Origin of the sequence: Microbispora bryophytorum, assembly GCF_043197435.1 — a bacterium.
In the GTDB taxonomy this organism is placed as follows: Bacteria; Actinomycetota; Actinomycetes; order Streptosporangiales; family Streptosporangiaceae; genus Microbispora; species Microbispora bryophytorum.
In genome coordinates, this window is sequence record NZ_JBICTF010000006.1 from 607,501 (window position 1) to 722,843 (window position 115,343).

Consider the following 115,343-nt stretch of genomic DNA (forward strand, 5'->3'; position numbering starts at 1 on the left):
CCCCGACCGGATTCGAACCGGCGCTACCGCCTTGAGAGGGCGGCGTCCTAGGCCACTAGACGACGGAGCCGAGTGCAGTGAAGTAGTCCCGAGCGGATTCGAACCGCCGTTACCGCCTTGAGAGGGCGGCGTCCTAGGCCACTAGACGACGGGACCTTGCACTGCGCTGTTTTCCAGCAGAATCCCTTGGGGGGATCCAGCTGGGGTACCAGGACTCGAACCTAGACTAACGGAGCCAGAATCCGTCGGGCTGCCAATTACCCCATACCCCATCTGCTTGCGGGGGCCTCGCGGCTCCCGCTTGCGACTCCGAAAGAATAGCCCAGCTTGCGACCCACTACCAAAACGATTGCGGCGCGCCTCGCGATCTCGTGATCCGATCCTCCGCGCGAAGGGTCCGATCCCCCTGCTCGGAGGGCGTCGATCCCCCCGTCCGGAGGGCGTCGGCCCTCCTGGGCACAGGGCCTGGGCCTCCTGTGCGAGGCTGGGGAAAACGCCCGCACCACGTGAGGAGCCGCCAGCCATGACCTCGGCCGCGAACCCCTTCCTCAGCCCGAGCACCCTGCCCTACGGGCTGCCCCCCTTCCAGGAGATCAGGGAGGAGCACTACGCGCCGGCGTTCGAGCAGGGCATGGCCGAGCAGATCGCGGAGGTCGAGGCGATCACCGGGAACCCGGAGCCCGCGACCTTCGAGAACACCGTCGAGGCGCTGGAGAGATCCGGCGCTCTGCTCGAACGGGTCTCCGCGGTGTTCTTCAACCAGGCGTCCTCCGACACGACGCCCGGCGTCCAGGAGATCCAGAAGGACGTCACGCCGAGGCTCGCCAAGCACGCCGACGCGATCCACCTCGATGCCGAGCTCTTCGCGCGCATCCAGGCGGTCGAGGCGTCCGACGAGGAGCAGCGGTGGCTGCTGAAGCGCTACCTCACCGACTTCACGCGGGCGGGCGCCACGCTGGGCCCGCAGGACCAGGCCCGGCTCAGGGAGATCAACGAGCGGCTGTCGGCCCTGGGGACGGCGTTCCAGCAGAACCTGCTCGCCGACACCAACGAACGGGCGGTCGTGGTCGAGGACGTGGCCGAACTCGACGGGCTGTCGCAGGACGCGATCCAGGGGCTCGCCGACCAGGCCAGGGAGCGCGGGCTGGACGGCAGGTATCTGATCACGCTGGTCCTGCCCACCGGGCAGCCCACCCTGGCCGAGCTGACCAACCGGTCCCTGCGTGAGCGCATCCACCGGGCCTCGGCCGGGCGGGGCGCGGCGAACGCCGAGCTGATCAAGGAGATCGCGGTCCTGCGCCGGGAGCGCGCACGGCTGCTGGGCTACGAGAACCACGCGGAGTACGTCCTGGCCGACCAGACGGCGGGCACGACTCGGGCGGTCACCGAGATGCTCGACCGGCTCGTGCCGCCCGCCGTCGCCAACGCGCGCAAGGAGCAGGCGGACCTGGAGGAGATCGCCGGCCACCCGATCCAGCCCTGGGACTGGGCGTATTACTCGGAGAAGGTGCGCAAGGCCCGCTACGACATCGACAGCCGGCGCATGCGGCCGTACTTCGAGCTGAACACCGTGCTGGAGAAGGGCGTCTTCAACGCGGCGTCACGCCTGTACGGCGTCACCTTCCACGAGCGCCCCGACCTGTACGGCTACCACCCGGAGGTGCGGGTCTTCGAGGTGCGCGACGAGGACGGCTCGCCGCTGGGCCTGTTCCTCGGCGACTTCCACGCCAGGGCCTCCAAGCGGGGCGGGGCGTGGATGAACAGCCTGGTGAAGCAGTCGGGCCTGGAGGGCACCAGGCCGGTGGTGGTCAACAACCTCAACATCGTCAAGGGCGAGCCGACCCTGATGACGTTCGACGAGGTCAACACCATGTTCCACGAGTTCGGGCACGCATTGCACGGGCTGTTCTCCGATGTGCGCCACCCCCGCTTCTCCGGAACGTCCGTGCCGCGCGACTTCGTCGAATACCCCTCGCAGGTGAACGAGATGTGGGCGACCCATCCGGAGATCCTGGCCGAGTACGCCAGGCACCACGAGACGGGCGAGCCGATGCCGCAGGACCTCGTCGACCGGATGCTGGAGACGCAGAAGTTCAACCAGGGCTTCGCCACGCTGGAGTATCTGGCCGCCACCCTGCTCGACTGGGCGTGGCACACGGCCTACGACGGCGACGGGGACGCCGGTGAGGACGTGGAGGAGTTCGAGAGGCGGGCGCTGCGGGAGGCCGGGGTGGACCTGCCGACCGTTCCCCCGCGATACCGCAGCACGTACTTCGCCCACATCTGGGCGAGCGGCTACAGCGCCGGCTACTACTCCTACATCTGGAGTGAGGTCCTCGACGCCGACACCGTCGAGTGGTTCAACGAGAACGGCGGGCTGCGCCGGGAGAACGGCGACACCTTCCGCCGGGCCCTGCTGTCCCGGGGCGGCAGCGTCGACTCGATGACGGCGTTCCGCGACTTCCGCGGCCGCGACCCGGAGATCACTCCGCTGCTGGACCGCCGCGGGCTGCTGTAACGGCCACGACGGCCCTGAGGGTCCTTAGGGCCCTTCCGCCGCGGCAGAGGAAGCTCATGCCGCGGCGGGAAGGGCTCGGGCGTCTCCTCGGCCCTGAGGGGCCTTCCGCCGCGACACAAGAGGCTCGCCGGCGTCTCCAGGGAGGACGGCCACCGGCGCCGCGCTGTCGCCCGGCCTGCTCAGGCCAGCTTGGCGAGGGCCGCGCGCACCCGGTCGAGCGAGCGCTCGCGGCCGAGCACCTCGATCGACTCGAACAGCGGCAGGCCCACGGTCCGGCCGGTGATCGCCACCCGCACGGGCGCCTGCGCCTTGCCGAGCTTGAGCCCGTGGGCGAGGCCGACCTCCTCCAGGGCGGTCTTGAGCGAGTCGGGGTCCCAGCTGACCGTCTCCAGCCGCTCGGCGTACCCGGCCAGGATCTCGGCCGCCCCCGGCTTCATCGCCTTGTCCCAGGACGCCTGATCGAAGACGGGCTCGTCGAGGAACAGGAAGTCGACGTTGGCGGTGACCTCGGACAGCACGGCGACCCGGGTCTGCACCAGGTCGGCCACGCGGTCGAACACCGAGCGGTCCCACGACGGGTCGAGCCACGGCTCGCAGCGGGCGGCGAACACCTCGCGGGGCAGCGCCCGGATGTACTCGCCGTTGAAGGCCCGCAGCTTCTTCTCGTCGAAGAACGCCGGCGCCTGGTTCACGTCCTCCAGCCGGAACAGCGGCCTCATCTCCGACCACGGCATGATCTCGCGGTCGTCGCCGGGGCCCCAGCCGAGCAGCATGAGGTAGTTGACCATCGCCTCGGCGAGGTAGCCCTCGTCGCGGTAGGACTCCAGGGCGACCTTGTCGCGGCGCTTGGACAGCTTCTGCCGCTTCTCGTTGACGATCACCGGCACGTGCGCCCAGACCGGCGGCTCCGCGCCGAGCGCCTTCCACAGAAGCTGCTGCTTGGGCGTGTTCGACAGGTGCTCCTCGGCCCGTACGACCTGGCTGATCCGCATCTCCATGTCGTCCACGACGTTGGCGAGGATGAACAGCGGAGAGCCGTCCCCGCGGACGATGACGAAGTCCTCCATCGCCGCGTTGGGGAACTCCACCCGCCCGCGGACCTTGTCGTCCACGACCGTCACGCCCTCGTCGGGTGTGCGGAACCGCACGGCGCCCTCGGTCAGGCCGCGGTCGCGGCAGTGGCCGTCGTAGCCTTGGTGCTCCGAGCCGGTCCTGGCCTTCACGTCGTCGCGCGTGCAGGTGCAGTGGTAGGCCCTGCCGTCCTTGAGCAGCTTGGTCGCGGCGTCGCGGTGCTGCTGCTCGTAGGCGGACTGGAAGTAGGGCCCCTCGAAGTGCGGCGAGTCGCCGTTGATGCCGATCCAGGCGAGGGCCGAGATGATGCCCTCGGTCCACTCGGGCCGGTTGCGAGCCGCGTCCGTGTCCTCGATGCGCAGCACGAACGTGCCGACGGACTGCTCGGCGATCGCCCAGTTGAACAGCGCCGAACGGGCCCCGCCGACGTGGAACATGCCGGTGGGCGAAGGGGCGAAGCGCACCCTAGTCACGTGAGATCACCCGGTTAGTGAGAGTTCCGATTCCTTCGATGGAGACGCCGACCTCGTCGCCCACGGACATCGGGCCCACCCCGGCGGGCGTGCCGGTCAGGATGACGTCGCCGGGCAGCAGGGTCATGACCGCGCTCACGTACGCGATGAGCGCGGGGACGTCGTGCAGCAGGAGGGAGGTGCGGGCGCTCTGCCTGACCTCGCCGTTGAGCGTGGTGGTGATCGCAAGGTCGGCCGGATCGAGTTCGGTCTCGATCCAGGGACCGAGCGGGCAGAACGTGTCGAAGCCCTTGGCCCTGGTCCACTGACCGTCCCTGGCCTGAAGGTCGCGTGCGGTCACGTCGTTGGCGCAGGTGTATCCGAAGACGACCTCACCGGCCCGCTCGGCGGGGACGTCACGGCACAACCGGCCGATCACCACGGCCAGTTCGCCCTCGTAGTCGACCCGCTCCGACAGCTTCCCCGGGTACGCGATCGTCTCCGACGGCCCGATCACGGTCGTGCTGGGCTTGAGGAACACGACCGGCTCCGCCGGGGGTTCGCCGCCCATCTCCCTGGCGTGGTCGGCGTAGTTCTTGCCGATGGCGATGATCTTGCTGGGGAGCATGGGGGCGACCAGGCGGACCTCGGCCACCGGGACCCGCTCGCCGGTCAGCTCCACCCCGTGGAAGGGGTGACCGCCGATGCGGGCGATGACCTGCCCGCCTTCTTCCACCATGCCGAAGGCGACCTGGTCGCCCATCGAGAACCTCGCGATACGCACGTCACGAGCCTAGTAGGGGGATGGCGGGTGAACGTACGTAAGGTGGTCGGGTATCCGCTGGAGTCGAGCGTACGGGGAGTCGATGTGCCTTCGGTCGTGAAGATCAACGTGCTGACGGTGCCCGAGGAGATGCGGCGCGAACTGGAGAAGCGGTTCGCGAGCCGGGCAGGGATGGTGGAGTCTGCCGACGGGTTCGAGTGGTTCGAACTGCTGCGGCCGGTGGAGGGCGGCGACCGCTACCTCGTCTACACCCGCTGGCGCAGCGAGGAGGACTTCCGGCGCTGGCAGGAGAGCCGGGCGTTCCAGGCGGGGCACGCGCGGGCCGCCGCCGAGGCCGCCGCGCAGGGCCAGGGTCACGGGCAGGGGCAGGGGCAGGGGCAGGGCCACGGACATGGACAGGGGCACGGACACGGCGGCCCGGCCGCGACCGACTCCGAGTTGTGGACCTTCGAGGTCGTGGAGAGCGCCGGCCCCAAACAGGACGACTGAGCCGGGTCCGTCGACGCCCTGAACGCCCCCGGTCACGCCGCCGCCGGGGGCGTTCAGACGTCCGGGGCCGTTCAGTCCGGAGAGGGCCGTTCAGCCAGACAGGGCCCTTCAGTCCGAGAGGGCCGTTCAGTGAGCAGCGTTCGGTGAGCAGCGTTCAGTGAGCACCGTTCAGTGAGCAGCGTTCGGTCCATACGGTCGTTCAGGCGTCGAGCGGGTGGGCGGCGAGCCGGGCGGCGATGCCGGCCTCGACGGAGCATGCCGCCGCGCAGCCCGGCTTGCGCCGGGTCTGCTCCTCGAAGGCGGCGAGGAACTCCGCGCCGAAGCCGAGCCGGGGATGAAGCGCCAGCACGGCGGCCCGGGCGTCCGCCGGGAACTCCTCGGGCCGCCGTCCCGACACGTCCCACGACGTGGCCACCTGCAGCAGGTGCGACTCGGGGTCCTCGGACGCGGCGACCGGGTCGCGCATGTGGACGACGATGATCTCCTCGGCTCGCGCGGATCTGTCCGGCGACCATCCGGCGGCCATGCCGAAGACCCAGGCGAGACGTCCCCCCGCCTCCTCGAACGGCACCGTGTGGCTGTCGAAGGTCTCGGTCAGCCCGATGTCGTGGAGCAGGGAGGACACGTAGTACAGCTCGTCGTCGAAGCCGATCCCGTGCGCCCGGGCGTACCCGGCGCCCCACAGGTAGGACCTGATCGAGTGGTTGAGCAGCGCGGGCGGGCAGAAGCGGGTGGCGACGGCGAGCGCGGCCGCCGCGGCGGGTGTCTCGGGGAACGTCTCTGAGAACGGGACCGGCATGGCCCCAGGCTGGCGGAGCGGGCCGGCCGGGCGCGAGCGGCCGTACGGCCAATTCCCACACGATTCAGGCCAGAGCTACGGGCGCAGGCCGTCCAGTACGAGGTCGCCAAGGCGGCCGGGGCGGGTGTGGTCGGCGCGGTGGCGTTCACCGGTTACCGCGGCCAGGACGATGGCTTGCACATCTTCACCGTCTACATCGGCGCGCACCACGCCTGCCTTCTGAGCAGAGGCCAGAAGCTCTGCGAAGATCTGTCGCAGTTGGACGGCCGCCTGCCGGGTGGCGTCGGTCAGGTTCACACCCGCCCCGGCGAGCGCGTCCGTGAGGTCCTGCTTGGCGCGGGCCTCATCGATCAACCGCCGGAGGAAGGGGAAGAACCCCGACCCGGCTCGGTCGGCCGCCAGCGCCTCGCGTGCTTGAACGATCAGTTGCTCCAGGTGGTTGGCGATGACGGCCTCATAGAGCGCCTCCTTCGTGGGGAAATGCCGGTGAACGGTGCCCGGGCCCACCTCCGCCCGGCGCGCTATCTCATCGAGCGACACACCCAGGCCCTCGGCAGCGAAGGCCTGGCCCGCCGCTTCCAGGATCCGCGCTCTGTTCCTTCGCGCATCGGCCCGCATGCCGCTTCCTTCCGCATGGACAACCGGGGCGATCGCCCCGTATCTTCAAGAACCGGGGCGACCGCCCCGGATATCTCAGGAGTATGCCATGCCTGTTCTCACCCCGTACGACGTCGTCGCCCGGCTTCTCCGCCTGACCGCCTCCGGGCCCTGCGAGGAGATGGCCGATCTGTTCGCCGAGGACGCCGTCTTCGAGTTCCCGTTCCAACTGCCCGGCAGAGCGCAGGAAGAGCAGGACCGGGAGACCTTCCGCGCCCATCTCAACGCAGGTGCTCAGCTCCAGAGGTTCGAGTCCGTGGACGACATCGAGATCCACCGGACGACCGACCCCGAGACGGTGATAGCCGAATACCGGCTGCAGGGCCGGGTCACCGCGACGGGCAAGCAGTTCACCTCGCAGGTCGTCATGGTCGCCAGGGTCCGCGACGGACTGATCACCTGGTCGCGCAACTATTCCAATCCGCTCGACAGCGTGATCGCTTTCGGCGTGGTCGACGATCTCGTCGCCGGGTTGACCGCCGGCACCTGACGATTCCCGGCCGGCCCGGCGCTGAGCGGTGTTTGTGAGCAGTTGTGCACTTGTAACCAGAGTGACTTGACCAGATCGTCAGAATTCGGACAGCATGAGCGGCTCCTAATCGATCTCGGAAGGAATCCGGCGTGTTCCGCCGCTTCTCAGCCCTCTCCCTGGTGGCCGTCGTCCCGCTGACCGCGCTCACCCTGGCCGCGCCCGCCCAGGCGCGGGCCCCGCACCGCACGCCGGAGTGCCAGGGGGACTGGCTGCCCGCCACCCCCACCTCCGGTGACGTCATGAGCGGCAAGCTGTCCTTCCTCGACCTGCCCGCGGTCACGGTCGGCAAGGACGTCAACTGGCGCCTGGACCCGTACAAGAACAGGTCCTGGCAGATGGTGTTCCAGTCGCTGCGGTGGATGGGCCGGCTCGTGGCCGACTACGAGGCGACCGGCGAGGAGGCCTACCTCGGCCGGGCCGAGGAGATCGCCAAGGACTGGGTCGCGGACAACCCGTACGGCGGGCGCACGACCAGCCCGTACGCCTGGGCCGAGCACCCGATCGCGCTGCGCGCCCCGGCCCTGGTGTGCCTGAGCAGGTACGTGAAGGCCGGTTGGCTGACCAACAGCCTGGCCCTGCACGCGAAGCTGCTGTCGGACCCCAAGAACTACGAGCTCGGCCACAACCACGGGCTCGACCAGGACATCGGCCTGCTGCGCATCGGCTGCCGCTACGGGAACCCGAAGTGGAAGAACCTCGCCGTCAGCCGCATGGTGAAGTCGATGAAGCTCGACATCGACGGGCAGGGCGCGCTGCGCGAGCAGGCGCCGCGTTACGCCATCTACGTGCACGACCGGCTCAGGGTGGCGGTCGACACGATCAAGGACTGCGGGATGAAGGTCCCCTCGGCGCTGGCCACCCGCTGGGAGAGCCTGCCGCGGCACATCAGCGCCGCCACCCAGCCGAACGGCTACATGGTGCCGATCGGCGACGGGCCGGCCGACGTCCAGCCGACCGCCTTCGACCACGCCAAGTCGACCGTGCAGGTCTTCAACGCCGGATACGTCTTCGGCCGCACCGCCTGGAACGACCCCAAGTCGGCCTACTACTCGATCCGCTTCGGGCCGGCGCTGAAGTTCCACGGCCACGAGGACCACATGGGCGTGACCTACTACGCCCAGGGCCGCTCGATCCTCACCGAGGCGGGCTTCGTCTCCTACGAGAACACGCCCTATCGGCGGTGGACGCTGGGCCCGGAGGCCCACAACGTGCCGATCCTCGTGGGCAGGAAGTTCCGCGGCCACACCCCCACGGCGCTGGTGTCCAAGTCCGTGCGCACGGACCGGCAGGCGTTCACGTTCACCGACAGGGCGTACGGCGTGCCGCGCAAGCGGTCGGTGCTGGTGAACCACCGCGAGGACGTGATGGCGGTGCTCGACAGCGGCGGCGGGAAGCTGCAGAACCTCTGGCACCTCGATCCCGCGCTGAAGGTCGTGTCCAACTCAGGCGGGCGGGTCGTGGTGGGCGACGCCGAGTGGAAGGCGTCGATCGTCCAGCTCGCGATGCCGTCGTGCAAGCCCGTCGGCGGCCAGCGGGTGGTGCGCGGGCAGACCTCGCCCTACCAGGGCTGGATCTCGCCGGCTTACATGCGCAAGGAGCCGGCTCCGGTGATCGTCTCGCCCGTCGCGACGTCGTTGCTGACCGTGGTGGTGCCCGGGACCGACCGGCCGGAGGTCAGCTGCTCGGGACGCACTCTGACCGTTCACACCCCGGCCGGTTCGGTCACGCTTCGCGCGAGCTCCTCCGGCACGCTGTCGTAGACCTCCTCCCCCGACAGGAGGGGTGGCGGGCGGTTATCCGTACACCGACGGAGAGCCGCCCGCCAGGGGGCCGCCTGCCAGTTGCTTGGCCTGGGCCGGCACGGTGCTGAGCTTGTCGACCTCATGGGCCAGCCCCTCCAGGACCGCCCGCAACTGCACCTGCGTGACGTCCGCGAACGTACGCAGGTAGGCGATCCTGCGCTCCAGTTCCTCGGCCTCGGCGCTCTGCAGCCCGTCGCCCGAGGCGCGGTAGGCGCCGACCGCCCGGTTGGCGGCCTCCTCGGCCTGCCGCTGCGCCTCCATCAGGAGTTCCTCGTACTGCCGGCGGGCCTGGCCCACGATGCGCCGCGCGTAGTCCTCCGCCTCGGCGATCTGGGCGTCGGCGGTCTGCTGGGCGCGGGACAGGATGTTGATGGCGTCGACGTTCAGGGTCTGGGACGCGGCGGCCTGGTCCGGGTTCATGCCGTGTTCCTTGTACCACTGCTTCATGCGGTCGATGTGCGCCCGCAGGTCCGCCTTCTCCTTGTCGCTGGTCGCCATGTCCTCGGCGACGCGGTAGAGGAACGTGCGCACCTCGTCCTCGCTGTAGCCGCGGCGCCCGAGCGATGTGCGCGTGAACTCCTGCTTGCGTATCCGATCCGGGGTGAGGGGCTGGCGCTCGGCCGCCGGGCTTCCCCAAGGCATCTCTGCCGTCATGATTCCCGACCTCTGTCGCTCGTGAACTCGTCGAAGTGGATCTGGTCGGTGGGCACGCCGGCATCCAGCAGCCGTCCGACGGTGGCCTGCGCCATCTCCTCCGAGCCGCAGACGTAGACGTGCTGACCACGCCATCCCTGCAGCGCGACGTCCACGGCATAGCCGCGGGTGCCCTGGTAGAAGGGGTCGTGGGAGACGACCGGCACGACGTTGAGCCAGGGATGCTCGGCGGCCATCTTGGCCAGCGTCTCGTAGTCGTACAGCTCTCTGGAGTTCCGGGCGCCGACGACGAGGTCCACCCTGCGGGTCGGGCCCTCGTAGGCGATCTGCTCCACCAACGCCTTCATCGGCGCGAGGCCGGTGCCGCCCGCGATCATGAGCAGGTCGCCCTGGACCTCCGGGGTGAGCGTCAGCCGTTCGCCCACCGCCGCGCCCACGCGCAGCACCTCGCCCCGCCGCGCGCCCATGACCAGCGCGGAGCTGAGCACGCCGCCGTCGACCATGCGTACGTGCAGGTCGATGGTGTTGTCCTGGCGGGGCGCGTTGGCGAACGAGTAGAACCGCCAGATGCGCGGGCGCATGGCGTAGGAGATCGACGCCGACTGGCCCGGACGGAAGGGGTACTGGTAGTTCAGCCGGGCGCGGATGACGGCGATCCCGAGGGTGCGCGTCTCGTGACTGACGATCTCGGCCTCCCACCAGGGCGGGGTGGTCTTCGAAGCGTCGTTGGCGGCCTCGACCATCACCTGGGCGACCAGGTTGTACGCCTGCGTCCAGTCGTGCGCGAGCTGAGGAGTCCAGCGGTCGCCCAGGAAGTGCTCCAGCGTGGCGAGCAGCGCCTGGCCGACGGCGGGGTAGTGCGTCGCGGTCACCGCGAACTTGCGGTGGTCGCGGCCGAGCTGCTGCAGGACCGGCACGACCTCGTCCAGCCGGTCGACGTTGCTGATGACGCTTCCCAGCGCGCCCACGAGCTTGTCGCGCTGGCGCGCCATCGACACCGGGAACATGTCCCGCACGTCCGGGTTCATCAGGAAGAGAACCGAGTAGAAGTACAGCGGCACCTGGTCGCCCGATCGGGAAACGAGGTGCCAGCTGTCCTTGAGAGCTTGCGTATCCACTCAGTCGGCCGTTTCCGCGGGCTCGGCGACGATGGACGACTTCACCTTGGCGAGGACGAGGCCGACGTCGCGCAGGATGTCCTCACCGACGCCGCTGTCCTGCAGCACGCCGGTGAGGTGCTCGCCCACCTTGTCGTAGTGCCGCGACGTGATGCCCATGCCCGTGTGGGCCTCACCCAGGTCACGGCCCTCGTACGGATCGGGACCGCCCAGGACCGAGCACAGCAGCATGACCATGTGCCGCTTCAGCCTGGGCATGTCGACACCGACGAAGTACGGCTTCAGATCGTCGTCGCCGACCACGCGCTCGTAGAAGCGCTCGACGACGTCGCGCACTACCGGCGCGCCGCCGATCTGGTCGTAGTAAGACGGCGAAGTGATCACAGACCCTCCCATTCGGGGTGCACCAGCGAGGGGATGACTATGCGCCGAAAATTTTCGAACCGGACGCAGTCACGTGGCTGGTCATGGTGACAGTCGGTCGCTCAGCTCTCACGGCGCCGGTCGCTTTGGCAGACGATCAGAAGCCGACGACAGGCACCGCGACAGCGCGGAGTTCAGTGCGCAGCTGCTTCTTGCGTTCACCCTCCGTAGAGCCTGAGCAGGACGCTGAGGCTGGAACCGCGGTCGGGACCGCCGATCGTGGCGAAGACCGCCTCAGGAGCTTCGCCTATCTAAGCACCAACTAGACTAAATGTCACTAAAACCGCTACATTCACCAGCGCAACGTGAACACCACTCGCACCATGCCGGTGGAAGGGCTAACGGGCTGGTCAGGCGCTATGTCCCGCCCGCAGCAGGCCGTATGTCACCGCCTGCTCCAGCGCCTGCCACGAGGCCTCGATGACGTTCTCGGCCACGCCGACCGTGGCCCACTCGCCGGTCGCGTCGCTGGAGGTGACCAGCACCCGGGTCACCGCGTCCGTGCCGTGCGTGCCCTCCAGGATGCGGACCTTGAAGTCGATCAGTTCGACGGCCGCCAGCTCCGGATAGAGCTTCTCCAGCGCCAGCCGCACCGCCCTGTCGAGCGCGTTGACCGGGCCGTTGCCCTCGCCCGTGGCGATGATCCGCTCGCCCTTCGCGTGCAGCTTGACGGTCGCCTCGCTGACCACGTCGCCGCCGGGACGGCGCTCGACGATCACGCGCCACGACTCGACCGTGAAGTAGCGCCGCCGCTCGCCGTCGACCGTGTCGCGCAGCAACAGCTCGAACGACGCGTCGGCCGCCTCGAACGTGTGCCCCTTGGCCTCCAGGTCCTTGACCCGCTCGACCAGCCGCCTGGACTCCTCGCCGGTGAGCTCGTAGCCCAGCTCGCGGCCCTTCAGCTCGACCGAGGCGCGGCCCGCCATGTCGGAGACCAGCATGCGCATGTCGTTGCCGACCTCGGCGGGGTCGATGTGCTGGTAGAGGTTCGGGTCCACCTTGATCGCCGACGCGTGCAGGCCCGCCTTGTGCGCGAAGGCCGACGTCCCGACGTACGGCTGGTGGGAGTTCGGCGTCACATTGGTGACCTCGGTGATCGCGTGGGCGATGCGGGTCATCTCGCCCAGCGACTGGGGCGGCACGAGGTCGAATCCCCGCTTGAGCTGGAGGTTGGCCACCACCGTGAACAGGTTGGCGTTGCCCGAGCGCTCGCCGTACCCGTTGGCGCAGCCCTGCACGTGCGTGGCGCCCGCCTTCACCGCGGCCAGGGTGTTGGCGACCGCGCAGCCGGTGTCGTCGTGGCAGTGGATGCCGATGCGGGCCCCGGTGCCGGCCGCCTCGTGCACCACGTCGGCCAGCTCGTCGGGGAGCATGCCGCCGTTGGTGTCGCACAGGGCGATCACCGACGCCCCGGCCTCCGCGGCGGTCCGCAGCACCTCCAGCGCGTACGCGGGGTCGGAGCGGTAACCGTCGAAGAAGTGCTCGGCGTCGAGGAAGACGCGCCGGCCCTCCGCCGTCAGATGGGAGACCGTGTCGCGGATCATCGCGAGGTTCTCCTCCAGCGTGGCGCGGAGGGCCAGCTCCACGTGGCGGGAGTGGCTCTTGGCCACGAGCGTCACGATCGGCGCGCCGGATTCGCGCAGGGCGGCCACCAGGGGGTCGTCGGCGGCCTTCACGCCCGCCCGGCGGGTCGCGCCGAACGCGGCGAGCTGCGCGTGCTTCAGGTCGAGCTCGGTCTGAGCCCGCCGGAAGAACTCGGTGTCCTTGGGATTCGCCCCCGGCCAGCCACCCTCGATGAAGCCGACGCCGAGATCGTCGAGGTGGCGCGCGATGGCCAGCTTGTCGGCGACGGTGAGGTTCAGCCCCTCCTGCTGGGCGCCGTCGCGGAGCGTCGTGTCGTACACGTGGAAACGATCGTCGGCCATCTCTGTGTCTCCTTGCGGGGTTCATATCTCGCCGCACGCGCCGACCGGTCCATGCACCGGCCCAAACAAAAAGACCCCTCACGGACGTGAGAGGTCTGCGCGCCGGCGATGTCCTTCAGCCGGCGCGCCTGCCGATAATGAGCAGACCGTAGTGCATGGTGCTGAGCAGTTTGCCACAGCCGGTCACCCTCTGGCACATCGATCTCATAGTACGAGATGCGAGAGAGTGTCAGCGCAGGTCAGAGCCGTCATGATCTCGTTCCATCGCACCGGCCGTCGCTAGGGGCTCGCGCTCATCAGGAGGAACCGAACCCGGGATCTCAATGGACGTCGGGCAATGATGGCGTAATAACCCGCCATGCGGGCGCGGGACACACGATCGGCGCCCCCGCGATGAGTACGCTCGCGAAGCGATTCGCTCGGCGGATCACTTTGCCCAGAGCACGTTTTATACGCGACGTCTGGTGCGACCAGGCGTCTGATCCGAACAGGGGGCGGCGAATGACTTGTCGGCGCGGCGGCGGGGCGTTTCTCACCGGCAGGATCGCCGGTCTCCTTCTCGCCGGAGCTTCGGCTTCGACCGCGTTCATCACCGGCGTCGCCCCGCTCGGGGCCGCCGCCGACAACGGGCACGGCCGCGCCGACCGCGCGGTGCGAAACGTCGCCCAGGGGAAGGACCCGCAGCACCGGCCCGGGACCAAGCTGTCGGTGTCCGGCGCCACGCGCAACCGCGGCTACCAGCACACGTCCACCAACACCGCCGGCGGCTCCTCGAACGTGCAGAACGCGCTGTGCCGGCGCGCCCGGGTCTGCAACGTCACCCAGCACGTGACCGTCGTCGGCCCGCGTGTGACCGAGAGCCCGGCGCCTCCCGCGCCGGCGAAGGCGCCCGGCGCCAGGCCCACTCCGGTGCCCACCGTCACCGTCACGGTGACCGCGGCGCCCCCGCTCGCCGCTCCGCCGGAGCCGCCGCCGTGCCCTGCCCCGCGGCCCCTGCTCAGGGTCGTCGGCAGGGTCGACGCCGGGATCGACGCCGGGGCAGGCAGGGCCGGCGGGGGAACCGGCCTGCTCGGAGGGCTGGTGTCGCTGTCCGTCCTCCCCGTCGGCACGGCCTGCCCGGGCGCGACCGGCTGAGCCCCGGCCCGGGGGCCGGACCGTCAGCAGATCTTGTGGATCCAGTGGTGGGCGTCGGGGCGGCTACCGTACTGGATCCCCACGAGCTCTTCACGGATCTTCATCGTGACCGGCCCGGGAGTGCCGTCGCCGACGGTCCAGCTCCGGTCGACGCCCTTGACCGACCCGACGGGGGTGACAACGGCGGCGGTGCCGCAGGCGAAGACCTCGGTGAGCTCGCCGGACTCGCAGCCCGCCTGCCACTCCTCGATGGAGATCTTGCCCTCCTCCGCCGTGTATCCCAGCTCGGCCGCCAGACTGAGGATCGAGTCACGGGTGATGCCGGGCAGCAGTGTCCCGGTGAGCGCCGGGGTGACGAGACGGTCGCCGAAGACGAAGAACAGGTTCATCCCGCCCATCTCCTCGACCCACCGGTGCTCGAAGGCGTCGAGCCAGACGACCTGGTCGCAGCCCTCCTCGACGGCCTGCCGCTGGGCCACGAACGCCGCCGCGTAGTTTCCGCCGCACTTGGCGAACCCGGTGCCGCCGGGCGCCGCGCGGGTGTACTCCGTGGACAGCCAGACCGAGACCGGCTTGAGGCCGCCGGTGAAGTACGACGCCGCGGGCGAGGCGATCACCATGTACTTGTAGTTCCGCGAGGGGTGGTTCACCCCGAGGGCGGGCTGCGTGGCGATCATGAAGGGCCGCAGATAGAGGCTGTGGCCCTCGGTGGTCGGCACCCAGTCGCGGTCGGTCTGCACAAGGAGTTCGAGCGACTCGACGAACGTCTCCTCGGGAAGCTCCGGCATCGCCATCCGCAGCGCGGACTGGTTGAACCGCGCCGCGTTCGCGTACGGCCGGAAGGCGACGATCGAGCCGTTCGGCTGCCGGTACGCCTTGAGCCCCTCGAACAACTCCTGGGCGTAGTGGAACACCGACGTGGCGGGGTCGAGGACGAGCGGACCGTACGGCTGAAGCTTCGCCTCGCTCCAGCCCTCCCCCTCGCTCCAGTCGATGGAGATCATGTGGTCGGTGAAGACCTGACCGAAGCCGGGGCTCGCCAGCACCTGCTCGCGTTCGGCCGCACTGCGGGCCTGCGGATTGAGCTGCACGTCGAACCTGAGGTGGGTGGTCATGCGAGGTCCTTCTCTCTACGTCGTCGTAGTAATTGTGCGACGAGTCGGCTAAGGGAAAACTAGGGCATTTCGCAGGTATGAAAAAGCGCATGGCGGCCCATACCGGGCCGCCATGCGCATGATGTCGGGATGAGCGGCCGGGATCAGCCGGCTACTCGGGCGGCGATGTCGTCGCCGATCTCGCGGGTGGAGCGCGCCGTCCACGCGCTCTGGCGCTCGATCAGGTCGTCGGCCACGGCCTGCTCGACCCGGGCCGACGCCTGGGCGTGGCCGAGGTGGTCGAGAAGCATGGCGACCGACAGGATCGTCGCGGTCGGGTCGGCCTTGCCCTGGCCCGCGATGTCGGGCGCGCTGCCGTGGACGGGCTCGAACATGGACGGCGCCGTGCGGGCCGGGTTGACGTTGCCGCTGGCCGCCAGGCCGATGCCGCCGGCGACCGCCGCGCCGATGTCGGTCAGGATGTCGCCGAACAGGTTGTCGGTGACGATCACGTCGAACCGCTGCGGCTGGGTGATGAAGAACATGGAGGCCGCGTCGACGTGGCAGTAGTCGGTCTCGACCTCGGCGAACTCCATGCTGAGCCGGTCGACGGTGCGCGCCCACAGGTCGCCCGCGTACGTCAGGACGTTGGTCTTGTGGACCAGCGTCAGCTTGCGGCGGGGCCGGGCCAGGGCCTTCTCGAAGGCGTAGCGCACGACGCGCTCGACGCCGTAGGCCGTGTTGAGGGACTCCTGGGTGGCGATCTCCTGCGGGGTGCCGCGGCGCATCGCGCCGCCGGCGCCCGCGTACGGGCCCTCGGTGCCCTCACGGACGACGATCATGTCGATGTCCTCGGGGCGGGCCTCTCCCAGCGGAGTCGTCACGCCGGGGAACAGCTTGACCGGGCGGAGGTTCACGTAGTGGTCGAGCTCGAAGCGCAGGCGCAGCAGCAGCTCGCGCTCCAGGACGCCGGGCGGCACGCTCGGGTCGCCGACGGCGCCCAGCAGGATCGCGTCGTAGCCGCGCAGCTCGTCGAGCACCTCGTCGGGAAGCGTCTGCCCGGTCGCGTGGTAGCGCTTGGCACCGAGATCGTATTCGGTGGTCTCGGACTTGACGCCTGCGGCGTTGAGGACCTTGAGGCCTTCGGCGACGACCTCCGTGCCGATACCGTCACCGGGGATCACTGCCAGGCGGATGTTGCTCGACTCCATGCGTGTACCTTACCGGTTGTCTCGGAGATCGAAACACGATCTCAGCATTCGGTCAGACGGGCGTATCCGCCCGTCAGGCGGGTCCCGCCGCGACGGAACGCCGGCAGTGAGGTCCCGTGCCGTGGACACCCCGCCGGCGCCCCGGGGATCACGATCGGCGCATCCGGAGGGTGGCCCGGTCCTGCCGGTCCCGCCGATCCCGGTCGGGTCAGCGCTGCGGCGCGCCCCCGTTGTCGCGACGGTCGAGCGCGATCTGCAGGGCCGCCGCCGCCTCGTCCTCAGCGTCCTCGGAACGGCCCCAGGGATACATCTCGTACATGGCGATTCTCTCTTCGACGGAGAAATGCTGAGCGAATCCGCCTGTCGCGGATCCGAACGCCGGCCGCCGGTGGAACGCGGGTCACGCGTCACGGGCGAACCGAAAGGCCTGCGGCTCGGCGCTCCGCGACGGGCCGGCCTGCCCTGATCAGGCCCCGTCGCGGCAGGTGGAAGTGCGGGGCGCCTCGTCATCGCAAGACTACCCCACAATCTCGTAGGACGACCTAGTATCTCACTTGGTGAGACGAGGCGCGTGGCACGTGGACCGTATGACGGACCGCATCGGGCCGGAGACACGCGAACGGCCCGGCGCACTGCGCGCCGGGCCGTCCGATGGGCTGATGCCGGAGGGTCAGTCCTCCAGGTCGACCGTACGGCCGCTGTCGGCGCCGATCTCCCCCGCGATCTGCTCGACGACCTCGGACGGGATCGCGGTGTCGACCGTCAGCGCGATGAGCGCCTTGCCGCCCTTCACGTCCCGGGAGACCTGCATGGAGGCGATGTTCACGCCGTGCTCGCCGAGCAGCCGGCCGACGATGCCGACGATGCCGGGGCGGTCGGCGTAGGTGAAGAACGCCAGGTGCTCGGTCGGCTCGATCTCCATCGCGTAACCGTTGACCTCGACGATCTTCGTGATCTGCCGGGGGCCGGACAGGGTGCCGGAGACCGAGACCGTGCGGCCGTCGGCCAGCACGCCGCGCACCGTGATGACGTTGCGCCAGTCGGGGCTGTCCGCGCTGGTGACCAGCTCGACCCCGACGCCGCGGTCCTTGGCCAGCAGCGGCGCGTTGACGTAGGTCACCGCGTCCTCGACGACGCCGGTGAAGACGCCCTTGAGCGCGGCCAGCTCCAGGACCCGGACGTCCTGGGCGGAGATCTCGCCGCGGACCTCGACGACCAGGCGGGTGGCCACCTCGCCCGCGAGCGCGGTGAAGATGCGGCCCAGCTTCTCGGTGAGGGGCAGGCCCGGCTTGACGTCCTCGGCGACCGCGCCGCCCTGGACGTTCACCGCGTCGGGCACGAACTCGCCGGCGAGGGCCAGCTTGACGCTGCGGGCGACCTGCGTGCCGGCCTTCTCCTGCGCCTCGTGGGTGGAGGCGCCGAGGTGCGGGGTCACCACGACCTGGTCGAGCTCGAACAGCGGGCTGTCGGTGCAGGGCTCCTTGGCGAACACGTCGATGCCCGCGCCCGCGACCCGGCCCTCCTTGAGGGCGGAGTAGAGGGCGTTCTCGTCGATGATCCCGCCGCGGGCGACGTTGATCAGCCGGACGCTCGGCTTGACCATGTGCAGCTCGCGGTCGCCGATGAGGCCGAGGGTCTCCTTCGACTTCGGCAGGTGGACCGTGATGAAGTCGGCCTGCTGGAGCACCTCCTCCAGGGACGCCAGCCGCACGCCCATCGCCGCCGCGCGGGCCGGCTGCAGGTAGGGGTCGTAGGCGATGATCTCGACGCCGAACGGCTGCAGGCGCTGCGCGACGAGCTGGCCGATCTTGCCGAGGCCGAGGATGCCGATGACCTTCTCGTCGAGCTCGACGCCGGTGTACTTCGAGCGCTTCCACTCGCCGTCCTTGAGCGCGGAGTGCGCCTGGGCGACGTTGCGGGCGCTGGCGAGGATCAGCGCGACCGTGTGCTCGGCGGCGCTGGTGATGTTGGAGGTCGGGGCGTTCACGACCATGACGCCGGCCTTGGTCGCGGCCTCGACGTCGACGTTGTCCAGACCCACACCGGCGCGGGCGACGACGCGCAGCCTGGACGCCGCCGCGATGGCCTCCGCGTCCACCTGGGTGGCGCTGCGTACGATCAGGGCGTCCACGTCGGCGAGAGCGGGCAGCAGCTGCGACCGGTCGGCGCCGTCGGTGTGCCGGACCTCGAAATCCGCGCCGAGCACGGCGAGACCCGCTTCTGAGAGCTCTTCTGCGACAAGTACGACGGGCTTGTTCACTGGGCTGAGTCCTTCGTGAAGTGCGACAGCGCGGACGACGTGAGTCTATCCGGGCCTTGTGAAAGCTCTCACGAGCGCCCGGCATGCGAGATATCCAAGGTCTCGGCGGCATCGCGGCGGCACGACGACCCGGTCTCAGATTCTCGCTCGGTGCGGCTTCGGCGCCGCCGCGGCCCGGCCGTCCGGAAGGTTCTGCTGGGACCGGCGGGGTTCATGAGACGTGCTCACCTACTGGCACAGCCGGTCGATGTACCCCGTCTACGCCTGATCCATACGGACTGCCACCCATCTCGGTATTGATCGCACCTAATATTGGGGATTAGCCTGATTCGCCATGGTCCAGTCCCTATCGTTCAGGCTATGAGCATCGGGAACCCCTCCCTGGGCGACGTTCTCGCGCGGCATGGCAGCCCCCGGCAACTCCTTGCGGCCCTCGCGGAGTGGGGCATCCTGGTGGCGGTCCGCCCCGACCGCTCCGTGGTGCTCGGCACGACGCAGAACGGCGAACGCGTTCTGCTCGGCTACACGGGGCCGGCGACCTATGCCCGGCACCGTGGCAGCCACACGCTGTCTGCATGCGACGTCGACACCATGCTCGACATCCAGCGCGTCACAGGCGTGCGCGAGATCGTGATCGACGCGGCCGGCCCCGCTGCCGCCGCCGTGCCGATCGAAGATCTCCGGCGCTACCTGGAGGAGACCCGCACCGGTCCCGCTCCCGCACTGTCGGCCATGGGCTCGGCCGCCCCGACCGCGTACGCCACGGGCGCGATGGCGACCGTGACCCGCGCGCAGGTCACGCGACAGGCTCCCCCGCCGCCCGTACCCACCTCGCCCATGCCCGCGCCGCCCATGTCCGCACCGCCCATGTCCGCACCGGTCGTGCCCGCCCCGGCCGCGGCGGCGCCCTCCCCGCTTCCCTCGCAGTGGATCCCCGCCCCCCGCCAGCACCTGTCGGGGGCCATGCAGGTCGTGGATCCCGGCTACCGCAGGACTCGTCATCCGATCCTCCCGGCCCTGCGGGTGGCGGTCGCCGAACTGCTGCCGGAGTATCCCTACGTCCACCACATCTGGATCTCCGAGGCGCGCACCGCCGCCGGGTTGTGGGGGATCATGCTGCACGTCAAGGTGCACACCCTCGCCGCCGACGACATCGTGAAGGAACTGCACCGGCGGGTGCGCGCCCGGCTGCCGCAGCTCGCGGCCAGCGAGGCCCCGGTGCTCATGGCCCGGGTCGCCGACGCACACACCGAACGCCGTCTGATCGAGATCGGCGCGCACGTCGTCTGCCCCGACGTGCGCGACTGACCCGGAACCCCGTCGCCGATCTCCGCCCGTCGCACTCGGCGGAGATCGGCGAGACACCGGGCAGCGGCCGAACAGTTGCGGGAGAGTCCTTCCGAACGGTCGCTTGCTCGGCTTGAATGTCGCCATGGTCTCCACGGCGGCGACGCCCTCCCCGTCGAAGGTCTCCCTCGGGGTTCGCCTCGGGTATGCCGTCGGCTCGTTCTGCACGGCCAACTTCGCCACGATCCCCGGGCTGCTGCTGCTCTTCTACATGACCAACGTGCTCGCGGTCCCCGCCGGGCTCGCGGGCGTCGTGCTCTTCCTGCCCAAGGCCTGGGACCTGATCGCCAACACGATGGTCGGCCGCTGGTCGGACCGCACCGTCTCGCGCTGGGGACCACGCCGTCCGTGGCTGCTCGCCGGGGCCGCGGTGCTGCCGGTGTCGTTCGCGCTGGTGTTCGCCGGGCCGCCGCTCACCGGCGCGCCCGCCGCCGCCTACGTCGGCCTCACGTTCCTGCTGGCCACCACCGGATACGCGCTGTACGAGGTGCCGTACAAGGCCATGCCGGCGGAGATGACGACCGACTACCACGAGCGGACCTCACTGCTGCAGTGGCGCATGGTCCTCATCGCGGTCGGGATCGCGATGAGCGGCATCCTCGCTCCGGCGATCGCCGGCGACACGGCCGACGGGTATCGCACCATGGGCATCAGCTTCGGCGTGATCCTGCTCGTCGCGATGCTGGCCTCGTTCTTCGGCACCGCCCGCGCGCCCTTCACGGCCCCGCAGAAGTCCGAGGGAACGCTTCGGGAGCAGCTTGCCGCCGCCCGCACGAGCAAGCAGTTCCTGTGGCTTCTCGGGCTCAGCTCCGCGCAGACGCTCGGGGCCGGCGTGATGCTCGCGGGGGCGCCCTACTTCGCCGCGTACTCTCTCGACGACACCTCCGCCACCACCACGCTCTTCGCGGCGCTCGTGGGGCCGATGCTGGTCACGATGCCCCTGTGGGTGTGGCTGGCCCGCAAACTCGACAAGCGCGGCGCGATGATCCTTTCGGGCTCGCTGTTCACGGGCGGAGCGCTGCTGATCCTCGCGACGCCCGCGCTCGGCGAGCTGTACGCGCACCTGTGCGTGATGATCGTGGGCGTCGGCTATGCGGGCCTGCAACTGCTGCAGTTCTCCATGCTCGCCGACGTCATCGCCCACGACGGCGCGGTGAGCGGCGAGCGCAGGGGCGGGGTCTTCACCGGCCTGTGGACCGCGGTGGAGAACGCGGTCACGGCGCTCGGGGCGACCGCGTACGGGTGGGTGCTGAGCGCGGGGGGGTTCGTCTCCTCCGATCCCGAGCATCCGGTGACCCAGCCGGGCAGCGCCCACGTCGCCGTGATGATCGGCGTGACCGTGGTGCCCGCTCTGATCACGTTCGCGGGCGTGCTGATGACCTTCAAATACAGCCTGACCGCCGACCGTCTCGCCACCGTCGCGTCCGGCAGCACGGCCTCGGCGGCCGCCGTCTCCGGGAGCGACGAGCAGCACGGCGGGCAGTCGGAACCCGGCGAAGCGCTCCGCGCCGAGGACTGACGTCACATCCGCAGGGTCGGGACGGCGATCGCGGCACTGGCGTTGGAGTCGGCCGCCGGAGTCGGCCGCCGGCATCGTCGGCGAGCCGATCGACGGCGGCACCGGGTGCCGGGACGGCGATCTTGTCGTGGTGGGACGGCTACCCGCGAGGAGCTGGAACGCGGGGCGCGGAAGGCCGGCCACGACCTTAAGCGCCCCTCAGGGCGATCCCGGCGCCGATCCGGCCGCTGACCTGCGGATTATCGGACATCTCACGCCTAACACAGGATAAAGGAAGTTTAAGAGAAGGTAGATACTTTCGGGATTGGACCGATTTATCACCACATGTCGGTCTGCATCCGACCATAATGACGACTTCCCCAGCGTCTAACCCCCACTGGAGGAATGATCGTGAACAGAGCGCTCGGAGCGGTCCTGTGCCTCGGGAGCGTCGCGGCCGTCGGCATGGCGGCCGGCCCCGCTCAGGCCGAGGCCCAGCACGCGGGCTGCCGGGTCGCCGCCGCGAAGCCCTACGTCAGCGTGGACGGCAAGATCCGCGCGGCGGGCTCGCGGGCCGGTTGCATCGACAACGCCCGTTTCCGGGTCCGGATCGTGAACAGCACGCCGGGCCCCGACCGCGTGGTCAAGAGCGGCTCGAAGGTGGTCAGGAACGCGCGCGTCGTCGTCGCGCTGACCTGTGCGGACGGTGCGTACTACAGCGTCGTCACCGACTACCGCGGCCACGTGTCGCGATCGAGGCCGGTGCGCCTCGACTGCGACGTCCCCACCCCGCTTCCCACGGCCACCTCTTCCCCGAGCCCCACCGCCGTCCCCAGCACCAGGCCCACCGCGGTTCCGAGCACGGTGCCGAGCACGGTGCCGAGCACCGCCCCCGCCGCGAGTCCCTCCGCGAGCGCCTCTCCCACGAGTGGCTCGGCCGTGGGCACCGCCATCGAGAACGAGGTGGTGCGCCTCACCAACGTCGAGCGGGAGAAGGCGGGCTGCGGCCCGCTGAAGCACGACGCGCGCCTGCGCTCCGCCGCGTACTCCCACTCGGCCGACATGTCCGCGAAGAACTACTTCGACCACACCTCGAAGGACGGCCGCTCCTTCGCCGACCGCATCACGGCCACCGGATACACCTGGCGCGCGGCGGCGGAGAACATCGCCAAGGGCTACGGCACGGCCCAGGCGGTGGTCCAGGGCTGGATGAACAGCCCCGGACACCGGCAGAACATCCTCAACTGCAACTACACCGACATCGGGGTCGGGTACGTCGCCGCCGGCGGCCCGTACTGGACCCAGGACTTCGGCCGGCAGTAGAAACGCGCCCACCGGCCCGGGGTGGGCGCGGGGACGCCACGCCCGGCGTCCCCGCTCCCACCCCGGACGTGACGGCGAATACGGCGGTCTTCTGGACACCTCGGACCACTGCGGCGGATACTCCAATCATGAGCTCTCCCCCGGTTCGCGCCTCGGACGGGGACCGCGAACGCGCGCTCAGCGAGCTCCGCGACCGGGCCGCCGAAGGACGCCTGTCCATGGAGACCTTCGTCGGCCGGGTGGACCAGGCGCTCCGTGCTCGCAGCCGCAACGAGTTGGACGAGCTGGTCGCGGACCTCCCGGACCGCGGGCGCTGGCGCAGAAGGATCACCGACGCCGTCGCCTCCGTGTCGGAGCTGAGCAACCGGATCGAGTCCGCCTGGCGGCGTCCCCGGCTGCCCCGGCTGGCCCTCCCCGCCGACGGCAGGGCCCGCTACCTGGTCGGCCGCGGCTCCTCCTGCGACCTCGTCCTCGCCGACCTGACCGTCTCACGGGTGCACGCCGAGTTGCGGCGCGAGCACGACTCCTGGCTGCTCGTCGACCTCAGCTCGATGAACGGCACCCGGCTGAACGGCTGGCGCCTGGTCGGCCCCGCCTCCGTGCGGGCCGGCGACGAGGTGGCCTTCGGCGACTCCGTGTTCCTGGTCTCGATGCCGGCCTGATCGCCGTATGTGCGGCTCAAGCCCGCCCTGTGCCGAGATCACCCTGTGCGAGATCGACTGGTGCCGAGATCGACTGGTGCCGAGATCGACTGGTGCCGAGATCGCCCTGTGCGAGATCACTCCGTGCCGAGATCACTCCGTGCCGAGATCACCGTGTGCCAGATCGACTGCCGCCGAGATCGCCCGGACCCCGGCAGCCGGCCGCTTGCACGGGGGCCGTGAAACGCGACGCGGCGCCGCCCCCCACCTCGCCGGTGGGGCGCGACGCCGCGGTCACGCCAGCGTGCGCGAGCTTCAGGCCTGCTCGCCCTTGAGCCAGCTCATCATCGGGCGGAGCTTGGCGCCGGTCTGCTCGATGGCGTGGCCCGCCAGCTCCTCGCGGTAGCGCTTGAAGTTGGTCTGGCCGGAGTCGAACTCCTCGACCAGCTCGCGGGCGAAGCGGCCGTCCTGGATCTCGTCCAGGATGCGGCGCATCTCCTTCTTGGTCTCCTCGTTGACCACGCGCGGGCCACGGGTGTAGCCGCCGTACTCGGCGGTGTCGGACACCGACCAGTACATCTTGGAGACGCCGCCCTCGTACATCAGGTCCACGATCAGCTTCATCTCGTGGAGGCACTCGAAGTAGGCGACCTCCGGCTGGTAGCCGGCCTCGATCAGCGTCTCGAACCCGGCCTTGATCAGCTCGGAGACGCCGCCGCACAGCACGGCCTGCTCACCGAACAGGTCGGTCTCGGTCTCCTCGGTGAAGGTCGTCTTCAGCGCGCCGGCGCGGGTGCCGCCGATGCCCTTGGCGTACGACAGCACGAGCGGCCAGGCGCTTCCGGTGGCGTCGCGCTCGACGGCGACCAGGCAGGGCACGCCGCGGCCGGCGGAGTACTGGCGGCGGACCAGGTGGCCCGGGCCCTTCGGCGCCACCATCGCGACGTCGACACCCTCCGGGGCCTCGATGAGGCCGTAGCGGATGTTGAGGCCGTGGCCGAAGAACAGCGCGTCGCCCTCGACGAGGTTCGGCGCGACGTGCTCGGCGTACAGGTGCCGCTGGATGTGGTCCGGCGCGAGGATCATCGTGAGGTCGGCCTCTTCGACGGCCTCGCCCGGCGACAGCACGCGCAGCCCGTCGGCCTCGGCCTTCTCCCGGCTCTTGGAGCCCTCGGGCAGGCCGACCCGGACGTCCACGCCCGAGTCACGCAGGCTCAGCGCGTGCGCGTGGCCCTGGCTGCCGTAACCCAGCACCGCGACATGGCGGCCCTGGATGATCGACAGGTCGGCGTCGTCGTCGTAGAAGATCTCAGTCACTTGCTTGCCTTTCACGGGTTGTCCGTCGCGACGTGCCTGCCATAGGAGCTATGCGCTGCGGTCGAGGGCGCGAAGCGAGCGGTCGGTGATGGAACGGGCGCCGCGGCCGATGGCCACCATGCCCGATTGCACGAGCTCCTTGATGCCGTACGGCTCAAGGACCCGGACGAACGCCTCCAGCTTGTCGGTCGTCCCGGTGACCTCGATCGTGACCGCGTCCGGGGCCACGTCTACACAACGCGCCCGGAAGAGGTTGACGAGTTCGAGGACGTGCGACCGGCTCTCGGAGTCGGTCCGCACCTTAATCAACATCAGCTCGCGCTGCACCGACTGGCTGTTGTCGAGCTCGACGATCTTGATGACGTTGACAAGCTTGTTGAGCTGCTTGGTGACCTGCTCCAGCGGGAGGTCCTCCACGTTGACGACGATGGTCATCCGGGAGATGTCGTCGTGCTCCGTGGGCCCGACCGCCAGCGAGTCGATGTTGAACCCGCGGCGGCTGAACAGGGCGGCGACCCGGGCCAGCACGCCCGGCTTGTTCTCCACCAGGACGGACAGCGTGTGGCGGCTCATGCCATCTCCTCGGCTTCGGCTCGGAGCTCGGTCGTGCCGAAGGCGCGCGATTCAGTGCCTCGCCAGGCGCTGCTCTCGCTCATGCCTGCTCCTCGCACTGCTGGTCGTTGTCGCGCCGGGCCGTGGCGGGGCTCATTCTCCACCCTCCCAGTTCGGCGCCATGTCGCGGGCGTAGTTGATGTCGTCGTTGCTGGTGCCGGCGGCGACCATCGGCCAGACCATCGCGTCCTGGTGCACGACGAAGTCGACCACCACCGGCACGTCGTTGATCTCCATGGCCTTACGGATCGTCTCGTCCACGTCCTCCGGGCGCTCACACCGCAGGCCGACACAACCGTAGGCCTCGGCGAGCTTCACGAAGTCGGGGATCCGCTTGACCCGCTGCAGATCGGTGTTGGAATACCGCTCGTCGTAGAACAGCGTCTGCCACTGACGGACCATGCCGAGGTTGCCGTTGTTGATGACGGCCACCTTGATCGGCACACCCTCGATCGCGCAGGTCGCCAGCTCCTGGTTGGTCATCTGGAAGCAGCCGTCGCCGTCGACCGCCCACACGACCTTGTCCGGGCGGCCCATCTTGGCGCCCATGGCGGCCGGCACGGCGTACCCCATCGTGCCCGCGCCGCCGGAGTTGAGGAAGGTGCCGGGGTTCTCATACTTGATGAACTGGGCGGCCCACATCTGGTGCTGGCCGACGCCCGCCGCGTAGATCGCGTCCGCCCCGACCAGCGCGCTCAGCCGCTCCATGACGTACTGCGGGGCGAGCGAGCCGTCGGCGAACTCCTCGTAGCCCAGCGGGTAGGTCTCCTTGTAGCCGTTGAGCAGCCGCCACCACTCGCTGTAGTCGCCCTTGCGGCCGTCGGCCTGCTCGGCCCGCACGGCGGTGATCAGGTCCCCGATCACCTCGCGGCAGTCGCCCACGATCGGCACATCGGCGTGGCGGTTCTTGGAGATCTCCGCCGGGTCGATGTCGGCGTGGATGACCTTGGCGTGCGGCGCGAAGCTGGACAGCTGGCCGGTGACCCGATCGTCGAACCGGGTGCCGAGCGCGATCAACAGGTCGGCGCGCTGCAGCGCACCGACGGCCGAGACGCTGCCGTGCATGCCGGGCATGCCCATGTGCTGGGGGTGGCTGTCGGGGAAGGTGCCCCGGGCCATCAGCGTGGTGACCACCGGGATGCCGGTCAGCTCGGCCAGCTCCAGCAGCTCGGTCGAGGCGTGCGCCTTGTGCACGCCGCCGCCGACGTAGAACACCGGCCGCTTCGCCTCGGTCATCAGCCGGGCGGCCTCGCGGATCTGCTTGGAGTGCGGCCGGGTCACCGGCCGGTAGCCGGGCAGCTGCATGACCGGCGGCCAGGAGAAGGTGGTCGTGGACTGCAGGGCGTCCTTGGAGATGTCCACCAGCACCGGCCCCGGGCGCCCGGTGGAGGCGACGTGGAACGCCTCGGCGATGGTCCGCGGGATGTCATCGGCGCTGGTGACCAGGAAGTTGTGCTTGGTGATCGGCATCGTGATGCCGGAGATGTCGGCCTCCTGGAAGGCGTCGGTCCCGATCAGCGGCGAAGCCACCTGCCCGGTGATCGCCACGATCGGCACCGAGTCCATGTAGGCGTCGGCGATCGGGGTGACCAGGTTGGTCGCTCCTGGGCCGCTGGTGGCCATGCACACCCCGACCCTGCCGGTCGCCTGCGCATACCCCTCGGCCGCGTGGCCCGCACCCTGCTCGTGCCGTACAAGCACGTGCCGGACCTTGGTCGAGTCGTAGAGGGGGTCGTAGGCGGGGAGAATGGCCCCGCCCGGGATCCCGAACACCGTGTCGACCCCGACCTGCTCCAGCGCCCGCACGAGGGCCTGGGCACCTGTCATTTTCTCGGTCATCGGCTCGTTCCTTGTGGCTGAGCTTGCTTCTGCTGGGCTGCTTGGCGTGACTCCTGGCATAAAAAATGCCCCATCCGCTGGGCGGAGCTGGGGCGCGCGCAGGACCGAGGGCTTCGTCAGGCTGCGCGCCTGCGAAGTACTACGAGAATCCCACCGCTATGCATGGCTACACGATGTCCGATGGAGCGCCCCCACGTCAAATCATCTGGGACGCCCGTCTCGCCATCCAAGACACCCCACCCGCCGTGATCTTGGAGTTTGTCGCACGAAGGGCCGACGAACTGGGCGGACCCCCTTCGTGATCTTGCAGTTTGTCGCAGGCGACGGGGACGAGCTGCGGAATCCACCTTCGTGATCATGCACGAACGCCCAAGAAGGAACAACAGCCAGCACGAACGCCAAATCTGATCTTGCAGCCCGCGAGGCATTCGACCCGACGTGTCCCACCTGCATGATCACAAACAGGAAACGCCCAGGTCAGGATGACCGTACGTCATAAAACTGCAAGATCACCAAACCCAACGGCCTGGTAACGGCCTCGCGTGCGACAAACTACAAGATCACGGCGGTGGGGTGGGGGGGTGGGGGTTAGGCGGTGTTCTGGAGGGTGGTGGTGGGCCTCAGGGAGTCGAGGCCGCGTGCGGTCATGGGACGGGCCACCAGATAGCCCTGGCCGCGTGTGCAGCCCATCTTGCGCAGCAGGTCGAGTTGCTCGGGACGCTCGATGCCCTCGGCGACGACGATCAGGCCGAGGTCGTTGCCGAGTTGCACGATCGTCTTCGTCAGCAGGGTCAGCGTGTCGTCGCGGCCGAGCCCGGAGACGAACGACGGATCGATCTTGATCATGTCGACCGGCAACTGGCGCAGGAACGCGAGCGACGCATAGCCGGTGCCGAAGTCGTCGATGGCCAGCCGTACGCCGAGGGTCCTCAGCTCCGACAGCCTGCTGATCGTCTCCCCCGCGTCCTCGACCAGCATCTCCTCGATGACCTCAAGGGTCAGCGCGCTGGCGGGCAGCCCGCTCTCGCTCAGCGCCTCCGCCACGGTCTCCACGAAGCGCGGGGCCATGATCTGCCGGGTGGACAGGTTCAGCGCCAGCCCGATGTCCCAGGACGACGCGCGCCAGGCCGCCACCTCGCGGCACGCCTCGCGCAGGATCCACTCGCTGAGCGGCACGATGATCCCGGTGTCCTCGGCGGGCCCGAGGAACTGCTCCGGCGGCACGAACGTGCTGCCCCTCCACCAGCGCACCAGCGCCTCGACGGCGGTCACCCGCGACGTCGCAAGGTCGACCACGGGCTGATACTCGATCGCGAACTGGTTCTCCAGCAGCGCCCGCTGCAGGTCGGAGGCGATCTCCAGGCGGCGCAGGACGTCGGCGTGCATGTGGGTGGCGAAGACCTCCATCCGGCGCCCGCCGAGCTCCTTGGCCCGCGACATCGCCACGTCGGCGTTGCGCAGCAGATCTCCGGGCGGCAGGTCCTCCTCGGCGAACGCCACACCGACGCTGGCCGTCAGCGCGACGTCCCGGTCCGCGACCCGGAACGGCTCGTTCGAGACCGCGCGGACGAGCCGCTCGGCCAGGTCGATGGCGGTCTGCGCGTCGGCGCCGCCGGACCCGCCGCCCTCCAGCAGCACCGCGAACTCGTCTCCGCCCCACCGGGCGAGCGTGTCGTCGGCCCGTACGGCCGAGCGCAGGCGGCGGGCGGCCTGACCGAGGAGGTGGTCGCCGCTGGCGTGGCCCACGGAGTCGTTGACGGAGGTGAAGCCGTCGAGGTCCAGGAAGATCACCGCGGTCCCGCCGGCGCCGCGCCGGCTGAGCACGTCCCGGGCGCGTTCCTCGAAGTAGGCCCGGTTGGGCAGCCCGGTGACCCCGTCGTGGAAGGTCAGGTGGGTGACCTGGTTGCGCAGGGCCACCTGGTCGCTGAGGTCGCGGATCGTGACCAGGACGAGGTCGTCGTCGCGTACGTGCCGGGCGGCGACGGACTCGGTGGGACGCCAGGTGCCGTCGGAGGCCCGGAACCGGCAGGAGATGCGGGTGCCGCCCTCCTGCTCGGGCCCGTCGCCGTCCTCGTCCGTCATGCGGTCGAGCAGGGCCTGTACGGCCGGCAGGTCCTCGGGGTGGATGTAGTCGAAGATCGACCGAAAGGCGAGGTCCTCGGGGCAGTAGCCGTAGGTCGTCTCCAGACCGGGGCCTGCCTCCTGGATGACGCCTGCGGGGTCGCACACGAGCACGACGTCGCCGGTGTTCTCGGCCAGCCTGCGCAGTTGCTGCTCGCCGACGTCGACGAGCCGGCGCATGCCCGCGGTCTCGACCAGGAGCACGAACAGCCGGCCGAGCAGGACGAGGACGACCGAGGCGGCCACGACCACCAGGGCGGCGTCGCGGCTGCCGCCGATCGCGTACAGGGTGGCGACGAGCGTGGCCACGGCGACCAGCACGAGCGGCGTGGCGGCCGTCAGCGCGGCGGCCAGTGGCCTGGCCGGCCGGTCCTCCTGCACCCACGGGGCGACGGCGAGGACCAGCAGCATGGCCGGGACCACGAGCCCTGCCGCGAGCGGCGGGGTGTCGCCGTCGAGACGGGCGAGGGCCGTGGCCATCTCGGCCACCGTTATCGCGGTGAGCACCCCCACGCCGGTGAGCCCGACCACCCGGTTGCCCGACCGGGAGGCCGCCACGGCCGGTGTCACCGCGCAGGTCGCGAGCAGGCAGACCACGGGCAGCGCGAGCGCGACGAAGAACGCTCCGGTGTCCTCCGCCTTCCTGAACGCCGGGCCGAGCACGGCGACCCAGGCCACGGCGAAGACCGACGCCGCGCCCAGGTAGGCGTCGGCCGCCTGGCGTATCACCCCGCGCGTGAACGCGGGTGGTTTCACCGACATGCCGCAGCCGATGGCGAGCAGCACCGATCCGACGAGCATGAGCAGGTCGGCGAACGTGAGCACGAACGGCGTGCCGTCGGCCACGGGACGCACGCCGACGCCGAGGAGCCAGGTCAGCGACCCGGCGGCCATCCACCGCCAGGCGCCGGACTGCCTGCGGTGGGCGGGGACGACGCGGGAGGCGGCCATGATCAGCGAGATCGCGGCGAGCAGGCCGGTGACGACCCCCGCGATCGCGGTCACGACCGGCGCCGAGCCTCCGGTGACCAGGGCCACGACGACCGCCACCGCGCCGAGACCGGCCGCGGTGGTGAGTGGGACCCGGGGGTCACGCCTGGCTTTCACGCGCGTCGCCTCTGCACCTGTCGCCGCTTCACCGCCGGGCGTCATGGCCTCCGGGGTTTCGGCGGAGGCCGGAGTCGCGTAAGCGTCGCCGGGTTCGGTGGGGTGTGTCATGGCTGCCCCTCCCGTTCTCGACTCGGCTTTACTCTCCCTGTCACATGGCCAGTGTGCGCACTGCCGCTGATCGAGAGGGGGACAACGGGCGAGTCGTCACCGATCTGATAACCAGCCGCGCACGCTGAGCTCCACCGTACGCACCCCAGGTCACGGGGCAGCCACGTTCCGGAATCCTTAATGGAGCGGTCAGTAATGGCCGGTGATCATGTTATCGAGTGGACGGCCCGTCAGATGCCGAATCACCTGTTCCCGCACCAGCCGCCGCGTACGCCGGATGGACGCGGGCGTGCTGCCGGCGATGTGCGGGGTGATGAAGACCCCCGGCGCGGTCCAGAGCGGGTGATCGGACGGCAGCGGTTCGACGGGGGTGACGTCGAGCGCCGCCAGCAGCCTGCCGGTCCGCAACTCGGCCAGCAGCGCGTCGGCGTCCACGACCGAGCCGCGTGCGGCGTTCACCAGCAGCGCGCCGTCCTTCATCCGGGCGAGGAACTCGGCGTCCACGAGACCGGCCGTCCCCGCCGTGGCGGGCACCAGCAGCACGACCACGTCCGCGGCGGGCAGCAGCGCGGGCAGCTCGTCCTGGCCGTGGACGTTGTCCCTGGCCGTGCGCGCCACCCGGACGATGTCCACCTCGAATCCGGCCAGACGCCGCTCGAGCGCCTCGCCGATCGAGCCGTACCCGACGATCAGCACGGTGGAGTCGGCGAGGACGCCGGTGTGGCGGTAGGCCCACTCGCGTCTGGCCTGGGCGGCAGCGAATCCGGGGAACTCCCGCAGCATGGCGATCATCGCGCCCACCGCCCACTCGGCCGTGCCCGCGTCGTGGACCCCCCGCGCGTTGCACAGGACCGCCTTCGGCGGCACGTGCGGCAGGTAGGGCTCGACCCCCGCCGTCACGGTCTGCAGCAGGCGGAGGCCGGTCATGCGGCCCAGAAGGCCGGGGATGTCCGGCACCGGGACCAGCGGAGGCACCCAGATCTCCACCTCCTCGGGCGGGCCGGGCGGCGGCGTCCTCCCGTCGTACACGGCGCAGTCGGTGGCGGGGAGCCCCTCGGGAAGCTCCGTGAGTGCGGCGGCGATGTCATGTGATGCGACCCAGATCTTCACGATGAACAACCTAGGGAACCATCGCCCCCGCCAGCGAGTATGGGTACGTGAGGAGGTCATCGGGAATGGCGAACAGGCACGGCGTGGGCGCGGCGCTTCTGGGGGCGGCCCTTATGACGGCGACTGTGGCGTGCGGGGCGGGTGAGGAGGGCGGGGGCAGGACTCCCCCGCCGCTGCCCACCGCGAGCGACACGGGCGCCACCGGGGGTGTCACCGCGGGTGCCGCTCCGGGCGCTTCGGGCGCCTCCACGGGCGCTTCTACCGGCGCTTCTACGGGCGCTTCTACCGGCGACGGTGAGACGAATGTCACACCGGCGGCGCCGCGCACACTGGTCACCGGTCTGGCGGTGCCGTGGGCGATCGCGTTCCTGCCCGGCGGCGACGCGCTGGTGACCGAGCGCGAGTCCGCGCGGCTGCTGCGGGTCACACCACGCGGCCAGGTCCACGAGGCCGGCGTGATCGAAGGGGTGTCCGCGAGCGGCGAGGGCGGCCTGCTGGGCGTGGCCGTCTCGCCCCGCTACGCCGCCGACCACTTCGTCTTCGTCTACTTCACCGCCCAGAACGACAACCGGATCGTCCGCTACCGCTACGACGGACGGCTCTCCGACCGCCGGGTGATCGTCAGCGGCATCCCGAAGGGGGCCATCCACAACGGGGGCCGCCTCGCCTTCGGCCCCGACGGCTACCTGTACGCCTCGACCGGGGAGACCGGCGAACGCGGCATGGCCCAGGACAGGAGCTCGCTGGGCGGCAAGATCCTGCGCATGACGGTGGACGGCCGGCCCGCCCCGGGCAACCCCTTCGGCACCCTGGTGTGGACCTACGGGCACCGCAACGTGCAGGGCCTGGCCTGGGACGACCGGGGGCACATGTACGCCACCGAGTTCGGCCAGAACACCTACGACGAGATCAACCTCATCGAGAAGGGCCACAACTACGGCTGGCCGGAGGTCGAGGGGGTGAGCGGCCGGCCCGGATACACCGACCCGCTGCTCACCTGGTCGACCGCCGAGGCGTCGCCGTCCGGCCTCGCGTACGCCCGGGGGGCGCTGTGGGCCGGGGCGCTGCGCGGCGAGCGCCTCTGGCGCGTGCCCGTGGACGCTTCGGGGCGCGTCGGCCGTCCCGCCGCGCTCTACACGGGCGAGTACGGCAGGCTGCGCGCGGTGGCCGCCGCGCCCGGCGGCACGCTGTGGGTGAGCACCAGCAACCAGGACGGGCGCGGATCCCCCCGGGACGGCGACGACCGGATCCTGGTGGTGCGGCCCTCCTGATCAGCGCCTTCCGATCAGCGCCTCCAATCAGCGCCACTGATCAGGGCCGCTGATCGGCGTCTCTGATCAGCGGCAGACGACCTCGGCCTGGGCGCGGTAGGAGGTGCGGAAGGTCTGCCGGGAGACCGCCTCGCCGTCCTCCCGCAGCACCCACGTCACCACGGCGGTGAAACCGGGCTGCCCCCGCGTCGCCACGCAGCCGGGCCCGTAACCGGTCACAGGGGGCAGGGAGACCTGCTGCCCGACGACCGGCCCCTCCAGGCCCACGTCGTACCGCTTGGTGCTCCACAGCGTCACGGTCAGCGAGGTGCCGGAGGCGGAGGCCTGGACGAGCACTCCGTACGGCGAGTCGTTCCTCCAGCGCAGGTCGGGGCCGGGGAAGGACACGGCGGCCTCGACGCCGACCGGCAGGTGTGCGGCGTGGACCTCGGGCGGCGTGTGCTCGGAGACCCGGAGCCCGGCCCGGATCACGGCGTTCATCAGGGTGGTCGCGACCTGGGTCATCCCCGCCGCCTCCGTACCGGCCCGGCCGTGGATCATGGTGGGGCCGATGCCGTCGAAGCCCGCCGCCGCGGTGCGCGGGCCGACGACCTCGTTGAACGAGAACGTCTCCCCCGGTCTCACCAGGTGGCCGTCGAGGAGTGCGGCGGCCCTGCGGATGTTGCCCGCGCTCTGGGGACAGCAGGCGTAGGAGGTGGTGAAACGGCCGGCCTCCTCCCGGACCCCCATCCGCTGCACCGCGTCGTCGGTGATCCGCGGCGGCCCGTTCACGACCGGCACGGCCACCGTACGGCCGCCGCCGTCGAGAGCGGTCAGCACGTCCGCGGCGAGGCGGTCGGTGTCCACCCGGTCACCCGGCCTGCCGGGCACCAGGACCGGCCGGCCGTCCTCGATCGTGAGATCGGCGTCGCGGGCGACCCGCGCGGAGCCGACCAGCGTGGGCTCGACGCCGGCGATCGCCGCCTCGGCGTCGAAGCGCGGCCGCAGGACCGCTCCGTCGGGCGCGAACGTCAGGTGCCGCGCCAGCGTGGCCGGCGACAGGCTGACGGCCGCGGTCCCGTTGGTCAGCGTGAGCGGCGCGGCCACCGCGCGTCTCGCCCAGCGCAGGGCGCGCCGCACCTCGGCACGGGTGATGTGCGGCAGATCCCGCACCGTGGGCACCACCACGACCGCCTCCGGGTCGAGGTACCCCCTGACGATCTGGTCGGCCGTCGCTCTCCTGTCGATGAGACGGCCCACCCGCGGATACGCCGGGACCGGGGTGACCCCGTCGAAGGTGACGTCGCCCTCGCGCCCGGGGCGCTCCAGTGGCGCGGCGATGACCCTGGCCACCGCCTCGTCGAGTTTGCGGCGGTCCACGGACACGACCGGCTTCACCTCACGGGTGCCGGTCAGCCCGCTCCACACCTCCGGTGGGCTGGGGAAGCCCCCCGGCGCGGCGTAGACCGTGGCCTCGGCGTCGAGCATCAGACCGGCCTGCTGCGGGTCCACGGTCAACCGGCGCGTACCCTGCCGTACGATCATGGGCGTTCTGACCTGGGCGTACAGCCGTTCACCCAACGTGGCGACGGCCTCGGTCCTGCTCTGTCCGCCGATGTCCACGCCGAGCACCGTGGTGCCGGGAAGGACCTTCCCCATCATGGAGACGGCCGGCACGAGATAGAGCATCAGGAGCAACGCCGCCAGGCCGATCAGCGCACGCCGGAGCGTACGGCTCTGGGAAACGGGGTCCAGCCGTTCGAGGTCCGGCGACGGGCCGACGGCGGGTTCCTCGCGTATCAGGCGCTCCGGGACGCGCCACGGTTCGACCGGCGGAGCCGGCGGCGGGAGGTTTCCGTTACCGGACGGCTTGGCCGCCGGCACGGCGGGAGCGGAAGGTTCGGCGAAGATGTCGGCCGAGACTCCCGGGGGGAGGGCCGATACCCCGCGAGGCAGCGAGGTGACGCCGCGCACCGGGTGTTTGTGCGGAGGAGCGGACGGTTTGTGCGGAGGAGCGGACGCCGCCCCGGACGGATCCGTGGGCGGGTCGACGGACGCTCCGGCGTTGCGCACGCCTCGGTCTCCTCCAGCTCAAGGTCAACAACGATCAGTTAACCCTAAAACACCCTCTGCTGGATACGTCCTGACGCAACGCCGACGGCCGGCCACACGGAATCGTGACCGGCCGTTCTCACGCCCTGCCGCGGGCGGCCCAGACGCCGCCTCGGCGGATTCGCACGGCGAGGCGGCGTTCGTCAGGGCTCCCTCAGCCCTGGACGCCGAGCTTCTCCAGGATCAGCTCACGGGCCCGGCCCGCGTCCGCCTTGCCCCGGCTGGCCTTCATGACGCCGCCGACCAGCGCGCCCACGGCGGCGATCTTCCCGCCGCGCACCTTCTCCGCGGCGTCGGCGTTGTCCGCCAGCACCTGGTCGATGATCGCCGACAGCTCGCCCTCGTCGCTGACCACCTGCAGACCGCGCTTGTCCACGACCTCGTCCGGGCCGCCCTCGCCGGCGAGCACGCCCTCCAGCACCTGGCGGGCCAGCTTGTCGTTCAGCGCGCCGGAGGCGACCAGCTCGGCCACCCGGGCGACCTGAGCCGGGGTGATGGGCAGGTCGGCGAGCACCGTGGCCGACTCGTTGGCCCGCCGGGCCAGCTCGCCCATCCACCACTTGCGCGCGTCGGCGGCGGGAGCGCCCGCGGCCACCGTCGCCTCGACCAGGTCGATCGCGTCGGCGTTGTGCATGGCGGCCATGTCCAGGTCGGACACGCCCCACTCCTGCTGGAGCCGCGTGCGCCGCGCCGACGGAAGCTCGGGCAGCGCCGCCTTCAGCGACTCGACCCAGGCCGGGTCGGGCGCGATCGGCAGCAGGTCGGGCTCGGGGAAGTAGCGGTAGTCCTGCGCCTCCTCCTTCGACCGTCCCGAGGTCGTCTGCCCGGTGTCCTCGTGGAAGTGGCGGGTCTCCTGCACGATCCGGCCGCCCCCGGCGAGGATGGCCGCCTGGCGCTCGATCTCCCCGCGGACCGCCCGCTCGACGCTGCGCAGCGAGTTGACGTTCTTGGTCTCCGTACGGGTGCCCCACTCGGTGGTGCCGCGCGGCATCAGCGAGACGTTGACGTCGCAGCGCAGCGAGCCCTGCTCCATCCGCACGTCGGACACGCCGAGCGAGCGCATCACCTCGCGCAACTCGGTGACGTATGCGCGGGCGACCTCCGGGGCGAGCCGGTCGGTGCCCTCGATCGGCTTGGTCACGATCTCGACGAGCGGGATGCCGGCCCGGTTGTAGTCGACGATCGAGTAGTCAGCGCCGTGGATCCGCCCGGTCGCGCCTCCCACGTGGGTGGACTTGCCGGTGTCCTCCTCCAGGTGCACCCGCTCGATCTCCACGCGGACGGTCTTCCCGTCCACCTCGACGTCCAGGTAGCCGTCCGTGCACAGCGGCTCGTCGTACTGGCTGATCTGGTAGTTCTTCGGCATGTCCGGATAGAAGTAGTTCTTCCGGGCCATCCGGCACCACGTCGCGATGGTGCAGTTGAGCGCGAGGCCGATCCGGATCGTCGACTCGATCGCCTTCTCGTTGGCCGTCGGCAGCGAGCCGGGCAGCGCCAGGCACACCGGACAGACGTGCGTGTTCGGCGGCGCGCCGAAGGCCGTCGGGCAGCCGCAGAACATCTTCGAGGCGGTGCCAAGCTCGACGTGCGTCTCCAGCCCCAGCACCGGCTCGAAGCGCTCCAGCGCCTCGTCGTACGGCATGAGCGTCTCAGTGCTGCTCACAGGTAACCAAGTCCCTTCAATGCGTTCCTCGCGTCGGAGACCCAGTCCGCGTACGCGGGCACCTGGGCGAGGACGTCGAGGTCGATGTTACGAGCGATGTATTCGAAGTAGTCACGAACGGGTTTCCCGCGGCGCGGCGCCACCTCGGCAAGGACCCGCTTGGGATCCGCGATCCTCTCGACATCCCGCGGCCGGGCGGGCAGCCGTCCCTGGTCGCTCCCGCTCAACCGGCGCCACACGCCGGCGTCCGCGAGGAGCCACGCCTCGGTCTCCTGAACCGGCACCAGCGCGATCACCGGTGTGGGCAGTCCCGAGTCGCGCACGACCCGGTTCGCCTTGTCCCGCTCCCTGTGATCGTTGTGGACGAAGAGCAGGTGGCAGTCGCTCGCCAGCTCGCGCAGCGCGCCGGTCGTCCTGCCGTGCTCGTAGATCGACCGGCAGGCGCCGATCTCGGTGCTCTCCACGTCGACGGCGCAGCGAGAGGACTGCGCGGTGAGCTCCCGAAGCTGCCGCGAGATCACCACGCCGAGGAAGACCTCGTCGGTCTCGCCCTCGGCGATCAGTCCGGGCACCAGCGGCCTGCTCATGGGACCTCGCCCACGGCGCTCAGATACTTGCGCACCTGGCGGGGAGAGACGAACGTGCCGGGCTCGCCCTCCGCCCGCACCGGCTTGGCCACCGTGACCCTGGAGATCCTGTCCCTTTCGGGGTCGACGCGTACGGCGGTGTCGAGGAAGACCAGCGCGTCCGGCCGGAGGCGGTACAGCTCGGAGACGACCACCGGCGAGTGCGTGGTGAGGATCACCTGGCGCAACGGCCGGTTGACGCACTCCGGATCGTCGAGATCGGTGACCCTGCCCTGGATCCTGCGCAGCAGCTCCGCCAACCGGCTGGGATGCAGCCCGTTCTCGATCTCCTCGATGAGCAGCACTCCGGCATGGTCCGGATCGTGCAGCGCGGCGAGCAACGCGATGACCCTGAGCGTGCCATCGGACAGCAGAGTGCTGGGTACGGCGCCCTGGCCGTCCACAAGCACGTCGAACGTCCACTCCTGACGCCGGTCGTCCAGAATCGGCTCGATCCCGGCGATGTCCGGGATCAGCGCCACCATGTCGACGAGGAGTTCCTCGATCGCCCCCTCCGCCTTGAGTCGTCCGAGGACAGTGGCGAGGTTGCTCCCGTCCGCCCGCAGCGGTCCATGATCTGCCGCCGACGACCAGGAGCGGAGGCGATCCGGGTCGGGCCGGTGCAGACGCCAACCGCCAAGTTCCCTGTTCAACAACTTCATGTAGCGCGGAGCGTCGGCCTTCTCCCCCGCGAGGGCCTGCAACGCCTGGTCCCTCGCTTCTCGCCCCTTGGTCAGCTGGTTGTTCACCCAGCCCGGCAGCCCGGCAGAAGCACCTCCGGGGGTCGCAAGAATCCCGCGCGCTTCCGGTACGCCCTCGTCGTCTAGTTCAGCGCCGCTCTCGAATACTTCTACGAAGAGGCCGTGTCCGAACTGTCCCAGAACGCGAGCCCGGATATCGAACCGAGCCACCGGTTGCCCTTTGCTGACCCGGTGAAACAACTCGTGCGGCCGTCCACGTCGGGATGCCAGGAGCGGATCCTTGAATTCCCAGCCGGCAAGGCTCAGGTAATCCAGGGCGTCGAAGAGGTTGGACTTGCCGCTGGAGTTGGGGCCGACGAGGGCGAGGAACGGCGGGATGTCGAGCTGGAAGTCCAGGAAGGACTTGAAGCCGTCGATCTCGATGCGGGTGATCATGCCGCCGTTCCCCTCCCCTCGGCGACTAGAGCGCGGGCGCGCGGGACAGCAGCGGGCCGCCCCACCGGCTCTCGAAGGCCTTCTCCACGGCGGCGCCGACCCGGTAGCAGCGGTCGTCGGCCAGGGTCGGGGCCATGACCTGCAGGCCGACCGGCAGGCCGTCCTCGTCGGCGAGGCCGCACGGCACCGAGATCGCCGCGTTGCCGGCCAGGTTGGTCGGGATCGTGCACAGGTCGGCGAGGTACATCGCCATCGGATCGTCGGCCCGCTCCCCGATCGGGAACGCGGTGGTCGGCGTGGTCGGCGAGACCAGCACGTCCACCTGATGGAAGGCCGCCTCGAAGTCACGCATGATCAGCGTGCGGACCTTCTGGGCCTGCCCGTAGTAGGCGTCGTAGTAGCCGGACGACAGGGCGTACGTGCCGAGCATGATGCGCCGCTTGACCTCGGGGCCGAAACCGGCCGCCCGGGTCAGGGCCATGACCTCCTCGGCGCTGCGGGTGCCGTCGTCGCCGACGCGCAGGCCGTACCGCATGGCGTCGAAGCGGGCCAGGTTGGACGAGCACTCCGACGGCGCGATCAGGTAGTACGCGGGCAGCGCGTAGGAGAAGGTCGGGCAGGAGACCTCGACGACCTTGGCCCCGAGCGACTCCAGCAGTTCGACGGCCTCGTTGAACCGGGCGAGCACGCCGGGCTGGTAGCCCTCCCCGCCGAACTCCTTGACCACGCCGACCCGCATGCCGGCCACGTCGGCGTGCCGCGCGGCCTCGACGACCGCCGGGACCGGCGCGTCGATCGAGGTCGAGTCGAGCGGGTCGTGCCCGGAGAACGCCTCGTGCAGCAGCGCCGCGTCGAGCACGTTGCGGGCGAACGGGCCGGGCGTGTCGAGCGAGGACGCGAACGCGATCAGCCCGTAGCGGGACGAGCCGCCGTAGGTCGGCTTCATGCCGACGATGCCGGTCACCGCGGCGGGCTGGCGGATCGAGCCGCCGGTGTCGGTGCCGGTGGACAGCGGCGCCTCGTAGGCGGACACCGCGGCCGACGAGCCGCCGGAGGAACCACCGGGAATCCGGGAAAGGTCCCACGGGTTGTGCGTCGCGCCGTACGCCGAGTTCTCCGTGGACGACCCCATGGCGAACTCGTCCAGGTTCGTCTTGCCGAGGATCACCAGACCGGCCTCGCGCAGGCGGCGGGTCACGGTCGCGTCGTACGGCGGGAGCCAGCCTTCGAGGATCTTCGAGCCGGCGGTCGTCGGCATGCCGGTCGTGGTGAACACGTCCTTGTGCGCGATCGGCACCCCGGCGAGCGGGCCGAGCGTCTCACCGGCGGCGATGCGCTCGTCGACCGCGCGGGCCTGCGTCAGCGCGGACTCCGCGTCCACGTGCAGGAAGGCGTTGACCCGGCCGTCGACCTCGGCGATCCGGTCGAGGTGGGCCTGGGCGACCTCGACGGCGCTGACCTCTCGGGAGGCGACCAGCGCGCCGAGCTCGGCGGCGGTCTTGCGAATCAAGCTCATTCTTCCTCCCCGAGGATCCGCGGCACGCGGAAGCGGTCGTCCTCCACCGCGGGCGCGCCGGACAGCGCGGCCTCGGGCGTGAGGCCGGGCCGCACGTCGTCGGGCCGGAACACGTTGGTCAGCGGAAGCGCGTGCGAGGACGGCGGAATGTCGTCGGCCGCCACCTCCGCGACGCGGGCGACGGCGCCGACGATCTGGTCGAGCTGGGCGGCGAAGTGGTCGAGCTCGTCGTCGGCCAGTGCCAGCCGGGACAGCCGGGCGAGGTGAGCGACCTCATCGCGGGTTATGGCGGACATAAGTCGTCGAACCCGTTTCATGATGGAGATTGGACCTCCCCATCCTAGGGCTCGCCACCGAGCGCGACCGACCCGACGAGGCCGCGTCACATGGTCTTAATGCGCCGCGGCCCTTCGTGACGGGTCAGTGCGGCGCGAGACGGGCACCGCCGCTCTCGCGGTCCCGGAAGGCCGCGCCGAGCCGGCCGCGTAACCAGGTGGTCGCCTCGCTCGCGGGCATGGGCTTTGCCAGCCACCATCCCTGGCCCGCCTGGCAGCCCATCTCGCGCAGCAGCGTCGCGACCTCCGGCGACTCGACCCCCTCGGCGACCGACCTCAGCCCGAGGGACCGTACGAGGTCGATGATCGAGCGGACGATCCGCTCGTCGTCCGGCGAGTCCCCGAGCCGCCGGACGAACGACGCGTCGATCTTGACCTCGGAGACCGGGAGCCTCTGGAGCCGGACGAGCGAGGAGTAGCCGGTGCCGAAATCGTCGAGGGCCAGCTGGATGCCGAGACCGGCCAGGGTGCGGATCGTCTCGGCGCTGTAGGCCTGGTCGGTCATGAGGATGCGCTCGGTGACCTCCAGGCGGATGGCCTCGGGAGGCAGGTCCAGCTTCTCCAGCCCGGACTCCAGTTGCTCGGGCAGGCTCGAATCCAGCAGGTCGCGGGCCGACACGTTGACCGAGACCGGCACCTCGACGCCCGCGTGCCACCACCGGGCCGCCTGCCGCAGCGCGTGGCCGATGACGTGCTGGGTGAGCTCGCGCATCAGGTACGACTGCTCGGCGAGCGGGATGAACTCGGTGGGCGAGATCGGCCCCCGCACCGGGTGCCACCAGCGCAGCAGCGCCTCGATGCTCTCGACCCTGCCGTCCTCCAGGCTCACCTTGGGCTGATAGTGAAGCTCCAGCTCGTCGGCGTCGATCGCCCGGCGCAGGTCGCCGAGAAGGCTCAGCCGTTCCGGCGAGTTGCGGTCCTTGCACGGCAGGTAGAACTCGACGCCGGTGCGGCCCTCCTTGGCCAGATACATCGCCACGTCGGAGCGTTGCATGAGCAGCTCGAAGTCCGGCGCGTGGTCGGGATAGAGCGCGATGCCGATCGACGCGTCGAGGTCGAAGGTCATGCCTTCGAGGCGTACGGGCTCGGTCACGGCGACCCGCAGCCGCGAGGCGACCTCCTTGGCCGCCTGGGCGTCCCTGATCGACGGCAGCAGCACCGCGAACTCGTCCCCGCCGAGGCGGGCCACCACGTCGCCGGGCCGCACGCTGTGGGTGAGCCGGTGGGCCACGATCTGCAGCAGCCGGTCGCCGACCGGGTGGCCGAGCGTGTCGTTGACCTCCTTGAAGCGGTCGAGGTCGAGCAGGAGCAGCCCCACCCGCTCGCGCTCGCGCGCCTCGGTCAGAGCCTCCTCGGTGCGCAGGATGAGCATCTTGCGGTTCGGCAGGCCGGTGAGCCCGTCGTGGGTGGCCTGGTGGTCGCGGCGCAGGGAGAGCGTCGCGGTGAAGTAGACCGCGGTCAGCGGCGCGACGAACAGCGGCACCAGGGCCGTGGAGTGCGCCATCACGACCACGACGAGCGGCGCGAGCCCGAGCAGCGCGCCGTAGACGAGGGACTGCGGGCCGACCGACGCCTTCATCACCCTGGCGAGCGGCCGGCGCTCGTGCAGCGCCACCGCCTGGCAGACCAGGATCGCGCGAACCGCGAAGTACGCCGCCGCGGCCAGCACGATCGCCGGGATGTCCGCGCCGTCGGGCGTCCAGGGCACGCGGGGCGCCGGATGCACGCCGAACGCGGCGAAGGCGGCCGCGGCCGCCGTGCAGGCCAGGGTCACCTGGGCGAGGTTGAACAGCACCCGGTGCCAGGCCCTGCGATGCACCAGGCCGCTGACCACCACGGCGACCGCCTGCATCAGCACCGCCGTCGGCAGGCCCTGGTACATCAGCACGGCGAAGGTGAACATCGTGGAGGTCGGCGTGCCCCCGACCAGCGTCGAGGAGCTGAACGTGACCGGGCGCAGCTCGCCCAGCACCACCAGGACGGTCAGCATCCAGAACAGCGGAGTGCGGGCCGCCTCGCCCAACTCGCCGAAGCCGAGCCGTACCTGCGTGATCACCAACGCGGTGACACCGACGGCGGTGACCGCCGTGAGGTAGGCCCACAGGGGCGAGCCGGGGCGCGGTCCGGTGTCCCGGGTGTCGACGGGCGCGGACATTTCGCCCAGGTCGACGACGGGCAGGAGAACGCGTGGCACCCCGGCGAACGGCATAAGACCGCGTGAAAGCGTCATCGGTAAGAAACCCCCCAAGAGGTCACTATGGGAGGGTACGGCCTCTGGGCCACTTCGCGAAACCGCTTGGGCACACTCCGTCACCATGATTTCTGGAGATATCACGGTCTGACCCGACCTGCGGTGAAAGTTTCAATTGCTCCACAGGTCCGATCCCCCGCCCGCCTGCACCTATTAGGTTGATCGTCCCAACGAACCCTAGGTGGCCCTTCTTGGACTGCCGTCGGCTCCTTACCATCCGAGACACCTGTGGGAGCGCTCCCACATTATCGGACGGAGTATTCCATGTCTCGCAGATTGACGGCGGCTGTGCTCACAGCGGTCGCCACGGCCGCGGTGGGAGCGACCGTACTCACCTCCTCCGCCGCGCAGGCCGCCGACTCCGCCTTCTACGTGGATCCGACGACGAACGCCGCCAAGTGGGTGGCGGCCAACCCCGGTGACAGCAAGGCCTCGGTGATCAGGGACCGCATCGCCGCCGTCCCGCAGGGCCGCTGGTTCGCCAGCTACAACCCCTCGACCGTGCGCAGCCAGGTCGACGCGTACGTCGGAGCCGCCGCCTCCGCCGGCAAGATCCCGATCATGGTCGTGTACGAGATGCCGAACCGCGACTGCGGCGGAGCGAGCGCCGGCGGTGCGCCCGACCACTCCTCCTACCGCGCGTGGATCGACCAGGTCGCCGCCGGTCTCGGCGGGCGGCCCGCCTACATCGTCCTGGAGCCCGACGCCCTGTCGATCATGCCGAACTGCATGAACTCCTCCCAGCAGGCCGAGGTCCAGGCCTCCATGGCGTACGCCGGGAAGAAGTTCAAGGCCACCTCCTCGAACGTCAAGGTCTTCTTCGACGCGGGCAACGAGGCCTGGGTGGGCGCCTCCGACATGGCCAACCGGCTGCGGGGCGCCGACATCGCCAACAGCGCGGACGGCATCGCGCTCAACGTCTCCAACTACCGGTTCACCACCGCCACGATCTCCTACGCCAAGAACGTCATCGCGGCCACCGGCCTGTCCTGGCTGAAGGCCGTGATCGACACCAGCCGCAACGGCAACGGCCCGGTGGGCAGCGAGTGGTGCGACCCGGCCGGCCGCGCCACCGGCGCCTGGAGCACCACGAACACCGGTGACTCGGCGATCGCCGCCTTCCTGTGGGTCAAGCCTCCGGGCGAGTCCGACGGCTGCATCGCCCCCGCGGGCCAGTTCGTGCCGCAGCGGGCCTACGACCTGGCGATCGCCGCGCCGTACACCCCCTCGCCGTCCCCGTCCCCGTCCCCGTCCCCGTCTCCGACCCGGTCGCCGTCGCCGTCTCCGTCTCCCTCTCCGTCCCGGTCTCCTTCGCCGTCCCCCTCGGCCTCGCCGTCGGCGTCCCCCTCCCCCTCGCCGTCCCCGTCGGCCTCGCCGACGTTCACCGGCAACCGCGGCTGCACGGCGGTCTACAAGGTCGTCAGCTCGTGGCAGGGCGGCTTCCAGGGTGAGATCACCGTGACCGGCGCGGGCACCTCGGCGATCAACAACTGGACCGTGAACTGGACGATGCCCAGCGGGCAGTCCATCACCCAGTCGTGGAACGCCAACCTCACCGGCAGCAGCGGCAGCATCTCCGCCTCGAACGTGAGCTGGAACGGCAGCCTCGCCCCCGGCTCCAGCACCTCGTTCGGCTTCCTCGGCAACTCCAGCGGGACCCCGTCCACCCCGTCTCCGCTGGTCTGCACCACCTCCTGATCCCCACCGCACAGTTCAGGCGTGCCGTACGGCCTTTGCCGTACGGCACGCCCTTTGCCGTACGGTGCGCCCTTTCGCCGCGGGTCCCGGCATCTGCTCGGGTTCGGGATCCGCCGGAGAGGGCTGGCGTACAGTCGGTTCATGATCTTGTGGCGGGAACGGATCGGGCGCGGCCTGGCCGGCGGCGTCGTGATTGTTCTGCTTCTCGCCGCGACCGCCTCGTATCCCGTCGAGATGCCGGCCGCGTGGTTCCTGGAGGCGGACGGCTGCCCGACCGCGGTGATGGATGTGCGAGGGACCGCCGATCGGCCGGGGCCTCTGGTGCCCGGCGAGGGCGCCGTCTTGGTGACGCTGTGCGAGCTGATCACGCCGTTGAGGTATGGTCCCGGGCCGCTGCCGTCACCACGGCCGGGGCGAGACCGTAGCCTCAGCACCCATGTGGCCGAGATGATCGCCATCCTCAACGCGCTGCCCGCACGAGATGAGGCGGAGGCGGAGGCGCGGGCCGAGATGGCCACCGAGGGCCGGACGCCACCCGATGATCTGCACCTCGGCGAGGTCTGTGTGGACGTCGGGTACGGCGAACAGTTGTCGTTCGCGGTGCGCTACCGCGACCGCCCGCCCGTGCTGCTCGTGCTCGACCGCAACTGCGGTCTGGTCCACAGCGCGGGCCGGACCCGGTTTCTGCGCGGACAACCCGTGGACCGCTTCCTCTCCTTCTACCGGGACCAGATCGCGAGGGACTCCGACGCGGTCCCGGCGCCCACGTGCCCGGGCAAGGTGGCCGTGGCGGAGATCGACAATCGGCCGGACCCGGAGTTCCCCGAGGACGGCATGGCCCGCAACCGGGGCCGTACGGACCGGTTCCTGCCCAGCCCGCTCGCCGTGGTCACCGCCTGCCGCTATCGCGCGGACGGAGACGATCTGCGGCTGCGCGCCCACCGGGTCGTCCGAGACGGTCTCGAACCCGTCCGGGCACTTCTCAACAGCGCGGCCACCATACAGAGCGTGACCGACGACCGGGGCACCACCGACTTCGTCAACCGCGTCGACTGCGGCAGGCCGAGCCGGACGAGGGCCGCGACGCCGGTCAGCCGTCTGGACGTCGTGTGGGCGGCCGACACGACGGGTGCCGTCGCCGAGACGCGGATCTGGCGCACCCCCTGCCAGGCCGTGTTCACCGGCACCGCCGCCGGGTTGAAGGCCGAACCCGCGTTGCTGGATCGGCTCGACTCCTGGCTTGGCCGGTAGGACCGCGTCATCCCCCGGCAGGACCGCGTCGTCCCCCGGCAGGAGCACGGACCGCCGCGCCGGACACCCGGACCCTGGTATCCCCGGCCCGCAGCTCCACTCGCAGCAGACCGGGCCGTCCCATGTCGACACCCTGGTGCAGGGTCAGCACCGCAGCGGGACCGGCCTCGCCGAGGTCCCGCAGATACGCCCCGAACGCGGCTGCGGCGGCCCCGGTGGCCGGGTCCTCCACGATCCCGCCCACGGGGAACGGATCACGCACCTGGAAGACGTCCGCCGACTCTCGCCACACCAGTTGCAGGGTGATCAGATCCCGGTCGGTCATGTACTGCGCCAGCCCTGAGAAGTCGTAGTCCAGATCGGCCAGGCGCTCACGGGTGGCGGCGGCCAGGACCAGGTGGCGCGATCCCGCGAAGGCGATCCGCGGGGGCAGTCCGGGATCAAGCTCGTCGAGCCGCCAATTCAGCGCGTCGAGCGCCCGCGCCAGGTCGAGGTCGCCGACCGGCTCCACGTACGGCTCGACGCTGGTCAGGGTCGCCCACAGCACGCCATCGTCGTCCGCCGTCACCTCGACCGGTACCGTTCCGGCCTGCGTCTCGAAGACCAGGCCACCCGGACCGATCCGTTCGGCGAGGGCGACCGCCGAGGCCACGGTGGCGTGCCCGCAGAACGGCACCTCCATCTTCGGACTGAAATATCGGACGGTGAACGTCCGGCCGGTCTCGGCAGGGTGCTCAGGAGCCGCGCTCAGGAATGCCGTCTCCGGATGACCCACCTCCTCGGCGACGGCGAGCATGGCCGCCTCGTCCAGCCCGGCGGCGTCGAGCACCACCCCGGCCATGTTGCCGCCGGCGGGATCGGTGGTGAAGGCCGCGTAGTGCAGGACGTGGGCTATCGGATCAGCAGAAGTCGCCACATTCGAAGGAACAGGAGAGCAGATGCCTCTGTTCCCCGGGCGCGAGAGCGCGTCCGCGATGTTCAGGGGTTGTCGGCGACCCGCGCTTCCTCTGCCGGCTCCTCCATCAATGTAAGATCGCATCTACGTTAGATTGGTTCTACGTATGATCGAGGCGATCTGTGGAATTCAAGGGGAGAGCCGCCGATCTCGAGCTACTTGATCGGCAGTTGCGGCAGGTGACGGAGGGATCGGGCGGCACTCGCGGGCGCGCCATGATCATGACCGGCCGGCGACGGGTGGGAAAATCGCGACTGGTTCAGGAGTTCTGCGACCGCGCCGGCGTGCCGTACGTGGTCTTCCAGGCCACCAGGGGCCGTAACCCGGTGGCCGAGCGTGCCGAATTCATCGGCATGCTCGCGCAGTCCGCGCTGCCGGGTGCCGAATTGATCGCCGGGGTGCAGGCCGGAGACTGGAACCAGGCACTCCGTGCTCTGGCGGTGGCCGTGCCCGACCAGACGCCGAGCATCGCGGTCATCGACGAGGTGCCGTGGCTGGTGGAACAGGACCGCGAGTTCGAAGGGGCGTTGCAGACGGTCTGGGATCGGCATCTGTCCGCCAAGCCGGTGCTCCTCATCCTGGTCGGCAGTGACCTGTCGGTGATGGAGGCGTTGCAGTCCTATGGCCGCCCCTTCTTCGGCCGCGCCGCGAAGATGACCGTCCAGCCGCTCCACCCCGCGGATGTGGCCGTCATGACCGGGCTGGACGCCGCCGACGCCATCGACGCCTTTCTGATCACCGGGGGTTTTCCCGAGGTGGTCCAGGCATGGCAGCCGGGCATGAGCCGCATCGACTACCTGCGGGAGTCGTTGAGCAATTCGCTGTCCGCGCTGCTGATGGCCGGTGAGCTGTCATTGCTCGGGGAGTTCCCCGAGACCTCCCACTCGCGTGCGGTCCTGTCGGCGGTGGGGAGCGGGGAGCGCACGTTCTCCGCCATCGCCACCGAGGCGGGTGGCGCCTCCCCCCTGGCCTCCGGCACTCTTTCGCCGCTGCTGTCCACCCTTATCGGCAAGCGGGTGCTGGCCGTCGACACCCCGCTGTCGACAAAGCCGGACACGAAGAACACGCGCTATCGCATCGCCGATCCGTATCTGCGCTTCTGGCTCGCCTTCCTCGACCGCGGCATTCCGCTGGTCGAGCGCGGCCGGGGCGAACGTGTCCTGGCCACCATCGAACGCTCCTGGACCTCCTGGCGTGGCCGCGCCGTCGAGCCTATCGTTCGTCAGGCACTGTTGCGGCTTCTTCCTGACGATCGATGGCCCGAGACCGATGCCATCGGCGGATGGTGGAACCGGCAGAACAATCCCGAGATCGATCTCGTCGGGGCGGACCGCGAGCCGGTCGCGCGGCACGTCCACTTCCTCGGCTCGATCAAATGGCTGGAGAACGGGTCGTTCGGCCGCCATGAGTACGAAAGCCTGGTGCGCGACATGCTCGCCGTTCCGGGCGCCGGCACCGGCACTCCGCTGGTGGCCGTCTCCCGCTCCGGTGTCGACGACGGCCTGCCGCTCGCCGCGCACTGGGGTCCCGAAGATCTGCTGGCCGCCTGGCGCTGACGGCATCGGCGTATTCCCCGCTTCTACGGGACCGGAGCCGCCGCGATCATGCGCGCCGTGGGGGTGAACCGGCCGGCTGAGCGGCCGGGGTCACTCCTCGGGGGTGACGGCGACGGCGCGGGCGGCGTCGGGGCCCTCGCTCAGCAACGTGTGGAAGCCTTCCTCGTTGAGAATCGGGACGCCGGCCTTGACCGCCTTGTCGTACTTCGAACCGGGGTTGTCCCCCACCACCAGGAAGCTCGTCTTCTTCGACACCGACGAGGTGACCTTGCCTCCCCTGGATCCGATGGCCTCGCCGGCCTCGTCGCGGCTGAAGTCGGCCAGCGTCCCGGTGACGACGAAGGTTAGCCCTTCCAACGGACGCGGCCCCTCGTCGGCGGGTGACTCGTCGGCCATCCGGACACCGGCGGCCCGCCATCTCTCGATGATCTCCTGGTGCCAGTCGACCGCGAACCACTCCTTGATCGTCGTGGCGACCCTCGGGCCGATGCCCTCCACGGCCGCCAGTTCCTCCTCCGACGCCTCGGCGATGGCGTCGATCGAGCGGAACTCCGCGGCGAGCGCGCGGGCCGTGGGCGGCCCGATGTGCCGGATCGTCAGCGCCACGAGCACCCGCCACAGCGGCTGGTCCTTCTTCTCCTTCAACTGCTGGAGGATCAGCTCGGCGTTCTTGCTCGGCTCACCCGAGATGTTGGCGAAGAACGAGACGACCTTCGGCTCACCGGTCTCCGGATCGGTCTTCGGCTGGCCGGTCTCGGGGTCGCGGACCACCGACCTGATCGGCAGCAGCTTCTCGATGGTCAGGTCGAACAGGTCGGCCTCCGTGCGGACCGGCGGCTCCTGCGGCGGTAGCGGCTGGGTCAGCGCGGTCGCCGCGACGTAGCCCAGCCCGTCGATGTCGAACGCGTTGCGCCCGGCCGCGAAGTAGATCCGCTCACGCAGTTGCGCGGGGCAGGACCGGGCGTTCGGGCAGCGCAGGTCGGCGTCGCCCTCCCGCTCGTAGGCCAGCTCGGTGCCGCACTCCGGGCAGTGCGTGGGCATGACGAACTCCCGCTCGCCGCCCTGCCGCAGGTCCACCACCGGGCCGACGATCTCGGGGATGACGTCGCCCGCCTTGCGCAGCACCACGGTGTCGCCGATCAGCACCCCTTTGCGCACGACCTCCGAGGCGTTGTGCAGCGTCGCGCGCTCCACCGTGGACCCCGCCACCACCACGGGCTTCATCACGCCGAACGGCGTGACCCGGCCCGTCCTGCCCACGCCGACCTGGATGTCGAGGAGCTTGGTGGTGACCTCCTCCGGCGGGTACTTGAACGCGATGGCCCAGCGGGGGGCCCGGCTGGTCGAACCGAGCTGCCGCTGCACCGGAATCCGGTCGATCTTGACCACGACGCCGTCGATCTCGTACTCCGGGTCGTGGCGGTGGTCGTTGTAGTAGGTGACGAACTCGCGGATCTCGTCGAGGCTCTCGACCACCTTGTAGCGGTCGCTGACCGGGAGGCCGAAGTCACGCAGCCGCTCGTAGACGGCCGACTGGGTGGCGGGCAGCGGGCCACCGCCCTCCCACTTGCCGACGCCGTGGACGATCATCCGCAGTGGCCGCTGCGCGGTGACGCGAGGATCCTTCTGCCGCAGCGAGCCGGCGGCCGAGTTGCGCGGGTTCCTGAAGGGCGTCTTGCCCGCGTCCATGAGCTGCTCGTTGAGCTTCTTGAAGCCCTCGACCGGCAGGAAGACCTCGCCACGGACCTCCAGCAGGTCGGGCACGTCGTCCCCGTCCAGCCGATGCGGCACGTCGCCGAGCGTGCGGATGTTGGGGGTGATGTCGTCGCCGGTGCGCCCGTCGCCCCGGGTCGCGCCCCGCACCAGGCGGCCCTTCTCGTACACGAGCGCCACGGCCAGGCCGTCGATCTTCAGCTCGCACAGGTAGGGCCCGGGGTCGGCCTCGATCAGCCGCTCGGCCCTGGCCTGCCAGCCGGCGAGGTCGGCGTCGTTGAAGGCGTTGTCGAGGCTCTCCAGGCGCTGGAGATGGGCGACGGCGGTGAACTCGGTGGAGATAGGCGCCCCCACCTTCTGGGTGGGCGAGTCCGGCGTACGCAGGTCGGGATGCGCCTCCTCCAGCGCGAGGATCTCCCGCATCCAGCTGTCGTACTCGGCGTCGCTCACGGTGGGCGAGTCGAGCACGTAGTAACGCCAGTTGGCGTCACCGAGCAGTTCCGAAAGCTCGGCGTGCCGCTCCCGCGCCTCGCCAGGCGCGCTCTGCACTTCCCCGCTGGCGCTTTGTGCTCCCCCGCTGACGCTCCCGGTGGTCTCGGCGGCGCCCGTCACGCTTTCGACCTCGCTCAGGGCCTCCGCGTGGCCGTTCGCCTCATCGGCGAGCACCGTGTCATCCGACCCGGTGTCATTTAGCCCGGTGTCATCCAGCCCGGTGTCATCCAGCCCGGTGTCATCCAGCCCGGTGTCGTCAGGCCCAGCGTCATCGAGCCCGGTGCGGTCGAGCCCGTCAGTCTCGTCAGCCCTGTCGGTCACGTCGCCCGTCTCCCCTCGTCAGACACCCAGGGCAACCGTATCTCCGGCCACTGACAGTTAGCGAAGGACGGGGCGGGGGCCGCGCCGAGGACGTGGGCGGCCCCCGCCGGATCACTCGGCGGGAAGGCCGCTCCAGACCAGCGCGGCCCCTCGCTTCAGGAGCGATCGAGAATCACGGTAGACCGCTTGTCGCCCACTTTCATTCCTTTTTGCCTGGGCGACTCGGGCCGGTCGCCGCGGATGGAGAGGGACCGGCCCGAGGGTCGGCCTCCCTGGGTCCAGACCCGTTCCCAGTGCCCTCGTCCACCGTGCCCTCGTCCGCCGTCCCCTCGCCCACCGTGCCCTCGTCTGTGGCCCTCGGTTACGGGCGGCACGCCGTGTGCCCTCGCCACGCTCGCATCGGCCGGTCGGCCGCGGACTACGGCGGCCTTACTCGCCGGGGTCCTCACTCAGCACCCGGGCCGCCTCCCTGCACCGGGCCAGCGCCGCCTTGGCGTACGCGGGCGAGGCCCCGGCCAGGCCGCAGGAGGGGGTGAGCACGACCTGCTCGGCGAGCCGGGCGGGCGGGAAGCCGAGGCGCCGCCACAGCTCGACCGCCGGCTTGGCCACCACCCCGACGTCCGCCAGCCGGGTGTCGGTCCCCGGCACGACGCCGAGGAACAGCGCGAGCCCCTTCTCGATCGTCTCCCCGATGGCGTCCTCGTCACGGCGGCGCAGCAGCGCCGCGTCCACCGACGCGCCCCGCGCGCCCGCCGTACGGATCACCTCGTACGGCACGCCCGGCGCGCAGCAGTGGACGACCGGGAAGGCGGGTGCGAGCGCGGACAGCACGGTCCTCAACCGTTCGGCCGCGATCGGGGAGTCGACGGCGGCCAGCCGCCCGAAGCCGGACGCGGTCGGCACCGTGCCCGCCAGCACCCCGGGCAGCCCCGGCTCGTCGATCTGGACGACGAGGTCGGCTCCGGGAATCCGGCGCCGGACCTCCTCCACGTGCCGCGCGAGCCCCTCGGCCAGCGACTCGGTCAGGTCGCGTACGGCTCCCGTGTCGGCGAGCACCTTGTCGCCGTACCTGAGCTCGATCGCTCCGGCGAGCGTCCACGGCCCACATGCCTGGATCTTGAACGGCCCCTGGTAACCCTGGGAGACCTCCTCCAGGCCGTCGAGGTCACGGGTGAGGTGGTCCCTGGCCCGCCTGAAGTCCCGTCCCGGCCGGTCGGCGAGCCGCCAGCCGGACGGCTGCACCTCCACCGGCAGCTCGACCAGGAGGGACGCCGTACGGCCGATCATGTCCGCGCCGACGCCCCGGCCGGGCAGCTCGGGCAGGTAGGGCATGGGCAGTTCGCCGAAGGCCGTCCTGACCGCCTCCAGATGGTCCTCGCCCGGGTAGGACCCCACCCCGGTGGCCGTGGCCCGAGGCCATGGATAGTCGCTCACGTTCATTAGCTTAGGGTTTATGAAACTCACCAAACTCGGACACGCGTGCTGGCGGCTGGAGAAGAACGGCCGGACGCTCGTCATCGACCCGGGCTCGTTCAGCGGCGAGGGAATCCTCGACGCCGCGGACGCGGTGCTCGTCACCCATGAGCACTTCGACCACGTGGACGCGAGTCTGCTCAAGAACGCGAGCCCGGACCTGGAAATCTTCACCTGCCAGGCGGTCGCCGACCAGCTCGGCCAGATCCCGGCGAAGGTCCAGGTCGTCGACCACGGGGACGCCTTCGACACGGCGGGCTTCCACGTGCAGGCGGTCGGCGAGTGGCACGCGCTCAACCTCCCCGACGTCCCGCCCGTGCAGAACGTCGGCTTCTTCGTGGACGACGAGGTGTTCTACCCCGGCGACGCCCTCACGCCGCCCGGGCGCGACGTGCCCACGCTGCTCGTGCCGACCAACGCGCCGTGGCTCAAAGGAGCCGAGATGATCATGTATCTGCGCTACGTCCGGCCCGCCCGGGCCTACTCGACCCACGACGGGCTGGTCAACGAGATCGGCGCGACGCTGATCGACAACTGGCTCGGCATGGAGGCCGACAAGCAGAAGGCCGACTTCCGCCGCATCCCGGCCGGGGAGTCCGTCGACATCTCCTGATGTCGACGGCCGGGATCTCGGGCGGCCGGGATCCCGGCCGGCTGGAATCCCGGACGGCTGGGCTCTCAGACGGCTGGAATCTCAGAGCCGGATCTCAGACGGCCGACGCGATCGTGGCGGAGCCGATGACGACGTCCCCGTCGTAGAGGACGGCGCCCTGACCCGCCGCGACGCCGGTCGCCGGGCGGTCGAGCTCGATGTGCAGCTCGCCGCCGGAGACCTGGGCGCGGCAGCCGTACACCTCGCCGTGGGCGCGCAACTGGACCGTGCACGTGATCGGCTCGTACGGCTCCGTCAGCGGGCCGTTCCACACCGGCCGCTCGCTCACGATGCTGCGGACCTCCAGGGAGGTGCGGGGACCGACCGTGACCGTGTTGGACACCGGCTCGATCGACAGCACGTAGCGCGGCCTGCCGTCGGCGGCAGGCCGGTCGATGTGCAGGCCCTTGCGCTGCCCGACCGTGAAGCCGTACGCCCCCTGGTGGCTGCCGACCACCCGGCCGGTGAGCGCGTCGACGATCGGCCCCTCGGACGCGCCGAGCCGGTCGGCGAGGAACGCCCGGGTGTCGCCGTCGGCGATGAAGCAGATGTCGTGGCTGTCGGGCTTGTCGGCGACGGTCAGCCCGCGCCGCGCCGCCTCCTCGCGCACCTGCGCCTTGGTCGAACCGCCCAGCGGGAAGATCGCGTGCGCGAGCTGCGCGCGGGTGAGCACGCCCAGCACGTACGACTGGTCCTTGGCCTCGTCGACGCTGCGCCGCAGCACGCCGTCCTCCAGCCGTGCGTGGTGGCCGGTGGCGACGGCGTCGAAGCCGAGCGCGAGCGCCCGGTCGAGCACCGCCTCGAACTTGATCTTCTCGTTGCAGCGCAGGCAGGGATTGGGGGTGCGCCCGGCGGCGTACTCGCTGACGAAGTCCTCGACCACGTCACGATGGAACCGTTCCGCCATGTCCCACACGTAGAAGGGGATGCCGATGACGTCGGCCGCCCGGCGCGCGTCGCGGGCGTCCTCCAGGGTGCAGCACCCGCGCGCGCCGGTGCGGTAGGACTGCGGATTGGACGACAGCGCCAGATGGACGCCGGTGACGTCGTGCCCCGCCTCGGCGATCCGGGCGGCGGCCACCGCGGAGTCGACCCCGCCGGACATGGCGGCGAGGACGCGGAGCTTTCTTGTGGGACCCATAACAGTTCGAGGTTACCGCCCGCGGAGCCGCGCCCGCGTTGGCATCGGGGCGGGCGGGCTGCCAGGATGCGGGGTCATGCGAGTGTTCGGGCGCAAGAGCGAGTCCGCCGACCCCGCCGAGGCCATCGCGGCATTCTGGACCTGGTGGGATCAGGCACGGCCCCAGATCGACGCGGGCGTCGAGGCGGAGGACCCCGAGGCCCTGTTCGAGCTGATCGGCCCCGCCGTCACCGCCCTTCATCCGTCCCTCGTCTGGGAGATCGCTCCGGGCCGCATGGCCGTGAACGCCCTGGTCGTCAGCGCGTCGAACGACCCGGAGCTGCGGCCGTTCGCCCACCGGTGGGCCCTGGCGGCGCCGCCGGCGGACGCGATGTGGGAGTTCCATCCGTCGCGCCAGGCGAACCCGCAGGCCGCGGATCTGACGGTCGACGTCGGCGGTCGCGAGTTCGGGCTCGACCGGCTGGTGGTGGCGCTGCGCGTGCCGCCCGGCGCGCCGCGCGTGGACGTCACCGCATTCCACCCGATCTTCCCCGACGTCGACGACGACACGCGGACGGAGGCGGCCTTCCTCGCGCTCGACTGGCTGCTGGGCGAGGACGAGGTGGCCCGCTGGGTGGGCGAGATCGTGGCCGCGGAGTTCGAGCCGATCGACGCCCTCCCCGCGATCCATCTGCCCGCCGTCGTCGCCGACGTGGCGGAGGGTTTCGCGGAGGAGCAGTGGGCGCTCCTCGAAGGCAACACCGCCACCGGCGGCCGGCTGACCGCCGCCGCCCGCTATCCCCTCCGGCCGGTCGACTTCCCGCTGTTCGACCAGCACATCGCCGTCACGCTGCCCTACCGGGAGGCCGACGGCGACGGGCTGCCCGCCGGGGCCTCCCTGGACGCGCTGCGCGACTTCGAGGAGCGGCTGACCGAGCGACTGGCCGCGCTCGGCTCCGCCGTGCTGACGGCCCACCTGACCGCCGACCGCAGCCGGGTGCTGCACGTCTACGCCGACCCCGCGGCGGCCGTGCCGCCCGTGGTCGAGGAGGCCGCGGCCGAGTGGAAGGAGGGGCAGGCCCGCGTCGACGTGGCCGAGGACCCCTCATGGAGCGCGGTCGCCGCCTTCCTGACCTGAATCGCCCATTCAGCGCGTTTCATCACATTTGAGCACGGGCACGTCGCGATAGACGCAACGCGCGGGCGGGGGCCCGCGTTCCGCCCGCTCCCGCAGGCTGCGGGCCGATCCGGCGATGGGATTGGGATCGGACATGGCTCAGCGCGCACTGGACCGGTTGCTGAACGCGATCGAAGGCGATGCCCGCCTCGACCGGCCGGGTCATCGGCTCGAACAGGGACTCGCCTTCGCCGAGAACCTCGCCGGGGTCACCGGAGGCCGTGCCCGCGGTTTCCTGCACGGCGTCTGGCTGGGGCACCCTCTCCACCCGGTGCTCACCGACCTCCCGATCGGCTCCTGGACGACGGCGCTGGTCCTGGACCTCACGGGGCAGAAGCGCGCGGCGCGCGCAGCCGTGGGAGTCGGCCTCGCCGGGGCACTGGCCGCGGCGGTGACCGGCCTGCACGACTGGCAGCACACGCACGACAACGCCCGGCGCGTCGGCATGGTCCACGGCACGCTCAACACGCTCGCCGTCGCCCTGTACGGCTGGTCGTGGTGGCAGCGGGGCCGGGGACACCACCTGCGGGGGCGGCTCGCCGCCCTGCTCGGCTATCCCGTGATCATGGCCGGCGGCTTTCTGGGCGGCACGCTCGTCCACCGCCACCGGATCGGGGTCGACCAGACCGGCGGGCAGCTCGATCCCCGCCACTTCACCCCTGTGCTGGCCGAGCGCGACCTGACCGGCGACCGGCTCCACCGGGTGCGGGCGGGCGACGTGGACGTCGTCCTGGTCCGCGCGGACGGCCGCATCCACGCCCTGGAGAACGCCTGCCCGCACCTGGGCGGCCCGCTGTCCCAGGGCTGGCTCCGCGACGGGTCCATCACCTGCCCCTGGCACGGTTCGCAGTTCGAGCTGCGCAGCGGCGAGAGTCTGAACGGCCCGGCCACCGCCCCCGTGCCGTGCTTCCAGACCCGCGTACGCGACGGGTGGATCGAGGTGCGCCGGGCGCCGAAGCCGACGAGCTCGCCTCCCGGCAGCGCGCTGGTCCACCAGCAGGAGGTGCGGCCATGAGGAGAAGGCCACAGGCGCTCACGGAGCTGCGGGAGGCGCCGCCCCCGCAGGAGCGCAAGAGGGCGACGCGGGTGCTCGTGGAGCACCACGAGGTGCTGCGGGGGCTCATACGGCGCCTGCTGGAGACGCCGCGCTCGGAGCCCGGACGACGGCGCGCGCTCGCCGACGAGCTGTTCGACGAGCTGCGGATGCACGAGCTGATCGAGGAGGAGATCTTCTATCCCGCGATGCGGGACGTCACCCCGGCCGTCGGCGCCGCCTGGTCCGAGCACCGCCAGCTCAGCGACCAGCTCGCGGCGCTGGTGCGCGCCGACCCCCGGACCGGCCGGTTCGACCGGGAGCTGAGGGTGATGCACGACGCGCTGGAGTCGCACGCCCATCTCGACGAGGAGCGGCAGATGTTCCCCGAGATCGAGCGCTTCGCGGATGAGGAGCAGCTGATCGAGCTGGGCGACCGGCTCCAGGCCCGCCTCGGGCGGCTGCGCTCGTCGCGGCGCCTCCGGGCGGTCCATCGCCTGCAGCGCGCGCTGCTGCGCCGTACGGCCCGATAGGCGCGGCGACGGCCGTCACCGGATCCGGCGGGGTCTATGCCCGCGCCCTACAGGGACAACCGGGGCAAGTTACGACAGACCAGCACGACGAGCGCGCTCGACGACATGCCCGATGACCTCCGCGACCCGGTCGACGTCCTCTTCCACGGAGGTGTGACCGAGGGAGAAACGCAGCGAGCCGCGGGCGCGGGCGCCGTCCTGGCCCATGGCGAGCAGCACGTGGGACGGCTGGGCGACCCCGGCCGAGCAGGCCGAGCCCGTGGAGCACTCCACGCCCTTGGCGTCGAGGAGCATGAGCAGGGCGTCCCCCTCGCACCCGGGGAACGAGAAGTGGGCGTTGCCGGGCAGCCGGTTCACCGGGTCGCCGTTCAGCACGACGTCGGGCACGGCCCGCCGTACGCGCTCGATCAGGTCGTCGCGCAACGCCGACAACCGCCCGGCCGTGGCGGGCTGCCGGGCCACGGCCGTCTCGACCGCCGCCGCGAACCCGGCGATGGCCGGCGCGTCGAGGGTGCCGGAGCGGATGTCGCGCTCCTGCCCGCCCCCGTGCAGGACGGGCACCGGATCGACGCCTCGGGCCAGCAGCAGCGCACCGACGCCCACGGGACCGCCGACCTTGTGGCCGGACACGGTCATGGCGTCCACGCCGGACTCGGCGAACGAGACCGGGAGCTGGCCGACCGCCTGCACCGCGTCGGTGTGGAAGGGGATGCCGTATTCGTGCGCGATGGCGGCCAGCACGCGCACCGGCTGCACGGTGCCCACCTCGTTGTTGGCCCACATGACGCTCACCAGCGCCACGTCGTCCGGGTCGCGGGCGATGGCCTCGCGCAGCGTCTCCGGATGCACCCGGCCCCGCTCGTCCACGTCCAGCAGCTCGACCCGGGCGCCATGGTGGTCGCCGAGCCAGTGGGCGGGGTCGAGGGCGGCGTGGTGCTCGACCGCGCTGATCAGGATCCTGGGCCGCCTCCTCGCCCAGAACAGGCCCTTGATGGCGAGGTTGTCGGCCTCGGTGCCGCCGGCCGTGAACACGACCTCGCTCGGACGGGCGCCGAGCGCGCAGGCGATCGTCTCGCGCGACTCCTCGACGACCCGGCGGGCACGGCGGCCCGCCGCATGCAGGGACGAGGGGTTGCCGACCTCCCTGAGCTGGGCGGTCATCGCCTCGATCGCCTCGGGAAGCATCGGCGTGGTCGAGGCATGGTCCAGATATGCAGCTCCCACGGCCCCTCCCTGACAGGTATTCAGCCCACCAAGCGTATCCGGGTGAGCAAAGGGCGGCGGCACATGTCGCAACTTAACCGTCCAGACGGTACAGTAGGGGGCATGAGGAGGGACGAACTGCTGGACGCGGCCGAGGGCCTGCTGCAGGATCAGGGCACCCAGGCCCTGACCCTGGCTGCGGTGGCCGAGCGCGCCGGCGTCAGCAAGGGCGGTCTCCTCTATCACTTCGCGAACAAGGAAGCGCTCGTCAAAGGCATGATCGAGCGCCTGATCGCCGACTTCGACGCGCTCATCGAGGCGCAGGCGGAGAGCACCTACACCCGGGCGTACGTCGCCGCGACGTTCGAGGCCGTGGAGACCGGCCGGCTGCGACGATGGGCCGTGGTCACGGGTGCGGCCGGCGATCCCGAGCTGCTCGCGCCGCTGCGCGGGGCGATGGACCGCTGGATGCGGCAGGGTCTGGACGACGAGCCCGACCCCCTGACCTCCCAAGTCGTACGGCTGGCCTGTGAGGGCGTCTGGGAGGTCGCCACCCACTGTGCGGCGATCATCGACTACGCCGCGATCCGCGCCAGGCTGCTCGCCCTGTTGTAGCGCACCGCTGCGTGAACCCCTGACCTACACCTGGTGGTCGCCCTTCCTTCCGGCTCTGCCGTGGAAGGGCGACCTGCTCGTGTCTGCCCGTAAATCCGGGCCTGGAAACCCACTTGACTCACCTGGAAAGGAAGCTGTGATGACCCGCGCTTTGAGGAAGGCCCATCGGGGGGCAGTCCTCACCTTCGTCCTGGCCGGCCTGATGTGTGGAACCTTCACCGTGCGCCTCCCGGCTCTGGCCGAGCGACTCCGCCTACCGGAGTCGTCGGTCGGGCTCACCCTGCTCAGCTGGGGGATCGGCGCGCTGCTCACCATGCAGCTCATGCGCGTGGTCCTGGCGAGGATCGGCAGCCGCGGCGTCCTGCGCGCGGCCGCTCCCCTGTGCGCGGCGTCACTGGTCCTCGTCGCGTTCGCGCCGTCCTTCCCGGCGCTGGCCGTGTCCGCCGCGCTGTTCGGCATGGCGTTCGGCGCGGTCGACGTCGGCATGAACGCCCAGGGCTCGGCCGTCGAGCGCGCGTACGGCCGGCCGATCATGAGCGGCCTGCACGCGGGATGGTGCGTCGGCGCGATCTCGGCGGGCCTGCTCGGCACGGGGGCCATCGCCCTGGGCCTGTCCCTCACCGCCCACATCCTGGTCGTCGCCCTGGTGTCGGTGCCGGCGGCGCTGGCCCTCAGCCGTCTGCACCTGCCCGACCCCGCGCCCGAGACGGATGAGACGGACGAGGCGGGCCGGGCGTCGGCGCGTGCCCGGCGCAGGCTGCCCGGGGTCGTCTACCTGCTCGGCGCGGTCACCTTCGCCGCGTTCATGGTGGAGGGCGTCGTCGCCGACTGGAACGGCCTGTATCTGATCGGCACGCTGCACGCCTCCGAGGCGGTCGCCGCGCTCGGCTACCCGGTGTTCGAGGCGGGCATGCTGCTCGCCCGGCTGGCGGGCGACCGGCTGCGCGGCCGCTACGGTGCCCGCGGGCTGATCATGTTCTCCGGGGCCGCCACCGCGCTCGCGTTCCTCGTGGTCATCGCCGCGCCGGTGACCGTGGCCGCCGTGGCCGGGCTGTTCTTCATCGGACTGTCGGTGGCGACGATCTCGCCGATGGCACTGTCGCTGGCCGGAACCGCGACGCGCGAGCCCGGCCCGGCGATCGCGCAGGCGAGCACGATGGGCTACGCGGGCCTGCTGCTCGGGCCCGTGGTCATCGGCTTCCTGTCCGCCGCGGCCTCGCTGCGGCTCGCGATGGGCGTGGCGGTCGTGCTCGGCGTCGTCATCACCGTGGCCGCCCGGCTGCTGCCCGCGTCCCGTGCGGAGATCATCCCGCTGCCGGTCCGGCCGGCAGAGGAGGAGGCCCGCCTCCGCACGGCGGCCTGACGCCTGCCGGGCCGGCGGCGCGCTGGTCACTACCCCCGGCATGCCGGAGGCCGACCTGATCCCGGATCAGGCCCGCCTCCGATGTGCGGGGCGCCGGCGTCCGGCCCGTGCCGTGTGGACACACGGCACGGGCCGGACCCGTCACCTGCGCTTGTCGATCTCCTCCGTGAGCTGCGGGACGACCTGGAACAGGTCACCCACGACACCGAAGTCGGCGATCTCGAACAGGGGCGCCTCGGCGTCCTTGTTGATCACGACGATGGTCTTGGAGGTCTGCATGCCGGCCCGGTGCTGGATGGCGCCGGAGATGCCCGCCGCGATGTAGAGCTGTGGGGACACGGTCTTGCCCGTCTGCCCGACCTGGAACTGGTGCGGATACCAGCCGGCGTCGGTCGCGGCCCGCGAGGCGCCCACGGCCGCGCCGAGTGCGTCGGCGAGCTTCTCGATGATCGAGAAGTTCTCACCCGAGCCCACGCCCCGGCCGCCGGAGACCACGATCGCGGCCTCGGTCAGCTCCGGACGGGCGCCCTTCTCCTGCACGACCCGCTCGACGATCCTGGCCGCGCGGGCGGCGTCCGACAGCGCGACCTCCACCTTCTCCTCGGCGCCGGCCGCGGCGGCGGCGACGGGGGTGGTGCTGTTCGGGCGGACCGTGATGATCGGCGTGCCCCTGGTCACGCGGCTGTGGACGTTGACGCCGCCGCCGAAGATCGACTGCTCGGCGACGAAGCCCTCGCCGACGCCCACCGCGTCCGAGATCACACCGGAGTCCGTCTTGACCGCCAGACGGCCGGCGATCTCCTTGCCCTCTCCGGTCGCGGCGACGAAGACCGCGGCCGGGGACCGCTCGGCCACCAGCTGCGCCAGCACCTCGGCCTTGGGCGCCACCACGTAGTCGCCGATCTCGTCGGCCGCCGCCACGTAGATCTTCTCGGCGCCGTACTCGGCGAGCCTGGCCTTCACGGCCTCGGAGTAGCCGGGACCGGCCCACACCGCGGCCGGCGTGCCCAGCGACCGCGCCAGGGTCAGCAGTTCGAGGGTGACCTTCTTGACATCGCCGTCGGCGTGCTCGACGAGAACCAGAATCTCACTCATCACGGGGCCCCTCAGATGAACTTCTTCGACGTGAGGAACTCGGCGGCCTTGGCTCCGCCGTCGCCCTCATCCTTGATCACGGTGCCCGCGGCACGCGGCGGGGCGGTGGCGAAGTCGACGACCTCGCTCCAGGCGTTCGCCAGGCCCACCTGGTCGGCCGCGATGTCCGCGTCGGCGACGCCGAGCGTCTCGACCGGCTTCTTCTTGGCGGACATGATGCCCTTGAACGACGGGTAGCGCGGCTCGTTGATCTTCTCGACCACCGACACGACGGCGGGCAGCGACGCCTCGACCTTGTCGTAGCCGTAGTCGGTGATCCGCTCGACCCGGATGGCCGTGCCCTCGACCTCGACCTTGGAGGCGAGCGTGAGCTGCGGGGCGCCGAGCCGCTCGGCCAGCATCGCGGCGAGCATGCCCGTGCGGGCGTCGGTCGACTCCGAACCCAGGATCACCAGGTCGAAACCGATCTTCTTCAGGGCCTGGGAGATGGCGTGGGAGGTGCCGAGGGCGTCCGAGCCGTGCAGCGCGTCGTCGTGCAGGTGCACCGCCTTGTCGGCGCCCATCGCCAGGGCCTTGCGGATGGTCTCGGTCGCCTTGGCGGGACCCATGCTGAGGACGGTGACCTCGCCTCCATGGGCCTCTTTGAGCCGCAGCGCCTCCTCGACCGCGTACTCGTCGAGCTCGTTCACGACGCCGTCGGCGGCGTCGCGGTCGAGCGTCTTGTCATCGGACCTCAGCTTGCGCTCGGTCGCCGTGTCGGGGACCTGCTTCACGCAGACGACGATGTTCATGGCCGGTGGCCGACCTCCCCTTTCCGTACGGCTGACGCCGCGGTTTTCGGTACGTGGCGCGGGGTACGCGCACGTGATGCAGACTGCCAGGTGCTGACGGGCGCGCCTGCGCGGGTGGCCAGGGTGTCGAGCTGACCCTGACCTCCCGGGGTATGTTACCCATCGGTAGCTTAGGTGCAAACCTCCAGGTTTTTAACGGCCGCGTCCTTCGGTTGAGGAATCACCCACAACCCGGCCGCGCCCACTGCCACCCTACCGAACTATGTTCCGGAAGCATCGCGGAGGTCCCCGTGGCCGGAATCCGCTACGGCCGTCGCCGCCCACGGCGATCACACCGTGACAGCCGGCGGGCTGGGGCCGTATGGCACTCACCGTGCTCCAATATCCCGATATGTTGGCATTTCTACGGTCGATCTTGGGGGATGTCGCCGGTGCGTGGGACGTGGCTGATCGGGGTTCTAGTCGTGAGCCTGTCCGGCTGTGGTGTGGTCATCGACAGGGTCGCCCACCGCGCCGACGCGCCGAGCCCGGTCGCATCGCCACGGCCGACGTCGAGCGCCGCGCCCACTCCCCCCGCGGCCGAGATGGGGCCGACCATCGCCCAGGCGAGGCAGGCCCTGCGGGAGTGGGTGGGCAGATACAACGCGACGCTGCGAAAGCGCAAGTGGTGGAATCAGAACGGCCTGCTCGACGCGCTGTTCGTCGAGGCGGCGCTGCACGAGGGCGTGATCGAACGCAACCATGAGATCTTCGGGTCGAAGCCGGGGCACCAGCCCATCAAGGTGACCGGCACCCCGACCATCTACCTGCTCCGGCCGGAGCAGGTAGATGGTCGATCGGCGAATGGTTCATCGCGCAGGCGACCTACAAGGACACCGAAGGCCATGCCCGCCCGCACGTGCTCGCGTTCATCCGCACCCCCGGGCAGCCGTTCAAGCTGGCCGTCGCGGCCCCGATGCACCGGGGCCGGCGAATGCCGAAGCCGCGGCTCGACGCCGACGGCTACATCACCGGCATGGACACCCTCGCGGCGGGCGCCGTGGCCCACGAGTACCAGAACTTCTGGAACAACGAGAAGAAGGAGGGCGCCTCCGGCTACCGCCTGGCCAAGGACAGCTACAGCCGCAAGGCGTTCCCCGCCGTGCACAAGGGGGCGTACGTCGCGTTCGCCGGCCACGGTTCGATCTTCGGCTTCCGCACCGCGGACGGCGGCTCGTTCTTCCTGTTCGGCATGGTCAACGACCCCAAGCACGTCAACCAGGTGCTGAGCGAAGCGCTGCTGGTGCCTCAGGGCAGCAGGACCATCCAGGAGCTCGGCGCCGACTGGTTCTCCTAGATCGCCTTCCCGCCGAAGATCAGCTCGCGAACACGAGCATGACGAGCAGGAACAGGACGGTGCCGACGGCCATGAGGAGCGTCGCCGTGCTGAACAGCGAGCTGAGCAGCGCCCACACCGCGACGGCCCCGACGCCGCCCGCGAGGTCCACCACGAGCCGCCGCCTCGACTTCCCCAGCAGCCCGAACCCCGCGTCCACGAGCAGGGCGATGCCGTAGAGCACCAGCAGGAGAAGCGACACCTCGGGCAGGTTGGCGCGCGCCGCGGCGGCGAACAGGCCGACGACCACCGCCGACCCGATCACCCAGCGGCGGTGCAGCTTCTCTCGATGCGCGGCACGCGGGTCGTCCACCTCTCCCCGCCGGGTCCCGCGCGCGGGCCGGCTCTGCCGCCGATCGCCGGGCCGCCACTGCTGGGTGGGCGCCTCCGACAGCGCGGGCCGCGACGGCTCGATGCCGTCCAGCACCGGCGCGGCCTCCTTGAGGAGCCCGGCCAGCTCGGCCGTCGCCGGGCGGTCCGCCGGATCGGCGCTCAGGCACCGCTCCACGATCGGGACGAGCCAGGACGGCACGCCCGACAGGTCGGGCTCACGGTGGACGACCCGGTAGGCGATCGCCGCGGCCGGCCCGGTCCCGTACGGCTGCCGCCCCGACGCGGCGTAGGCCAGCGTCGCCCCCCAGGCGAACACGTCGGCCTCCGGCCCGGCCTCGCGGCCTTCCAGCACCTCGGGGGCCAGGTAGCCCGGCGTGCCGACGACCGCGCCCGAGGCGGTGACCGAGGCCGACTCCAACGCGCAGGCGATGCCGAAGTCGATCACGTACGGCTCGCGCTCGGAGACGATCACATTGGCCGGCTTGAGGTCGCGGTGGACGACCTCGGCCGCGTGGACCGACTCCAGCGCCTCCGCCAGCCCCAGGGCGAGCCGCAGCAGGTCGGCCCCCGCGACCGGCCCGCCGTCGGCCACGACCGCGCTCAGCGGCCTGCCCTGGACGTACCGCGTGACGATGTAGGGCCGATCCCCCGACAGGGAGGCGTCCAGCACCTCGGCGACGTGGGCCCCGCGAACCCGGCGCATGGTCTCCACCTCGCGGACGAGGCGGGTGATGGCGAACCCGTCGGAGGCGACGTGGGGATGCAGGACCTTCACCGCCACCGTGCGCCCGGCGGGATCGAGCGCGAGGTGGACCTCGCCGAACCCCCCGGAGCCGAGAGCGGAGACCAGACGGTAGGGACCAAGCTGTTCCGGCGTTCCCAATAGGTGCCTCCCGGTTCACCGTGGGACCGGGGCGGTCAGGTCCAGAAGGTCAGGAAGCCCAGGCCGATCCTGTCCATGATGTCCCCGATCACGCCGCCGATCAGGTTGACGACCGTGTCCTGACCCTTCTGTTTGAGTTCCGCGACGATGTGGTCCACCGCCACCGACGGCGGCCGCCAGGGGACCCACGAGGCGTCCGCGGACAGCGCCGTCATGATCGCGAACAGCGCGACCGTGCCGACCGTGATCGTCACGATCATTCCCGCTCCGGGGCTCCGGATCACCGTGCTCAGCGTGCGCGACACCGCCTTGCGCGGGGCCTTCCCGCCCGGGAGGAGGAACAGCCCGGCCACGAAGGCTGCCGCGGCGTAGGCCGCGGCGGGATCGGGCCTGACCCCGCCGAGGTAGTGGAACCCGCCCCACACGCACATCGCGAACATCACGGCCAGCGGCACCTGCACCACCGTCGCCAGCCCGGCCTTGATCAGCGCCCACGGCGTGCCGAGCACCGCGAGGAGCGGGTCGGCCCCGCTGCTGCCGCGCGCGGCCCGGCGGTCGGCGAGGTCGCCGAGCAGGTACTGCCCCACCCGCAGGCACAGCGCCGCCACGACGGCGAACAGGCTCACCACGACCGGCAGCAGGCAGGCCAGCGCCACGAGCGTGGCCAGCAGCAGGGCCGCGAGCACCGGGTGCGGGGCCCGGTAGGGGGCCCGCCTCGGCTTGGGCTCGTACGGCGCGGCGGGAGCCGGCGGCGCGACCCGGGGCTCCGGGTAGCCCGCCACCCGCTGGTCGGTGTACGGCTGGTACACGGGTGGCTGAGACATCGGCGGTTGAGACATCGGCGGTTGAGACATCGGCGGTTGAGACACGGCCGGCTGGTACGGCGGCGGGCCCGCCTGCCCGTAGAACGGGGCCTGTGGATGTGCCGGAGGCGTCGCGGACACGGGGCGGCGCTGCCTGGGCGCCCGGGGCTCGCGGCGGGGGCGCTCGGGTTCCACGTAGTTGACCGGCGGCAGCAGGTCGGAGTAGCTGTCGTCGCCGGTCGGCAGCATGCCGGTCCGGCTCCCGTTGGCGCCGTTCACCGGCCCGGCCCCGGTCATCGGACCGCCCGCGTTCCCCCGCGCCATGTCGTCGAGCACGCGCGTGCCGTCCAGGATCCGGGTGCCGCCGTCGCGGGGCGGCTCGTGGGCGGTCTCCTGGAGCACGGTGACCGAGGGATCGAGCGAACGGGTGAGCCGGAGCAGCGACCCGGCCGTGGGACGCGTCGTGGCCTCGGGCGCCAGCGCGCTGCGGAGCCAGCCCCGCAGCCAGGCCGGCGCGAGCTCCACCTGCGCCTTGCCTTCGAGGATGTTGTAACAGATCGACTCGAACGTGCCCGAGCCGAACGGCGCCTTTCCGGTGGCCGCGAAGAAGACCGTGGCCGCCAGCGCGTGCACGTCGGCGGCCTGGGTGATCTCGGTGTCCCGGATGATCTCCGGGGCGAGGTAGCCGGGCGTGCCGACGAACATGCCCGTCTGGGTCAGCCGGGTGGCGTTGACCAGGTGGGCGATGCCGAAGTCGATCACGAGCGGCTCGCCGTCCACGAGCATCACGTTGGCCGGCTTGAGGTCGCGGTGGATGACGTCGGCCGCGTGGATGGCCACCAGGGCCTCGCACATGCCCGCCGCGAGCCGGATCACGCCGTCGTCGGTGAGCGGCCCGTCCTCCAGCACCGTCTGCTCTAAGGTCCGCCCCGGGGCGTACCGCGTCACGATGTAGGGCGCGGCGCCGGTCAGGTCGGCGTCGAGGATCTCGGCGACGCGCTTGCTGCGCACCCGCCGCATGGTCTCGACCTCGCGGGTGAGCCGATCGCGCGCCTTGAGATCGGTGGCGACGTGCGGGTGCAGAACCTTGACCGCGACCTCGCGCCCCTCCGCGTCCAAACCGAGATGGACCACCCCCATGCCGCCCTCGCCGAGCTGCCGGAGCAGCCGGTAGGGCCCGATCCTCTCTGGAGCCTCAGTAGCCGACATCTCGTCCCCCGTCACCCGTTCCCCGCCTGGTTACGCAGGTCTTTCAGTCGTTCCAGTACTGACACAACGTCGATTGGGCCCCAGAAGTGCCCTGCTGTCTGTTTACCCAGAAGACTGGAGAGCGCGAGCACCGTCGTCAGCACCGCGAAAGCGCCGATCCCCCAGGCGAGCCCCTTCGCCGCTCCCTCGCCCGGCACCAGCGAGGCCAGCGTCCGCCGCATCTGCCTGCCCGGGCCCACGACTCCTGGCCCCGCGCAGATCGTCCACAACGCCGTCGCGATCCCCCAGCTCAGCGCCGCGAGCCGGAGCGCGGACGTGTCGCCGAACAGGACGGTGAGCAGCAGTGTCACCGGCAGCCCCAGGATCAGCGCGTACGGCACGAGCGCGATCGTGACGCCGATCGACTTCGCGAGCTCCGCCGGACGGCTCAGCACCCGCAGCACGTCGCCCGCCGCGGCCCCCGTGGGACGCCGGGAGTTGAGGTGCGGCTGGGCCAGGTCCGCCGCGCGCAGCAGCACCACGGCCGGCACGGCCACCAGGCACACCAGCAGCGGCGCCACGACCGCGAGCGACGTCATCACGACGAGCAGCAACGCGCTCGCCGCGTCGTACGCCTTGGAGCGCTGGAACAGCCCCCCGGGCGGGAACGGCATGGGCGGCGCGGTCGGCGGCGGCACCCGCACCGTCGGCATGAACGGCACGGGGTTCGGCTGGTGGACGTGCGGAGTCCGCTCGTAGAGCTCGGGCGCGTGCCCGAAGAGCGCGTGGTCGCGCGCCGCCACGTCTCCCTGCTCGTAGGCCCCGTGCTGTGCGGACCCGTGCTGGGGGGACCCGTGCTGGGGGGACCCGTGCTGGGGGGACCCGTGCTGGGGGGACCCGTGCTGGGGGGACCCGTGCTGGGGGGACCCGTGCTGTGGGGACCCCGGGGACGCCCCGCGTGGTCCCGTGGGATCGCCGCTGACGGCCTGGCGCACCTCTTCGGAGGTCACCCGCCGGGTGGGGATGTCGCCTTCCTGGCGCAGCATCGGCGTGGGCCACTCGTCGGACCGGCCGCGTGGCGGGGCCGGCGACCCACCGGTCGCGGGAGCCGGCCCGGGTGCGGGCGAGCCCGGGAACGCGGACGGGCCGGACGGACCAGATGGACCGGACGGCGGGGTGCGGGGCGGAGCCATCCTGGTGGGGATGTCGCCCTCGGCCGGGCGTGCCGCCGGGCCGTTCCCTGGGCCCGCCGGGCCGTTCGGGCCGTTCCCTGGGCCCTTCGCCGGACCGTTCGCCGGACTGTTCGCCGGCGCGGCCGGGCCGAGGCCCGCCCGGTGCAGGTCCTCTCCGGTCACGCGCACGGTCGGGAAGGGGTCGCCGCCCTGGCCCGTCGCGGGCGTCTCGCGCAGCAGTGAGACGAACTCCTCGGCGCGGCCGTCCGGCTCCCCGGCACGGCCGCCCGGCTGGGACGGCGTAACCGGCGGCACCAGCGACCCGGTGGACGGCGCACCGGCGACCGGCGATCCGGTGGACGGCGCACCGGCGACCGGCCGGCCCGGGGCAGGCGGGCCGCCCACCGGTGAGCCGCCGGTGCGCGGCCCGCCCTGAGGGCCGAAGCCGGATGCCTGCTGACTCCCGGTGTCGTCGACGTTGGGCACCGTCGTGATCTCGTCGGGCACGCGGCGCCTGCCGCCCGGCGACTGGGGCAGGAGCCGCGCGAACTGCCGTACGAGCTCGGCCGCGGTCGGCCGCCTGGCCGGGTCGCGGTTGAACGCGGCGCGCAGCATCGGCTGGATCGGCGTGGGGGCGGCCTCGACGTTGGCCCGGCCGGAGGTGATGTTGAAAAAGATCATCTCCAGCGTGCCCTTGCCGAACGGCGGCTGGCCGGTGGCGGCGTACAGCACGGTGCCGGCCCAGGCGTGCACGTCCACCTGCGGCCCGGCCTCGTGGCCCTCGATGATCTCCGGGGCGAGGTAGCCGGGGGTGCCGATGAACATGCCGGTCTGGGTGAGCCTCGTGGCGTCGACCGCCTGGGCGATGCCGAAGTCGATCAGCACCGGCTGGCCGTCCAGCATCAGCACGTTGCCCGGCTTCAGGTCGCGATGGATCACGCCGGCGGCGTGCACGGCGGTGAGGGCCTCGGCCACCCCGACGGCGACCTTGAGCAGGGCGTCGAGGGGCAGCGGGCCGTCGTTCTTGACGATCTCGTCGAGCGGCCGCCCCGGCACGTAGCGGGTGACGATGTACGGCCTGCGCCCCGTGACGTCGGCGTCGACGACCTCCGCGATGTTCGGCCCGCGCACCCGCCGCATGGTCTCGACCTCGCGCGACAGACGCCTGCGCGCGACGTCGTCGCCCGCCACCTCCGAGCGCAGGACCTTGACGGCCACCTGCCTGCCCTGCGGATCGTGGGCGAGGTGAACCACGCCCATGCCGCCCTCACCGAGCCGCCTCAGCAGCCGGTACGGCCCCAGTCGGTCGTCCTGATTCATTGCCTAAGCACCATACCGACTAAAAGAACGCCCATGAGTGAACCATCGCGCCACATCTCCGCTCAGCACAACGGAGGAAAGACGCGAACGGTTTCCGGGCAAGCGGTCAAATGGTGAGCGCGAGGACCTCCCCCCGCGTCGCCGCGACCAGCGCCTCGCCGGAAAGCGCCAGCTTGGAGCGGCGTACGCCGCTGCCGATCACCACGAATGGCCGCCGGGTCACGTTTTCGTCAACGAGCACCGGCCAGCCCTCGGGAAGGCCGATCGGAGTGATGCCGCCGTACTCCATTCCGGTCAGTTCGACGGCCTCCGCCTGCGGCGCGAAGGACGCCTTCCGCGCGTCCAGATGGCGGCGCACGATTCCGTTGACGTCGGCCCGTGCGGTGGCGAGCACCATGACGGCGGCGTACCTCGTCTCCCCGCCCCGTTTGGCGGCGACGACGACGCAGTTGGCCGAGTCCTCCATCGCCACGCCGTACCGCTCGCAGAACGCGGCGGTGTCGGACAGCTCGGGATCGATCTCGGCGACCTCCACCTTCACGTCGAGACCGGCCACGGCCTTGGCGACGGGATCGGCGAGCAGGTCCGGCCGGTCGGACGCGGGACTCCATTCGAGCGGCATTCAGCCCTCCTTGACGGCACGCTGGTGCAGTTGGGTGACCACCTTACGGGCCGACTCCAGCGCCCCCGCCTGCCAGGCGATGAGATGCGTGAGCCAGTCGCCCGCGAAGTACACCCGGCCGGCCGGCCGCTGCAGGAGCGCGAAGGCGCCCTCGTAGGAGGGCCAGGCGACCCACGCGCCCTCGATGTGCGGCTGCCGCCGCCAGGCGATCGAGACGCTCGACAGCAGCTCCGACCGGTACTTCTCGCCGTGGATCTTCTTGCCCTGGGTGAGCGCCCGCCGCTGCCGCTCCGCGTGGGTGAGACGGGCGTACGCCTCGGCGTCCTCGTCGAGGTTGTAGTAGCCGACCACCAGCCCACGCGTGCCGTGGAAACCGTACGAGGGGTACCAGATGTGGGCGATGTCCAGGTCGGTCTCGGTGATGCCGCCGTAGATGCGTTCGTCGGTCTCCCACCAGCGGCGGCCGTACTCCAGCCCGATCTTCCCGGCCGACACCGGGGTGGGCGTCCGCAGGGCCGCGACGACCCGGGCGTCCAGGTTTCCGGGGATCCGCGCGAGCACGTGCGGCGGCAGGGCCGCGACGCAGTAGTCCGCGCGGGTGCGCCCACCCGTGTGCTCGACCTCCACGCCGTCGGGCAGATCCGTGATCCTCTTCACCTCGGCCGAGGTGTGGATGCGGTCGCGGCCGACGGCGCCCGCCAGCGCGACCGCGATGGCGTCCATGCCGCCGACCGGCTGGAACATCGGCATGGCCTGCTCGAAACCGAACGGGAACGCGATCGACCGGCCGAGCCCGTAGCCGAGCACCTCCGACAGGGCCGGCGGGCCGCCGAGCGGCACCCCCGCGCCGGTGCCGGGGTAGGTCGCGAAGCCCCTGCGCTCCGACCCCGAGTAGACGTAGCTCCTGCCGATGTCGCCGAACTCCGACAGGAAGTGGAGCAGGCGGTCCTTGTCCGCCGCCGTCAGCCGCCGGTCCAGCGCGCCGGTCCTCGTGGCCTTGGCCAGTAACTCGCTGATGTAACCGTAGGTGTCGGCGCGCGCGACCCGGGCCCGCACCGGGGCCTTCATCCCCTGGTTGAAGACGTACGCGCCGGAGTTCTCGTTGACGAACAGCTCGATGGGAACGCCCAGCTCACGGCAGTAGTCCAGGGTGACCATCCACTGGGCGATGCGGGCCGGGCCCGCGTTGAAGTAGACGCCCTCCCCGAACCGCGCCTGCTGCGTCGCACCCTCCTGGTGAGGACCGGGCAGCTCGGGCAGCCGGTCGCCGCCGCGCAGTGTGAGGCTGCGCCCGCCGACGCGGTCCCTGGCCTCCAGGATCGTGCAGTCGTACCCCGCCTTGCCGAGTTCGTAGGCGGTGGCCAGGCCGGCGATCCCCGCGCCGAGGATCACCACGGATCCGGCGCCCCTGCCGCTGAGCGCGAAGTCGGAGCGGCTCGGCGGCGTGTAGTCCTTCTGCTGGTCTTCGGGGGCGAGCCCGAGCGCGCCCATCGCCGCGTACATCGCTCCGGCGCCTCCGGCCGCGCCGACGCCCACCAGGAAGGCGCGCCGCGTCAGCGCACCCGTACGGTCACGGGTCACGCCGTCGCTGCCCACTCTGCTGCTCTTTCTTCTGGGGGGAAACCGGATCGGGGGGGATCCGGCGTCAGCCGTACCGGCCGCTGCCGCAGGCCACCTGACCGCCGATCATGGAGAAGATACCGAACAACGCCATGATCTCGTGGTAGTCGTCCGTGGTGAACTCGGTGTGCCGGGGCCCGGCGAGCCGCACGCCGGGCACGATCGAGCAGGCCGCGGCGATGGCGGTGGAGTTCCACTCCACACCCAGCGTGTACGGCGGCTCGACCACGTAAGGCCGGAACTCCGGCAGCCGGCCCAGGGCGCGCGCCGCGGCCTCGCGGATGCGCCGCCAGGCGACCGCCGGGGGCAGCAGCTCGGCGGAGAACCTGTCGATGCCCTTCTTCACGGCCACGGTCTCGACGTCGCCGAGCAGCTCCCCGGCCTCCTCGCACACCGCCTCGTCTCCGGTGACGAGCACGACCGGCACGCCCATCGAGCCCGCGAAGCCCGCCACGAGCCGGGTCTCGCCGCAGACCTCGCCGTTCAGGTAGACGTTGTGGATCTCCTTGCCCATCCACGTGTGGTTGAGCACCCCGTGCGGCACTCCCGCGCGTGCGTGGTATCCCGCGAAGCAGGCGGCGGCCATGCCGGGGACGAGTCCCTGCCCCATGCGGTGCGGCTTGCCCGGACCCCTGATCAGCGTCGCCCGCTCGTCCAGCAGGTCGATCCTGAGGTTCTTGGTGGACCCGTGGGCGTCGTTCACCAGCACGGACGCGGCGCCCGCGTCGAAGGCGCCCTGGATCACCGCGTTGGCGTCCCCGGTCATCAGCTCGCAGCCGCGCTCGTACCCCCGGCCTCCGAGGTGCATCTCCTCGGGATCGGTCAGCCCGGTGACCCCCTCCATGTCCATCGACAGGTAGATCCTCATCGCTCCCCCCATGTCTCCACCCGGCGCGCCTCGTCCTGCGTCATCAGCCCGATGTGCTCACCGGCGTACGCCTCCACGGTGGCGCGCCAGGGCTCCGGGATCTCCCGGAGCGCGGGCGGATAGCAGTGCTCCAGCCACCGTACGGACTCCGGGGTCGCCCCGAGGAACTCGGCCGCCCTGGCGAAGGGGGTCTTCTCGATGCCCGGGACGTGCGCGCATCCGTATTCGATGGTCTCCTGGCCACCGTACGGCGGCGGCTCCTGCCACTTGCGCGCGGCGGCCATCGCGATGGTGACCGGCGTGTCGAGCGGCCGCCGTTCCACGGCCGCGAGGATCAACTCCTTGCGCAGGCACTTGGAGCACACGGCGCAGGGGCCGTCCATGTTGCCGCGCAGGCACCAGCGGACCAGATGCGCGAGGTCGGACTCCATCGCCATCCGCATGGTCACGGGCTCGCTCAGGCCGCCGGCCGGAAGGACCATCGCGAGCCCGGCCGCGGCGTACAGACGGCCCCACGGGCCGTCGGCCGCCCACATGGGGTTGTCCGGGCTGTAGCGGTGCGTGTACCGCTCACCGCCCAGCCAGCGCGATCCAAGTTCGTGGCCGAAGGCGACGCCACCGAGGTCGAGGTCGTCGGCCAGCAGCAGCGCGCCCGCCGTCACCGCGTGGTGCTCGGGGAACCCGGGCCGGGGCCGGCTCAGCACGAACTCGAGGTCCGACTGGACGACGTGCGCCTCCCGCCCGGCCTTGTGGACGAGCTGTGCCAGCACCTCGGAGCGGTAGTGCGTCCACCGGTTGGGCACCCGGGGGTGGCTCACCCGCTGGAAGTGCACGAACGGCGCGTCGGGGAACATCGTGGCCACCGCCATCGAGTCCGCGCCCCCGCTGTAGGAGATCGCGAGCCGGGCGCCGGTCCGCGGATCCGCCCCGACCGGCCCGGCGTCCACGCCCCATCCCGTACGCAGCGCCTCGGCGAGCCCCGGGGAGATCGGCCGGTCGAAGGCCACCCGCCGCCTGGTCCACGGCGCGACGACGGTCCACGCGGCGACGGCGAGCAGGTCGGGATGCGGGGACGCGCCGGCGGCCCCGGTGCGCACGTGACAGGAGTTGGTCCGCAGCTCGACCGGATGGCCGTCGGTGCAGGCTCCCGTGGTCTCGTCCTCCGCGTCGAGCAGGAAGACCAGCCGCCAGACCTCCGCGTCACGCGTCCACCGAACCCGCACGACCGGCTACCCCGCCCGTCCGGGAGCGCCCACCCGCGCCGACAGGTCGTCGATCGCCTGCCAGATGCGCATCTCACTCTGCAGCAGCGTGTCCACCGCCTCGGCGGTCTCGGTCGCCAGCCGGTGCGCCTCGGCCGCCTTGGGGTCGGCGGCCGCCCTGGGCGCCGCGGCCGGCTTCACGGGCGCCGCGGCGATCCGGCGCAGCCGGTCGACCTCGTCGCGCAGCGCCACGACCTCCCGGCGCAGCATCTGCACCTCCCAGAGGGCGTCCTTCAGGTCCTGCCGGTGGCCGGGCTTGGTGACGTACCGAGAGTCGAGCCGGGACAGCAGCGCCCGGCGCAGCCGTGACGGGCCCAGCACTCGCAACCGCATCATGAGCCGCCACGATAGCGGCATTTTGGATCGTTTCTTGATGCAAAATGTGGAGTCGCTCAGAAGTGGCTGGGAATCCTCCGTTCTCCGCCACCCAATACAGTCTGCGGTTGTGCTCTACGGCAGATCGGCGGAAACGGCCGCGATCGACGACCTGATCGATCGGGCCGGGAAAGGTCACGGCGGCGCGCTCGTGCTGCGCGGCGAGGCCGGTGCCGGCAAGACGGCGCTACTCGACCTGGCGGCCTCCCGCGGCGGTCCCATGCGCGTGCTGCGGACCACGGGGGTCGAGGCGGAGGCCGACCTGGCGTTCGCCGCCCTGCACCAGTTGCTGCTGCCGGTGGCCGGGCTGCTCGACGCGCTGCCGGAACCGCAGGCCGAGGCCGTACGCGGTGCGCTCGGGCTGGCCCCCGCCGGTTCCGGCGACCGGTTCCTGCTGGCGGCCGGGGTGCTGTCGCTGCTGGCCGAGGCCGCCGCGCCGAACGGGCTGATCTGCGTGGTCGACGACCTCCAGTGGGTGGACCGGCCGTCGGCCGACGCCCTGCTGTTCACCGCCAGGCGGCTGCGCACCGAGCCGATCGCGATGCCGCTGGCCATACGCGGCGACGCGCCGGTGAAGGGCCTGCCCTCGCTGGAGATCGCCGGGCTGGCCGAACCGGCGGCCGCCGAACTGCTCGACGCCGGTTTCGCGCTCGCCCCGCCGGTCAGGCGCGACCTCGTGGCGCTGACCGGGGGCAATCCGCTGGCACTGCACGAGACGGCACGGCTGCTCACCGCCGCCCAGCGGGCCGGGCGGGAACCGTTGCCCGACCCCCTTCCCGGCGGGAGCCGGCTCTTCGGCGACCGGGTGGCCGCGCTGTCCCCGGGGGCGCGGCTGACCGCCCTGCTCGCGGCGGTCGAGAGCGATCTCGGCCTGGTGCTGCGGGCCGCCGAGCGGCTGGGCGCGGGCGATGCGACGCTGCCCGAGATCGAGTCCGCCGGGCTCGCGGGCGTGTCCGGGACGCACGTGCGGTTCCGCCATCCGCTGATCCGGTCGGCGGTGTACGAGGCGGCCTCCCCCGCCGCACGCCGCGAGGCGCACGCGGCGCTTGCCGAGGTGTCCGGCGGGGACCGGCGGGCCTGGCATCTGGCCGGGGCCGCGCTCGGCCAGGACGAACCGGTCGCCGCCGCGCTCGCGCTGGCCGCCGAACGGGCCCGCGACCGAGGCGGGTACGGCGCCGCCGCCACCGCCCTGACCAGGGCCGCCGAACTCACCCCAGAACCGCTCGTCCGCGCCGGGCGGCTCAAGGACGCCGCCGTGGCCGCATGGCTCGGCGGCCGTCCCGGCCAGGCGGAGTCCCTGCTGGCCGAGGCGCGCGAGCTCGCCGGGGCGGACCCCGCGCTGACCATGGAGATCGCCCGGCTACGCGGACGGTTCGAGCTGAACTCGGGCAACGCCGCCGAGGCCGTACGGATCCTCGCGGCGGGCGGCACCCTGGACATGCTGGCCGACGCCTCGGAGGCGGCGTCGTACGTGGGCGACACGGCGGCCATGATCGAGATCGGGCGGCGGGCGGCGGCCTTCCGCGAAGGGTTCCTGCGTGACGTGGTAGCCGGCATCGGCGCGACGCTCGCGGGCAGCGGCGGGCACGACCTGCTCAGGCGGGCGCTCGGCCGTACGGGTGAGCTGCGCGAGGCGGCCGAGTTCCTGTGGGCGACGGCGGCGGCCAGCCACCTGGGCGAGGTGGACCTGTCCTCCGAGCTGGCCGAGCGGGCCGGCCGCGTGGCCAGGGTCTCCGGGATGACCGGGCAGCTCCCCGTAGTGCTGGAGTTCGTCGCCACCGCGGAACGGCACGCCGGGCGCCTCGCCGAGAGCCGGGCCGTCTCGGAGGAGGGCCTGGAGCTGGCTCGCGAGGCCGGATACGCCAACACCGTGGCCGCGCACCTGGCCAACCTCGCGGCCGTGGCGGCCCTGCGCGGCGAGGAGGGGGCCTGCGCCCGGTATGCCGGGGAGGCGCTGGCCATCGCCGTCCCACACCGGGTTGGCCTGCGCGCCGGGCTCGCGGCGTACGCCCTGGCCATGCTCGACCTCTGCCTCGGCCGGTTCGCCGCCGCGCACGACAGGTTCACCGCGATCGTCGCCGCCGGCCCGGGAGCCGGTCATCCGACCGTGGTCTGGCGGAGCACGCCCGATCGGATCGAGGCCGCCGCCGGCGCGGGCGACGGCGACGCCGCCCTGGCGGCCCTGCAGGCGTACGAGCGTTGGTCGGCCCACGCGGGGACGGCCGAGTCCAGGGCGCTGCTCGCCCGGTGCCGCGGCCTGGTCCTGCCGGACGACCAGGCGGTCGAGGCGCTCGGCGAGGCCTCACGACTGCACGTCAACCCGTTCGAGGCGGCCAGAACGGGGCTGCTGCTGGGCGAGCGGCTGCGCCGTACGCACCGGCCGGGAGAGGCCAGGGCGCACCTGCGCGCGGCGTTCGAGACATTCCAGCGCGCGGGCGCAGCGCCCTGGGCACGGCGCGCGTACGGCGAGCTGCGCGCGGCGGGCGAGAGCGTCCACGCCGGGAAGGACGCACCGCCGGCTCCCGAGGTGGTGCCGGACGTGCGGGGCATGGCGCTGGACGCGCTCACCCCGCAGGAGCTGCGCATCGCCACCCTGGTGGCGGACGGCGCGACCAGCAAGGAGATCGCCGCCCGGCTGTTCCTCAGCCCTCGCACGGTCGAATACCACCTGTACAAGATCTATCCGAAGCTCGGCATCACCTCACGTACTGAGCTGGCGCGGCTAGTAGTTCTACGGAAGGCGCCGACGGCCCAGCACAGCATGCTTTAGTCCATGCCAAACATCTGGAGTGAAGAGTTCGGGGCCGCGGCCGACGCGCCGATCGTGCTGGTGATGGGTTCGATGTCGCAGGGGATCCTGTGGCCCGACGAGTTCGTGGGCCGGCTCGCCGCCGGCGGCCGGCGCGTCATCCGCTACGACCATCGCGACACCGGGATGTCCGACGTCGTCGACTTCGAGAAGGATCCGTACACATGGGACGACATCAAGGACGACGTGCTGCGGGTGATGGACGCGCACGGGCTGGACAGCGCGCATCTGGTCTGCCACTCGGCGGGCGGGCTGCTCGGGCAGCTGATCGCGGTGGAGGGGCCGGAGCGCGTGCGGACGCTCACCGTCATCGGCTCGTCGCCGCTCGGCGGCGGTGAGGGCGCGGTGCTCATGCGGGCGCTGATGGGCGAGCCGCAGCCCGAGGGCAGCCTGCCCGAGCCGACGCCGGAGTTCGTCGCGTTCTACCGCGAGCTGATCGCCGCGCCGCCGCCGCGCGACCGCCGCGAGCGGATCGAGCGCATGATCGCGGAGGACCGCGTGCTGCACGGCACCGGCCTGCCGTTCGACGAGGACGCCTCGCGCAGGCTCGCCGAACGCCTGTACGACCGGGCGCGGGACCTCGACGCGGCGGCCAACCACCGGCTGGCCGCGGCGGCGAAGCCGGATTTCGAGCCGGTGGGCGTCCTGCACCGGATCACGGCGCCCACCCTGGTCGTCGAGGGCACGCACGAGCCGGCCAAGCCGGGCCACGGCGCCCTCATCGCCGAGGGGATTCCCGGCGCCCGCCTGATGACGGTCGCGGGCATGGGTCACACCCTGCCGCCCGAGGTGCACGAGGAACTCGCCGGCGCCATCCTCGCCCACACGTCCTGACCCACCGGCACGACCCCGCCCATGGCGCGCCTCCGGCACGACCTGCCCACCGCGCACCTCCGGCACGACCTGCCCACCGCGCACCTCCGGCACGACCCATGGCGCGCCTCCGGCACGACCCTGCCCACCGCGCACCTCCGGCACGACCCATGGCGCACCTCCGGCACGACCCATGGCGCGCCTCCGGCACGACAGGCGCCCTTGCACTCTGCATGATCGCGAATGTGGTCCGCCCAGGTCAGCGAGGATGTCCGGCAAGTCACTCCAAGATCACGGAGATGGTCGCCGCAGGTCAGCGGGGACGGCTGCGACAAACTACAAGATCACGGGGGGTGGGGGGTTAGTGGCCCGTGAAATCGGGGCGGCGCTTCTCGGCGAAGGCCGTCATGCCCTCCCGGGCATCCTGGGTGGCGAACAGGCCGGAGAACTGGAGCCGCTCGATCTCCAGGCCGGTGTCGAGGTCGGTCTCGAGGCCGTGGTCGATCGCGAACTTGGCCGCCCGGACCGCGGCGACCGGCCCCTTGGCGAAGGTCGCGGCGAGTTCGAGCGCCGCGGTGTAGACCTCGCCGTCGGGCACCACGCGGTCGACCAGGCCGATGGCGAGCGCCTCGGCGGCGTCAACGTGCCGCCCGGTGAAGATCAGCTCCTTGGCTTTCGCGGGCCCGACGAGCCGGGGCAGGCGCTGGGTCCCGCCCGCGCCGGGGATGATCCCGAGGGTGATCTCCGGCTGGCCGAGCTTGGCGCTCTTTCCCGCCACCCGGAAGTCGGCGCACAGCGCGAGCTCGCAGCCGCCGCCCAGGGCGTACCCCGTGATCGCCGCGATCACCGGCTTGCCGATCCGGGCGACGGCGGTGAAGCAGTCCTGCAGGGTGCGCGAGTGCACGGCCATGTCGGCGTAGGACATGACCGCCATCTCCTTGACGTCGGCGCCGGCCGCGAAGACGCGTTCGCCGCCGTAGACGATGACCGCGTGCGTGCCCGGATCGGCGTCCACGAGTCGCGCGGCCTCCGCGATCTCCTCCTGGACCTGCCGGTTCAGCGCGTTCATCTTCGGCCGGTCGAGCCGGATCGTGGCGATGTGCTCGGAGATCTCCACCCTGACGAATTCACCCATGGCCCCCACGATAAGGGCGAGATCAGCGACCGAGCGGGAGAGGCCGCCGGGAGGCGGCCGGCGTCGCGGCCACGATGCCGTGGTAGACCCGCTCGTATCCCTCGACCATCACGGGCACGTCGAAGTGCCGGGCCACGCGGTCGCGCACCGCGTGCGGGTCGAGCGCGGAGACCGCCTCGATCGCGGCGGGAAGCTCGTCGGGCGTGTCGCGGACGTAGCCGGTCACCCCGTCCGCCACGATCTCGGGCACCGCGCCCCGCCGCAGCGCCACCACCGGCGTGCCGCAGGCCATCGCCTCGATCATGACCATGCCGAAGGGCTCGTCCCACAGCAGCGGGAGCACCAGGCACCGGGCCCGGGAGAACAGCTCGTTCTTGAGCGGGCCGTCGGCCTCCCCCAGGTATTCGGCGTCGGGCCCGAGCAGCGGCTCCACCCGCTCGCGGAAGTAGGCGTGCTCCGCCCGCTCGGCTCGCCTGCCGACCAGCAGGATGCGGCGCCCCGCCGCCCGCGCCGCCTCGATCGCGAGGTGGGCGCCCTTGTCCGGGCTGAGCCGTCCCAGCCACAGCACCCAGTCGTCCTTGCGCTCCAGGAACGGCCACGCCGCGACGTCCACCGCGTTGTGCACCCGCCCCACCCAGTTCAGGCCGGGCGCGGCGGCGCGCTGGGACGCGGAGATGGCCACCAGGGACACGTCCGCGCCGAGGCTCCGGTAGTAGTCCCCGAGCTCCCCGCTCACATCGTTGTGACAGGTGACGACCGTCGGCACGAGCCGCCCCGCGGCGGTGAGCGGCCCGGCCAGCGAGTGGTCGTGGACGACGTCCACGTCCAGGCCGCGCAGGAGGCGGGCCGCCTCGGCCGCGTGCACCACCTCGGGGAACGGCTCGCCGATCCGCGCCGAGGGCGGCTCGTCGTAGGTCCGCAGATCCACCTCGCGCCCGGCCCCGATGACGGTGACCCGGTGCCCTCGCGCCCGCAGACCGTGGACCAGGGCGGCGGTCACCGCCTCGATGCCGCCGTACGTGCGGGGCGGCACGTCGTACCACGGCGGGGCGACCATCGCGATGTGCAGGGCCTGTGCCATGGTGCTGGTCTACCCCTCTCACCTGCGAGGGAAGCGGGCGAGAGGGGTGACCGGGCCGGGCAGTCCTAGCGCAGGGTGCCGTTGGTCATGCCGACCGGCTCCTCCGGGACGGCGATGAGGCCGAGCTCCGCCGCCGACGCCATCAGCGGGTGGAACGGGACCACGCGCACGCTGTAGCCGAACGCGCCGGTGCGGTCCAGCGGCACGACGCCGGTGTAGTACGCCCGGCCGTCGTCGCCCGCCGAGTCGACCTTCAGCGTGACGTAGCCGGGTGACAGCAGCTCGTCGTGCGCGCCCACGCGGCCGTAGGCGGCCTGGACCTGGACGTCCTCGGGCGCCAGCTCGCCCAGGGCGATCGTGGCCCGCAGCTCCAGCCGGGCCCCCAGCTCGGGGGTGTCCCCCACGCCGGTCGCCTCGACGTGCTCGACCCGTACGCCCGGCCACGCCTTGACCACACGCAGCTTCCAGGCGGCGAACAGCCGGGCGTCGCCGTATCCGTCGGCCGCGAGCGACCGGGCGGAGGCCGCCGCCGGGGTGTACAGGTCGGTGACGTAGTCGTTCAGCATGCGCCCGGCGAGCACCTTCGGCCCGAGCGAGCCCAGCGTGTGCTTGACCATCTCCAGCCAACGCCGCGGCAGGCCGTCGGCCGCCCGGTCGTAGAAACGGTCGGCGACCTCACGCTCGATGAGGTCGTACAGCGCCGTGGCCTCCAGCTCGTCGCGGCGATCGGGGTCGTCCACGCCGTCGGCGCTGGGGATCGCCCAGCCGTTGTTGCCGTCGTACCACTCGTCCCACCATCCGTCGCGGATGGACAGGTTGAGGCCGCCGTTGAGCGCCGCCTTCATGCCGGACGTGCCGCACGCCTCCAGCGGGCGCAGCGGGTTGTTCATCCACACGTCGGAGCCCGTCACCATGAGCTGACCGAGCGCCATGTCGTAGTCGGGCAGGAAGACGATGCGGTGCCGCACGTCCTCGGAGTCGGCGAAGCGGACGATCTGCTGGATGAGCTTCTTGCCGCCCTCGTCGGCCGGGTGCGCCTTGCCCGCGATAACGATCTGCACCGGCTTGTCCGGGTCGAGCAGCAGCCTGCGGAGCCGGTCGGGATGGCAGAGCATGAGGGTCAGCCGCTTGTAGGAGGGCACCCGGCGGGCGAAGCCGATCGTCAGCACGTCCGGGTCGAGCGCCTCGTCCACCCAGCCCAGCTCGGCCTCGCTGGCGCCGCGCTGCCGCCACGACTTGCGCAGCCGCCGCCGCGCCTCCTCGACCAGGCGGGCGCGCAGCTTGGCGCGGATGCCCCAGATGTCGGCCTCGGAGAGCTTGTGCACGCTCTCCCAGCCCTGGGCCTTGTCGATCAGTGAGGGCAGTTCCCTGCCGGCGAGCTCCATCATCTCCCGGCCGACCCACGTGGGGGCGTGGACGCCGTTGGTGATCGAGCCGATCGGCACCTCTTCCACGTCGAAGCCCGGCCACAGGCCCTGGAACATCTCCCGGCTGACGTGGCCGTGCAGCTCGGACACGCCGTTGACCCGCTGGGCCAGCCGCATGCCCATGACGGCCATGTTGAAGACCGACCTGTCGGCCTCGGGGCCGTCCGGCTCGGCGCCGAGTTCGAGGATGCGGTCCACCGACACCGTCGGCCAGGCGTTGGACCCGCCGAACTGCCGGGCGATCATCTCGGCCGGGAACCGGTCGATGCCCGCGGGGACCGGCGTGTGCGTGGTGAACACGGTCCCGGCGCGTACGGCCTCCAGGGCCTCCTCGAACGACAGCCGGGCCTCGGTGAGCTCGCGGATGCGCTCAAGGCCGAGGAAGCCGGCGTGGCCCTCGTTGGTGTGGAACACCTCGGGGTCGGGGTGGCCGGTGATCCGGCAGTAGGCGCGGATGGCCCGCACGCCGCCGATGCCGAGCAGCAGTTCCTGCATCAGGCGGTGGTCGCCGCCTCCGCCGTACAGGCGGTCGGTCACGTCCCTGGCGACCGTGTCGTTCTCCGCGACGTCGGAGTCGAGCAGGAGCAGCGGCACCCGGCCGACCTGGGCCACCCAGATCTGGGCGTGCAGGGTGCGCCCCTCCGGCAGACCGATCTTGATGCGGGCCGGGGCGCCGTCCTCCTCCTTGAGCAGGGTGAGCGGCAGGCCGCCGGGGTCGAGGGAGGGGTAGTGCTCAAGCTGCCAGCCCTCGGCGGACAGCGACTGGGTGAAGTAGCCGTGCCGGTAGAGCAGGCCGACGCCGAGGATCGGCACGCCGAGGTCGCTGGCGGCCTTCAGGTGGTCGCCGGCCAGGATGCCGAGGCCGCCGGAATACTGCGGCAGCGCGGCGGAGATGCCGTACTCGGGCGAGAAGTAGCCGATCGCCTTCGGCGCGCCCTCCAGCGACTGGTACCACCTGGGGGCGGTCATGTACTCACGCAGGTCGTCGGCGGCGTCGGCCAGGCGGCGCAGGAAGCGCCGGTCCTGGGCGAGCTCGCGCAGCCTGTCGGCGTCGACCGCGCCGAGCAGCGCGACAGGGTCGTGATCGACACGGTCCCAGACCTCGGGATCCACCTCGGCGAACAGGTCCATGGTCTCGGGGTGCCACGACCATCGGAGATTCTCGACCAACTCGCTCAGGGGTGCGAGCTGTGAGGGAAGAACGGTTCGGACAGTGAACCTGCGGATAGCTCTCACGGGGCCAGACCCTAATTACTCAGCGCCACGACGCGCGACCGAATCAGACTTGTCGTACTGCGATGCCAGTTCTCGAACGCTCTCACCACCATCAGACTGGTTCAAACCTCACCAAAGTACCCTTGACCTGGTGATGTCAGCGCCGGACAGCGGTGACCGGCACGCAATGATCGATCTCCCGGAGACGCCGTCCCAAACACGGCGGCGGTCTTTCGTCCGGCAGGGGTAAGACTGGACTATTAGGGCAACCCCTCTAGGGACGAGGAAGGCCCGCCGCCAGCCGGATCCGGCCTCTCGTGCCGCCCGCCCGACCACAGCAGTTCCCGCCCCGCAAACCCCGGCGGCACCCGGTGTGCCGCCCCCGAGTACGAAGTGACGATGATCGGACGCATTCCCATCCAGGACATCCAGCCCGTCGTCGACTGCGGCCAGTGGCCCGCAAAGGCCGCCGCGGGAGAGACCTTCGAGATCGGCGCGACGGTGTTCCGCGAAGGGCACGACGCGGTCGCCGCCGGCGTGGTGCTGATCGACCCGGGCGGCACGCCGGGCCGGATGCTGCCCATGCGCGAGGTCGCGCCCGGCACCGACCGGTGGAGCGTGGAGGTGACGCTGCCCGCCGAGGGCCTCTGGCAGTTCCGCGTGGAGGCCTGGAGTGATCCGATCGCCACCTGGATACACGACGCGGGCATCAAGATCCCGCGCGATCTGGACGCCGACCTGATGTGCGAGGAGGGCGCCCGGCTGTTCGAGCGGGCGGCCAAGGGCGTGCGGGCGGCGGACTGCGCGGCGGCGGAGGCGGGCGGCGCCTGCGGGCACCGGGCCGCGCTGCTGGCCCTCGCGGCCCGCCTGCGGGACGAGGCGGTGGACCCCAGGGCGCGCTTCGCGGTGACCCAGCTGCCCGAGACGGCCGCGCTGATCGCCGCGCACCCGCTGCGCGACCTGCTCACCCGGTCGGGCCGCAACCGCGTGCGGGTGGACCGGCGGCGGGCGCTGTTCGGCTCCTGGTACGAGTTCTTCCCCCGCTCCGAGGGCGCCATGGTGGGGCAGGAGGGCGTCGCGCCCAAGCCGGGGACGTTCATGACGTCGGCCAAGCGGCTCCCGGCGATCGCCCAGATGGGCTTCGACGTGGTCTACCTGCCACCGATCCACCCGATCGGTACGCAGTTCCGCAAGGGCCGCAACAACACCCTGACCCCCGACCAGTACGACCCCGGGTCGCCCTGGGCCATCGGCGCGCAGGAGGGCGGGCACGACGCGATCCACCCCGACCTGGGCACGATCGAGGACTTCGACGAGTTCGTCGCCAAGGCGCGCGAGCTGGGCATGGAGGTCGCCCTCGACCTCGCGCTGCAGTGCTCCCCCGACCACCCCTGGGTCAAGGAACACCCGGAGTGGTTCAACATCCGGGCCGACGGCTCGATCGCGTACGCCGAGAACCCGCCGAAGAAATACCAGGACATCTACCCCCTGAACTTCGACAAGGACCCCGAGGGGATCTACGCGGAGATCAAGCGGGTGATCCGGCACTGGATGGACCACGGCGTGCGGATCTTCCGGGTGGACAACCCGCACACCAAGCCGGTCCGGTTCTGGGAGCGGCTGCTGTCCGACATCGGGGCGACCGACCCCGACGTGCTGTTCCTCGCCGAGGCGTTCACCCGCCCGCCCATGCTGCGCGCGCTCGCCAAGGTCGGGTTCCACCAGTCGTACACGTACTTCACCTGGCGCAACTCCAAGCCCGAGGTGGAGGAGTATCTGCGGGAGCTGTCCCACGAGACCTCGCACTACCTGCGGCCCAACCTGTTCGTCAACACGCCCGACATCCTGCACGAGTACCTCCAGCACGGGGGCATGCCGGCCTTCAAGATCCGGGCGGTCCTGGCCGCGCTGATGGCACCCACCTGGGGGGTCTACTCTGGGTATGAGCTGGCCGAGAACGTCCCCGTTCGCCCAGGCAGCGAGGAGTATCTCGACAGCGAGAAGTACCAGTACAGACCGCGCGACTGGGCCGGCGCGGAGCGTGAGGGCCGCAGCCTTGCCCCGTTCATTACCCAGCTCAATTTGTTGAGAAGAGCACACCCGGCGCTCCAGGAATTGCGTAACCTACGGTTTCACAACGTCGACCAGCCGAACGTGATCTGCTTCTCCAAGCGGCTGCCCGGCGCCTATGACACGGCCTCACGACGGCACGGACTAGGCGATGTCGTGCTGGCCGTCGTCAATCTGGATCCACACAACACACATGAGGCGACGGTTCGGCTCGACATGCCCGCCCTCGGTCTCGACTGGCATGCCGAGTTCGTCGTGGACGACCAACTGTCGGGCGAGTCGTACCGCTGGGGGCAGGCGAACTACGTGCGCCTCGACCCGCACGTCCATCCCGCACACATCCTCACGCTCCGCCACGGGTCAGCGCACCGCCCGTGAGCGCAGCTCGGCACATCCGGGGAGTCAAAAGGTGAGCTCGACGACACCTCAGCCCAGCCATGCCCAGCCCAGCCACACGCAGCCCAGCCATACCCAGCCCGTCCCGAACACCTTCACCGAAGAGGAACCACGGGACAAGTACTGGTACAAGCGGGCCGTCTTCTACGAGGTGCTGATCCGGGGCTTCGCCGACTCGAACGGCGACGGCACCGGCGACATCCGCGGCCTCATCGGCAAGCTGGACTACCTCCAGTGGCTCGGCATCGACTGCCTCTGGCTGCTCCCGCTGTACGAGTCCCCCCTCAAGGACGGCGGGTACGACATCTCCGACTACATGAAGATCCTTCCGGATTTCGGTGATCTGGGGGACTTCATCAGGCTGGTCGACGAGGCGCACAAGCGGGGCATCCGCGTCATCGCCGACCTGGTCATGAACCACACCAGCGACCAGCACCCGTGGTTCCAGGCGTCCCGCCACGACCCCGAGGGCCCGTACGGCGACTTCTACGTCTGGAGCGACACCGACGAGCAGTACAAGGACGCCCGGATCATCTTCATCGACACCGAGGCGTCCAACTGGACCTACGACCCGGTCCGCGGGCAGTACTACTGGCACCGGTTCTTCCACCACCAGCCGGACCTCAACTTCGAGAACCCGGCGGTGCAGGACGCGATGATGGAGGTCATCCGCTTCTGGCTCGACCTCGGCATCGACGGGTTCCGGCTCGACGCGATCCCCTACCTGTTCGAGCAGGAGGACACCAACTGCGAGAACCTGCCGGCGACCCACGCGTACCTGCAGCGGGTGCGGGCCGATGTCGACCGGATCTACCCCGACCGGGTGCTGCTGGCCGAGGCCAACCAGTGGCCGGCCGACGTGGTGGAGTACTTCGGCGACCCGGTCACCGGCGGCGACGAGTGCCACATGGCCTTCCACTTCCCGCTGATGCCGCGCATCTTCATGGCGGTGCGGCGGGAGTCGCGCTACCCGATCTCGGAGATCCTGGCCCAGACGCCGAAGATCCCCGAGAACTGCCAGTGGGGCATCTTCCTGCGCAACCACGACGAGCTCACGCTCGAGATGGTGACCGACGAAGAGCGCGACTACATGTACTCCGAGTACGCCAAGGACCCGCGCATGCGGGCCAACGTCGGCATCCGCCGCCGGCTGGCGACGCTCCTGGACAACGACCGCAACCAGATCGAGCTGTTCACCGCGCTGCTGCTCAGCCTGCCGGGCTCACCGGTGATGTACTACGGCGACGAGATCGGCATGGGCGACAACATCTGGCTCGGCGACCGGGACGGCGTCCGCACGCCGATGCAGTGGACGCCCGACCGCAACGCGGGCTTCTCCAGCTGCGACCCCGGCCGGCTCTACCTGCCGGTGATCATGGACCCGATCTACGGCTACCAGGCGATCAACGTCGAGGCGCAGCAGAAGAGCGCCAGCTCGCTCCTCCACTTCACCAAGCGGATGATCGAGATCCGCAAGCGTCACCCGGTGTTCGGCCTCGGTGAGTTCACCGAGCTGAACTCGTCCAACCCGAGTGTGCTCGCGTTCGTGCGCGAGCTGGGCGACGACCGGGTCCTGTGCGTCAACAACCTGTCGCGCTTCCCCCAGCCGGTCGAGCTCGACCTGCGCAGGTTCGAGGGATCCACGCCGGTCGAGTGCATGGGCGGAGTTCCTTTCCCGCCGATCGGTGAGCTTCCGTATCTTTTGACGCTCCCTGGGCATGGGTTCTATTGGTTCACACTGCCCGTCACGCATCGGCCGGACACCCAACGGACCGACACGCAACGGACGGCCGGCACGAAGGAGGAGTGACGACTTCACTTCAGGGACTCCTGGCCGGCTGGATCACCGGACAACGGTGGTTCGCCGGCAAGGGGCGCGCCATCGACGACCTGTCCATCGACTCCGAGATCGAGATCGCCTCCGGTGACCCGGCGCTGCTCCATCTGATCGTGTGCGTGCGGCAGGGGGAGCGCCGCACGCGCTACCAGATCCTGGTCGGGCTGCGCGAGCAGCTGCCCGACCGGCTCGCTCACGTCCGGATCGGCACCTGCCGCCGGGCCGGCCGTGAGGTCGAGGTGTACGACGCGCTGCACGACTCCGCCCTGACGGGGCACCTGCTGGAGGGGATGGCCGCCGGCCGCCGATTCGACGGCCTCGGCTTCCACCCCGCGCACGAGGTGCAGATCGACACCTCGCAACGCAGCCTCGTGCTGACCGCCGAGCAGTCGAACACCTCGCTGGTGTACGGCGACGCGTACATATTCAAGCTGTTCCGCCAGCTGAACCCAGGGGTCAACCCCGAGCTGGAGATCATTACGGCGCTCGCGGACGCGGGCTCGGCCCATGTGGCCAAGCCGTACGGCTGGATCGAGACCGAGCTCCAGGGCGAGCCGACCACCTTGGCGATCATGCAGGAGTACCTGCAGAACGCCAACGAGGGCTGGTCGATGGCGCTGACGAGCGTGCGCGACCTCTACGCGTGCCCCGAGGGCATGCCGGCGCAGGACGCCGGAGGCGACTTCGCCGCCGAGGCGCGGCGGCTCGGGCTGGCCACCGCACAGGTGCACCGCGAGCTCGCGCGGGCCTTCCCCACGGGGACGATCGAGCCGCCCGAGATCAAACGGATGACCGAGCGGTTCCGCCGCCGCCTGGACAGGGCGGTCAGCGAGGTGCCGGACCTCGGCGAGCACGCCGCCGTGGCCGCCGAGGCGTTCGACCGGCTGGCCGATCTCGGTCACGACATCCCGGTGCAACGGGTGCACGGCGACTACCACCTCGGCCAGGTCATGCGGACCATGACCGACTGGGTGGTGCTCGACTTCGAGGGCGAGCCGGGCCAGCCGCTGGCCGAGCGGCGGGCGCCCGACTCGCCGCTGCGCGACGTGGCGGGCATGCTGCGCTCGTTCGAATACGCCGCACGGCACCTGCTGGCCGGCCGCCCCGACGCCGAGAACCTGGAAAACCGGGCCGGGGAGTGGGCGGAGCGCAACCGGGCCGCGTTCCTGGCCGGCTACTCGGAGGGCGGCGGGCGCATCCGCGGCGACGACGCGGTGCTGCTGCGCGCGCTCGAACTGAGCAAGGCCGTGTACGAGGTCGTCTACGAGGCGCGCAACCGCCCCTCGTGGCTGCCCATCCCGCTCGCGGCTTTTCGCTGACAAGATCGGGGTGTTCGGAGGGGTACATCTAGGGCAGGTTGGGCGACATGGACTTGGACCGGCTGGCGGGGGGCGCTCACCACGACCCCCACTCCATATTGGGGGCCCATCCCGGGCCCGACGGCGTCACGATCAGGGCCCTGCGCCCTTTCGCCGAGAAGGTCGAGGTGCTGGCCGACGGGTCGGCGCACGAGATGAGCCATCTGGCGTTCGGGGTGTTCGAGGTGACGCTGCCCGGCGTCGACAAGGTCCCCGACTATCGTCTGCGCATCACCTATCCCGACGCGCCGTCGTACGAGACGGACGATCCGTACCGGCACTGGCCGACGCTGGGCGAGCTGGACCTCCACCTGATCGGTGAGGGCCGGCACGAGCGGCTGTGGGAGGTGCTCGGGGCGCGGGTGACACGCCACGAGGACGTGGACGGGACGGCCTTCTCGGTCTGGGCGCCGAACGCGCAGGGCGTGCGGGTGATCGGCGACTTCAACCACTGGAACGGGGCCGCCCACCCCATGCGCTCGCTCGGCCGGACGGGCGTGTGGGAGCTGTTCCTCCCGGAGATCGGCGAGGGCACGCGGTACAAGTTCCAGATCCTCGGCCTCGACGGGATCTGGCGGGAGAAGGCCGACCCGATGGCCCGCCGCACCGAGGTGCCCCCGGCGACCGCCAGCATCGTCGAGAGGTCCGCGTACGAGTGGCGCGACGAGGAGTGGATGGCCGCCCGGCCCTCCCGCGACGCCCTCGCTGAGCCGATGAGCACCTACGAGGTGCACCTGGGCTCGTGGCGGCCCGGCCTGTCCTACCGCGACCTCGCCCGCGAGCTGGTCGGCTATGTCACGGACATGGGGTTCACCCACGTGGAGTTCATGCCGGTCGCCGAGCACCCCTTCGGCGGCTCGTGGGGCTACCAGGTGACCTCCTACTACGCCCCGACCTCGCGATTCGGCTCCCCCGACGACTTCCGCCACCTCGTTGACGAGCTGCACCGCGCCGGCGTCGGCGTCGTCGTGGACTGGGTGCCGGCGCACTTCCCGATGGACGAGTGGGCGCTGGCCCGCTTCGACGGCACGCCGCTCTACGAGCACGCCGACCCCGCCCGCGGCACCCACCCCGACTGGGGCACCTACGTCTTCGACTTCGGCCGCAACGAGGTGCGCAACTTCCTCGTGGCCAACGCGCTCTACTGGCTCAAGGAGTTCCACGTCGACGGCCTGCGGGTGGACGCCGTGGCCTCGATGCTCTACCTCGACTACTCGCGGCGCGAGGGCGAGTGGACCCCCAACGTGCACGGCGGCAGGGAGAACCTCGACGCGATCGAGTTCCTCAAGGAGATGAACTCCGTCGTCTACCGCGAGGAGCCGGGCATCGTGACGATCGCGGAGGAGTCGACCGCCTGGCCCGGCGTGTCGCGGCCCGTCCACCTCGGCGGGCTCGGCTTCGGATTCAAATGGAACATGGGCTGGATGCACGACTCGCTCAGCTACATGTCCCGTGAGCCGGTCTACCGGCAGTATCACCACCACCAGGTGACGTTCTCCCTGATGTACGCCTTCTCGGAGAACTTCGTGCTGCCGCTGTCGCACGACGAGGTCGTCCACCTCAAGGGGTCGCTGCTGGGCAAGATGCCGGGCGACGAGTGGCAGCGCTTCGCCAACCTGCGCGCGCTGTACGGCTTCATGTGGGCCCACCCCGGCAAGCAGCTGCTGTTCATGGGCGGCGAGTTCGGCCAGGGGGCCGAGTGGTCGGAGGCGAACGGCCTCGACTGGTGGGTGCTGGACTTCGACTACCACCAGGGCGTACGCCGCCTGGTGAAGGACCTGAACCGCGTCTACCGGGACTCGCCCGCGCTGTACTCGCGCGACAACACCCACGAGGGCTTCCGCTGGATCGACGCCGACGACGCCCCGGGCAACGTGCTGTCGTTCCTGCGCTACGGCGCGGACGGCTCGGTGCTGGCCTGCGTCGCCAACTTCTCCGGCGCCCCGCACGACGACTACCACCTCGGCCTGCCCACCCCCGGGCGCTGGGAGGAGATCCTCAACACCGACGCGTACGAGTACGCCGGGAGCGGCGTCGGCAACATGGGCGCGGTCGAGTCGGTCGAGGAGCCGCGGCACGGGCTGCCCTGCTCGGCCCGGCTGCGCGTGCCGCCGCTCGGCGTCGTCTGGCTGCGGCCGGTGGAGAGCCCCACGGCCGTGAGCCCGGAGATGGAGGAGACGGCGGAGAAGCCGGAGGCCGCGGCGGGCGTCGAGCCCGAACCCGAGGGCCTGGTCGCCGAGCTCTGACGCTCGGCCTCTGACGCTCGGCCTCTGACGCTCGGCCTAAGTGGACGAGGCGGGCCCGGGAAAGGCCGGTCAGACCGTGCCGACCACCGCCGATTCGCGGCCCGCTCGGCCCGCTCGGGCCGAGCGGCCGTTCGCGCGGCCGGATCGCGCGGCGGGAGGTGAGGCTCACGGCTCTTTCAGCAGCGCCTCCTTGGCCGAGGCGGCGAGCCATCTCTCCGCGCGTTCGAAGTCCCAGCCGCGTTCGCCGACGAGAAGGAACCAGGAGCGCTGCCCCAGGTAGAACCAGAGGACGTCGAGGGCCGAGGCGCGGTCCAGTTCAGGACGGAGAGCGTCCAGCTTCACCAGCCGGTCGGCCACCACGGCGAGCGCGTTCAGATATTCGCCGTTGGCCTTCTCGGTCACCTCGACGCCGGACGCCTCTCCCAGACCGCCGTGGAGCAGCCCGAACAGGACGTCCCAGTGCCGTTCGTGGGTGGCGCGGGTGCCGGCCGCGGTGATGTCGACGATCTCACGGGGATCCGTCGCCGCGACCGCCGCCTCGAGGGTGTCGGTAACGCGCCGGTCGTGCACCGCCGGGGCCAGGATCTCCGCCAGGATGGCCGCCTTGCCGCCCGCGCTGCTGTACACCGTCTGCACCGCCACCTGCGCCGCTTTGGCGATCTGCGACACCGTCACGGCGGTGTACCCGTGCGCGGTGAAGAGGTCCCGGGCGGCGCCGACGATGGCACGGCGGGTGTCGGCGGCGGCGTCGGCGCGACGCGGAGAGTGATACCTGTTCACCCCGCAATAGTAGAAGTGTCTGTTGACTGGAGCTGCCTCTAATCAATAGTGTGCCGGTCGTGCAAAATTCAACTAATGAGCCCGTAGCGGTCATCGAAACCCGCCTCGCCCACGACACCCACCGCGCCGCCTCGGCACTGCTGGCCGACGCCGCCGAGCGGCCCTCGGTCCCCGGCGCGGCCCTCACCGAGCTGCGCGACTTCCTGGTGGCCAACCTGCACCACCACCACGAGAGCGAAGACCGGGAGCTGTGGCCCCTGGTCATCGCCGCCTCCTCGGAGCGCGCCGGGGGACTGGCCGCGCTCAGCACCGAGCACGAGGAGCTCGACGCGGCCCTCGACGCCCTCGGTTCCATGCCGGTCGAGGACGGCGCCGGCCGGGACGCCCTGGCGAAGGCCGCGAGCGCGGTGCGTGACATCGTTGATCGCCACCTCGCCCATGAGGAGCCCCTCCTGTTCCCGGCGCTGCGCGAGATGTCCCCCGAGACGTGGGACGCGTTCTCCGAGCAGGTGATCGCCACCACCCCGCCCGTCGGCGCCCACCTCATGGTCGGCTTCCTTGACCAGGTCGGCACCGCGGAGGAGGTCGAGATCCTGTTGTCCCGGCTGCCCGGGCCGCTCCAGCAGTTCGTGCCGCAGATGCGCCTTCAGGCGAAGGAGACCTTCGCCGCCCTCGCCCCCGGGAAGTGACGGGCGCCTCTCCCCTGTGTGATGACGCGGCGGCAGTATCGGGTGCCTGCCGCCGCTCGGCGTCGTCTGGCTGCGGCCGGTGGAGGGCCCGACGGGCGGCTCATACCGTGACGACGACCTTTCCGGGGGCGTGCCCCTGCTCCACGTACGCGACGGCCGCCGGGATCTCGCCGAACGAATAACTGCGGTGGACCACCGGGGTGACCTTGCCGTCCTCGATGAGTTCGGTCAGCCGCATCAGGTCGCCCCGGATGTTCCCGGCGCCGACCACCTGGGTCATGACCACGCGCTGGGACACGAACGGCGACACCGCGAGCGTCGCGAGAGTGTGGCCGACGGGTTGCAGCCACCGTCCGGCCGGCCCGCCGACGACGACGTGCGTCCCCCGGGGCTTCAGCACCCGCGCGCAGGCCCGCAGCGAGCGGGTGCCCGCGATGTCGAGCAGCAGGTCATGGCGCGGCCCGCGCCGGGTGAAGTCCTCCTTCGTGTAGTCGACGACCTCGTCCGCGCCGATCGACCGCACCAGGTCGGCGTTCCGCCCGCTGCACACACCGGTGACCTCGGCGCCGAACGCCTTGGCGAGCTGCACGGCGAACGTCCCCACACCGCCCGAGGCCCCGTTCACGAGAACGGCGTGGCCCGCCTGGACCCCTCCCTGGTCGAGCGCCATCAGCGCGGTGACGGCCGCCAGCGGCACCGCGGCCGCCTGCTCGAACGACAGGTTCTCCGGCTTGCGGGCCAGCGCGCTCTCCGGCACGCACACGTACTCGGCGAAGCCGCCCTGGGTGAGCAGCGCGAACACCTCGTCGCCCGGGCGGAACCCCGTGACTCCCGCGCCGACCGCCTCGACCTGTCCCGCGACGTCGGCGCCCAGGATGCCGATTCGCGGCCCGCGCGGGCCGAGCGTGCCGCCCATCAGCCGCGCGGCGTACGGCTCGCCTCGCATGTGGTGCCAGTCGTACGGCTGGACGGAGGTGGCGCGCACCCGGACCAGCACCTCGCCGGGGCCGGGCACGGGGGTGCCGACGTCGGTGAGCTCCAGGACGTCGGGGGGACCGTACGAGCGCAGGACGTAGGCCTTCATGGGATTCTCCTCGTCACCTCGGCGGTGGGGAGTGCCAGCGTAAGAAGCGCGGCGCGCAGGGCGTATCAGCCGAAAGTACGCCCGATCGGCAGCCGATCGGGCGGGGCGGATCAGGCCGTTCCGCCGATGAACCGCCGCCCCCTCGGGGGCCACGATCGGCGCATGACCGAATCGACACAACGGCCCACGCTCGCGCGGAGCGGCGCGTCGGGCCGCAACCGCAGGGCGGGGTGGCTCGTGCCCGCCGCGCTGATCGCGCTCAGCGCCGTCCCGGCGATCGCCGGCTCCACCCGGCTGGGGCAACTGGCCGGCGGCGGGCCGATCACCCAGGACAGCGTCAGGTATTTCGCGACGCCCGCGCCCGTCGTCGCGCACATCGTCTCCGTCACCCTCTTCAGCGTCCTGGGGGCCCTCCAGTTCGCCCACGGACTACGCCGCCGCAGGCCCGCCTGGCATCGCGCCGCCGGGCGGCTCGTGGTTCCGTCCGGCCTCGTCAGCGCGTTCTCAGGTCTGTGGATGACGTTGTTCTATCCCCACCTGGCCAACGACAGCGCCCTCCTCGTGGGCCTGCGGCTGGTGTTCGGCACCCTCATGATCGTGTCTCTCGTCCTGGGCTTCGCGGCGATCCGGCGCCGGGACGTCGCCCGTCACCGCGCGTGGATGACGCGGGGCTACGCGATCGGCATGGGCGCGGGCACCCAGTTGCTGACCGTCGGTCCCTGGATGGCGCTGGCCGGCGAGCCCGGCCCGCTCCCCCGGGCGCTGCTGATGGGCGCCGGGTGGGTGATCAACCTCGTCGTCGCGGAGTGGGCCGTCCGCAGAGGCCCCACGCTTCCGGCTCCGTCCCGAGGGGCGAGGTGAGCGGCTCATACTCGCCGCGGCATGCCGGGGAAGCAGCAGCGGGGTCGCCAGCAGGAGCACGCCGGCCAGGCCGATGGCCGTACGCGGGCCGAGCAGGCCGCCCAGCACGCCCCAGACGGCCGTCAGGAGCGCGGTCGAGGCCTTGGTCGTCACCGTCCAGGCGGACAGTGTGCGGGCGATCCGGCCGGTCGCGGTGCGTCCGAGGCGGTAGGTCGCGCAGACGGGGTTGAAGACCCCGCAGCAGAAGATGAGCCCGAGCTCGACGCCCATCACCAGCAGCAGCCCTCCGGTGCCCGGCCCCACGAAGGCCAGGCCGACGAGCCAGAGCGCGCGCAGCGCCCCGGAAACGACCAGGACCCGGTGCTGCCCGAACCGGGTGACGAGCGGCCGGGCCAGCCGCGCACCCAGCAGCCCGCCGATCGAGGGCGCGGCGAAGGCGAGGCCGTACTGCCACGGCGCGAACCCGAGCCGGCCGAGCATCAGGACGGCCAGCAGCGCGTCGGCGGCCATCACCAGGCCGTTGAACACGGCGGTGTTGAAGAACAGCGGACGCAGCGTCGCGTCGGCGAGGATGTACCGCCAGCCGTCCAGCAGGTCCCCGGCCCGCGGGCGCGCGGCCTCCCCCCGCTCGGGCCGCGGCTCCCGGCCGCCCGTCGCGCGGATACCCACGGCCGACAGCAGGTAGCTGACGGCGTCGGCCACCACCGTCGCCACCGGGCCGAGGAGCCCGATCAGGGCACCGCCCAGCGGAGGTCCGACGATCGTGGTCGTCCAGGCCGTGGACTCGAATCGGGCGTTGGCGACCAGCAGATGCTCGGCCGGCACCAGCGTCTTCAGGTAGGCGCCGGAGGCCGCGCGGAAGGTGATGTCGGCCGCCGCGGCGACGACCGAGACCAACAGGAGCTGGACGAAGGAGAGCGCGCCGAGCGCGAACGCGGCGGGGATCGTCAGCAGCGCCGCGAACCGCGCCAGGTCCGTCCCGATCAGCACCGGCCGCTTGCGGCGGAACTCCACCCACGGGCCCAGCGGCACCGCCACGGCCGCGCCCACCGCGGCCCCCACGGAGGCCAGCGCCGCGACCTCCGCCGGCCCGGCGTGCAGCACCTGGACCGCGATCAGCGGGAACGCGCCGAAGGCGAGCCACGTGCCGAGCGCGCTGGTCCCGTACGCTGCCCAGAGCCACCCGAACCGCCGCCCCAACCGGTGCCCGTTCCGCATGTCCGGCGCCCCTCGTCCCTCACTCGCACAACCGATTCGCGATCGGAAGCATCAAAGCGAGCACTATGGCCAGGCATCAAACAACGCGAGGCCGCCCGGCCACAACCAACGGTTGTATCCCTAGGGTGTCCGCATGGACCTCGACACCGTCCGGACCTTCGTCGCCGCCGCCGACGCGGGGCAGTTCCAGGAGGCCGCCGCCGATCTGGCGGTCACCCAGCAGGCCGTCTCCAAGCGCATCGCCGCGCTGGAGCGCGACCTCGGTGTGCGGCTGTTCACCCGCACCCCGCGCGGCGCCGAGCTCACCATCGACGGGCAGGCGTTCCTGCCCCACGCCCGCGAGCTCCTGCGCGCCGCCGACCGGGCTGTCGCGTCCGTGCGCGCCGGCAGCCGTGCGCTGCGCGTCGACGTCCTCAACTCGCGCGGCGGGCCGTCGGGCCTCATGCGCGGCTTCCACCGCGCGCACCCCGAGATCGACCTCGACGTGGTGATGCTGTTCGAAATCGAGCGGGCCGTCGCCGCCATCCGGTCCGGTGCGATCGACGCGTCCTTCCGCGCCGTCGCCGTGCCCGGCCGGCCCCTTCCCGAGGACATCGAGGCCGTCCGGGTGCTCGACGAGGCGCTCCAGCTCCTCACCGGCCCCGCCCACGCGCTGGCGTCCGCCCGGTCGGTGACGCTCGCCCAACTCGCCGGGCACCGGATCTGGATGCCCAGCATCGTCCCCGGCACCGAGTGGGCCGCCTACTACGACGACCTCTACGCCGAGTTCGGCCTCACCATCGAGGCGACCGGCCCCAACTTCGGCTCCGACGCGCTCCTCGACACCATCGCCGACACCCCGGCCCTGGCCACCTTCATGGGCGCGCAGACCCGCCTCGTCTGGCCCGCCGGACACGGCCTGCGCCGCATCCCGGTCACCGACCCCGTGCCCGTCTATCCGCACTCGCTCCTGTGGCACCGCGACAACCCCCACCCCGCGCTGGCCACCCTCCGCGCCCACCTCGCCGCCGCGGCGGGAGGCCACGACGCCGCCGGGACCTGGGCGCCGGGCTGGGCGATCTCGCGCTGAACGCCGCGGTCTCGCGCGGAACGCCGCCGCCTCGCGCCGGAGCCGGGCCCCCGGTCAGCTCCTGACCCGGCCGGTCTCGTAGGCCCAGATGGCGATCTCCACGCGGTTGCGGGCGCCGAGCTTGGCCATGAGGCTGGCGATGTGGGTCTTGACCGTGCTGAGCGAGATGTGCAGCTCGGCGGAGATCTCCACGTTGGTCCGGCCGCGCGCCACGGCGGCGAGGATCTGCTCCTCCCGGTAGGTGAGCGCCTCGATGGGCCGCGCCGCCGACGCGGCGGGACCGGTGCGGGCGAAGGCCCCGAGCAGCCGCGCGGTGACGCTCGGGGCGATGAGCGCGTCGCCGCCGGCGGCGGCGTGCACGGCCTGCGCGAGCATGTCGGCGCCGGCGTTCTTCAACAGGAACCCCCGGGCCCCCGCTCTCAGCGCCGCGTAGACGTACTCGTCGAGGTCGAACGTGGTGATGACGACGACGGCGAGGGGGTCGGCGACGTCCGGTCCGGCGAGGGACCGGGTCGCCTCGATGCCGTCCGTTCCCGGCATGCGGATGTCGAACAGGCACACGTCGGGGCGCAGCCGCCGCGCGAGCTCGACGGCCCGCCGCCCGTCGGGGGCCGTGGCCACGACCTCGATGTCCGGCTGAGCGTCGAGGATCATGGAGAGCCCGGTGCGGACGATCTCCTGGTCGTCGGCGATCAGCACCCGGACGCCGTGCCCGCCGGCTCGCTCGCTCCGCTCGCTCATGCGGCCCCGGCCCGGGGAAGCACTGCGGTCACCGTCCACCCCCGATCGCGGTCCGGGCCGGCCACGCACGTGCCGCCGAGCAGGTTCGCGCGCTCGCTCATGCCGATGATCCCGTATCCCGGCGGCGCGCCGGGACGGGTGGAGCCCCCGTCGCCGTCGTCGCGCACGCACAGGCGCACCGCCGTCTCGTCGGCGGCGACGCGCACCTCGACCCTGGTGGCGCGACGCGCGTGCCGTACGGCGTTGGTCACCGCCTCCTGGGCGATGCGGTAGACCGCCGACTGGACCGACGGCGACAGGCCGTCCAGGTCGCCCGACATCTCCACCTCGACCGCCGGGTGGTGGGAGCCGCCCCGGCTCGCGAGCCGTTCGAGCTCGGCGATGCGCCGGCCGGGGGTCAGCTCCGCCGGCCGGTCACGGCGCAGGACGCGGACGATGGCGCGCATCTCGTCGAGAGCCCGTGCCGCCTCGGACTCGATCACGCGGAGGGCCTCGGCCGCGGCGTCCGGCCGCGACGCCGCCGTGGCGAGCCCCGCCTGTGCGCGGATGGCCATGGCGGAGACGTGGTGCGCGACCGTGTCGTGCAGGTCGCGGGCGAGCTGCTCGCGCATCAGCAGCTTGACCTGGTCCAGCTCGCGCATCCTCGCCCCGGCCCGATAGCGGAAGACGCCGCCCAGGCTGGTGGTCGCGAGCATGACGGCGAACGGCCCGACCACGTCGGGCAGGGCGGCGTGATTGACGAGCACGGACAGACCGGCGGCGACGAGCATGATCCCCGAGCCGGTCACGATCTCCCCGCCCGACCCCCACCGGAACAGCGCGTACGGCAGGATCAGCATGTATCCCAGCGTGTACACGTCGAGGGTCGCGCCGGTCGCGAGGACCGGGATCACATCCGTCGCGACGAAGCAGATCGCGAGCATCGCCAGCGGCCGGGTCCGCCGCCACAGCAGGGTGGGGACCAGCCCGGCGGCGACGGCGACCTCGAGAAGCCGCCACGGAAGGTCCGGCCGCAGCACCCCTTCGAGCACCGCGAGCGGCACGAGCACCCCGACGAGCGCCCAGTCCCGCCACACGCGTACAGGTGCATCGGGGGGACGGGGCTCGGACCACACGGAGCGGACGAAGCCGTGCACCGAATCATGGTACGAGAGCCGGCGCCCGCCGCGCCGCCCCCGTGTGGAGACTGTCCTGTCGCCCCGACCCGGGGCGACCTTAGCGGAGGCTTAAACGACGATTAGAGGGCGACGAGGGCGTTGACCCCTTGGCGGTCCGTGCTTACTCTCCTGACTAATAGGAAACTTTCCTGTCCTTTACCCCCCAAGAGCAGGAGCTCCGTTGCGAAAGATCCTCCTAGGGTCAGTGATCGCGGGCGCCGCGTTACTCGCCCCGCTCGCGCTCGGAACCGCGACCGCCGCCACCCCCGCCACCGCCGCCTACACCGTCGACTCCGACTGGGGCTCCGGCTTCCAGGGCAAGTTCACCGTGAAAGCCGGGTCGGACGCCCTGCCGAGCTGGACCGTCGAGGTCGACATGCCCTCGGGCGCGACGATCAGCTCGGCCTGGGACGCCACCATGACCAGGAGCGGCAACCACTACACGTTCAAGAACCCCTCCTGGAGCGTCGGCCTCGCGGCGGGCGCGTCGGCGAGCTTCGGCTTCATCGGAGCGCCCGGCGGCTCGACCCCGCTGAACTGCACGCTGAACGGCGCGCCCTGCACCGGCGGGCCGACCGCCTCCCCCTCGGCCAGCCCGAGTAAGAGCCCGAGCCCCAGCCCGTCCGCCTCGCCCTCGGCCTCGCCGTCCGCGTCCCCCTCGGCGTCTCCCTCGGCGTCGCCCTCGGCGAGCCCGAGCACGCCCCCGCCGCCCGGCGGCAAGAAGGTGCTGGGCTACTTCGCCGAGTGGGGCGTCTACGGCCGGCAGTATTTCGTGAAGAACATCGTGAGCAGCGGCTCGGCCGCCAAGCTCACCCACATCAACTTCGCCTTCGGCAACGTGACCAACGGCCAGTGCGCGATCGGCGACTCCTACGCCGACTACGACATGGCCTACACCACGGCCAACAGCGTGGACGGCAAGGCCGACACCTGGGACAACCCCAACGCGCTGCGCGGCGCGTTCAACCAGCTGCGCAAGCTCAAGGCGATGTACCCGAACATCAAGGTCCTCTACTCCTTCGGCGGCTGGACCTGGTCGGGCGGCTTCGGGCAGGCGGCGGCCAACCCCACCGCGTTCGCGAACTCCTGCTACAACCTGGTCGAGGACCCACGCTGGGCGGACGTGTTCGACGGCATCGACATCGACTGGGAGTACCCGAACGCCTGCGGCCTGAGCTGTGACAGCAGCGGCCCGGCGGCGTTCAAGAACCTGATGGCGGCCCTGCGGGCCAGGTTCGGCTCCAACTACCTCGTCACCGCCGCGATCACCGCGGACGGCACGAGCGGCGGCAAGATCGACGCCGCCGACTACGGCGGTGCGGCGCAGTACCTCGACTGGTACAACGTCATGACCTACGACTACTTCGGCGCCTTCGCCGCGCAGGGCCCGACGGCGCCGCATTCGCCGCTCACCTCCTACTCCGGCATCCCCACCGCCGGGTTCTACTCCGACGCGGCCATCCAGAAGCTCAAGAGCAAGGGCGTGCCGGCGAGCAAGCTCCTGCTGGGCATCGGCTTCTACGGCCGCGGCTGGACCGGCGTCACCCAGAGCGCGCCCGGCGGCACCGCCACCGGCGCCGCGCCCGGCACGTACGAGGCGGGCATCGAGGACTACAAGGTCCTCAAGACGAGCTGCCCGGCCACCGGCACGGTCGCCGGCACCGCCTACGCCAAGTGCGGCTCGAACTGGTGGAGCTACGACACCCCCGCCACGATCGGCGGCAAGATGACCTACGCCAAGAACCAGGGTCTCGGCGGGGCCTTCTTCTGGGAGTTCAGCGGCGACACCTCCAACGGTGAGCTGATCACGGCCATGGCCGGCGGCCTCAGGTGACGCGGCCCGACGGACCCAAGTAACCGCTTCGACCCGATCGGGGCCCCCACGCGTCTCGCGTGGGGGCCCTGATGATCCGGCCATCCCGGCTAAACCTTCGCTTATGGTGGCATTTATGGACGCGACGAGGACGATCGTAGAAACGGTCGGCAAGCTGCGGCAGCGCCGCACGGCGCCGCTCGTGCTGGAACTGGACCTGACCGAAGGGCTGTCGGAAGGCCCGCCCGCCGACCCCGTCTCCGCCCTGCTGTCCATGCGCAAGACGCGCCTCGCCGAGGTGCTGTCGGGCCTGCGTCGCGCCCGCAAGGACCCTCGTGTCACCGCGCTGATCGTCAGGATCGGCGGCAACCCCCTCGGCCTCGGCACGGTGCAGGAGCTGCGCACGGCCGTGGTCAAGCTGCGCGCCGCGGGCAAGCGGACCGTCGCGTTCGCCGAGACGTTCGGCGAGTTCGGCGCCGGCACGGTGCCCTACTACCTGGCCAGCGCCTTCGAGCGGGTCTACCTCCAGCCCTCCGGCGACGTGGGCCTGACCGGGGTGGCGCTGGAGCAGCGGTTCCTGCGCGACGCGCTCGCCAAGGCCGGGGTGGAGTATCAGATCGGCCAGCGGCACGAGTACAAGACCGCGGCCAACACCTTCACCCAGAACCACATGACCGACGCCCACCGCGAGTCGGCCGGGCGCATCGCCGAGTCGGTCACCGAGCAGATCGTCGCCGGCGTCGCCGAAGGCCGCGGCCTCGACCCCGAGCGGGTGCGCGAGCTGATCGACCAGGGCCCGTTCATCGGGTCGGAGGCCGTCGAGGCCGGGCTCGTGGACGGGCTGAAGTATCGCGACGAGGTCTACGCCGAGACCGTCGACGACGGCGCGCACCTGCTCTACGTGTCGCGCTACGCCAAGAGCGCGCTGTCCGGCCGGCTCCCCCACCCCGGGGCGGCCACGGTCGCCCTGGTGCACGGCAGCGGCATGATCCGTCTCGGGCGCAGCGGACGCTCGCCGCTGGGCGGCGGGGGCGCCATGGGCTCCGACACCATCTGCGCCGCCCTGCGCTCGGCCCGCCGGGACGAGAAGGTCAAGGCCATCGTGTTCCGCGTGGACAGCCCCGGCGGGTCGTACGTCGCCTCCGACGCGATCTGGCGGGAGGTCGTGCTGGCGCGCCGGGCGGGCAAGCCGGTCATCGTGTCGATGGGCGACGTGGCGGCCTCCGGCGGCTACTTCGTGTCGATGGCCGCCGACGTGATCGTGGCCCAGCCGGGCACGCTGACCGGCTCGATCGGCGTGTTCGGCGGCAAGCCCGTCGTCGGCGAGCTGCTCGGCAAGCTCGGCGTGGTGACCGAGTCGGTCGCCGAGGGCGCCAACGCCGGGATGTTCTCGCCGTCCACCGCGTTCTCCGACGACCAGTGGGAGCGGGTGAACGCCTGGCTCGACCGCATCTACGACGACTTCGTGGGCAAGGTGGCGCAGGGCCGCGACCTCACCAAGGAGCGGGCGCACGAGCTGGCCAGGGGCCGGGTGTGGACCGGCGCCGACGCCAGGGCGGCCGGCCTCGCCGACGAGCTCGGCGGCCTGGAGGACGCCCTCTCGCTGGCCCGCCGCCGGGCCGGGCTGCCCGACGACACCCCCGTACGGACCTATCCCCGCATGCACCCCCTGGAGCGGCTGCGCCCGCCGGAGTCCAGCGAGGACAAGTCGGCCGCGCTCGCCCGGGTGCGCCTGGAGGCGTGGGGGCCGCTGGCGCGGATGGCCGGGCAGCTCGGCCTCCCGGCGTACGGACCGCTCGTGCTGCCGGGCCACTGGACGATCCGCTGACGCGGTCCCCGGTCGTGCACGCTCTCTGCCGGCCCGGTCAACTCTGGACGAGCCGGTAGCGGGAGCGCAGCCGTACGAGCGGGGCCCTGGAGGCGTCGACGTAGTCGACCCCGAGGACCTCCCCGATGAACAGCGTGTGATCGCCGGCCGGGACGACCTGGATCGTCTCGGCCTCGATCGCCGCCGCTCCGCGCTCCACGACCAGCGCCTCGCTGTGCGCGCCGCGGTGGTGGGCCACCCCGGCCAGCAGGAGCCGGGCGCCCGGCCGTCCGGCCGCGGCGAACCTGGAGGCGACCGCCTGCTGGCCGTCCGTGAGGACGCTCGCGGCCCAGCGGTCCCTGCGCAGCAGCACCTCGGCGAGATAGCCGGCCGAGTCGAGGCTGATCAGCACGAGCGGCGGGTCGAGCGACACCGACAGCAGGGTCGCGACGGTCGTGCCCAGGTCGTCGCGGTCGTCCTTGACCGTCACGACCGCCACGCCCGCGGCGAGCTGCCCCATGGCCTCGGTGAACAGTCCCTGCCCAGGTCCCACACCCGGCTCCTTCCCCTCCGGCGTGCGACTGTGCCACCGGTGGCCGGGACGCGCAACCGATCTCCTGACCGCGCGTACGGGGGCTGTCCCTGCCCACCGTCCGCCAGGAGAGGCGACGGCCACCCCACGCGCGGGCGCTCGAACACGCCTGTTCGGGGACTCCCCCTCGAACCCCGGGAATGTCATCCGGGAGGACGCCCTCGTGGCGAGGCGGGCTGGGAGGTGTCTCATGAGGAACACGACGAGGCTCACGGTGGCCCAGGCGCTGGTGCGGTTCCTGGCGCGGCAGTGGACCGAGCGCGACGGTGTGGAGCGTCGGCTGATCGCCGGGTGCATGGGCATCTTCGGGCACGGCAACGTCGCGGGTATCGGCCAGGCCCTGGCCGAGCAGGGCGCGGGCACCCGCGATCCGCTGCCCTACTACCCGGCCCGCAACGAGCAGGCCATGGTGCACACGGCCGTCGGCTACGCCCGGCAGTCCGACCGGCTGTCCACGCTCGCCTGCACCAGCTCGATCGGGCCGGGCGCGACCAACATGGTCACCGGGGCCGCGCTGGCCACGATCGACCGGCTGCCGGTGCTGCTGCTGCCCGGCGACCTGTTCGCCACCCGGGTCTCCTCGCCGGTGCTGCAGGAGCTGGAGGACCCCCGGTCGTACGACGTGAGCGTCAACGACTGCCTCAAGCCCGTCAGCCGCTTCTGGGACAGGGTCAACCGGCCCGAGCAGCTTCCGGCGGCGCTGCTGGGGGCCATGCGGGTGCTCACCGACCCCGCCGAGACCGGGGCGGTGACGCTGGCGCTGCCGCAGGACGTGCAGGCCGAGGCGTACGACTGGCCCGAGGAGCTGTTCGCCCGCAGGGTCTGGCACGTGACCCGGCCGGTTCCCGAACCCGCCGCCCTGGCCAGGGCCGCCGGGCTGCTGCGCGGCTCGCGCCGCCCGCTGATCGTCGCCGGGGGCGGGGTCAGGTACAGCGGCGCCTGCGCCGAGCTGGCCCGATTCGCCCGCCGCCACGGCGTGCCCGTGGCCGAGACCCAGGCCGGCAAGGGCGCGGTGCCGTACGACCATCCGTGCGCGGTCGGCGCGATCGGGCACACCGGGACCCGCGCGGCCGACACCCTGGCCCGCGAGGCCGACCTGGTCATCGGGGTCGGCACCCGCTACAGCGACTTCACCACCGCCTCGCGGACGCTGTTCCGGCAGGCCGGGTTCCTCAACGTCAACGTGGCGGCGTTCGACGCGGCCAAGCACGCGGCCGAGACGCTCGTCGCGGACGCGCGGGAGGCCCTGAGGGCGCTCGACGACGTGGACTGGCGGGCCGACCCCCGCTGGACGGCCCGGGCGGCCGAGCTGGCGGCCTCGTGGCAGGCCGAGACCGACCGGTTCTACGGCGGGACGGAGCTGACCCAGCCGGTGGTGCTCGGCGTCCTCAACGCGGTCGCCGCGGGCGGGGTGGTGGTCAACGCGGCCGGGTCGATGCCGGGCGACCTGCACCGGCTCTGGCGGGCCTCCGGCCCCGGGCAGTATCACGTCGAGTACGGCTACTCCTGCATGGGCTACGAGATCGCCGGCGGTCTGGGGGTGAAGCTCGCCGCCCCGGAGCGTGAGGTGTTCGTGCTCGTCGGCGACGGGTCCTACCTGATGATGGCCCAGGAGATCGCCACCGCCGTGCAGGAGGACGTGAAGCTCGTCATCGTCCTGGTGGACAACCACGGCTTCGCCTCGATCGGCGCGCTGAGCGAGTCGGTCGGCGCGCTCCGGCTCGGCACCGCCTACCGCACGCGCGGCCCGGACGGCCGGCTCGACGGGGAGCGGCTGCCGGTGGACCTCGCCGCCAACGCCGCCAGCCTCGGGGCCGGCGTGCTGACGGCGGCCGATCCGCGCACCCTGCGGGCCGCGCTCCTCAGGGCCGTCGCGTCCCCCCGCACGACCGTGGTCCACGTCGAGACGGTCCCCGGCCCCGCACCCGCCGCCGAGGCGTGGTGGGACGTGCCGGTGGCCGAGGTGTCCGGCCTCGCCGAGGCGCGCGCCGCGCGCGAGCGCTACGACGAGGCCAAGCGGGAGCAGCGGCCCTACCTCTGACCGGGTGGACGCTCGCGTTCCCCGGCCCCCTCGGGACGGCCTCGTGTCAGCGGCCGCGTCAGCACGGCGACGGCCCGGTATCAGAGCGGTCGGCGATCGTGAATGCCATGAACGGATCAGCGATCGCGGCCTCGGGACTGCGAAAGGCATACAAGGACAAGGTCGTGCTCGACGGCATCGACCTGGACGTCAAGGCCGGCACGATCTTCGCCCTGCTCGGGCCCAACGGCGCCGGCAAGACCACGACGGTGAACGTGCTGACCACGCTGCTGACCCCCGACGCCGGCACGGTGGTCGTCGCCGGGCACGACGTGGCGACGGAGACCAAGGCGGTGCGCGCGGCGATCGGGGTCACCGGGCAGTTCGCGTCGGTGGACGACCTGCTCACCGGCGAGGAGAACCTGCTGCTGATGGCGGATCTCCTGCACGTGCCCAAGGCGGAGGGCAGACGGATCGCCGGCCGGTTGCTCGACCGGTTCGATCTGGCCGAAGCGGCGAGCAAGCCGGCGGCGTCCTACTCCGGCGGCATGCGCCGCAAGCTGGACCTCGCCATGACGCTGGTCGGCGAGCCGCGGATCATCTTCCTCGACGAGCCCACGACGGGACTCGACCCGCGCAGCCGGCGCACCATGTGGGAGATCATCCGGGAACTGGTCGCCGGCGGCACGACCATCTTCCTCACCACCCAGTATCTGGAGGAGGCCGACCAGCTCGCCGACCGCATCGCGGTGCTCGATCAGGGCCGGCTGGTCGCGGAGGGCACCGCCGGCGAGCTCAAGCGCCGGGTTCCCGGCAGCCACGTCCGGCTGCGGTTCACCGGCCGGCACGAACTCGACGCCGCGGCACGGATCCTGCCCGAGTCCACGAGGGACGACGAAGAGCTGACCTTGCGGGTGCCCGGCGACGGCGGGGTGAGGTCGCTCCGCGCGCTGCTCGAACACCTCGACGCGCACTCCGTCGAGGTCGAGGAGTTGTCGGTGCACACCCCGGACCTGGACGACGTCTTCCTCGCCCTTACCGGCACCGCGAACAAGGAGGTCAACGCCCGATGAACGTCTTCGCGGATTCCACGACCATGCTGCGGCGCAACCTCCGGCACACGATGCGCAATCCGGTGGCGCTGTTCAACGGCGTCGTCATGCCGGTCTTCCTGATGTTCCTGATGGTCTACGTGTTCGGCGGCGCGTTCAGCGTCGGCGTCGACTACGCCGACTACGCGACGCCGGGGTTGATGCTGACGACCATCTGCTACGGCATCGGCGCCACCGCGATCGCGGTGAACTCCGACATGACGACCGGGTTCATCAACCGGCTTCGCGTCATGGACGTGTCCCGGGCGGCGGTGCTCAACGCGCACGTGATCGTCACCATGCTGCGGAGCCTGGTGGCCATCGCGTTCGTCACCGGGGTCGCGTTCCTGATGGGATTCCGGCCGTCGGCGGGTCTCACGGAATGGCTCGGCGTGATCGGCATCGTCGTGCTGACGGTGCTGGCGATCGGCTGGCTGACCGTCGCGTTCGGTCTCGCGGCGAAGACGCCGGAGAGCGCGGGCTTCGCCGCCGTCCCGCTGATGCTCCTGCCCTTCTTGAGCAGCGCGTTCGTCCCGGCCGACGCGATGGGTCCCGGTGCCCGGCAGTTCGCCGAGTATCAGCCGTTCACTCCGATCATCGAAACCCTGCGCGGGTTGCTGACCGGCGCTCCGTCGGCGGGCCCGGCCATCACGGCGATCGCCTGGTGTGTGGGGCTGGCGCTGATCGGCTACCTGTGGGCGCGCGCGTCGTTCAACAAGCGAGCGTGATCTCGGCCAGCTCGCGCCAGTCCCGCCCCCGGCCGTCACGGATCGCCTCGGTGAACACGGTTTCGCCGAGGCGGTTCCTCGCGTCCGCGGCGATCCTGGACGCGTCCGGGTGCGAACGGTCCGGCGTGCCGCGCACGGCGTCGCTCGCCGCGAGCAGCCGCACGGCCTGCTCGTGGTCTCCCCGGCGCAGGGCGAGATCCGCGATCCCGACCAGCACCTCGGCGATCGTCGGCGGATACCCGTACTCCATGACCGCGCGGAAGGCCTCGGTCCGATAGGCGCGGGCCTTGCCGAGATCCTCAGTGAGGTAGCCGTACAGGTTCATGATCGCGGCGTGGGCGGAGTGGTCCTCCACCGTACTGTCCGGCCCCACTCCCACCGTGGTCAGATGCCGGCGCGCCTGATCCGGCTCGCCACGCCAGCGCGCCAGCTGCGCCTGCGAGAACGCCAGTTCACCCAGCACGCCCGGCCAGGTGATCCCGCCCGCGCACCGCTGCGCCTCCGCCATCGCGCGAGCGCTGGACCGCTCGTCGCCGAGCAGCCAGTAGAGCTGCGCCTGCCGCGCCCGCAGGCCGACCACGTCCTCGGTCGCGCCCACCTCGGTCAGCGCCACGACCGCCTCTTCGTAGTGCTCGCACGCGCGTGCGAACTCGCCGCGCATGGCGAGCCGATCGGCCAGGAAGGCCAGCGCCAGCGAGGTCCCCCACCGGTCGCCCAGCGCGCGGAACTCGCCGAGGGCGATCTCGGCGTCGGTGTCCACGTCGGTCTCGTCGCCGCCGAGCGTGAGCCGCAGCCGGCCACGAGCGAGCCTGGCCTGCGCGCGCACCCACGGGTCGTCGCCGGCGATGAGCGGCTCGAACGCGGGCAGGAATTCCGTCGGCTCGCGCAGCATCCGCTCCAGCGGAGCGACGAACCCGAGCAGCGGGTTGCGATACCCGCTGCCCCGGGTGAGCCGGTACGCCCCCTGGATCCACTCCCGCGCCTGGTACTGGTCGCCGCCGACCCTGGAGGTCACGAACATCGCCACGATGGTGTACGCCATCGCCCGCACCTCGTCGGACACCTCAGCGCGTATCCCACCGGGCATCTCACCGCGCACCTCACTGGGCATCTCACCGGGCATCTCACCGGGCATCGAGGCCGCCGCGGTGCTCAACTCGGTGCCCTCGGCCCTGTGCCCGCTGAGGAACCAGTACCAGCCCGCGGCCCCGACCAGCCGCATCGCTTCCTGGGCCCATCCCTCGGCGATCGCCCCCCGCACGGCCGCGCCGATGTTGTCGTGCTCGGCCTCGAGCCTGGCCAGCCATTCCAGCTGCCCGGCCCGGCGCAGGTGCGGATCGGCCGTCTCAGCCAGCTCGGCGAAGTAGGCGAGGTGCGCCCGGCGCGTGCGCTCGGTCTCCCCGGCTTCGGCGAGCCGGTGCGCCGCGTACTCCCTGATGGTGCCGAGCATCCGGTAACGCGGCGTGCCCTCGCCGTCGGCGAGCAGCAGCGATTTCTCGATCAACGCGGTCAGCACGTCGAGCACCTGCTCGCCGGCGAACGTCTCGTCCCCGCACACCCGCTCGGCCGCCTCCAGGCTCGCCCCGCCGGAGAACACCGACAGCCGCCGGAGCACGCGGCGTTCGGCATCGGACAGCAGATCCCAGCTCCAGTCCACGACCGCGCGCAGGGTCTTGTGCCGGGGCAGCGCCGTACGGCTGCCGCCGGTCAGCAGAAGGAACCGGTCGTCGAGCCGGCGGGCCAGCTGGTCGACGGACATGGTGCGCAGCCGCGCCGCGGCCAGTTCGATCGCCAGCGGGATCCCGTCGAGCGCCCGGCAGATCCGCGCCATGGCCGACAGGGTGCCCGCGTCGGAGCCGACGTCCTTGCGCACCAGAGCCGCGCGGTCGCGCAACAGCCGCACCGCGGGCGAGGACCCGGCCTCGGCGGGGCCGGCTCCCTGCGCGGGCAGCGCGAGCGGCTCGACCTGCCACAGGACCTCCCCGGTGATGCCGAGCGGCTCCCTGCTCGTGGCCAGAATCCGCAGGCTCCGGCACTCTCCCAGCAGCCGATCGGCGAAAGCGGCGGCCGCCTCGATCACGTGCTCGCAGTTGTCCAGGATCAGCAGGATCGCGCGCTCCCGGACCGCGGCGATCAGCTGGTCCATCGGTTCCCCGGCCCGCGCGGCGCCGAGCAGCGCCTGGTCACGCAGTCCGATCGCGGTGAGGGCGGCCTGTGCCAGGTCGCCGCCCGCCCGCACCGGGGCCAGCTCCACCAGCCACGCCCCGTCCGGCAGCCCGGCGAGCATCGTCCGCGCGGTCTCCGTGGCCAGCCGCGTCTTGCCGGAGCCGCCCGCCCCCGCCAAGGTGACCAGCCGGTGCCTGACGACCAGATCGGCGACCGCGGACACGTCGTCGTCCTTGCCGACGAAACTCGTCAGCTCGGCGCGCAGGTTCGTCCTGTGGTCGTCCGCCCGCCGGCCCAGCTCGCCCCGCAGCACCGCCGTGTGCAGCGCGGACAGCTCGGCCGACGGATCGGCGCCCAGCTCCTCGGCGAGCCGCTCCCGGGTCCGCTGATACACGGTCAGCGCCTCGGCCGTACGCCCCGCTTCGGCGAGCGCCCGCATCAGAGCCGCGACGAACCCCTCCCGCAGCGGGTGGGCGGCGACCAGCTCGGTCAGCTCGGAGACCAGCTCGGCGCCTCGGCCGAGGCGGATGTCCGCGTCCACCCGGTCCCCGAGCGCGGCGACGTGGAGTTCGTCCAGCCGCGCGACCGCGGCGTCGAACGCGTCGCTGTCGCGCAGCGCGATGTCCGCCATGGCCGTGCCGCGCCACAGGGCCAGGGCCGAGCGCAGCAGATCGGCCCGTGCCGCGGGCCCGGCGGCACGCGCCTGACCGACCAGCTGCTCGAACCGGCACACGTCCACGGCGTCGGGAGGCACGGCCAGCCGGTAGCCGCCGGAGTCCGCCTCGATCACACCGGGCGGTATCACTCTGCGCAGCCGGGACACCAGCGCCTGCAGGGCGTTGGCCTCGTCCGCGGGCGGCCGTCGCCCCCAGATCCAGTCCACCAGCCTCGCCCGCGGGACGATCCGGCCGGGTTCGAGGGCGAGCGCGGCGAGCAGTGCGCGCAGCCGAATCCCGGGAACATCCACCACGGCCCCGTCGTGGTCGCGGACCTCGAACGGTCCGAGCAGTTCGACTCGCACGTCAGCAATTGTGCCGAGCCGTGGCGACATCGGCTAACCGCCACCGCACACACCGTCCACGTGCCCGGACGGCAACTATCGCGAAATGTCGCCCACCTGCCCTGCGCACCGTCCCGATCCTGCCGCGAGTCGGCACGGGGTCGGGCACGGGCCAGGCGCGGGGTCGCAGGCGCGGTCAGCCGTCTCTCGCGGTCATACGTCCCAGGTGACCGGGAGGCTCTTCACTCCGTAGACGTCCGCGGTCTCCGGCCGCAGATCGACCTCTTCGGCCGGTACGGCCAGGCGCAGCGTGGGAAAGCGGTTGAGCAGCGCGGGGAAGGCGACCCGCATCTCGACGCGGGCCAGTTGCTGGCCCAGGCACTGGTGGATGCCGTGGCCGAAGGCCAGGTGCCCGCCGTCCTGCCTGCCGAGGTCGAGCACGTGGGGATCGGCGAAGCGTCCGGGGTCGCGGTTGGCGGTGTTGTAGGACAGGATGACCGCCGTCCCGGCCGCGATGGTCCGGCCGCCCAGCTCGACGTCCTCCAACGCCGTCCGCATGAACGTCTTGGCGACGCTCAGATAGCGCAGCAGCTCCTCCACGGCCCGGTCGGTGAGCGCGGGATCGGCCCGCCACGCGGCCGGTTGCTCCGGGTGACGCAGCAGCGCGAAGGTGCCCAGCGCCAGCATGTTCGCGGTGGTGTCGAACCCGGCCGACAGCAGGATGAGGGCGATCCCCTGCAGCTCCTCATCGGTCAGGTCGCTGTCGGTGAGGTCGCTGAGCACGTCGTCGGTCGGGTTGGCACGCTTGGCGGCCACCAGCTCCGCGAGGTACCGCTGGGTCGCGGTGTAGGCCGCGAACAGTTCCTCGTCGCCGGCCTCCCCACCGAGGAACTTGTCGATGTTGTCCTGGAAGGAGCCCCGGTCCTCGTACGGCACGCCCAGCAGCTCGCAGATGATGACGGCGGGGATGGGCCTGGCGAACGCGGTCACCAGGTCCGCCGGCGGCCCCGCCTTCTCCATGGCGTCCAGGTGGTCGGCGGTGACCTGCTCGACGCGCTCGGTGAGCAGCCGCATCCGGCGTACGGTGAACTTGCCCACCAGCGGTTTGCGATAGCGGCTGTGCTGCGGGTCGTCCATGAGGAGGAACTCGCCGGGCGGCGCCGGGGGGACCTCGATTTCGCCGAAGTCGATCAGCGGGTGGTGGCGCATGAGCTCCTTGCGTGAGCTGAACCGGGGGTCGGCCAGGACCGACCGGACAAGGTCGTATCCGGTGATCAGCCAGCCCTCGTGTCCGTCCGGGAAGCGGTAGCGGCTGATCGGGCCGTGCCGGCGGGCGTCGATCAGCTCCGCCGGCGGGTCGAAGGGACAGCCGGGCTTACGCGCGGCCGGCAGCGTGGTGACGGTGTGTTCCATGGCCATTCCCCTCATCAGCCGCCGGGCACGGCGTCGTCTCCGGAAGCCTTTCGCGGCCCCGGGGCCGCGATCGCTGATCCGTTCATGGCACCCACCATCGCCGGCCGCGCTGACATCGGGCCGTCACGGTGCTGACGCCGCCGCTGACACGACCCGCCGCTCACATGACCCGCCGCCGGCGTGACACCGCATCGGACTGGTCGCCGTGCGGTGCGCGCAGACGAACGCCCCCCGGTTCGGAGCGTGAGCCATGCTCCACCGGGAGGCGTTCGTCTACATGCTCCGTGTCGGAGCAGCGTTCACATGCTCGCTCCGCTCAGAGCAGGCCGTTCTGCGTGAGCCAGTCCTTGGCCACCACGGGCGGGTCGTCCTTGTCGACGGAGATCCGCTTCATGAGACCGACCAGCGTCTCGGTGTCCAGCTTGGCGGAGACCGCGTTCAGCGTGGAGGTCACGGTGTCGTTGACCCCGGCCTTGTAGACGAGGGGCGTCACGTTCTCCGAGCCGAAGGCGTTCTTGTTGTCCTGCAGCGGCACGAGGTCGTTCAGCACGATCTTGGGGTCGGTGGTGAACACGTTGCCCACCTGGACCGTGCCGCTCTTGATCGCGTCAGCGGTGGTGTCCCCGGTGGGCTTCCACTGCTTGAACTCCAGGCCGTAGACGTTCTTGAAGTTCTCCTCCTGACGCTCCTTGAACTCCGGCGGACCGCCGACGACGAAGTCCTTGCCCACCTTGGCGAGGTCCTCGATGGTGCTGAGCTTGTACTTGTCGGCCGTGGCCTTGGTGATCGTGAGCGAGTTGTTGTCCTCGGCCGCCGCGGGCTCCAGCACCTCCAGCTCCGCGGGCAGCTTGGCTTTCAGGCCCGCGAGGATCTCGTCCTGGGTCCTGGCCGTGCTCGACTTGTCGACGAACGCCAGCAGCGACCCGGCGTATTCGGGCAGCACGGTCAGGCCGCCGCTCTTGACCTGGTCGTAGACGACCTCGCGGCTGCCGATGTTGGGCTTCTCCTCGACCGTGACCCCCTTGGCCTGGAGGGCCTGGGCGTACATCGAGGCGAGCAGGACGCTCTCGGGGAAGTTGAAGGAGCCGACGACGACCTTCGCGGCGGCGGCGTCGCCCGCGCCCGACGCGGACGGGGCGGCGGAGGCGGTCGTGGAGAGGGGGTCGGAGCCCCCGCAGGCCGATAACGTGAACGCCGCGGTCAGGGCGACCACCGCGACGCCGAAGATTCGTCTCATACGAGAAAATCCCTTCATTATAGGGCGGTAATATCGAGATTAGCGGATCTGACGGACACCGGGCGAGACGGCCACCCGGTCGAGCAGGAGGAAGGCGAACTGGACGGCCAGGGCGAGCGCGGCCACCAGGACCGCTCCCCCGATCACGTCCGCATAGGTCTTGGTGGCCAGGCCGTCGATGATGAACCGGCCGAGCCCGCCCAGCCCGACGAACGCCGCGACGGTGGCGGTCGAGACGACCTGGACGGCGGCGAGGCGCAGGCCCAGCAGGATCAGCGGCAGCGCGACCGGGGTCAGCGTCTGGAACAGCACCTGACGTCCCCGCAGACCCATGCCGTAGGCGGCGTCGCGCAGGTCGGCGTCCACCCCCCGCACGCCCTCGTACGTGTTGACCAGGATGGGCGGGATCGCCAGCACGACCAGCGGGATCAGCACCGGCAGCACGGTGCCCACGCCCGCCAGCAGCACCACAAGCACGAGCAGGCCGAGCGTCGGCAACGCCCGGGCGGCGTTCGCCGCGATCACGACGAGCAGCGCGCCGCGGCCGGTGTGGCCGATGAGCATGCCGAGCGGCACGGCGATCAGCGCCGCGATGAGGAAGGCCGCCGCCGAGAACTCCAGGTGCTCGAGCAGCCGGGCCGGGATGCCGTCCGGGCCCGACCAGTGCGCCGCGTCGCCGAAGAAGCCGGCCAGCCAGTTCACGCCGTCCTCCTCGCCCGGGACCAGGGGGTCAGCAGCCGCTGGGCGAGCACGAGCAGCCCGTCGGCGAGCACGGCGAGCAGGACGATGAGCGCGATCCCGACCACGATCGGCGTGTAGAACTGCCGCTGCCAGCCGTCGATGAACAGGTTGCCCAGCCCGCCCTGTCCGATGAGCGCGCCCACGCTGACCAGGCTGATGCTGGAGACGGTCGCGACCCGCAGCCCGGCCAGGACCACCGGCACCGCGACCGGCAACTCGACCCTGAGCAGCCGGCGCGCGGGCCGGAACCCCATCGCCACCGCCGACTGCCGCACGGGGTCGGGCACCGAGGCCAGGCCGTCCACCACGGCGGGGATCAGGACCGCGAGCGCGAAGAACGTCAGCGGGATGACGACGGTCGACCGGGTGAGCCCGGTGACCGACAGGAAGACCGAGAACAACACCAGGGACGGCAGCGAGTAGGTGACGTTCATCAGCGCGGCCGTCGGCTGGTAGAGCCAGCGCCAGCGCACACAGGCCAGGCCCAGCGGCAGAGCCACGACCAGCCCGAACAGCACGGGCAGGAAGGCCATCACGATGTGGTTCTCCAGCAGGGCGCTGATCGCGGTGGGGCCTCCGTTGGCCCAGTTGCGCGCGATCCAGTCCCAGCGGACCAAGGGCTCGTCGGTCACGCCGGCGCCCCCTCGGAGTCGCCGGCGCCGGAGGAGGAGCCGCCGCCCGATCCGCCCGATCCTCCCGGGGCGGGGCCCGTGGCGGGCGGCGCGTACTCGCCGAGCAGCTTGTCGATCGAGTCCCGGCCGGCCACGCCGCGCACGCGGCCCTCCTCGTCCACCGCGACCGCGGTGCCGTTGGGCGACAGCAACGCCGCGTCGAGCGCCACGCGCAGCGAGTCGGTCTCGGGATTGAAGGTGCCGTACGCCGCGAGCCCGTCCGCGGTCCGCCAGCCGAGCGCCCTGCCGTCCTCGTCGATCACCAGATCGGACGGCGACGGGCTCAGCCGCATCTCCTTGGCCGAGATGAACGACAGCCGCCGGATGCCGCGGTCGCGGCCGAGGAACTCGCGGACGAAGTCGTCGGCGGGCTCGGTGAGCAGCGTGGCCGGGCCGGCCATCTGGGCCAGCCGCCCGCCGACGCGCATGACGGCCACCGTGTCACCGAGCTTGACCGCCTCGTCGATGTCGTGGGTGACGAACACGATCGTCTTGCGCAGCTCCGACTGCAGCCGCAGTAACTCGTCCTGGAGGCTGGCCCGCACGATCGGGTCGACGGCGCTGAACGGCTCGTCCATGAGCAGCACCGGCGGGTCCGCCGCGAGCGCCCGCGCGACGCCGACGCGCTGCTGCTGCCCTCCGGAGAGCTGGAAGGGGAAGCGGCCGGCCAGGGCGGGGTCGAGCCCGACCAGTTCGAGCAGCTCCATCGCGCGACTGCGGGCCTTCTTCTTGCTCCAGCCCAGCAGATACGGCACCGTCGCCACGTTGTCCACGATCTTGCGGTGCGGGAACAGGCCCGCCTGCTGGATCACGTACCCGATGCCGCGGCGGAGCGTCGGCGGGTCGATCTCGCGCACGTCCTGACCGTCCAGCGTGATCCGGCCGGAGGTGGCGTCGATCATGCGGTTGATCATCCGCAGCGACGTGGTCTTGCCGCAGCCGGAGGGGCCGACGAACACGGTGATCGCACCCGTGGACGCCTCCAGGCTGAGGCCGTCAACGGCCACCGTTCCGTCCCGGTAGCGCTTGGTGACGTCTTCGAACGTGATCACGCCATCTCGCCCTTCGAAAGAGTGTGCGATCAAGTCAACACCAAGGGGGCCATTCGCTCTTCCCCGTTAACCCCCCGGATATCCAACGTGACCCGTTCCGGACACTCCCCCCGGCGGCCAGCCTACGGTGGGATGCTCCGATATCCGGGCCTAGATATCTATCAATAGGGCATCTCATGATGCGGGGCGTGGCGATGTGTTGGCATGATTACTCTCACGTCTCTCCCGTCCCTCCGCCGCGTCCCTCAGACAAGGACCAGCCACGAAACTCAGAGGAGCCCGGTCGTGACTGCACCGCTCACCGGTCAGCGCTCCAGGAGCGAGCTGATCGCCGAGCTCTACGAGCGTCACGCGGCGGGTCTGTTCGCGTACTGCCACGACCAGCTCGGCGAGACCACGTCCGCCGCCGACGCCGTGGTGGCCGTCTTCACCGCCGCTCCGACCGCCGAGCCGTCCTCGCGCGCCGCGCTGTACTCGCTGGCACGCCGGGAGATCTACCGCCGGGACGTCAGCTACGCGCTGCCCGCCGTCGACTCCATCGCCGACCCCGCCACCGCCTTGATCGAGCGGGTGTTCCGGGACATCCGGCCGCACCAGCGTGAGGTCCTGCTCCTGCCGGAGATATGCGGCCTGACGGCGCCCGAGCTGGCGCAGGTCCTCGACGTGGCGGCCGACACCGCCGAGGAGCTGATCGCGGCGGCGACGCGCCGCTTCGCCCAGACGCTGGAGACCGCGGTCACCGCCGCGAGGTCGGCGCCGTTCGTGCCCGCCTCCGTCACGGAGGTCTACGACGCCATCGGCGTCTCCCCCGTCGGCGACGTGCTGGCCCGGCTGCCCTGGCGCCGACCGGCCGCGTCCGTGCGCGACCGGGTGCTGGCGGCGCTGCCGTACGAGGAGCCGGGGAGCGCCACGACGGGCGGGGAACCGTCGTCCGGGCTGATGACTAAGAGGCTGTGGCCGACCACTCCGACCTGGCCGCTGCCGCTGAGCGACCCCGACCAGGTCACCAACACGTGCGTGGTCAAGACCGACGCCATCGCGCAGCCGCAGGGCCCCCGGCGCAGGGCCAAGCACGAGGCGACGACCGAGCCCATGCCCCGGTTGCGCGGGGCGCTGCTGAACTCGCTCGGCGAGGGCCGGCTGCGCAGGAAGCGCGCCGGGCGTCCCACGCCCGTGAAGCAGCAGGGGTCTCCGGCCGCGCCCCTGGAGCCACCGGGCTCCCCGGCCACGCCCGTGCAGCCGCAGGCGTCCCCGGCCGTGCCCGTGCACCCTGCCGCTCCCGTGCCCCCTGCCGCGCGCATGCAGCCGCAGGAGTCCGCGCGGACC

The 115,343-nt window shown here is 71.4% G+C and carries 89 protein-coding genes, 3 tRNA genes and 1 pseudogene (1 of these 93 running past the window's edge); 35 read left to right on the top strand and 58 right to left on the bottom strand.

Translation table 11 applies throughout. The features are described 5' to 3' along the window. The 3 genes from ACGFIB_RS23610 to ACGFIB_RS23620 all read right to left on the bottom strand — a co-directional run bounded on the left by ACGFIB_RS23610 (position 1) and on the right by ACGFIB_RS23620 (position 272). A tRNA-Glu gene (locus ACGFIB_RS23610) sits at positions 1 to 70 on the bottom strand. Positions 71 to 83: 13 nt separating this feature from the next. After that, positions 84 to 156 (bottom strand) — tRNA-Glu (locus tag ACGFIB_RS23615). A 44-nt stretch (positions 157 to 200) separates the two neighbouring features. Next, positions 201 to 272, bottom strand: a tRNA-Gln gene (locus tag ACGFIB_RS23620). A gap of 251 nt (positions 273 to 523) precedes the next feature. Here ACGFIB_RS23620 and ACGFIB_RS23625 point away from each other — a divergent pair. Continuing rightward, entirely contained in the window at positions 524 to 2,518 is a 1,995-nt protein-coding gene (locus ACGFIB_RS23625; RefSeq protein WP_393374925.1) for a M3 family metallopeptidase, read from the top strand. 179 nt (positions 2,519 to 2,697) lie between these two features. Here the strand turns inward: ACGFIB_RS23625 and gltX are convergent, their stop codons facing one another. Then, positions 2,698 to 4,062 carry a glutamate--tRNA ligase gene (gene gltX, locus ACGFIB_RS23630; RefSeq protein WP_393374927.1) on the bottom strand — a complete coding sequence of 455 codons (1,365 nt, stop codon included), beginning with the start codon at positions 4,060 to 4,062 and terminating at the stop codon, positions 2,698 to 2,700. After that, positions 4,055 to 4,825, bottom strand: a complete 771-nt coding sequence (locus ACGFIB_RS23635; RefSeq protein WP_142572024.1) for a fumarylacetoacetate hydrolase family protein — start codon at positions 4,823 to 4,825, stop codon at positions 4,055 to 4,057. The genes gltX and ACGFIB_RS23635 overlap by 8 nt, the downstream gene beginning before the upstream one ends. 84 nt (positions 4,826 to 4,909) lie before the next feature. Between ACGFIB_RS23635 and ACGFIB_RS23640 the strand changes: the two genes are divergently transcribed. After that, positions 4,910 to 5,314: an antibiotic biosynthesis monooxygenase family protein gene (locus ACGFIB_RS23640; RefSeq protein WP_393375088.1), complete on the top strand. Its 405-nt coding sequence runs from the start codon at positions 4,910 to 4,912 to the stop codon at positions 5,312 to 5,314. A 199-nt stretch (positions 5,315 to 5,513) separates the two neighbouring features. On the opposite strand, the gene ACGFIB_RS23645 is transcribed toward ACGFIB_RS23640, so the two are convergent. After that, entirely contained in the window at positions 5,514 to 6,113 is a 600-nt protein-coding gene (locus ACGFIB_RS23645) for an HD domain-containing protein (protein ID WP_393374930.1), read from the bottom strand. 75 nt (positions 6,114 to 6,188) lie between these two features. Next, positions 6,189 to 6,731: an SbtR family transcriptional regulator gene (locus ACGFIB_RS23650; RefSeq protein WP_393374933.1), complete on the bottom strand. Its 543-nt coding sequence runs from the start codon at positions 6,729 to 6,731 to the stop codon at positions 6,189 to 6,191. An 88-nt stretch (positions 6,732 to 6,819) separates the two neighbouring features. Between ACGFIB_RS23650 and ACGFIB_RS23655 the strand changes: the two genes are divergently transcribed. Together ACGFIB_RS23655 and ACGFIB_RS23660 are read left to right on the top strand one after the other, a co-directional pair. Next, positions 6,820 to 7,260 carry a nuclear transport factor 2 family protein gene (locus tag ACGFIB_RS23655; protein ID WP_393374936.1) on the top strand — a complete coding sequence of 147 codons (441 nt, stop codon included), beginning with the start codon at positions 6,820 to 6,822 and terminating at the stop codon, positions 7,258 to 7,260. A gap of 131 nt (positions 7,261 to 7,391) precedes the next feature. Further along, positions 7,392 to 9,062: a heparinase II/III family protein gene (locus ACGFIB_RS23660; RefSeq protein ID WP_357260715.1), complete on the top strand. Its 1,671-nt coding sequence runs from the start codon at positions 7,392 to 7,394 to the stop codon at positions 9,060 to 9,062. Between the two features lie 33 nt (positions 9,063 to 9,095). On the opposite strand, the gene ACGFIB_RS23665 is transcribed toward ACGFIB_RS23660, so the two are convergent. The 4 genes from ACGFIB_RS23665 to cimA all read right to left on the bottom strand — a co-directional run bounded on the left by ACGFIB_RS23665 (position 9,096) and on the right by cimA (position 13,224). After that, positions 9,096 to 9,758 carry a DivIVA domain-containing protein gene (locus tag ACGFIB_RS23665; protein ID WP_142572029.1) on the bottom strand — a complete coding sequence of 221 codons (663 nt, stop codon included), beginning with the start codon at positions 9,756 to 9,758 and terminating at the stop codon, positions 9,096 to 9,098. Then, positions 9,755 to 10,876 (bottom strand): globin domain-containing protein, encoded by a 1,122-nt coding sequence (locus ACGFIB_RS23670; protein WP_357246260.1) that lies wholly within the window; start codon positions 10,874 to 10,876, stop codon positions 9,755 to 9,757. The genes ACGFIB_RS23665 and ACGFIB_RS23670 overlap by 4 nt, the downstream gene beginning before the upstream one ends. Continuing rightward, positions 10,877 to 11,260 carry a group I truncated hemoglobin gene (locus tag ACGFIB_RS23675; RefSeq protein WP_191054121.1) on the bottom strand — a complete coding sequence of 128 codons (384 nt, stop codon included), beginning with the start codon at positions 11,258 to 11,260 and terminating at the stop codon, positions 10,877 to 10,879. It lies immediately after the preceding gene. Positions 11,261 to 11,649: 389 nt separating this feature from the next. Then, complete coding sequence (gene cimA, locus ACGFIB_RS23680) at positions 11,650 to 13,224, bottom strand: citramalate synthase (RefSeq protein ID WP_393374940.1); 1,575 nt, start codon at positions 13,222 to 13,224, stop codon at positions 11,650 to 11,652. A gap of 501 nt (positions 13,225 to 13,725) precedes the next feature. Here cimA and ACGFIB_RS23685 point away from each other — a divergent pair. Beyond that, the gene (locus ACGFIB_RS23685) at positions 13,726 to 14,358 is read left to right on the top strand and encodes a hypothetical protein (RefSeq protein WP_393374943.1); all 633 of its coding nucleotides are present in this window, start codon (positions 13,726 to 13,728) and stop codon (positions 14,356 to 14,358) included. 23 nt (positions 14,359 to 14,381) lie between these two features. On the opposite strand, the gene ACGFIB_RS23690 is transcribed toward ACGFIB_RS23685, so the two are convergent. The 3 genes from ACGFIB_RS23690 to serA all read right to left on the bottom strand — a co-directional run bounded on the left by ACGFIB_RS23690 (position 14,382) and on the right by serA (position 18,923). Next, positions 14,382 to 15,473 (bottom strand): branched-chain amino acid aminotransferase, encoded by a 1,092-nt coding sequence (locus ACGFIB_RS23690; RefSeq protein ID WP_142572033.1) that lies wholly within the window; start codon positions 15,471 to 15,473, stop codon positions 14,382 to 14,384. Between the two features lie 143 nt (positions 15,474 to 15,616). Continuing rightward, the gene (locus tag ACGFIB_RS23695; protein WP_357246266.1) at positions 15,617 to 16,663 is read right to left on the bottom strand and encodes a 3-isopropylmalate dehydrogenase; all 1,047 of its coding nucleotides are present in this window, start codon (positions 16,661 to 16,663) and stop codon (positions 15,617 to 15,619) included. Positions 16,664 to 17,333: 670 nt separating this feature from the next. Then, positions 17,334 to 18,923 (bottom strand): phosphoglycerate dehydrogenase, encoded by a 1,590-nt coding sequence (gene serA / locus ACGFIB_RS23700; RefSeq protein WP_191054125.1) that lies wholly within the window; start codon positions 18,921 to 18,923, stop codon positions 17,334 to 17,336. A gap of 360 nt (positions 18,924 to 19,283) precedes the next feature. Between serA and ACGFIB_RS23705 the strand changes: the two genes are divergently transcribed. The 4 genes from ACGFIB_RS23705 (at position 19,284) to ACGFIB_RS23720 (ending at position 23,753) form a co-directional block, all read left to right on the top strand. Then, positions 19,284 to 20,231 carry a hypothetical protein gene (locus ACGFIB_RS23705; RefSeq protein WP_393374947.1) on the top strand — a complete coding sequence of 316 codons (948 nt, stop codon included), beginning with the start codon at positions 19,284 to 19,286 and terminating at the stop codon, positions 20,229 to 20,231. Positions 20,232 to 20,355: 124 nt separating this feature from the next. Continuing rightward, on the top strand, positions 20,356 to 21,789 hold the full coding sequence (locus ACGFIB_RS23710; protein ID WP_393374950.1) for an MFS transporter: 1,434 nt from the start codon (positions 20,356 to 20,358) through the stop codon (positions 21,787 to 21,789). Positions 21,790 to 22,179: 390 nt separating this feature from the next. Next, positions 22,180 to 23,091, top strand: a complete 912-nt coding sequence (locus ACGFIB_RS23715) for a CAP domain-containing protein (protein ID WP_357246274.1) — start codon at positions 22,180 to 22,182, stop codon at positions 23,089 to 23,091. Between the two features lie 128 nt (positions 23,092 to 23,219). Next, a complete protein-coding gene (locus ACGFIB_RS23720; RefSeq protein WP_142572039.1) occupies positions 23,220 to 23,753 on the top strand; it encodes a DUF1707 and FHA domain-containing protein in 534 nt (177 codons plus the stop codon). Between the two features lie 294 nt (positions 23,754 to 24,047). On the opposite strand, the gene ilvC is transcribed toward ACGFIB_RS23720, so the two are convergent. The 5 genes from ilvC to ACGFIB_RS23745 all read right to left on the bottom strand — a co-directional run bounded on the left by ilvC (position 24,048) and on the right by ACGFIB_RS23745 (position 31,949). Next, positions 24,048 to 25,040 carry a ketol-acid reductoisomerase gene (ilvC, locus tag ACGFIB_RS23725; protein WP_142572121.1) on the bottom strand — a complete coding sequence of 331 codons (993 nt, stop codon included), beginning with the start codon at positions 25,038 to 25,040 and terminating at the stop codon, positions 24,048 to 24,050. Positions 25,041 to 25,097: 57 nt separating this feature from the next. Beyond that, on the bottom strand, positions 25,098 to 25,622 hold the full coding sequence (ilvN, locus tag ACGFIB_RS23730; protein ID WP_030506098.1) for an acetolactate synthase small subunit: 525 nt from the start codon (positions 25,620 to 25,622) through the stop codon (positions 25,098 to 25,100). A 132-nt stretch (positions 25,623 to 25,754) separates the two neighbouring features. After that, positions 25,755 to 27,560 (bottom strand): acetolactate synthase large subunit, encoded by a 1,806-nt coding sequence (locus ACGFIB_RS23735; protein ID WP_142572040.1) that lies wholly within the window; start codon positions 27,558 to 27,560, stop codon positions 25,755 to 25,757. 528 nt (positions 27,561 to 28,088) lie between these two features. After that, positions 28,089 to 30,728: a putative bifunctional diguanylate cyclase/phosphodiesterase gene (locus ACGFIB_RS23740; protein ID WP_393374953.1), complete on the bottom strand. Its 2,640-nt coding sequence runs from the start codon at positions 30,726 to 30,728 to the stop codon at positions 28,089 to 28,091. A gap of 300 nt (positions 30,729 to 31,028) precedes the next feature. Further along, complete coding sequence (locus tag ACGFIB_RS23745; protein ID WP_393374955.1) at positions 31,029 to 31,949, bottom strand: 2-hydroxyacid dehydrogenase; 921 nt, start codon at positions 31,947 to 31,949, stop codon at positions 31,029 to 31,031. Positions 31,950 to 32,014: 65 nt separating this feature from the next. On the opposite strand from ACGFIB_RS23745, the gene ACGFIB_RS23750 reads away from it, so the two are divergent. Continuing rightward, entirely contained in the window at positions 32,015 to 33,220 is a 1,206-nt protein-coding gene (locus ACGFIB_RS23750; protein WP_393374958.1) for a PQQ-dependent sugar dehydrogenase, read from the top strand. A 66-nt stretch (positions 33,221 to 33,286) separates the two neighbouring features. Here ACGFIB_RS23750 and ACGFIB_RS23755 read toward each other — a convergent pair whose 3' ends face one another. The 7 genes from ACGFIB_RS23755 to ACGFIB_RS23785 all read right to left on the bottom strand — a co-directional run bounded on the left by ACGFIB_RS23755 (position 33,287) and on the right by ACGFIB_RS23785 (position 42,742). After that, on the bottom strand, positions 33,287 to 35,272 hold the full coding sequence (locus ACGFIB_RS23755; protein WP_393374960.1) for a VanW family protein: 1,986 nt from the start codon (positions 35,270 to 35,272) through the stop codon (positions 33,287 to 33,289). A gap of 193 nt (positions 35,273 to 35,465) precedes the next feature. Continuing rightward, positions 35,466 to 36,974 carry an Asp-tRNA(Asn)/Glu-tRNA(Gln) amidotransferase subunit GatB gene (gene gatB, locus ACGFIB_RS23760; protein ID WP_268239513.1) on the bottom strand — a complete coding sequence of 503 codons (1,509 nt, stop codon included), beginning with the start codon at positions 36,972 to 36,974 and terminating at the stop codon, positions 35,466 to 35,468. Next, positions 36,971 to 37,561: a hypothetical protein gene (locus tag ACGFIB_RS23765; protein WP_393374962.1), complete on the bottom strand. Its 591-nt coding sequence runs from the start codon at positions 37,559 to 37,561 to the stop codon at positions 36,971 to 36,973. Before ACGFIB_RS23765 ends, gatB begins: the two co-directional genes overlap by 4 nt. After that, on the bottom strand, positions 37,558 to 38,736 hold the full coding sequence (locus ACGFIB_RS23770) for an AAA family ATPase (RefSeq protein WP_357246292.1): 1,179 nt from the start codon (positions 38,734 to 38,736) through the stop codon (positions 37,558 to 37,560). Before ACGFIB_RS23770 ends, ACGFIB_RS23765 begins: the two co-directional genes overlap by 4 nt. Before the next feature lie 25 nt (positions 38,737 to 38,761). Then, the gene (gene gatA, locus ACGFIB_RS23775) at positions 38,762 to 40,252 is read right to left on the bottom strand and encodes an Asp-tRNA(Asn)/Glu-tRNA(Gln) amidotransferase subunit GatA (RefSeq protein ID WP_357246295.1); all 1,491 of its coding nucleotides are present in this window, start codon (positions 40,250 to 40,252) and stop codon (positions 38,762 to 38,764) included. Beyond that, a complete protein-coding gene (gatC, locus tag ACGFIB_RS23780; protein WP_169947492.1) occupies positions 40,249 to 40,548 on the bottom strand; it encodes an Asp-tRNA(Asn)/Glu-tRNA(Gln) amidotransferase subunit GatC in 300 nt (99 codons plus the stop codon). The genes gatA and gatC overlap by 4 nt, the downstream gene beginning before the upstream one ends. 124 nt (positions 40,549 to 40,672) lie before the next feature. Then, positions 40,673 to 42,742: a putative bifunctional diguanylate cyclase/phosphodiesterase gene (locus tag ACGFIB_RS23785; RefSeq protein ID WP_142572123.1), complete on the bottom strand. Its 2,070-nt coding sequence runs from the start codon at positions 42,740 to 42,742 to the stop codon at positions 40,673 to 40,675. Between the two features lie 360 nt (positions 42,743 to 43,102). Between ACGFIB_RS23785 and ACGFIB_RS36710 the strand changes: the two genes are divergently transcribed. Then, complete coding sequence (locus ACGFIB_RS36710) at positions 43,103 to 44,536, top strand: glycoside hydrolase family 6 protein (protein ID WP_409348773.1); 1,434 nt, start codon at positions 43,103 to 43,105, stop codon at positions 44,534 to 44,536. A 141-nt stretch (positions 44,537 to 44,677) separates the two neighbouring features. Next, positions 44,678 to 45,787 carry a hypothetical protein gene (locus ACGFIB_RS23805; RefSeq protein WP_393374966.1) on the top strand — a complete coding sequence of 370 codons (1,110 nt, stop codon included), beginning with the start codon at positions 44,678 to 44,680 and terminating at the stop codon, positions 45,785 to 45,787. Between the two features lie 7 nt (positions 45,788 to 45,794). Here ACGFIB_RS23805 and ACGFIB_RS23810 read toward each other — a convergent pair whose 3' ends face one another. Beyond that, positions 45,795 to 46,703 carry a PhzF family phenazine biosynthesis protein gene (locus ACGFIB_RS23810; protein WP_393374969.1) on the bottom strand — a complete coding sequence of 303 codons (909 nt, stop codon included), beginning with the start codon at positions 46,701 to 46,703 and terminating at the stop codon, positions 45,795 to 45,797. A gap of 365 nt (positions 46,704 to 47,068) precedes the next feature. On the opposite strand from ACGFIB_RS23810, the gene ACGFIB_RS23815 reads away from it, so the two are divergent. Then, complete coding sequence (locus ACGFIB_RS23815) at positions 47,069 to 48,298, top strand: ATP-binding protein (RefSeq protein WP_393374971.1); 1,230 nt, start codon at positions 47,069 to 47,071, stop codon at positions 48,296 to 48,298. A 90-nt stretch (positions 48,299 to 48,388) separates the two neighbouring features. Here the strand turns inward: ACGFIB_RS23815 and ligA are convergent, their stop codons facing one another. Both ligA and ACGFIB_RS23825 read right to left on the bottom strand, forming a co-directional pair. Continuing rightward, complete coding sequence (gene ligA, locus ACGFIB_RS23820) at positions 48,389 to 50,560, bottom strand: NAD-dependent DNA ligase LigA (RefSeq protein WP_393375094.1); 2,172 nt, start codon at positions 50,558 to 50,560, stop codon at positions 48,389 to 48,391. A gap of 693 nt (positions 50,561 to 51,253) precedes the next feature. Beyond that, the gene (locus tag ACGFIB_RS23825; protein ID WP_142572053.1) at positions 51,254 to 52,264 is read right to left on the bottom strand and encodes a methionine synthase; all 1,011 of its coding nucleotides are present in this window, start codon (positions 52,262 to 52,264) and stop codon (positions 51,254 to 51,256) included. 13 nt (positions 52,265 to 52,277) lie between these two features. Here ACGFIB_RS23825 and ACGFIB_RS23830 point away from each other — a divergent pair, with 13 nt between their 5' ends. Further along, the gene (locus ACGFIB_RS23830; protein ID WP_393374973.1) at positions 52,278 to 52,910 is read left to right on the top strand and encodes an MBL fold metallo-hydrolase; all 633 of its coding nucleotides are present in this window, start codon (positions 52,278 to 52,280) and stop codon (positions 52,908 to 52,910) included. 94 nt (positions 52,911 to 53,004) lie between these two features. On the opposite strand, the gene mnmA is transcribed toward ACGFIB_RS23830, so the two are convergent. After that, on the bottom strand, positions 53,005 to 54,090 hold the full coding sequence (gene mnmA / locus ACGFIB_RS23835; RefSeq protein WP_142572055.1) for a tRNA 2-thiouridine(34) synthase MnmA: 1,086 nt from the start codon (positions 54,088 to 54,090) through the stop codon (positions 53,005 to 53,007). 76 nt (positions 54,091 to 54,166) lie between these two features. Between mnmA and ACGFIB_RS23840 the strand changes: the two genes are divergently transcribed. The 3 genes from ACGFIB_RS23840 to ACGFIB_RS23850 all read left to right on the top strand — a co-directional run bounded on the left by ACGFIB_RS23840 (position 54,167) and on the right by ACGFIB_RS23850 (position 56,812). Continuing rightward, positions 54,167 to 55,207, top strand: a complete 1,041-nt coding sequence (locus ACGFIB_RS23840; protein WP_357260661.1) for a DUF695 domain-containing protein — start codon at positions 54,167 to 54,169, stop codon at positions 55,205 to 55,207. Positions 55,208 to 55,340: 133 nt separating this feature from the next. Then, a complete protein-coding gene (locus ACGFIB_RS23845) occupies positions 55,341 to 56,261 on the top strand; it encodes a Rieske 2Fe-2S domain-containing protein (protein ID WP_357246319.1) in 921 nt (306 codons plus the stop codon). Continuing rightward, a complete protein-coding gene (locus tag ACGFIB_RS23850) occupies positions 56,258 to 56,812 on the top strand; it encodes a hemerythrin domain-containing protein (RefSeq protein ID WP_393374978.1) in 555 nt (184 codons plus the stop codon). The genes ACGFIB_RS23845 and ACGFIB_RS23850 overlap by 4 nt, the downstream gene beginning before the upstream one ends. 69 nt (positions 56,813 to 56,881) lie before the next feature. Here ACGFIB_RS23850 and ACGFIB_RS23855 read toward each other — a convergent pair whose 3' ends face one another. Further along, positions 56,882 to 58,036: a cysteine desulfurase family protein gene (locus tag ACGFIB_RS23855; RefSeq protein WP_357246324.1), complete on the bottom strand. Its 1,155-nt coding sequence runs from the start codon at positions 58,034 to 58,036 to the stop codon at positions 56,882 to 56,884. Positions 58,037 to 58,138: 102 nt separating this feature from the next. Between ACGFIB_RS23855 and ACGFIB_RS23860 the strand changes: the two genes are divergently transcribed. Then, positions 58,139 to 58,630: a TetR/AcrR family transcriptional regulator gene (locus tag ACGFIB_RS23860; RefSeq protein WP_142572060.1), complete on the top strand. Its 492-nt coding sequence runs from the start codon at positions 58,139 to 58,141 to the stop codon at positions 58,628 to 58,630. Between the two features lie 139 nt (positions 58,631 to 58,769). Continuing rightward, a complete protein-coding gene (locus ACGFIB_RS23865; RefSeq protein ID WP_393374980.1) occupies positions 58,770 to 59,993 on the top strand; it encodes an MFS transporter in 1,224 nt (407 codons plus the stop codon). 141 nt (positions 59,994 to 60,134) lie between these two features. Here ACGFIB_RS23865 and ACGFIB_RS23870 read toward each other — a convergent pair whose 3' ends face one another. The 3 genes from ACGFIB_RS23870 to ACGFIB_RS23880 all read right to left on the bottom strand — a co-directional run bounded on the left by ACGFIB_RS23870 (position 60,135) and on the right by ACGFIB_RS23880 (position 62,543). Continuing rightward, on the bottom strand, positions 60,135 to 61,088 hold the full coding sequence (locus ACGFIB_RS23870; protein WP_142572062.1) for an electron transfer flavoprotein subunit alpha/FixB family protein: 954 nt from the start codon (positions 61,086 to 61,088) through the stop codon (positions 60,135 to 60,137). An 11-nt stretch (positions 61,089 to 61,099) separates the two neighbouring features. Then, positions 61,100 to 61,879, bottom strand: coding sequence for an electron transfer flavoprotein subunit beta/FixA family protein (locus ACGFIB_RS23875; RefSeq protein ID WP_142572063.1), 780 nt, complete (start codon positions 61,877 to 61,879; stop codon positions 61,100 to 61,102). Positions 61,880 to 62,282: 403 nt separating this feature from the next. Beyond that, a complete protein-coding gene (locus ACGFIB_RS23880; RefSeq protein ID WP_393374982.1) occupies positions 62,283 to 62,543 on the bottom strand; it encodes a hypothetical protein in 261 nt (86 codons plus the stop codon). Between the two features lie 234 nt (positions 62,544 to 62,777). On the opposite strand from ACGFIB_RS23880, the gene ACGFIB_RS23885 reads away from it, so the two are divergent. After that, positions 62,778 to 63,215: a hypothetical protein gene (locus tag ACGFIB_RS23885; protein WP_393374984.1), complete on the top strand. Its 438-nt coding sequence runs from the start codon at positions 62,778 to 62,780 to the stop codon at positions 63,213 to 63,215. Positions 63,216 to 63,234: 19 nt separating this feature from the next. Here the strand turns inward: ACGFIB_RS23885 and ACGFIB_RS23890 are convergent, their stop codons facing one another. The 8 genes from ACGFIB_RS23890 to ACGFIB_RS23925 all read right to left on the bottom strand — a co-directional run bounded on the left by ACGFIB_RS23890 (position 63,235) and on the right by ACGFIB_RS23925 (position 73,661). Then, positions 63,235 to 64,470 carry a serine/threonine-protein kinase gene (locus tag ACGFIB_RS23890; RefSeq protein ID WP_393374987.1) on the bottom strand — a complete coding sequence of 412 codons (1,236 nt, stop codon included), beginning with the start codon at positions 64,468 to 64,470 and terminating at the stop codon, positions 63,235 to 63,237. Between the two features lie 35 nt (positions 64,471 to 64,505). Further along, entirely contained in the window at positions 64,506 to 66,482 is a 1,977-nt protein-coding gene (locus ACGFIB_RS23895; protein WP_393374989.1) for a protein kinase domain-containing protein, read from the bottom strand. An 11-nt stretch (positions 66,483 to 66,493) separates the two neighbouring features. Next, positions 66,494 to 68,953 (bottom strand): serine/threonine-protein kinase, encoded by a 2,460-nt coding sequence (locus tag ACGFIB_RS23900; protein WP_393374991.1) that lies wholly within the window; start codon positions 68,951 to 68,953, stop codon positions 66,494 to 66,496. Between the two features lie 106 nt (positions 68,954 to 69,059). Then, positions 69,060 to 69,575, bottom strand: coding sequence for a YbaK/EbsC family protein (locus tag ACGFIB_RS23905; protein ID WP_142572067.1), 516 nt, complete (start codon positions 69,573 to 69,575; stop codon positions 69,060 to 69,062). After that, the gene (locus ACGFIB_RS23910; protein ID WP_393374994.1) at positions 69,576 to 71,171 is read right to left on the bottom strand and encodes a flavin monoamine oxidase family protein; all 1,596 of its coding nucleotides are present in this window, start codon (positions 71,169 to 71,171) and stop codon (positions 69,576 to 69,578) included. It lies immediately after the preceding gene. Positions 71,172 to 71,220: 49 nt separating this feature from the next. Then, positions 71,221 to 72,063 carry a M55 family metallopeptidase gene (locus ACGFIB_RS23915; protein WP_357162035.1) on the bottom strand — a complete coding sequence of 281 codons (843 nt, stop codon included), beginning with the start codon at positions 72,061 to 72,063 and terminating at the stop codon, positions 71,221 to 71,223. Then, positions 72,060 to 73,286 carry a DUF6395 domain-containing protein gene (locus ACGFIB_RS23920; RefSeq protein WP_393374996.1) on the bottom strand — a complete coding sequence of 409 codons (1,227 nt, stop codon included), beginning with the start codon at positions 73,284 to 73,286 and terminating at the stop codon, positions 72,060 to 72,062. The genes ACGFIB_RS23915 and ACGFIB_RS23920 overlap by 4 nt, the downstream gene beginning before the upstream one ends. Before the next feature lie 6 nt (positions 73,287 to 73,292). Then, complete coding sequence (locus ACGFIB_RS23925) at positions 73,293 to 73,661, bottom strand: hypothetical protein (RefSeq protein WP_223853551.1); 369 nt, start codon at positions 73,659 to 73,661, stop codon at positions 73,293 to 73,295. A gap of 109 nt (positions 73,662 to 73,770) precedes the next feature. On the opposite strand from ACGFIB_RS23925, the gene ACGFIB_RS23930 reads away from it, so the two are divergent. Both ACGFIB_RS23930 and ACGFIB_RS23935 read left to right on the top strand, forming a co-directional pair. Continuing rightward, positions 73,771 to 76,470: a helix-turn-helix transcriptional regulator gene (locus ACGFIB_RS23930; RefSeq protein WP_393374999.1), complete on the top strand. Its 2,700-nt coding sequence runs from the start codon at positions 73,771 to 73,773 to the stop codon at positions 76,468 to 76,470. 3 nt (positions 76,471 to 76,473) lie between these two features. Further along, positions 76,474 to 77,343, top strand: coding sequence for an alpha/beta fold hydrolase (locus tag ACGFIB_RS23935; RefSeq protein ID WP_393375001.1), 870 nt, complete (start codon positions 76,474 to 76,476; stop codon positions 77,341 to 77,343). A gap of 340 nt (positions 77,344 to 77,683) precedes the next feature. Here ACGFIB_RS23935 and ACGFIB_RS23940 read toward each other — a convergent pair whose 3' ends face one another. The 3 genes from ACGFIB_RS23940 to glgP form a co-directional block, all read right to left on the bottom strand. Further along, positions 77,684 to 78,457 (bottom strand): enoyl-CoA hydratase/isomerase family protein, encoded by a 774-nt coding sequence (locus ACGFIB_RS23940; protein ID WP_191054156.1) that lies wholly within the window; start codon positions 78,455 to 78,457, stop codon positions 77,684 to 77,686. A 22-nt stretch (positions 78,458 to 78,479) separates the two neighbouring features. Continuing rightward, positions 78,480 to 79,538: a glycosyltransferase family 4 protein gene (locus ACGFIB_RS23945; protein ID WP_357260629.1), complete on the bottom strand. Its 1,059-nt coding sequence runs from the start codon at positions 79,536 to 79,538 to the stop codon at positions 78,480 to 78,482. A gap of 65 nt (positions 79,539 to 79,603) precedes the next feature. Beyond that, entirely contained in the window at positions 79,604 to 82,201 is a 2,598-nt protein-coding gene (gene glgP, locus ACGFIB_RS23950; RefSeq protein ID WP_357246360.1) for an alpha-glucan family phosphorylase, read from the bottom strand. Between the two features lie 378 nt (positions 82,202 to 82,579). On the opposite strand from glgP, the gene ACGFIB_RS23955 reads away from it, so the two are divergent. From ACGFIB_RS23955 to glgB, 4 genes are read left to right on the top strand one after another with little or no spacing between them, the layout of a single operon-like run. Next, entirely contained in the window at positions 82,580 to 84,628 is a 2,049-nt protein-coding gene (locus tag ACGFIB_RS23955) for an alpha-1,4-glucan--maltose-1-phosphate maltosyltransferase (protein ID WP_393375006.1), read from the top strand. Positions 84,629 to 84,659: 31 nt separating this feature from the next. After that, on the top strand, positions 84,660 to 86,456 hold the full coding sequence (gene treS, locus ACGFIB_RS23960) for a maltose alpha-D-glucosyltransferase (RefSeq protein ID WP_357260626.1): 1,797 nt from the start codon (positions 84,660 to 84,662) through the stop codon (positions 86,454 to 86,456). After that, entirely contained in the window at positions 86,453 to 87,802 is a 1,350-nt protein-coding gene (locus ACGFIB_RS23965) for a maltokinase N-terminal cap-like domain-containing protein (protein ID WP_393375008.1), read from the top strand. The genes treS and ACGFIB_RS23965 overlap by 4 nt, the downstream gene beginning before the upstream one ends. Positions 87,803 to 87,849: 47 nt before the next feature. After that, entirely contained in the window at positions 87,850 to 90,087 is a 2,238-nt protein-coding gene (gene glgB, locus ACGFIB_RS23970; protein WP_393375011.1) for a 1,4-alpha-glucan branching protein GlgB, read from the top strand. Positions 90,088 to 90,252: 165 nt separating this feature from the next. Here the strand turns inward: glgB and ACGFIB_RS23975 are convergent, their stop codons facing one another. Then, a complete protein-coding gene (locus ACGFIB_RS23975) occupies positions 90,253 to 90,867 on the bottom strand; it encodes a TetR/AcrR family transcriptional regulator (RefSeq protein ID WP_393375014.1) in 615 nt (204 codons plus the stop codon). A 50-nt stretch (positions 90,868 to 90,917) separates the two neighbouring features. Between ACGFIB_RS23975 and ACGFIB_RS23980 the strand changes: the two genes are divergently transcribed. After that, positions 90,918 to 91,556: a hemerythrin domain-containing protein gene (locus ACGFIB_RS23980; RefSeq protein WP_357246378.1), complete on the top strand. Its 639-nt coding sequence runs from the start codon at positions 90,918 to 90,920 to the stop codon at positions 91,554 to 91,556. A 100-nt stretch (positions 91,557 to 91,656) separates the two neighbouring features. On the opposite strand, the gene ACGFIB_RS23985 is transcribed toward ACGFIB_RS23980, so the two are convergent. Together ACGFIB_RS23985 and ACGFIB_RS23990 are read right to left on the bottom strand one after the other, a co-directional pair. Continuing rightward, positions 91,657 to 92,640 carry an NAD(P)-dependent alcohol dehydrogenase gene (locus ACGFIB_RS23985; protein ID WP_357260614.1) on the bottom strand — a complete coding sequence of 328 codons (984 nt, stop codon included), beginning with the start codon at positions 92,638 to 92,640 and terminating at the stop codon, positions 91,657 to 91,659. Positions 92,641 to 92,750: 110 nt separating this feature from the next. Next, entirely contained in the window at positions 92,751 to 93,029 is a 279-nt protein-coding gene (locus ACGFIB_RS23990; RefSeq protein WP_357261061.1) for a hypothetical protein, read from the bottom strand. 13 nt (positions 93,030 to 93,042) lie between these two features. Here ACGFIB_RS23990 and ACGFIB_RS23995 point away from each other — a divergent pair, with 13 nt between their 5' ends. After that, a complete protein-coding gene (locus ACGFIB_RS23995) occupies positions 93,043 to 93,501 on the top strand; it encodes a DUF2306 domain-containing protein (RefSeq protein WP_393375097.1) in 459 nt (152 codons plus the stop codon). A 30-nt stretch (positions 93,502 to 93,531) separates the two neighbouring features. Here ACGFIB_RS23995 and ACGFIB_RS24000 read toward each other — a convergent pair. Then, positions 93,532 to 94,719, bottom strand: a pseudogene (locus ACGFIB_RS24000) (MFS transporter); the annotation flags it as partial. Positions 94,720 to 94,852: 133 nt separating this feature from the next. On the opposite strand from ACGFIB_RS24000, the gene ACGFIB_RS24005 reads away from it, so the two are divergent. Further along, complete coding sequence (locus tag ACGFIB_RS24005; protein ID WP_393375017.1) at positions 94,853 to 95,788, top strand: LysR family transcriptional regulator; 936 nt, start codon at positions 94,853 to 94,855, stop codon at positions 95,786 to 95,788. A 54-nt stretch (positions 95,789 to 95,842) separates the two neighbouring features. Here ACGFIB_RS24005 and ACGFIB_RS24010 read toward each other — a convergent pair whose 3' ends face one another. Beyond that, complete coding sequence (locus ACGFIB_RS24010) at positions 95,843 to 96,529, bottom strand: response regulator (RefSeq protein ID WP_393375020.1); 687 nt, start codon at positions 96,527 to 96,529, stop codon at positions 95,843 to 95,845. Next, the gene (locus ACGFIB_RS24015; protein WP_393375023.1) at positions 96,526 to 97,665 is read right to left on the bottom strand and encodes a sensor histidine kinase; all 1,140 of its coding nucleotides are present in this window, start codon (positions 97,663 to 97,665) and stop codon (positions 96,526 to 96,528) included. The genes ACGFIB_RS24010 and ACGFIB_RS24015 overlap by 4 nt, the downstream gene beginning before the upstream one ends. Before the next feature lie 202 nt (positions 97,666 to 97,867). On the opposite strand from ACGFIB_RS24015, the gene ACGFIB_RS24020 reads away from it, so the two are divergent. Together ACGFIB_RS24020 and sppA are read left to right on the top strand one after the other, a co-directional pair. Further along, the gene (locus ACGFIB_RS24020) at positions 97,868 to 99,520 is read left to right on the top strand and encodes a glycosyl hydrolase family 18 protein (RefSeq protein WP_393375025.1); all 1,653 of its coding nucleotides are present in this window, start codon (positions 97,868 to 97,870) and stop codon (positions 99,518 to 99,520) included. 115 nt (positions 99,521 to 99,635) lie between these two features. Beyond that, positions 99,636 to 101,327: a signal peptide peptidase SppA gene (gene sppA, locus ACGFIB_RS24025; protein WP_393375028.1), complete on the top strand. Its 1,692-nt coding sequence runs from the start codon at positions 99,636 to 99,638 to the stop codon at positions 101,325 to 101,327. 37 nt (positions 101,328 to 101,364) lie between these two features. Here the strand turns inward: sppA and ACGFIB_RS24030 are convergent, their stop codons facing one another. Further along, entirely contained in the window at positions 101,365 to 101,826 is a 462-nt protein-coding gene (locus ACGFIB_RS24030) for a flavin reductase family protein (protein ID WP_393375099.1), read from the bottom strand. A 262-nt stretch (positions 101,827 to 102,088) separates the two neighbouring features. On the opposite strand from ACGFIB_RS24030, the gene iolD reads away from it, so the two are divergent. From iolD to ACGFIB_RS24045, 3 genes are all read left to right on the top strand, one after another. Next, the gene (gene iolD, locus ACGFIB_RS24035) at positions 102,089 to 103,939 is read left to right on the top strand and encodes a 3D-(3,5/4)-trihydroxycyclohexane-1,2-dione acylhydrolase (decyclizing) (RefSeq protein ID WP_393375031.1); all 1,851 of its coding nucleotides are present in this window, start codon (positions 102,089 to 102,091) and stop codon (positions 103,937 to 103,939) included. A gap of 107 nt (positions 103,940 to 104,046) precedes the next feature. Next, positions 104,047 to 104,991 carry an ATP-binding cassette domain-containing protein gene (locus ACGFIB_RS24040; RefSeq protein ID WP_393375033.1) on the top strand — a complete coding sequence of 315 codons (945 nt, stop codon included), beginning with the start codon at positions 104,047 to 104,049 and terminating at the stop codon, positions 104,989 to 104,991. Beyond that, positions 104,988 to 105,737, top strand: coding sequence for an ABC transporter permease (locus tag ACGFIB_RS24045; RefSeq protein WP_357246407.1), 750 nt, complete (start codon positions 104,988 to 104,990; stop codon positions 105,735 to 105,737). The genes ACGFIB_RS24040 and ACGFIB_RS24045 overlap by 4 nt, the downstream gene beginning before the upstream one ends. Here the strand turns inward: ACGFIB_RS24045 and ACGFIB_RS24050 are convergent. The 6 genes from ACGFIB_RS24050 to ACGFIB_RS24075 all read right to left on the bottom strand — a co-directional run bounded on the left by ACGFIB_RS24050 (position 105,721) and on the right by ACGFIB_RS24075 (position 114,017). Beyond that, entirely contained in the window at positions 105,721 to 108,924 is a 3,204-nt protein-coding gene (locus tag ACGFIB_RS24050) for a BTAD domain-containing putative transcriptional regulator (RefSeq protein WP_393375036.1), read from the bottom strand. The genes ACGFIB_RS24045 and ACGFIB_RS24050 overlap by 17 nt on opposite strands. Positions 108,925 to 109,116: 192 nt before the next feature. Then, a complete protein-coding gene (locus ACGFIB_RS24055; RefSeq protein WP_393375039.1) occupies positions 109,117 to 110,316 on the bottom strand; it encodes a cytochrome P450 in 1,200 nt (399 codons plus the stop codon). Between the two features lie 316 nt (positions 110,317 to 110,632). Continuing rightward, positions 110,633 to 111,553 (bottom strand): ABC transporter substrate-binding protein, encoded by a 921-nt coding sequence (locus tag ACGFIB_RS24060; RefSeq protein ID WP_393375042.1) that lies wholly within the window; start codon positions 111,551 to 111,553, stop codon positions 110,633 to 110,635. A gap of 39 nt (positions 111,554 to 111,592) precedes the next feature. Beyond that, positions 111,593 to 112,255, bottom strand: a complete 663-nt coding sequence (locus ACGFIB_RS24065; RefSeq protein WP_393375045.1) for an ABC transporter permease — start codon at positions 112,253 to 112,255, stop codon at positions 111,593 to 111,595. Then, complete coding sequence (locus ACGFIB_RS24070; RefSeq protein WP_393375047.1) at positions 112,252 to 112,926, bottom strand: ABC transporter permease; 675 nt, start codon at positions 112,924 to 112,926, stop codon at positions 112,252 to 112,254. The genes ACGFIB_RS24065 and ACGFIB_RS24070 overlap by 4 nt, the downstream gene beginning before the upstream one ends. Further along, the gene (locus tag ACGFIB_RS24075) at positions 112,923 to 114,017 is read right to left on the bottom strand and encodes an ABC transporter ATP-binding protein (protein ID WP_357017770.1); all 1,095 of its coding nucleotides are present in this window, start codon (positions 114,015 to 114,017) and stop codon (positions 112,923 to 112,925) included. The genes ACGFIB_RS24070 and ACGFIB_RS24075 overlap by 4 nt, the downstream gene beginning before the upstream one ends. Before the next feature lie 285 nt (positions 114,018 to 114,302). Between ACGFIB_RS24075 and ACGFIB_RS24080 the strand changes: the two genes are divergently transcribed. Then, a protein-coding gene (locus tag ACGFIB_RS24080; RefSeq protein ID WP_393375050.1) for an RNA polymerase sigma factor crosses the window boundary here: on the top strand, positions 114,303 to 115,343 show its beginning. The gene runs 1,143 nt beyond the window's last position; the window shows 1,041 of its 2,184 coding nt (coding positions 1-1,041); it begins with the start codon at positions 114,303 to 114,305; its stop codon lies off the right edge, out of view.

What these genes read in the sequence shown, in the direction of transcription:
- ACGFIB_RS23625 (WP_393374925.1), top strand. Translation starts at nt 524, where the DNA reads ATGACCTCGGCCGCGAACCCCTTCCTCAGCCCGAGCACCCTGCCCTAC.
- ACGFIB_RS23645 (WP_393374930.1), bottom strand. Translation starts at nt 6,113, where the DNA reads ATGCCGGTCCCGTTCTCAGAGACGTTCCCCGAGACACCCGCCGCGGCG.
- ACGFIB_RS23650 (WP_393374933.1), bottom strand. Translation starts at nt 6,731, where the DNA reads ATGCGGGCCGATGCGCGAAGGAACAGAGCGCGGATCCTGGAAGCGGCG.
- ACGFIB_RS23655 (WP_393374936.1), top strand. Translation starts at nt 6,820, where the DNA reads ATGCCTGTTCTCACCCCGTACGACGTCGTCGCCCGGCTTCTCCGCCTG.
- ACGFIB_RS23665 (WP_142572029.1), bottom strand. Translation starts at nt 9,758, where the DNA reads ATGACGGCAGAGATGCCTTGGGGAAGCCCGGCGGCCGAGCGCCAGCCC.
- cimA (WP_393374940.1), bottom strand. Translation starts at nt 13,224, where the DNA reads ATGGCCGACGATCGTTTCCACGTGTACGACACGACGCTCCGCGACGGC.
- ACGFIB_RS23685 (WP_393374943.1), top strand. Translation starts at nt 13,726, where the DNA reads ATGACTTGTCGGCGCGGCGGCGGGGCGTTTCTCACCGGCAGGATCGCC.
- ACGFIB_RS23690 (WP_142572033.1), bottom strand. Translation starts at nt 15,473, where the DNA reads ATGACCACCCACCTCAGGTTCGACGTGCAGCTCAATCCGCAGGCCCGC.
- ACGFIB_RS23695 (WP_357246266.1), bottom strand. Translation starts at nt 16,663, where the DNA reads ATGGAGTCGAGCAACATCCGCCTGGCAGTGATCCCCGGTGACGGTATC.
- ACGFIB_RS23705 (WP_393374947.1), top strand. Translation starts at nt 19,284, where the DNA reads ATGAGCATCGGGAACCCCTCCCTGGGCGACGTTCTCGCGCGGCATGGC.
- ACGFIB_RS23710 (WP_393374950.1), top strand. Translation starts at nt 20,356, where the DNA reads ATGGTCTCCACGGCGGCGACGCCCTCCCCGTCGAAGGTCTCCCTCGGG.
- ACGFIB_RS23720 (WP_142572039.1), top strand. Translation starts at nt 23,220, where the DNA reads ATGAGCTCTCCCCCGGTTCGCGCCTCGGACGGGGACCGCGAACGCGCG.
- ilvN (WP_030506098.1), bottom strand. Translation starts at nt 25,622, where the DNA reads ATGAGCCGCCACACGCTGTCCGTCCTGGTGGAGAACAAGCCGGGCGTG.
- ACGFIB_RS23735 (WP_142572040.1), bottom strand. Translation starts at nt 27,560, where the DNA reads ATGCCAGGAGTCACGCCAAGCAGCCCAGCAGAAGCAAGCTCAGCCACA.
- ACGFIB_RS23750 (WP_393374958.1), top strand. Translation starts at nt 32,015, where the DNA reads ATGGCGAACAGGCACGGCGTGGGCGCGGCGCTTCTGGGGGCGGCCCTT.
- ACGFIB_RS23765 (WP_393374962.1), bottom strand. Translation starts at nt 37,561, where the DNA reads ATGAGCAGGCCGCTGGTGCCCGGACTGATCGCCGAGGGCGAGACCGAC.
- ACGFIB_RS23770 (WP_357246292.1), bottom strand. Translation starts at nt 38,736, where the DNA reads ATGATCACCCGCATCGAGATCGACGGCTTCAAGTCCTTCCTGGACTTC.
- gatA (WP_357246295.1), bottom strand. Translation starts at nt 40,252, where the DNA reads ATGAGCTTGATTCGCAAGACCGCCGCCGAGCTCGGCGCGCTGGTCGCC.
- gatC (WP_169947492.1), bottom strand. Translation starts at nt 40,548, where the DNA reads ATGTCCGCCATAACCCGCGATGAGGTCGCTCACCTCGCCCGGCTGTCC.
- ACGFIB_RS23785 (WP_142572123.1), bottom strand. Translation starts at nt 42,742, where the DNA reads ATGTCCGCGCCCGTCGACACCCGGGACACCGGACCGCGCCCCGGCTCG.
- ACGFIB_RS36710 (WP_409348773.1), top strand. Translation starts at nt 43,103, where the DNA reads ATGTCTCGCAGATTGACGGCGGCTGTGCTCACAGCGGTCGCCACGGCC.
- ACGFIB_RS23805 (WP_393374966.1), top strand. Translation starts at nt 44,678, where the DNA reads ATGATCTTGTGGCGGGAACGGATCGGGCGCGGCCTGGCCGGCGGCGTC.
- ACGFIB_RS23825 (WP_142572053.1), bottom strand. Translation starts at nt 52,264, where the DNA reads ATGAACGTGAGCGACTATCCATGGCCTCGGGCCACGGCCACCGGGGTG.
- ACGFIB_RS23830 (WP_393374973.1), top strand. Translation starts at nt 52,278, where the DNA reads ATGAAACTCACCAAACTCGGACACGCGTGCTGGCGGCTGGAGAAGAAC.
- mnmA (WP_142572055.1), bottom strand. Translation starts at nt 54,090, where the DNA reads ATGGGTCCCACAAGAAAGCTCCGCGTCCTCGCCGCCATGTCCGGCGGG.
- ACGFIB_RS23840 (WP_357260661.1), top strand. Translation starts at nt 54,167, where the DNA reads ATGCGAGTGTTCGGGCGCAAGAGCGAGTCCGCCGACCCCGCCGAGGCC.
- ACGFIB_RS23845 (WP_357246319.1), top strand. Translation starts at nt 55,341, where the DNA reads ATGGCTCAGCGCGCACTGGACCGGTTGCTGAACGCGATCGAAGGCGAT.
- ACGFIB_RS23850 (WP_393374978.1), top strand. Translation starts at nt 56,258, where the DNA reads ATGAGGAGAAGGCCACAGGCGCTCACGGAGCTGCGGGAGGCGCCGCCC.
- ACGFIB_RS23860 (WP_142572060.1), top strand. Translation starts at nt 58,139, where the DNA reads ATGAGGAGGGACGAACTGCTGGACGCGGCCGAGGGCCTGCTGCAGGAT.
- ACGFIB_RS23865 (WP_393374980.1), top strand. Translation starts at nt 58,770, where the DNA reads ATGACCCGCGCTTTGAGGAAGGCCCATCGGGGGGCAGTCCTCACCTTC.
- ACGFIB_RS23870 (WP_142572062.1), bottom strand. Translation starts at nt 61,088, where the DNA reads ATGAGTGAGATTCTGGTTCTCGTCGAGCACGCCGACGGCGATGTCAAG.
- ACGFIB_RS23875 (WP_142572063.1), bottom strand. Translation starts at nt 61,879, where the DNA reads ATGAACATCGTCGTCTGCGTGAAGCAGGTCCCCGACACGGCGACCGAG.
- ACGFIB_RS23895 (WP_393374989.1), bottom strand. Translation starts at nt 66,482, where the DNA reads ATGTCGGCTACTGAGGCTCCAGAGAGGATCGGGCCCTACCGGCTGCTC.
- ACGFIB_RS23900 (WP_393374991.1), bottom strand. Translation starts at nt 68,953, where the DNA reads ATGAATCAGGACGACCGACTGGGGCCGTACCGGCTGCTGAGGCGGCTC.
- ACGFIB_RS23905 (WP_142572067.1), bottom strand. Translation starts at nt 69,575, where the DNA reads ATGCCGCTCGAATGGAGTCCCGCGTCCGACCGGCCGGACCTGCTCGCC.
- ACGFIB_RS23915 (WP_357162035.1), bottom strand. Translation starts at nt 72,063, where the DNA reads ATGAGGATCTACCTGTCGATGGACATGGAGGGGGTCACCGGGCTGACC.
- ACGFIB_RS23925 (WP_223853551.1), bottom strand. Translation starts at nt 73,661, where the DNA reads ATGATGCGGTTGCGAGTGCTGGGCCCGTCACGGCTGCGCCGGGCGCTG.
- ACGFIB_RS23935 (WP_393375001.1), top strand. Translation starts at nt 76,474, where the DNA reads ATGCCAAACATCTGGAGTGAAGAGTTCGGGGCCGCGGCCGACGCGCCG.
- ACGFIB_RS23940 (WP_191054156.1), bottom strand. Translation starts at nt 78,457, where the DNA reads ATGGGTGAATTCGTCAGGGTGGAGATCTCCGAGCACATCGCCACGATC.
- ACGFIB_RS23945 (WP_357260629.1), bottom strand. Translation starts at nt 79,538, where the DNA reads ATGGCACAGGCCCTGCACATCGCGATGGTCGCCCCGCCGTGGTACGAC.
- ACGFIB_RS23955 (WP_393375006.1), top strand. Translation starts at nt 82,580, where the DNA reads ATGATCGGACGCATTCCCATCCAGGACATCCAGCCCGTCGTCGACTGC.
- glgB (WP_393375011.1), top strand. Translation starts at nt 87,850, where the DNA reads ATGGACTTGGACCGGCTGGCGGGGGGCGCTCACCACGACCCCCACTCC.
- ACGFIB_RS23985 (WP_357260614.1), bottom strand. Translation starts at nt 92,640, where the DNA reads ATGAAGGCCTACGTCCTGCGCTCGTACGGTCCCCCCGACGTCCTGGAG.
- ACGFIB_RS24005 (WP_393375017.1), top strand. Translation starts at nt 94,853, where the DNA reads ATGGACCTCGACACCGTCCGGACCTTCGTCGCCGCCGCCGACGCGGGG.
- ACGFIB_RS24010 (WP_393375020.1), bottom strand. Translation starts at nt 96,529, where the DNA reads ATGAGCGAGCGGAGCGAGCGAGCCGGCGGGCACGGCGTCCGGGTGCTG.
- sppA (WP_393375028.1), top strand. Translation starts at nt 99,636, where the DNA reads ATGGACGCGACGAGGACGATCGTAGAAACGGTCGGCAAGCTGCGGCAG.
- ACGFIB_RS24030 (WP_393375099.1), bottom strand. Translation starts at nt 101,826, where the DNA reads ATGGGGCAGCTCGCCGCGGGCGTGGCGGTCGTGACGGTCAAGGACGAC.
- iolD (WP_393375031.1), top strand. Translation starts at nt 102,089, where the DNA reads ATGAGGAACACGACGAGGCTCACGGTGGCCCAGGCGCTGGTGCGGTTC.
- ACGFIB_RS24040 (WP_393375033.1), top strand. Translation starts at nt 104,047, where the DNA reads ATGAACGGATCAGCGATCGCGGCCTCGGGACTGCGAAAGGCATACAAG.
- ACGFIB_RS24045 (WP_357246407.1), top strand. Translation starts at nt 104,988, where the DNA reads ATGAACGTCTTCGCGGATTCCACGACCATGCTGCGGCGCAACCTCCGG.
- ACGFIB_RS24055 (WP_393375039.1), bottom strand. Translation starts at nt 110,316, where the DNA reads ATGGAACACACCGTCACCACGCTGCCGGCCGCGCGTAAGCCCGGCTGT.
- ACGFIB_RS24060 (WP_393375042.1), bottom strand. Translation starts at nt 111,553, where the DNA reads ATGAGACGAATCTTCGGCGTCGCGGTGGTCGCCCTGACCGCGGCGTTC.